107 protein-coding genes, 2 tRNA genes, 3 rRNA genes, 3 pseudogenes and 1 other annotated feature (2 of these 116 cut by a window edge) are annotated in these 115,343 nt (G+C 34.1%); of the genes and pseudogenes, 93 read left to right on the top strand and 22 right to left on the bottom strand.

The window, feature by feature from the left end:
* The 9 genes from KEC48_RS02075 to miaA form a co-directional block, all read left to right on the top strand.
* Positions 1 to 101, top strand: partial view of a hypothetical protein gene (locus KEC48_RS02075; RefSeq protein WP_205089026.1) — the end only. It extends 145 nt beyond the left edge of the window; 101 of the gene's 246 nt are visible here — the last part of the coding sequence; its start codon lies beyond the left edge, outside the window; the stop codon is at positions 99 to 101.
* Positions 102 to 179: 78 nt separating this feature from the next.
* Positions 180 to 1,622 (top strand): tRNA (N6-isopentenyl adenosine(37)-C2)-methylthiotransferase MiaB, encoded by a 1,443-nt coding sequence (miaB, locus tag KEC48_RS02080; protein ID WP_211964054.1) that lies wholly within the window; start codon positions 180 to 182, stop codon positions 1,620 to 1,622.
* The gene (locus KEC48_RS02085; protein WP_211964055.1) at positions 1,606 to 1,950 is read left to right on the top strand and encodes a YlbF family regulator; all 345 of its coding nucleotides are present in this window, start codon (positions 1,606 to 1,608) and stop codon (positions 1,948 to 1,950) included. The genes miaB and KEC48_RS02085 overlap by 17 nt, the downstream gene beginning before the upstream one ends.
* 66 nt (positions 1,951 to 2,016) lie before the next feature.
* On the top strand, positions 2,017 to 3,525 hold the full coding sequence (locus tag KEC48_RS02090; protein WP_087357938.1) for an IMP dehydrogenase: 1,509 nt from the start codon (positions 2,017 to 2,019) through the stop codon (positions 3,523 to 3,525).
* Positions 3,526 to 3,619: 94 nt separating this feature from the next.
* On the top strand, positions 3,620 to 4,126 hold the full coding sequence (gene cotE / locus KEC48_RS02095) for an outer spore coat protein CotE (protein WP_087357939.1): 507 nt from the start codon (positions 3,620 to 3,622) through the stop codon (positions 4,124 to 4,126).
* Positions 4,127 to 4,220: 94 nt separating this feature from the next.
* The gene (mutS, locus tag KEC48_RS02100; RefSeq protein ID WP_087357940.1) at positions 4,221 to 6,710 is read left to right on the top strand and encodes a DNA mismatch repair protein MutS; all 2,490 of its coding nucleotides are present in this window, start codon (positions 4,221 to 4,223) and stop codon (positions 6,708 to 6,710) included.
* Between the two features lie 14 nt (positions 6,711 to 6,724).
* Positions 6,725 to 8,524, top strand: coding sequence for a DNA mismatch repair endonuclease MutL (gene mutL / locus KEC48_RS02105; protein WP_211964056.1), 1,800 nt, complete (start codon positions 6,725 to 6,727; stop codon positions 8,522 to 8,524).
* Complete coding sequence (locus KEC48_RS02110; protein WP_211964058.1) at positions 8,524 to 8,883, top strand: phage holin family protein; 360 nt, start codon at positions 8,524 to 8,526, stop codon at positions 8,881 to 8,883. The genes mutL and KEC48_RS02110 overlap by 1 nt, the downstream gene beginning before the upstream one ends.
* Positions 8,876 to 9,796: a tRNA (adenosine(37)-N6)-dimethylallyltransferase MiaA gene (miaA, locus tag KEC48_RS02115; RefSeq protein ID WP_211964060.1), complete on the top strand. Its 921-nt coding sequence runs from the start codon at positions 8,876 to 8,878 to the stop codon at positions 9,794 to 9,796. The genes KEC48_RS02110 and miaA overlap by 8 nt, the downstream gene beginning before the upstream one ends.
* 9 nt (positions 9,797 to 9,805) lie before the next feature.
* Here the strand turns inward: miaA and KEC48_RS02120 are convergent, their stop codons facing one another.
* Entirely contained in the window at positions 9,806 to 10,684 is an 879-nt protein-coding gene (locus KEC48_RS02120; protein ID WP_211964062.1) for an AraC family transcriptional regulator, read from the bottom strand.
* Between the two features lie 148 nt (positions 10,685 to 10,832).
* Between KEC48_RS02120 and KEC48_RS02125 the strand changes: the two genes are divergently transcribed.
* From KEC48_RS02125 to KEC48_RS02160, 8 genes are read left to right on the top strand one after another with little or no spacing between them, the layout of a single operon-like run.
* Positions 10,833 to 12,233, top strand: a complete 1,401-nt coding sequence (locus KEC48_RS02125; RefSeq protein WP_211964070.1) for a carbohydrate ABC transporter substrate-binding protein — start codon at positions 10,833 to 10,835, stop codon at positions 12,231 to 12,233.
* A gap of 60 nt (positions 12,234 to 12,293) precedes the next feature.
* On the top strand, positions 12,294 to 13,190 hold the full coding sequence (locus KEC48_RS02130; protein WP_087357946.1) for a sugar ABC transporter permease: 897 nt from the start codon (positions 12,294 to 12,296) through the stop codon (positions 13,188 to 13,190).
* A gap of 10 nt (positions 13,191 to 13,200) precedes the next feature.
* Entirely contained in the window at positions 13,201 to 14,073 is an 873-nt protein-coding gene (locus tag KEC48_RS02135; protein WP_087357947.1) for a carbohydrate ABC transporter permease, read from the top strand.
* A gap of 12 nt (positions 14,074 to 14,085) precedes the next feature.
* Complete coding sequence (locus tag KEC48_RS02140; protein ID WP_164483538.1) at positions 14,086 to 14,253, top strand: hypothetical protein; 168 nt, start codon at positions 14,086 to 14,088, stop codon at positions 14,251 to 14,253.
* Positions 14,254 to 14,263: 10 nt separating this feature from the next.
* Complete coding sequence (ugpC, locus tag KEC48_RS02145) at positions 14,264 to 15,394, top strand: sn-glycerol-3-phosphate ABC transporter ATP-binding protein UgpC (RefSeq protein WP_211964072.1); 1,131 nt, start codon at positions 14,264 to 14,266, stop codon at positions 15,392 to 15,394.
* Positions 15,391 to 17,544 (top strand): 1,3-beta-galactosyl-N-acetylhexosamine phosphorylase, encoded by a 2,154-nt coding sequence (gene gnpA / locus KEC48_RS02150; protein WP_211964074.1) that lies wholly within the window; start codon positions 15,391 to 15,393, stop codon positions 17,542 to 17,544. Before ugpC ends, gnpA begins: the two co-directional genes overlap by 4 nt.
* A 10-nt stretch (positions 17,545 to 17,554) precedes the next feature.
* Positions 17,555 to 18,481, top strand: coding sequence for a sugar phosphate nucleotidyltransferase (locus KEC48_RS02155; protein ID WP_211964076.1), 927 nt, complete (start codon positions 17,555 to 17,557; stop codon positions 18,479 to 18,481).
* Positions 18,474 to 19,583 (top strand): aminoglycoside phosphotransferase family protein, encoded by a 1,110-nt coding sequence (locus tag KEC48_RS02160; protein WP_087357951.1) that lies wholly within the window; start codon positions 18,474 to 18,476, stop codon positions 19,581 to 19,583. The genes KEC48_RS02155 and KEC48_RS02160 overlap by 8 nt, the downstream gene beginning before the upstream one ends.
* A 47-nt stretch (positions 19,584 to 19,630) precedes the next feature.
* Here KEC48_RS02160 and KEC48_RS02165 read toward each other — a convergent pair whose 3' ends face one another.
* Complete coding sequence (locus tag KEC48_RS02165) at positions 19,631 to 20,890, bottom strand: replication-associated recombination protein A (protein ID WP_211964078.1); 1,260 nt, start codon at positions 20,888 to 20,890, stop codon at positions 19,631 to 19,633.
* Positions 20,891 to 20,964: 74 nt separating this feature from the next.
* On the opposite strand from KEC48_RS02165, the gene dtd reads away from it, so the two are divergent.
* The 5 genes from dtd to rrf all read left to right on the top strand — a co-directional run bounded on the left by dtd (position 20,965) and on the right by rrf (position 26,427).
* The gene (dtd, locus tag KEC48_RS02170) at positions 20,965 to 21,417 is read left to right on the top strand and encodes a D-aminoacyl-tRNA deacylase (protein WP_211964082.1); all 453 of its coding nucleotides are present in this window, start codon (positions 20,965 to 20,967) and stop codon (positions 21,415 to 21,417) included.
* Between the two features lie 247 nt (positions 21,418 to 21,664).
* Positions 21,665 to 23,188: ribosomal RNA gene (locus KEC48_RS02175) — 16S ribosomal RNA — on the top strand.
* A gap of 16 nt (positions 23,189 to 23,204) precedes the next feature.
* Positions 23,205 to 23,345, top strand: a complete 141-nt coding sequence (locus KEC48_RS02180) for a hypothetical protein (protein WP_211962230.1) — start codon at positions 23,205 to 23,207, stop codon at positions 23,343 to 23,345.
* A 36-nt stretch (positions 23,346 to 23,381) separates the two neighbouring features.
* Positions 23,382 to 26,266, top strand: a 23S ribosomal RNA gene (locus KEC48_RS02185).
* A 52-nt stretch (positions 26,267 to 26,318) separates the two neighbouring features.
* Positions 26,319 to 26,427: ribosomal RNA gene (gene rrf / locus KEC48_RS02190) — 5S ribosomal RNA — on the top strand.
* The 16S, 23S and 5S rRNA genes sit together here, the layout of an rRNA operon.
* 216 nt (positions 26,428 to 26,643) lie before the next feature.
* Here the strand turns inward: rrf and nagB are convergent.
* A complete protein-coding gene (gene nagB, locus KEC48_RS02195) occupies positions 26,644 to 27,375 on the bottom strand; it encodes a glucosamine-6-phosphate deaminase (protein ID WP_087357590.1) in 732 nt (243 codons plus the stop codon).
* A 169-nt stretch (positions 27,376 to 27,544) separates the two neighbouring features.
* On the opposite strand from nagB, the gene ptsP reads away from it, so the two are divergent.
* On the top strand, positions 27,545 to 29,254 hold the full coding sequence (gene ptsP, locus KEC48_RS02200; RefSeq protein WP_211965370.1) for a phosphoenolpyruvate--protein phosphotransferase: 1,710 nt from the start codon (positions 27,545 to 27,547) through the stop codon (positions 29,252 to 29,254).
* 124 nt (positions 29,255 to 29,378) lie between these two features.
* Here the strand turns inward: ptsP and KEC48_RS02205 are convergent, their stop codons facing one another.
* The 7 genes and pseudogenes from KEC48_RS02205 to KEC48_RS02235 form a co-directional block, all read right to left on the bottom strand.
* Positions 29,379 to 29,615, bottom strand: a complete 237-nt coding sequence (locus tag KEC48_RS02205; protein WP_087358087.1) for a hypothetical protein — start codon at positions 29,613 to 29,615, stop codon at positions 29,379 to 29,381.
* Positions 29,612 to 30,697 (bottom strand): annotated as a pseudogene (locus KEC48_RS02210) (ISL3 family transposase); the annotation flags it as partial. The gene KEC48_RS02205 and the pseudogene KEC48_RS02210, both read right to left, overlap by 4 nt.
* A 49-nt stretch (positions 30,698 to 30,746) precedes the next feature.
* Positions 30,747 to 31,163, bottom strand: a complete 417-nt coding sequence (locus KEC48_RS16410) for an ATP-binding protein (RefSeq protein ID WP_211962967.1) — start codon at positions 31,161 to 31,163, stop codon at positions 30,747 to 30,749.
* Complete coding sequence (locus tag KEC48_RS16415) at positions 31,154 to 31,504, bottom strand: ATP-binding protein (protein ID WP_211962969.1); 351 nt, start codon at positions 31,502 to 31,504, stop codon at positions 31,154 to 31,156. The genes KEC48_RS16410 and KEC48_RS16415 overlap by 10 nt, the downstream gene beginning before the upstream one ends.
* Positions 31,491 to 31,682 (bottom strand): hypothetical protein, encoded by a 192-nt coding sequence (locus tag KEC48_RS02225; protein ID WP_211962971.1) that lies wholly within the window; start codon positions 31,680 to 31,682, stop codon positions 31,491 to 31,493. The genes KEC48_RS16415 and KEC48_RS02225 overlap by 14 nt, the downstream gene beginning before the upstream one ends.
* 92 nt (positions 31,683 to 31,774) lie before the next feature.
* Complete coding sequence (locus KEC48_RS02230) at positions 31,775 to 32,329, bottom strand: DDE-type integrase/transposase/recombinase (protein WP_211964084.1); 555 nt, start codon at positions 32,327 to 32,329, stop codon at positions 31,775 to 31,777.
* Positions 32,326 to 32,751, bottom strand: coding sequence for a hypothetical protein (locus KEC48_RS02235; protein ID WP_211961932.1), 426 nt, complete (start codon positions 32,749 to 32,751; stop codon positions 32,326 to 32,328). Before KEC48_RS02235 ends, KEC48_RS02230 begins: the two co-directional genes overlap by 4 nt.
* Before the next feature lie 137 nt (positions 32,752 to 32,888).
* Here KEC48_RS02235 and KEC48_RS16135 point away from each other — a divergent pair, with 137 nt between their 5' ends.
* The gene (locus tag KEC48_RS16135) at positions 32,889 to 33,221 is read left to right on the top strand and encodes a hypothetical protein (RefSeq protein ID WP_249191397.1); all 333 of its coding nucleotides are present in this window, start codon (positions 32,889 to 32,891) and stop codon (positions 33,219 to 33,221) included.
* Positions 33,222 to 33,911: 690 nt separating this feature from the next.
* Here KEC48_RS16135 and KEC48_RS02250 read toward each other — a convergent pair.
* Complete coding sequence (locus KEC48_RS02250; protein WP_205090763.1) at positions 33,912 to 34,394, bottom strand: GAF domain-containing protein; 483 nt, start codon at positions 34,392 to 34,394, stop codon at positions 33,912 to 33,914.
* Between the two features lie 54 nt (positions 34,395 to 34,448).
* Between KEC48_RS02250 and KEC48_RS02255 the strand changes: the two genes are divergently transcribed.
* From KEC48_RS02255 to KEC48_RS02270, 4 genes are all read left to right on the top strand, one after another.
* Positions 34,449 to 35,675: an HD domain-containing protein gene (locus KEC48_RS02255; RefSeq protein ID WP_211964095.1), complete on the top strand. Its 1,227-nt coding sequence runs from the start codon at positions 34,449 to 34,451 to the stop codon at positions 35,673 to 35,675.
* Positions 35,676 to 35,734: 59 nt separating this feature from the next.
* Positions 35,735 to 36,667 (top strand): homoserine O-succinyltransferase, encoded by a 933-nt coding sequence (gene metA / locus KEC48_RS02260; protein WP_211964097.1) that lies wholly within the window; start codon positions 35,735 to 35,737, stop codon positions 36,665 to 36,667.
* 135 nt (positions 36,668 to 36,802) lie between these two features.
* Positions 36,803 to 38,650, top strand: a complete 1,848-nt coding sequence (locus KEC48_RS02265) for a glucosaminidase domain-containing protein (protein WP_211964099.1) — start codon at positions 36,803 to 36,805, stop codon at positions 38,648 to 38,650.
* Between the two features lie 16 nt (positions 38,651 to 38,666).
* A complete protein-coding gene (locus KEC48_RS02270) occupies positions 38,667 to 40,052 on the top strand; it encodes a cadherin-like beta sandwich domain-containing protein (protein WP_211964101.1) in 1,386 nt (461 codons plus the stop codon).
* Between the two features lie 11 nt (positions 40,053 to 40,063).
* Here the strand turns inward: KEC48_RS02270 and KEC48_RS02275 are convergent, their stop codons facing one another.
* The gene (locus KEC48_RS02275) at positions 40,064 to 40,486 is read right to left on the bottom strand and encodes an NUDIX domain-containing protein (RefSeq protein WP_205090768.1); all 423 of its coding nucleotides are present in this window, start codon (positions 40,484 to 40,486) and stop codon (positions 40,064 to 40,066) included.
* Between the two features lie 99 nt (positions 40,487 to 40,585).
* Here KEC48_RS02275 and pepV point away from each other — a divergent pair, with 99 nt between their 5' ends.
* The 8 genes from pepV to KEC48_RS02315 all read left to right on the top strand — a co-directional run bounded on the left by pepV (position 40,586) and on the right by KEC48_RS02315 (position 48,837).
* A complete protein-coding gene (pepV, locus tag KEC48_RS02280; RefSeq protein ID WP_211964103.1) occupies positions 40,586 to 41,956 on the top strand; it encodes a dipeptidase PepV in 1,371 nt (456 codons plus the stop codon).
* Positions 41,957 to 42,018: 62 nt separating this feature from the next.
* Positions 42,019 to 42,104, top strand: a tRNA-Leu gene (locus KEC48_RS02285).
* A 12-nt stretch (positions 42,105 to 42,116) separates the two neighbouring features.
* Positions 42,117 to 42,203, top strand: a tRNA-Leu gene (locus tag KEC48_RS02290).
* 47 nt (positions 42,204 to 42,250) lie between these two features.
* Positions 42,251 to 44,404, top strand: coding sequence for a Tex family protein (locus KEC48_RS02295; RefSeq protein WP_211964107.1), 2,154 nt, complete (start codon positions 42,251 to 42,253; stop codon positions 44,402 to 44,404).
* On the top strand, positions 44,404 to 44,745 hold the full coding sequence (locus KEC48_RS02300; RefSeq protein WP_211964108.1) for an arsenate reductase family protein: 342 nt from the start codon (positions 44,404 to 44,406) through the stop codon (positions 44,743 to 44,745). The genes KEC48_RS02295 and KEC48_RS02300 overlap by 1 nt, the downstream gene beginning before the upstream one ends.
* Positions 44,746 to 44,819: 74 nt before the next feature.
* The gene (locus tag KEC48_RS02305; protein WP_211964109.1) at positions 44,820 to 45,755 is read left to right on the top strand and encodes a MoxR family ATPase; all 936 of its coding nucleotides are present in this window, start codon (positions 44,820 to 44,822) and stop codon (positions 45,753 to 45,755) included.
* A 158-nt stretch (positions 45,756 to 45,913) separates the two neighbouring features.
* Complete coding sequence (locus tag KEC48_RS02310) at positions 45,914 to 46,714, top strand: DUF58 domain-containing protein (RefSeq protein WP_211964110.1); 801 nt, start codon at positions 45,914 to 45,916, stop codon at positions 46,712 to 46,714.
* Positions 46,711 to 48,837 carry a transglutaminase-like domain-containing protein gene (locus tag KEC48_RS02315; RefSeq protein WP_211964111.1) on the top strand — a complete coding sequence of 709 codons (2,127 nt, stop codon included), beginning with the start codon at positions 46,711 to 46,713 and terminating at the stop codon, positions 48,835 to 48,837. The genes KEC48_RS02310 and KEC48_RS02315 overlap by 4 nt, the downstream gene beginning before the upstream one ends.
* Before the next feature lie 22 nt (positions 48,838 to 48,859).
* Here the strand turns inward: KEC48_RS02315 and KEC48_RS02320 are convergent, their stop codons facing one another.
* Complete coding sequence (locus KEC48_RS02320; RefSeq protein WP_211964112.1) at positions 48,860 to 50,101, bottom strand: 6-phosphofructokinase; 1,242 nt, start codon at positions 50,099 to 50,101, stop codon at positions 48,860 to 48,862.
* A gap of 178 nt (positions 50,102 to 50,279) precedes the next feature.
* On the opposite strand from KEC48_RS02320, the gene nifJ reads away from it, so the two are divergent.
* The 11 genes from nifJ (at position 50,280) to KEC48_RS02375 (ending at position 63,265) form a co-directional block, all read left to right on the top strand.
* Positions 50,280 to 53,798, top strand: coding sequence for a pyruvate:ferredoxin (flavodoxin) oxidoreductase (gene nifJ, locus KEC48_RS02325; RefSeq protein ID WP_211964113.1), 3,519 nt, complete (start codon positions 50,280 to 50,282; stop codon positions 53,796 to 53,798).
* A gap of 94 nt (positions 53,799 to 53,892) precedes the next feature.
* Entirely contained in the window at positions 53,893 to 54,612 is a 720-nt protein-coding gene (locus tag KEC48_RS02330; protein ID WP_211964114.1) for a hypothetical protein, read from the top strand.
* Positions 54,609 to 55,301: an RNA polymerase sporulation sigma factor SigK gene (gene sigK, locus KEC48_RS02335; RefSeq protein WP_211964120.1), complete on the top strand. Its 693-nt coding sequence runs from the start codon at positions 54,609 to 54,611 to the stop codon at positions 55,299 to 55,301. Before KEC48_RS02330 ends, sigK begins: the two co-directional genes overlap by 4 nt.
* Before the next feature lie 44 nt (positions 55,302 to 55,345).
* Positions 55,346 to 56,128: a sigma-70 family RNA polymerase sigma factor gene (locus tag KEC48_RS02340; RefSeq protein ID WP_211964121.1), complete on the top strand. Its 783-nt coding sequence runs from the start codon at positions 55,346 to 55,348 to the stop codon at positions 56,126 to 56,128.
* 25 nt (positions 56,129 to 56,153) lie between these two features.
* Positions 56,154 to 56,396: a YlmC/YmxH family sporulation protein gene (locus KEC48_RS02345; RefSeq protein WP_211964124.1), complete on the top strand. Its 243-nt coding sequence runs from the start codon at positions 56,154 to 56,156 to the stop codon at positions 56,394 to 56,396.
* Between the two features lie 93 nt (positions 56,397 to 56,489).
* Positions 56,490 to 56,924: a cell division protein SepF gene (gene sepF, locus KEC48_RS02350; protein ID WP_087357572.1), complete on the top strand. Its 435-nt coding sequence runs from the start codon at positions 56,490 to 56,492 to the stop codon at positions 56,922 to 56,924.
* Between the two features lie 45 nt (positions 56,925 to 56,969).
* Positions 56,970 to 57,719: a YlmH/Sll1252 family protein gene (locus tag KEC48_RS02355; protein WP_211964127.1), complete on the top strand. Its 750-nt coding sequence runs from the start codon at positions 56,970 to 56,972 to the stop codon at positions 57,717 to 57,719.
* A 10-nt stretch (positions 57,720 to 57,729) separates the two neighbouring features.
* Positions 57,730 to 58,182 (top strand): DivIVA domain-containing protein, encoded by a 453-nt coding sequence (locus tag KEC48_RS02360; protein ID WP_205088865.1) that lies wholly within the window; start codon positions 57,730 to 57,732, stop codon positions 58,180 to 58,182.
* Positions 58,154 to 58,359: a binding site (T-box leader), on the top strand. (Overlaps the previous gene by 29 nt.)
* A 36-nt stretch (positions 58,360 to 58,395) precedes the next feature.
* The gene (ileS, locus tag KEC48_RS02365) at positions 58,396 to 61,128 is read left to right on the top strand and encodes an isoleucine--tRNA ligase (RefSeq protein WP_211964130.1); all 2,733 of its coding nucleotides are present in this window, start codon (positions 58,396 to 58,398) and stop codon (positions 61,126 to 61,128) included.
* Between the two features lie 47 nt (positions 61,129 to 61,175).
* Positions 61,176 to 62,057: a DMT family transporter gene (locus KEC48_RS02370; protein ID WP_211964132.1), complete on the top strand. Its 882-nt coding sequence runs from the start codon at positions 61,176 to 61,178 to the stop codon at positions 62,055 to 62,057.
* A complete protein-coding gene (locus KEC48_RS02375) occupies positions 62,054 to 63,265 on the top strand; it encodes a serine hydrolase (protein WP_211964135.1) in 1,212 nt (403 codons plus the stop codon). The genes KEC48_RS02370 and KEC48_RS02375 overlap by 4 nt, the downstream gene beginning before the upstream one ends.
* 30 nt (positions 63,266 to 63,295) lie before the next feature.
* On the opposite strand, the gene KEC48_RS02380 is transcribed toward KEC48_RS02375, so the two are convergent.
* A complete protein-coding gene (locus KEC48_RS02380) occupies positions 63,296 to 63,493 on the bottom strand; it encodes a hypothetical protein (RefSeq protein ID WP_205088862.1) in 198 nt (65 codons plus the stop codon).
* Between the two features lie 82 nt (positions 63,494 to 63,575).
* Between KEC48_RS02380 and KEC48_RS02385 the strand changes: the two genes are divergently transcribed.
* From KEC48_RS02385 to KEC48_RS02415, 7 genes are all read left to right on the top strand, one after another.
* On the top strand, positions 63,576 to 64,220 hold the full coding sequence (locus KEC48_RS02385) for an HAD-IA family hydrolase (RefSeq protein WP_211964137.1): 645 nt from the start codon (positions 63,576 to 63,578) through the stop codon (positions 64,218 to 64,220).
* On the top strand, positions 64,217 to 64,711 hold the full coding sequence (locus tag KEC48_RS02390; RefSeq protein WP_211964139.1) for a DUF523 domain-containing protein: 495 nt from the start codon (positions 64,217 to 64,219) through the stop codon (positions 64,709 to 64,711). Before KEC48_RS02385 ends, KEC48_RS02390 begins: the two co-directional genes overlap by 4 nt.
* Positions 64,677 to 65,612 (top strand): type I phosphomannose isomerase catalytic subunit, encoded by a 936-nt coding sequence (locus tag KEC48_RS02395; RefSeq protein ID WP_211964141.1) that lies wholly within the window; start codon positions 64,677 to 64,679, stop codon positions 65,610 to 65,612. The genes KEC48_RS02390 and KEC48_RS02395 overlap by 35 nt, the downstream gene beginning before the upstream one ends.
* A 77-nt stretch (positions 65,613 to 65,689) precedes the next feature.
* Positions 65,690 to 66,865 (top strand): malic enzyme-like NAD(P)-binding protein, encoded by a 1,176-nt coding sequence (locus KEC48_RS02400; RefSeq protein WP_211964143.1) that lies wholly within the window; start codon positions 65,690 to 65,692, stop codon positions 66,863 to 66,865.
* 122 nt (positions 66,866 to 66,987) lie between these two features.
* Complete coding sequence (locus KEC48_RS02405) at positions 66,988 to 67,353, top strand: BlaI/MecI/CopY family transcriptional regulator (protein WP_211964145.1); 366 nt, start codon at positions 66,988 to 66,990, stop codon at positions 67,351 to 67,353.
* A 2-nt stretch (positions 67,354 to 67,355) separates the two neighbouring features.
* The gene (locus KEC48_RS02410) at positions 67,356 to 69,314 is read left to right on the top strand and encodes a M56 family metallopeptidase (protein ID WP_211964147.1); all 1,959 of its coding nucleotides are present in this window, start codon (positions 67,356 to 67,358) and stop codon (positions 69,312 to 69,314) included.
* Positions 69,304 to 69,837: a hypothetical protein gene (locus KEC48_RS02415; protein WP_211964149.1), complete on the top strand. Its 534-nt coding sequence runs from the start codon at positions 69,304 to 69,306 to the stop codon at positions 69,835 to 69,837. Before KEC48_RS02410 ends, KEC48_RS02415 begins: the two co-directional genes overlap by 11 nt.
* Positions 69,838 to 69,861: 24 nt before the next feature.
* Here the strand turns inward: KEC48_RS02415 and groL are convergent, their stop codons facing one another.
* On the bottom strand, positions 69,862 to 71,481 hold the full coding sequence (gene groL / locus KEC48_RS02420; RefSeq protein ID WP_087357558.1) for a chaperonin GroEL: 1,620 nt from the start codon (positions 71,479 to 71,481) through the stop codon (positions 69,862 to 69,864).
* A gap of 11 nt (positions 71,482 to 71,492) precedes the next feature.
* Positions 71,493 to 71,753, bottom strand: a complete 261-nt coding sequence (locus KEC48_RS02425; RefSeq protein ID WP_087357557.1) for a co-chaperone GroES — start codon at positions 71,751 to 71,753, stop codon at positions 71,493 to 71,495.
* A gap of 186 nt (positions 71,754 to 71,939) precedes the next feature.
* Between KEC48_RS02425 and KEC48_RS02430 the strand changes: the two genes are divergently transcribed.
* Both KEC48_RS02430 and KEC48_RS02435 read left to right on the top strand, forming a co-directional pair.
* Positions 71,940 to 72,134 carry a DUF6440 family protein gene (locus tag KEC48_RS02430; RefSeq protein ID WP_087304130.1) on the top strand — a complete coding sequence of 65 codons (195 nt, stop codon included), beginning with the start codon at positions 71,940 to 71,942 and terminating at the stop codon, positions 72,132 to 72,134.
* A 9-nt stretch (positions 72,135 to 72,143) separates the two neighbouring features.
* On the top strand, positions 72,144 to 72,512 hold the full coding sequence (locus KEC48_RS02435) for a VOC family protein (RefSeq protein WP_087357556.1): 369 nt from the start codon (positions 72,144 to 72,146) through the stop codon (positions 72,510 to 72,512).
* 29 nt (positions 72,513 to 72,541) lie between these two features.
* Here KEC48_RS02435 and KEC48_RS02440 read toward each other — a convergent pair whose 3' ends face one another.
* Both KEC48_RS02440 and KEC48_RS02445 read right to left on the bottom strand, forming a co-directional pair.
* Positions 72,542 to 73,210 carry an MBL fold metallo-hydrolase gene (locus tag KEC48_RS02440; RefSeq protein WP_211964151.1) on the bottom strand — a complete coding sequence of 223 codons (669 nt, stop codon included), beginning with the start codon at positions 73,208 to 73,210 and terminating at the stop codon, positions 72,542 to 72,544.
* A gap of 26 nt (positions 73,211 to 73,236) precedes the next feature.
* The gene (locus KEC48_RS02445; RefSeq protein ID WP_087357555.1) at positions 73,237 to 73,977 is read right to left on the bottom strand and encodes a YebC/PmpR family DNA-binding transcriptional regulator; all 741 of its coding nucleotides are present in this window, start codon (positions 73,975 to 73,977) and stop codon (positions 73,237 to 73,239) included.
* Between the two features lie 118 nt (positions 73,978 to 74,095).
* Here KEC48_RS02445 and KEC48_RS02450 point away from each other — a divergent pair, with 118 nt between their 5' ends.
* The 9 genes from KEC48_RS02450 to KEC48_RS02490 all read left to right on the top strand — a co-directional run bounded on the left by KEC48_RS02450 (position 74,096) and on the right by KEC48_RS02490 (position 85,325).
* A complete protein-coding gene (locus tag KEC48_RS02450; protein WP_211964152.1) occupies positions 74,096 to 75,253 on the top strand; it encodes an aminoacetone oxidase family FAD-binding enzyme in 1,158 nt (385 codons plus the stop codon).
* A complete protein-coding gene (locus tag KEC48_RS02455) occupies positions 75,237 to 76,787 on the top strand; it encodes an FAD-dependent protein (RefSeq protein ID WP_211964154.1) in 1,551 nt (516 codons plus the stop codon). Before KEC48_RS02450 ends, KEC48_RS02455 begins: the two co-directional genes overlap by 17 nt.
* A gap of 109 nt (positions 76,788 to 76,896) precedes the next feature.
* Positions 76,897 to 77,601, top strand: a complete 705-nt coding sequence (locus tag KEC48_RS02460; protein ID WP_087245171.1) for an ABC transporter ATP-binding protein — start codon at positions 76,897 to 76,899, stop codon at positions 77,599 to 77,601.
* Positions 77,595 to 80,648, top strand: coding sequence for an ABC transporter permease (locus tag KEC48_RS02465; protein ID WP_211964162.1), 3,054 nt, complete (start codon positions 77,595 to 77,597; stop codon positions 80,646 to 80,648). The genes KEC48_RS02460 and KEC48_RS02465 overlap by 7 nt, the downstream gene beginning before the upstream one ends.
* 167 nt (positions 80,649 to 80,815) lie before the next feature.
* Complete coding sequence (locus KEC48_RS02470) at positions 80,816 to 81,967, top strand: ABC transporter substrate-binding protein (RefSeq protein ID WP_087357552.1); 1,152 nt, start codon at positions 80,816 to 80,818, stop codon at positions 81,965 to 81,967.
* 55 nt (positions 81,968 to 82,022) lie between these two features.
* On the top strand, positions 82,023 to 82,898 hold the full coding sequence (locus KEC48_RS02475) for a branched-chain amino acid ABC transporter permease (RefSeq protein ID WP_087357551.1): 876 nt from the start codon (positions 82,023 to 82,025) through the stop codon (positions 82,896 to 82,898).
* A 9-nt stretch (positions 82,899 to 82,907) separates the two neighbouring features.
* The gene (locus KEC48_RS02480) at positions 82,908 to 83,852 is read left to right on the top strand and encodes a branched-chain amino acid ABC transporter permease (protein ID WP_087296653.1); all 945 of its coding nucleotides are present in this window, start codon (positions 82,908 to 82,910) and stop codon (positions 83,850 to 83,852) included.
* A complete protein-coding gene (locus KEC48_RS02485) occupies positions 83,852 to 84,616 on the top strand; it encodes an ABC transporter ATP-binding protein (protein WP_205088847.1) in 765 nt (254 codons plus the stop codon). The genes KEC48_RS02480 and KEC48_RS02485 overlap by 1 nt, the downstream gene beginning before the upstream one ends.
* Positions 84,617 to 84,626: 10 nt before the next feature.
* Complete coding sequence (locus tag KEC48_RS02490) at positions 84,627 to 85,325, top strand: ABC transporter ATP-binding protein (protein ID WP_087296651.1); 699 nt, start codon at positions 84,627 to 84,629, stop codon at positions 85,323 to 85,325.
* Positions 85,326 to 85,349: 24 nt separating this feature from the next.
* On the opposite strand, the gene KEC48_RS02495 is transcribed toward KEC48_RS02490, so the two are convergent.
* On the bottom strand, positions 85,350 to 85,856 hold the full coding sequence (locus tag KEC48_RS02495; protein WP_211964164.1) for a putative ABC transporter permease: 507 nt from the start codon (positions 85,854 to 85,856) through the stop codon (positions 85,350 to 85,352).
* Positions 85,857 to 86,094: 238 nt separating this feature from the next.
* Between KEC48_RS02495 and KEC48_RS02500 the strand changes: the two genes are divergently transcribed.
* Positions 86,095 to 87,519 carry a C40 family peptidase gene (locus KEC48_RS02500; protein ID WP_211964166.1) on the top strand — a complete coding sequence of 475 codons (1,425 nt, stop codon included), beginning with the start codon at positions 86,095 to 86,097 and terminating at the stop codon, positions 87,517 to 87,519.
* A gap of 50 nt (positions 87,520 to 87,569) precedes the next feature.
* Positions 87,570 to 89,096, top strand: coding sequence for an NAD(P)H-hydrate dehydratase (locus KEC48_RS02505; RefSeq protein ID WP_211964168.1), 1,527 nt, complete (start codon positions 87,570 to 87,572; stop codon positions 89,094 to 89,096).
* On the opposite strand, the gene pgeF is transcribed toward KEC48_RS02505, so the two are convergent.
* Positions 89,074 to 89,829 carry a peptidoglycan editing factor PgeF gene (pgeF, locus tag KEC48_RS02510; RefSeq protein WP_211964170.1) on the bottom strand — a complete coding sequence of 252 codons (756 nt, stop codon included), beginning with the start codon at positions 89,827 to 89,829 and terminating at the stop codon, positions 89,074 to 89,076. The two genes, KEC48_RS02505 and pgeF, sit on opposite strands and share 23 nt — an antisense overlap.
* Before the next feature lie 72 nt (positions 89,830 to 89,901).
* Here pgeF and KEC48_RS02515 point away from each other — a divergent pair, with 72 nt between their 5' ends.
* The gene (locus KEC48_RS02515) at positions 89,902 to 90,180 is read left to right on the top strand and encodes a hypothetical protein (protein WP_087357546.1); all 279 of its coding nucleotides are present in this window, start codon (positions 89,902 to 89,904) and stop codon (positions 90,178 to 90,180) included.
* Here the strand turns inward: KEC48_RS02515 and KEC48_RS02520 are convergent.
* Complete coding sequence (locus KEC48_RS02520; RefSeq protein ID WP_211964178.1) at positions 90,152 to 91,792, bottom strand: NFACT RNA binding domain-containing protein; 1,641 nt, start codon at positions 91,790 to 91,792, stop codon at positions 90,152 to 90,154. The two genes, KEC48_RS02515 and KEC48_RS02520, sit on opposite strands and share 29 nt — an antisense overlap.
* An 83-nt stretch (positions 91,793 to 91,875) precedes the next feature.
* On the opposite strand from KEC48_RS02520, the gene gmk reads away from it, so the two are divergent.
* The 16 genes and pseudogenes from gmk to KEC48_RS02605 all read left to right on the top strand — a co-directional run bounded on the left by gmk (position 91,876) and on the right by KEC48_RS02605 (position 108,145).
* A complete protein-coding gene (gene gmk / locus KEC48_RS02525; protein ID WP_211965376.1) occupies positions 91,876 to 92,445 on the top strand; it encodes a guanylate kinase in 570 nt (189 codons plus the stop codon).
* A gap of 93 nt (positions 92,446 to 92,538) precedes the next feature.
* Positions 92,539 to 93,026 (top strand): annotated as a pseudogene (locus tag KEC48_RS16140) (rhomboid family intramembrane serine protease).
* Positions 93,023 to 93,226: a hypothetical protein gene (locus KEC48_RS02540; protein WP_087357542.1), complete on the top strand. Its 204-nt coding sequence runs from the start codon at positions 93,023 to 93,025 to the stop codon at positions 93,224 to 93,226. The pseudogene KEC48_RS16140 and the gene KEC48_RS02540 overlap by 4 nt, the downstream one beginning before the upstream one ends.
* 2 nt (positions 93,227 to 93,228) lie before the next feature.
* Positions 93,229 to 93,660, top strand: coding sequence for a cytidine deaminase (locus KEC48_RS02545; protein WP_087357541.1), 432 nt, complete (start codon positions 93,229 to 93,231; stop codon positions 93,658 to 93,660).
* 94 nt (positions 93,661 to 93,754) lie between these two features.
* Entirely contained in the window at positions 93,755 to 95,941 is a 2,187-nt protein-coding gene (priA, locus tag KEC48_RS02550) for a primosomal protein N' (RefSeq protein ID WP_211964184.1), read from the top strand.
* Positions 95,942 to 95,943: 2 nt separating this feature from the next.
* The gene (gene rsmB, locus KEC48_RS02555; RefSeq protein WP_211964185.1) at positions 95,944 to 97,191 is read left to right on the top strand and encodes a 16S rRNA (cytosine(967)-C(5))-methyltransferase RsmB; all 1,248 of its coding nucleotides are present in this window, start codon (positions 95,944 to 95,946) and stop codon (positions 97,189 to 97,191) included.
* 4 nt (positions 97,192 to 97,195) lie between these two features.
* Positions 97,196 to 98,236: a 23S rRNA (adenine(2503)-C(2))-methyltransferase RlmN gene (gene rlmN, locus KEC48_RS02560; RefSeq protein WP_211964187.1), complete on the top strand. Its 1,041-nt coding sequence runs from the start codon at positions 97,196 to 97,198 to the stop codon at positions 98,234 to 98,236.
* A complete protein-coding gene (locus tag KEC48_RS02565; RefSeq protein ID WP_211964189.1) occupies positions 98,224 to 98,964 on the top strand; it encodes a Stp1/IreP family PP2C-type Ser/Thr phosphatase in 741 nt (246 codons plus the stop codon). The genes rlmN and KEC48_RS02565 overlap by 13 nt, the downstream gene beginning before the upstream one ends.
* Positions 98,961 to 100,760 (top strand): Stk1 family PASTA domain-containing Ser/Thr kinase, encoded by a 1,800-nt coding sequence (pknB, locus tag KEC48_RS02570; RefSeq protein WP_211964192.1) that lies wholly within the window; start codon positions 98,961 to 98,963, stop codon positions 100,758 to 100,760. Before KEC48_RS02565 ends, pknB begins: the two co-directional genes overlap by 4 nt.
* Positions 100,761 to 100,769: 9 nt before the next feature.
* Positions 100,770 to 101,645, top strand: coding sequence for a ribosome small subunit-dependent GTPase A (rsgA, locus tag KEC48_RS02575; protein ID WP_087357535.1), 876 nt, complete (start codon positions 100,770 to 100,772; stop codon positions 101,643 to 101,645).
* Positions 101,638 to 102,282: a ribulose-phosphate 3-epimerase gene (gene rpe, locus KEC48_RS02580; protein ID WP_205088835.1), complete on the top strand. Its 645-nt coding sequence runs from the start codon at positions 101,638 to 101,640 to the stop codon at positions 102,280 to 102,282. Before rsgA ends, rpe begins: the two co-directional genes overlap by 8 nt.
* Complete coding sequence (locus tag KEC48_RS02585; RefSeq protein ID WP_205088834.1) at positions 102,279 to 102,872, top strand: thiamine diphosphokinase; 594 nt, start codon at positions 102,279 to 102,281, stop codon at positions 102,870 to 102,872. The genes rpe and KEC48_RS02585 overlap by 4 nt, the downstream gene beginning before the upstream one ends.
* Before the next feature lie 14 nt (positions 102,873 to 102,886).
* Positions 102,887 to 103,783 carry a DegV family protein gene (locus tag KEC48_RS02590; protein ID WP_087357532.1) on the top strand — a complete coding sequence of 299 codons (897 nt, stop codon included), beginning with the start codon at positions 102,887 to 102,889 and terminating at the stop codon, positions 103,781 to 103,783.
* A 358-nt stretch (positions 103,784 to 104,141) separates the two neighbouring features.
* Entirely contained in the window at positions 104,142 to 107,189 is a 3,048-nt protein-coding gene (locus tag KEC48_RS02595; RefSeq protein WP_211964193.1) for an SrtB-anchored collagen-binding adhesin, read from the top strand.
* A gap of 232 nt (positions 107,190 to 107,421) precedes the next feature.
* Positions 107,422 to 107,748, top strand: a complete 327-nt coding sequence (locus tag KEC48_RS02600; RefSeq protein WP_032547211.1) for a YdcP family protein — start codon at positions 107,422 to 107,424, stop codon at positions 107,746 to 107,748.
* A 16-nt stretch (positions 107,749 to 107,764) separates the two neighbouring features.
* Entirely contained in the window at positions 107,765 to 108,145 is a 381-nt protein-coding gene (locus KEC48_RS02605) for a YdcP family protein (RefSeq protein WP_211964195.1), read from the top strand.
* Between the two features lie 27 nt (positions 108,146 to 108,172).
* Here KEC48_RS02605 and KEC48_RS02610 read toward each other — a convergent pair whose 3' ends face one another.
* On the bottom strand, positions 108,173 to 108,766 hold the full coding sequence (locus KEC48_RS02610; RefSeq protein ID WP_211964198.1) for a superinfection exclusion B family protein: 594 nt from the start codon (positions 108,764 to 108,766) through the stop codon (positions 108,173 to 108,175).
* Positions 108,767 to 108,849: 83 nt separating this feature from the next.
* On the opposite strand from KEC48_RS02610, the gene KEC48_RS02615 reads away from it, so the two are divergent.
* The 9 genes and pseudogenes from KEC48_RS02615 to KEC48_RS02655 form a co-directional block, all read left to right on the top strand.
* Positions 108,850 to 110,235 (top strand): FtsK/SpoIIIE domain-containing protein, encoded by a 1,386-nt coding sequence (locus KEC48_RS02615; RefSeq protein ID WP_211964205.1) that lies wholly within the window; start codon positions 108,850 to 108,852, stop codon positions 110,233 to 110,235.
* Between the two features lie 2 nt (positions 110,236 to 110,237).
* Positions 110,238 to 110,597 carry a hypothetical protein gene (locus KEC48_RS02620; RefSeq protein ID WP_249191398.1) on the top strand — a complete coding sequence of 120 codons (360 nt, stop codon included), beginning with the start codon at positions 110,238 to 110,240 and terminating at the stop codon, positions 110,595 to 110,597.
* An 82-nt stretch (positions 110,598 to 110,679) separates the two neighbouring features.
* Positions 110,680 to 111,991: pseudogene (gene istA / locus KEC48_RS02625) on the top strand (IS21 family transposase).
* Positions 111,988 to 112,746, top strand: a complete 759-nt coding sequence (istB, locus tag KEC48_RS02630) for an IS21-like element helper ATPase IstB (protein WP_211962065.1) — start codon at positions 111,988 to 111,990, stop codon at positions 112,744 to 112,746. The pseudogene istA and the gene istB overlap by 4 nt, the downstream one beginning before the upstream one ends.
* Positions 112,747 to 113,132: 386 nt before the next feature.
* Entirely contained in the window at positions 113,133 to 114,338 is a 1,206-nt protein-coding gene (gene mobT / locus KEC48_RS02635; protein ID WP_349291045.1) for a MobT family relaxase, read from the top strand.
* 15 nt (positions 114,339 to 114,353) lie between these two features.
* Positions 114,354 to 114,494 carry a DUF3789 domain-containing protein gene (locus tag KEC48_RS02640; RefSeq protein ID WP_021374764.1) on the top strand — a complete coding sequence of 47 codons (141 nt, stop codon included), beginning with the start codon at positions 114,354 to 114,356 and terminating at the stop codon, positions 114,492 to 114,494.
* Positions 114,491 to 114,712, top strand: coding sequence for a hypothetical protein (locus tag KEC48_RS02645; protein WP_010817890.1), 222 nt, complete (start codon positions 114,491 to 114,493; stop codon positions 114,710 to 114,712). Before KEC48_RS02640 ends, KEC48_RS02645 begins: the two co-directional genes overlap by 4 nt.
* A gap of 82 nt (positions 114,713 to 114,794) precedes the next feature.
* Entirely contained in the window at positions 114,795 to 115,037 is a 243-nt protein-coding gene (locus KEC48_RS02650) for a hypothetical protein (RefSeq protein ID WP_211964209.1), read from the top strand.
* A protein-coding gene (locus tag KEC48_RS02655) for an antirestriction protein ArdA (RefSeq protein ID WP_211964211.1) crosses the window boundary here: on the top strand, positions 115,012 to 115,343 show its 5' portion. 166 nt of this gene lie beyond the right edge of the window; the window shows 332 of its 498 coding nt (coding positions 1-332); it begins with the start codon at positions 115,012 to 115,014; the stop codon falls past the right edge of the window. Before KEC48_RS02650 ends, KEC48_RS02655 begins: the two co-directional genes overlap by 26 nt.

Here is a 115,343-nt window from a genome sequence, read left to right on the forward strand (position 1 = left end):
GCCCTGATGAAGCTGCTTCTTATTGTAAAGGATTATTTAAGAAAACACCTGAAGGTGGAGTTTTATACTTCTCAATTCAACCAGATGGATTCTTTGGATAAAAAATAAGGACAATGTCCTTATTTTTTTCTTTTCTATTTTGATTTATTTGATATAATAGAGCAGAAAGTGGTGAGAAAATGAAAGATTATAGTCAATATTTTAAAGGTCCATCTTTAAAAGATGCCAAACATAGAGGAAAAGATGAAATTCATCATATTAAAGATGCTTATGAAATTCCTGCAGATATGCTAGGAATAGGAAAAGGACAAAAATATTTTATTCAGACATATGGATGTCAAGCTAATGAAAGAGATAGTGAAACATTGGCTGGAATTTTAGAAAGTTTAGGATATAGTCCAACAGATGAAATCAAAGATGCTCAAGTTGTTTTATTAAATACTTGTGCGATTAGAGAAAATGCTGAAGAAAAAGTTTTTGGAAAAATTGGTTATTTGAAAAAAGTCAAAAGAACAAATCCAAATATTATTTTTGGTATATGTGGATGTATGGCACAGGAAGAAGTTGTTGTACAAAAGATTTTAGAGAAACATCCACAAGTTGATTTGATTTTTGGAACACACAATATTCATCGCTTGCCAGTTCTTTTAAAACAAGCTATGTTAGATAAGGAAATGGTTTTAGAAGTCTGGTCAAAAGAAGGTGATGTGATTGAAAATTTACCAAGTCATCGTGCACATCCTTATAAGGCATGGGTTAATATTATGTATGGCTGCAATAAGTTTTGTACATACTGTATTGTTCCTTATACACGTGGTAAAGAAAGATCTCGTTTAAAAGAAGAAATATTAGATGAAGTCAAAGAATTGAAAGACAATGGATATCAGGAAATCACTTTGCTGGGTCAAAATGTCAATTCTTATGGTAAAGATTTTCATAATGATTATGATTTTGCTTCTTTACTAGAAGATGTAGCCAAAACAGGAATTCCACGTATTCGTTTTACAACGAGTCATCCTTGGGATTTTAGCGATGCTATGATTAATGTCATTGCTCGTTATGATAATATCATGCCAGCTATTCATTTACCTGTTCAATCTGGAAATAGTGAAGTTTTAAAACGTATGGGAAGAAGATATACAAGAGAAGATTATCTCACTCTGTTTGATAAAATCAAGACAAAGATTCCTGATTGTACGATAACAACAGATATTATTGTTGGTTTCCCAGGTGAAACGGATGCTCAGTTTGAAGATACACTTTCATTATATGAGTATTGTGAATATGACTTGGCTTATACTTTTATCTATTCTCCACGTGCAGGAACACCAGCTGCAAAAATGGAAGATGATATTGATATTCATACCAAAGAACAGCGTTTATATCGTTTAAATGATTTGGTCAATGAAAAAGCTTTAAAACAAAATCAAAAATATTTGAATGAGGTTGTGGAAGTTCTGGTGGAAGGGACTTCTAAAAGAGATGATCAAATGTTGACAGGATATACAAAACATCAAAAATTAATTAATTTTAAAGGGAATCCTCAACATATTGGACAAATTGTTCCCGTACGTGTTACGGAAGTGAAAACTTGGGCTTTAAAAGGTGAAGAAATTGAATAAAGATGTTTATGAAAAAGCAATGGCTTTGCATCAATGGATTATGGAACAGGAAGTTGTACAGGAATATCAAAAATATGAACATCAGATGAGCAGTCATCAAGAATTAAAGGACTTGGAAGAAACATTGAAACAATTACAACAAAAAATTGTTCAAGCTAAGCATACACAGCTTGATTGTCATGAACTGATTCAAGAATATGAAGTGAAGAAGAAAGCTTTTGATCAACATCCTCTTGTTTATAATTATTTGATTTTAAAAGAAGAAGTGAATACATTATTACATCAGATTCAAGATGATATTAATTTAGAATTGAAGAAAAAGAGTTGACGAAATCATGAAAACTCTATATAATTTCTTCAATAAATGACAATATAAGGGAAAAGGAGAAAGATTATGGCATATTTTTTTGAAGAACCATCACATACATTTAATGAATATTTATTAGTACCTGGATACTCAAGTGCTCAGTGTCAACCTAAAAATGTAAGTTTAAAAACACCGTTAGTAAAATTTAAAAAAGGTGAAGAACCAGCATTATCATTGAATATTCCACTTGTATCAGCAATTATGCAATCTGTATCAAATGATACAATGGCGATTGCGTTAGCCAGAGAAGGTGGTGTTTCATTTATCTATGGTTCACAAACTGTAGAGGCACAAGCTGAAATGGTAAGAAAAGTCAAAAATTATAAAGCAGGATTTGTTCCAAGTGATTCTAACATTGCTCCTGATCAGACATTACAGGATGTTATTGCTTTAAAAGAAAAAACTGGACATTCTACAATGGCTGTGACAGAAGATGGAACACCTAATGGAAAATTAGTAGGAATTGTAACTGGTAGAGATTATCGTATTTCTCGTATGTCTTTAGATACAAAAGTTTCTGAATTTATGACACCTTTTGAAAAACTTATCACTGCCAAAAGTGGTGTTTCATTGAAAGAAGCCAATGATATTATTTGGGATAACAAATTAAATGCTTTACCTATTATTGATGATCAACAAAAATTAGAGTACTTTGTCTTTAGAAAAGATTATGAATCAAGAAAATCTAATCCTAATGAATTATTAGATGATTCAAAAAGATATGTTGTAGGAGCTGGAATTAATACAAGAGATTATGCAACACGTGTTCCAGCATTGGTAGAAGCTGGTGCTGATGTTTTATGTATTGATTCAAGTGAAGGATTTAGTGAATGGCAAAAATTAACAATTGAATGGATTCGTGAACACTATGGTGATAGTGTAAAAGTTGGGGCTGGAAACGTTGTAGATGCAGAAGGATTTAGATTCTTAGCTGAATGTGGTGCTGACTTTGTCAAAATTGGTATTGGTGGTGGTTCTATTTGTATCACCAGAGAACAAAAAGGAATTGGTCGAGGACAAGCGACAGCTACGATTGAAGTTGCAAAAGCCAGAGATGAATACTTTAAAGAAACTGGTATTTATGTTCCAATCTGTAGCGATGGAGGAATTGTTCATGATTATCATATGACTTTAGCGTTGGCTATGGGTTCTGATTTTATCATGTTAGGAAGATATTTCTCACGTTTTGATGAATCGCCAACAAATAAAGTCAATATTAATGGACAATATATGAAAGAATACTGGGGTGAAGGAAGTGCCCGTGCTAGAAACTGGCAACGTTATGATTTAGGAGGAGATGCTAAACTTTCATTTGAAGAAGGTGTCGATTCTTATGTTCCATATGCTGGGCCTTTAAAAGATAATGTTGGTTTAACTCTTGCTAAAATTAAATCAACAATGTGTAACTGTGGTGCTTTAACAATTCCAGAATTGCAACAAAAAGCTAAAATTACACTTGTTTCTTCAACAAGTATTGTTGAAGGTGGTGCACATGATGTTGTGTTAAAAGACTCAACACCATCACATAATCAATAAGATACTTCTTAGGAGGTATCTTTTTTATATTTATGACAAAGAAAAAAGAGTGGTAATTTAGGAAATTTATCATATAGTATAGAGAGGTGGATTTATGAGTCATAATATTAGAGAAATCTATACGAAGGCGATTGTCGCTAAAGGGAAAAAGCTATCAAGGATTACGTATAATTTTACATTGAATCACTTTCCTGATGATATACTGGGGTGCTGGATTACCAACCATCATTATGAGGCAGTTATTAAAAATAAAATTCCAAAAATGATAGGAACTTTTGATGTTCATATCTGGTATAGTTATCATGATGAAATGGATTCGATAGTTGAAAAACATCAAGTGACTTATATTGATGATATGCAAGTGACAAAAAAAGAAGATCGTGAATTTGAAAACAGTGATCAGGTGAAAGGAAGATGCTTGAATAAACCAAAATGTTTATCAGCATCACATAATGGAAAAGATGTAACTATGGAGATTGAAAAAGAAATGCAAATTGAAATTAGTGGAGAAACATGTATTAAAGTGGAAGTCAAAGATGAAGAAGAAATATGGGATGATCTGGAGGATATTGAAATTAACCCACATTTCATTAAAAGCTGATGGAAGATGCTTTTTGCATCTTTTTTTAATGGTGAAATCTTTTCATTATTTTACAAAATATGCTATAATGTTAAAGTTATAAAGGAGGGCTATCATGAAGCAAAAGTATTCACCGATGATGATGCAATATTTAGAAATTAAAGAACAGAACCAAGATGCGATTGTAATGTTTCGTTTAGGTGATTTTTATGAAATGTTTTTTGATGATGCCATTGTTGTTTCTAAAGCCTTAGATTTAGCTTTGACAGGTAAAAATGCTGGGGTGAAAGAACGTGTGCCTATGTGTGGTGTGCCATTTCATTCGGTAAGTGGTTATATTCAAAAATTAATTGATTTAGGGCATAAAGTGGCGATTGTAGAACAATTATCTGAACCGGGGAAAAAAGGAATTGTCAAACGTGGAGTTGTACAAATTATTACACCGGGAACAATCATGGATACATCACTCAATGAAAAGCGTAATCATTATATTGGGGCTTTAGGAATCTTTGATTTTAATTATACATTAGCTTATTGTGATATTTCGACAGGTGAATTTTATGTTGTGAATATAGATAAAAAAGAACATATTCTTAAAAATTATATTGATTCATTAGGTTTAAAGGAAATTGTTGTTTCTGAGGATTGGTCAATGGATGGTTTGTTTATATCTCATTTTGAAGATGACCATTTTAATGATCAATATAAAAAAATTTTTGAATCTTTAAGTGATTTAAAACAAATCAAAATGTGTTCGTTGCTTTTAAATTATATGTTAGATACGCAAAAAAGAGAGTTAGAACACCTTCAAAAGATTCAAGAAGTGAAAACTGAAGATTATATCTATATGGATTCTTATACAAAGAAATCTTTGGAATTGATTAAAAACTTAAATAATGAAAGTTATGGAACTTTACAATGGTTATTAGATGATACTAAATCAGCTATGGGTGGTCGATTATTAAGACAGTGGATTGAAAGACCTCTGGTCAATCAAGAAAAGATTGAAAAACGTATGGATATTATTGAAGTCTTTATTGATAATTTTATTGAAAGAGAAACCATTAAAGATATTATTAATGATATTTATGATTTAGAAAAACTGGCTGGACGTATTGCTTTTGGTAATGTCAATGCCAGAGATTTGAAATGGATTGCTTCTTCATTGAATGTTGTTCCAGAATTAAAACATCAGTTATTATCATTAAATACATCTTATACTGATGAATTGGCTCATCAGCTTGTTGATTTATCCCATTTAACAAAAGCGATTGATGATGCAATTGTGGATAATCCCCCATTGACTGTTAAAGAAGGTGGGTTGATTAAAAGTGGATACAATCAGGAATTGGATGAATTAAGATATATTCGTGAAAACGGAAAACAATGGCTGAGTGAATTTGAAGCAAAAGAAAGAGAAAGAACAGGGATTAAAGGGTTAAAAATTGGTTATAATCGTGTTTTTGGATATTATATTGAAGTCACAAAAAGTTATTTACCAATGATTAAAGATGAATTTGAGTATACAAGAAAACAAAGTATTTCTAATGCTGAACGTTTTGTAACACCAGAATTAAAAGAAATGGAAGCGAAGATTTTAAGTGCTAATGATAAAATTGTTGCTTTAGAATATGAAATCTTTGTTCAGTTGCGTGAATATATGAAAAAAGATGTTCATCTGATTCAGGATGTTGCAGGAGTGATTGCACAAATTGATGTCTATCAGTCACTGGCTTCAAAGGCTAGTCAAAATAGTTATGTCAGACCTGTTTTCAATCTGGAACATCGTTTACATATTGTTAATGGGCGTCATTCCGTCATTGAACAAGTGATTTCACGTCAAAATTATGTTCCTAATGATATTGATATGTCACAAGAGCAGTCTATTTTGTTGATTACTGGTCCTAATATGGGTGGGAAATCAACTTATATGCGTCAAATAGCTTTGAGTGTGATTATGGCTCAAATTGGTTCTTTTGTTCCAGCAGATGAAGCTCATATGCCTATTTTTGATCAAATTTTTACAAGAATTGGTGCCAGTGATGATTTGATATCTGGACAATCAACATTCATGGTTGAAATGCTGGAAGCAAATAATGCTTTACGTTATGCCACAAAAGATTCATTGATTATATTTGATGAGATTGGACGTGGAACGGCAACGTTTGATGGGATGGCTATTGCACAATCTATTATTGAATATATTGCTTCTTCGATTCAATGTATTACGTTGTTTTCTACCCATTATCATGAATTAACAATGATGGATGATTCTTTCCATATTCAAAATGTACATGCCAGTGCCTCTATTGAAGATGATCATATTGTTTTCTTATATAAGATTAAACCCGGGAGAAGTCATCGTTCCTATGGAATTAATGTAGCTCAATTAGCCAAACTTCCAGATGAAGTCATTCAGCGTTCACAAGTGATTTTAGAATCATTAGAAAACAATAATATTGAAAAAGTGATTAGTGAAAAACAAGAACCTCAAACAATAGTTAAAGAGAGTGTCGTGGAAAAAGCTTTATCACGTATTGATCCAATGACACTTTCTCCAATTGAAGCTTTGAGTACATTAATTGAATTAAAGAAATTATTATAAAGGTGGTGAATTTATTGGGAAAAATCAGACAATTAGATGATATTCTTTCTAATAAGATTGCAGCTGGTGAAGTTGTCGAGAGACCTGCCAGTGTTGTTAAGGAACTTGTTGAAAACAGTATTGATGCTTCTGCCACAAAAATAGATATATTTATTGAAGATGGTGGTATGCAAAAAATTAAAGTTTGTGATAATGGAGAAGGAATGGAAGAAGCCGATGCCCGTTTGTGTTTTTCAAGACATGCGACCAGCAAGATTAAAGATGATCAGGATTTATTTCAAATTATGACCTTAGGCTTTCGTGGTGAAGCGATTCCTTCTATTGCTTCAGTGAGTCATTTTGATTTAAGAACATCTACAGGCTCTCAAGGGACATCCATTATCTATGAATTTGGAAAATATCAAAATGAAAGTATCTGTGATTTACCTCGAGGAACACAAATTACAGTTACAAAACTGTTTCAAAACGTTCCCGCCCGTTTAAAATATTTAAAATCTGTTAATAGTGAGTTTGCTGCAATACATCAATATGTAGAACGTATGGCTTTGGCTTTTCCTCAAATTGCCTTTCATCTTTATCATAATGATAAAATGATTTTTCAAACGAATGGAAAAGGTCAATTATTAGAAGTTATTGCCAATATGTATGGAATTGCGACTGCTAAAAATATGTTGCCTATTCATTTAGCAACGGATGAATGGATAATTGATGGATATATCAGTAAAATTGATACATCACGTGCTTCTAAAGCAAATATTATTACACTTGTGAATCATCGTTATGTCAAAAATGTAATGAGTATTGATGCAATTAATAGTGCTTATCGTGCTTTTTTAGCAGATAATCGTTTCCCAATCGCAGTGATTAATATTGAAGTCGATCCTTATCTCGTTGATGTCAATGTGCATCCTTCTAAGTTGGAAGTCCGTTTTTCTAAAGAATATGAACTAAGAGATTTGATATATCAAGGAGTCAGTGAAACCTTACAACAAGCCAATTTAACGTATCAGCCTAAAAATAAAACAACGGAAAGAGAAATATTTAAACCACAGCTTGATCAAATGACATTAGAAATGGAAGAACCAGTCATATCTGTTGTTGAAGAAAAGAAGATTATCGAAAAAAGACAATCTGTCCATGAACCTGTCTTGACTTATACGTATCAAGATCAACCAGAAGATAAAAAAGAAGATCAAATTTATTCGCAAAACAATGTAGAAACAATCAAACCAATGAAAGAGAAAATCTATGCAAAAGTACAAATACATGGAACGTATCTGATTGGAGAAAATGAAAAGGGAATGTATCTGGTTGATCAACATGCAGCACAGGAACGTATTAATTATGAATACTATAAAGACAAGTTTGCACATCTAGATTTAACGATGCAGCCTTTACTTGTTCCCTTACAATTTGAATATCCTATGAGTGAGTTTTTGATTTTGGAAGAAAGAAAAAATCTTTTAGAGAAGGTTGGTATTCATTTAGAAGTTTTTGGTGAGCATGGTTATATTGTTAGAAGTTTACCATTATGGATGAAAAAGATTGATGAGAATGTATTTGTTGATACGATGATTCAAGAAGTCTTGCATAAGAATCATTTAGATGTTGTTGCTTTGCAGGAACATGCAATCGCAACACTTAGCTGTAAGGCATCTTTAAAGGCCAATACTTATTTATCACAGGATGATATGCAGACTATCTTTGATCGTTTGATGCGTTGCGATAATCCTTATGTCTGTCCACATGGTAGACCAACTATTATTTTTTATAGTTGTTATGAATTGGAAAAATTATTTAAGAGGGTGGTATAATGCGTAAAAGTTTTTTTCGTCTGATTTTAGAGTTTATTTTAGGTGGTGCAGTAATTATGCTGACAACATATATTTTTGATGATGTCTATGTAAAGGACTTTGGTGTTGCCTGTTTAATAGCTATCGTTTTAGCATTATTAAATACTTTTGTGAAACCTGTTTTAAGTTTTATTGCTTTTCCAATAACGATATTATCATTAGGTTTATTTCAACTCGTTATTAATGGTTTTGTATTAGAAATAGCTCAAATGATCTTAGCTCCTGATTTTTATATTCCTTCTTTTGGTTTAACGATTTTGATGTCGGTTGTTATTTCGATTTTATATAGTCTGCTTGGCATAGGGAAAATCAATGACTAAAGTCATTGTGGTTGTAGGACCGACAGGGGTTGGGAAAACCAGAATGGGAGTCGCATTAGCTAAACAATTCAATGGTGAAGTCATTAGTGGCGATTCGATGCAGATTTATAAAGATATGGATATTGGAACAGCAAAAGTGACGCAGACAGAAATGCAAGGGATTGTCCATCATTGTATTGATTTATTAGAGCCTTATGAAACTTATAGTGTGAAAGATTTTCAAACACAGGTCAGACAAACGATTGATGATATTGAAAAACGTGGAAAGCTGCCTATTATTGTTGGAGGAACTGGGTTATATATCAAAGCAGCTTTATATGATTATACTTTCAATGAAACGGAAGATAATCACGAAGCTTTTCGTCAAAAATATCAACATTTATCCCATGATGAACTCTATCAGTATTTAAAATCTATTGATGAAAAGAGTGCTCAAGAATTGCATCCCCATAATCGTCAACGTGTTTTAAGGGCTATTGAAATTTATGAACAGACGGGGAAAAGAAAAAGTGAGATTGTTGCTGCACAAGAACATATTTGTCTATATGATGCCTGCTTTATTGGATTGACAATGGATCGTGAGTTATTATATAAACGTATCAATCAACGTGTAGATATGATGCAAGATGATGGACTGGAACAGGAAGTTGTCACTTTATATCAAAAAGGGTTAACACGATCTCATCAAAGTATGAAAGCGATTGGATATAAAGAATGGTTTGATTATTTTGATGGGTTGATTAGCCGTGATGAAGTTTATGAAAATATTAAAAAACATTCTCGTCAATATGCCAAAAGGCAATATACATGGTTTAGAAATCAATTTCCTGTTGTCTGGTTTGAAGTCAATATGCATGACTTTCATCAGACAATTAGAAATGTCGTGACTTATATAAAAAAATGGATTGATTAATCCATTTTTTTATTTCACTTTTTCAATGATGAATTTTTCTTCAATATGTAAATGACTATCCTCATGAGTGCTATTTTGACGATATTGTAAAGGCGTCATACCTATAGTTTTTTTGAATATCTGTGAAAAATAGGACTGCGAAGAAAAACCAACAGCTTCTGATATTTCAGCTATAGAAAGGCTTGAGGTTTTAAGTAAAGATTGACATTCTTCAATACGTCTATCAATTAAATATTGAATAGGCGAAACATTCATATATTTCTTAAATTCATGAGCCATATAATATTTGTTCATTTTCATAGAGTGTGCCAGTGATTCTAAGGTTATATCATTGGCAAAATTTTGATCAATATAGTGACAAATCATTTGAATTTCTCGACGAATTGAAGATGTTTTTTGTTTGGATTGAAGTTGAATATTGATTTTGCGAATAATTTTCAAAATGACTAATTCCAGTAATTTTTGACATACGGTATCATAACCAATATCTTTATTTTTACTTTCAAAAAGAAGCTGAGAAAAATAATAAACAATGTCCTGATTATCTTTGTCAAAATTTTGATAAAGATAATCAAGAGGATGATCTATTTGAAAAAGTAAATCATTAACGCCTAAGACAACATATTCTAATGGTTCATCATCCTGTGAATTTTCATGGTGATAGACATTGGGGAAAACAACAATTAAATCATTCTTTTTGATTGGAAAAGATTCATTTTCAATTGTCAATTTTCCTTTGCCATTAAGAACAAAAAAGATTTCTGTAAATGGATGAAGATGTTTTAAGGATTTCCAGTCTTTTCCATATTTGGAATAAGAAACATACATTAATTGTGATTTATGATCGAAAAATTGATCATCTATAATATTAATACGCTGACTACTCATGGATAACCTCCCGTCATTTCTATTTTTATTATACATCTTTTTTATAAAATAACAAGATATCTAAAAAAATTAACAAGTTCACTATAGATAAAACGCTTACATTTAGATATATTGTTATTAGAAGATATCATGGAGGAGGAAATAGCATATGAAAATGAAAAAAATGTTATCTTTAGGGCTTTCATTATTAATGTGTGCAACATTAATGACGGGTTGCAGTGGCAATGATAATAGCACATCTGAAAGTGGAAGCAAAACTTTAAAAATCGCTGGATTAGATGGTGGTTATGGAACAAAAGGTTGGGAAGAAGTCATTAAAAAATTTGAGGAAAAAACGGGAGCAAAGGTAGAATATACTTTTGATAAGAAAATCAGTGATGTTCTAAGACCAAAAATGACTTCTGGAAAAGATGTTCCTGATGTTATTTATTTGACAGTAGGTGCTGTTGGTGGATTAACTGATACACTTATTAAAGAAAAACAAATTGCTGATATTTCAGCTTTATTGGATGAAACAATTCCAGGTGAAGATGTAAAAGTGAAAGATAAAGTTTTAACATCTTTCTTTGAAGGAGCAACTGCTGATCCTTATGGAGATGGAACTTTACGTTTAGCACCTTTAAATAATGCCCCTTGTGGTTTATTCTACAATGCTGGATTGTTTAAAGAAAAAGGTTGGGAAGTACCAACAGACTGGGATGGAATGTTTGAATTAGGAGAAAAAGCGAAAAAAGAAGGAATTTATTTATTTACTTATCCAACTGCTGGATACTTTGATGCTTTCTTTACTTCATTATTAAATGCCACTGCTGGACCAGAAGTTTATGCAAAATTAATTGCTTATGATACAGAAGCATGGAAACTTCCAGAAGTCAAAGAAGCATTTGAAATTGTTGGTAAATTAAAAGATTATACATTACCTACAACAGTAGCTAATGCTAATGGTGATAACTTTACAAAGAATCAACAAGCTGTTATTGATGGAGATGCATTATTTATTCCTAATGGAACTTGGTTACCAGGTGAAATGGCTGCAACAACACCTGAAGGTTTTGAATGGGGAATGATGGGTATTCCTGCTGCTAAAGCTGGTGGAGATTCTTATTCTACAAACTTTGTTGAACAAATGTATGTTCCTGAAAAAGCTGAAAACAAAGAATTGGCTTTACAGTTCTTAGCTTATTGTTATAGTGATGAAGCAGCTGATTTATTCTATAAATATGGTGCTTTAAATACTGAAGAAACAGAAAAAACAGGAAAAGATGTTTATAATGCAGGATATTTAATTCCTATTAAAGGTTCTGAAGATAAAGTAGCTGAAGCTGATCGTTTTATGTATACATTATCTGAAAAAGGTGTAAAAACAAACAGTGCTACTTTCATGGCTGCTGAAGCTGTCGAAGGTGTGACTTTAACAGGTGAAACAGGTATCTTATTTGGATCAGTAAATTCTGTTATGAATGGTGATAAAACAGTAGATCAATGGTATAATGAATCAGTTGATGCTGTTAGTAAAATTGCTGAAGCTAATGCTAAAGCAGATAAATAAATAACAAAGAAACATGAGGTAGGCGGTGGGAACACCGCCTCTTTTTATAGGAGGGATTGGATGAATAAGACAAAAGAGAAAAGACGTTTTGTGATTTTATGTCTTGCTCCAGCACTTATTTTATTTAGTGTTTTTATGATTTATCCTACTATTAATGTCTTTTTGATGTCGACTTTAAGGTGGGGAGGATTTTCTGATTTTAAGGAATTTGTAGGAATTCAAAATTTCTTGATTTTATTTGAAGATATGAATTTTATTCGTGCTTTTCAAAATACGATTTTTGTGATTGTGATTGTGACTGTCTTTACATTGGCATTAGCTATTTTATTTGCAGCGATATTAGTGCGTGAAAAAATTAAGGGACAAAATTTCTTTAGGGTTATTTTCTATATTCCTAATATATTATCAATAGTCGTTATTGGAGCTATTTTTAGTGCTATCTATGATCCATCAACAAATGGTTTATTAAATAGTTTTTTAAGCTTGTTTCATGAGGATGGATGGATAGGTGTTCAATTTTTAGGGAATCAGTCCATTGTCATGTATTCTATTGCTTTTGCATTGATATGGCAGGCTATTGGCTATTATATGGTTATGTATATGGCAAGTATGTCATCTATTCCTGCTCATTATTATGAAGCAGCTGAATTAGATGGATGTGGAAAAATCAAACAATTCTTTTCCATTACATTGCCATTAATTTGGACAAATATTCGTACAACATTAACGTTTTTTGTCATTAGTACAATTAATTTAAGCTTTTTGCTTGTTCAAGTCATGACAACTGGTGGACCTGATGGCGCAAGTCGTGTACTTTTATTCTACCTATACGATCAGGCTTATAATAATGCCAGTTATGGATATGGAATGGCAATTGGGGCTATCACATTTTTATTCTCATTTTTATTAAGTGCAGTGATTAATAAGATTACAGAGCGTGATGATTTAGAGTTCTAGGGAGGTTTATATGAAAAAAATAAGTGTTGAAAAATTATATAAGATTTTTGTTTATGTTGCTTTGATTTCCTTAGCTATTTCTATTATCATTCCTGTTGCCTGGGTTTTTGTATCATCTTTAAAAACAAATGCAGAATTTCAGGGAAGTCCATGGACGTTACCAATGAGTTTTTATTTTCAAAACTTTATTGATGCTTTTGAAAAAGCTAAAATGGCTGAATATTTATTAAATTCAGTAATAGTAACAGCATTAGCTTTGATTTTGCTTGTTGTAATTGCTTTACCTGCTTCTTATGTTTTGGCAAGATTTGATTTTAAGGGAAAGAAATTGATTAATACAATGTTTATGGCAGGGTTATTTATTAATGTGAATTATATTGTCGTTCCTATTTTCTTGATGTTGTTAGATTGGGATGATGTGTTTTATAGTTTGTTTGGACAAAGTTTCTTCTTGGATAATATTGTTGTTTTAGCTATTGTCTATGCTTCAACAGCTTTACCATTTACGATTTATCTTTTGAGTGGTTATTTTAAAACATTGCCTAAGGCTTATGAAGAAGCGGCTTATATTGATGGCTGTGGCTATTTTAAAACATTGCTTAAAGTCATGGCTCCAATGGCAAAACCAAGTATTATTACAGTGATATTATTTAATTTCCTTGCTTTCTGGAATGAGTATATCATCGCTTTAACATTGATGCCTGGAGCTTCAAAAACTTTACCTGTTGGATTGGTAACATTATCTAAAGGACAGATGGCAGCTGCTAATTATGGACAATTATATGCGGGGTTAGTTATTGTTATGTTACCTACACTCATTTTATATATACTTGTTCAAAAGAAGCTGACACAAGGTATGACACTTGGTGGTTTGAAAGATTAGGAGTGTGAAGGTATGAATCAAGTCACAAAAAATATCATTGCGATTATTGTGTTTATCGCTTCATTTGGTTTGGTCTGTTTTGGTCAAAGTCAAATTGGTTATGCCGGTTTAGCAATGGAACTGGTGGGATTGGCAGGGTTATTGATTCTGTTATATCTCTATAATAGAAAATATAAGTAGGAGGAATTGTATGGCAACGTTATCTTTAAAACATATAGATAAAATATATGATAATCAGGTACAAGCTGTTTTTGATTTTAATTTGGATATTGCTGATAAAGAATTTATTGTATTTGTAGGACCTTCAGGTTGTGGGAAGTCTACAACTTTAAGAATGATTGCAGGATTGGAAGATATCTCTGCAGGAGAATTGTATATTGATGGGCAGCTGATGAATGATGTTGCTCCTAAAAATCGTGATATTGCTATGGTTTTTCAATCATATGCACTATATCCCCATATGAGTGTCTATGATAATATTGCTTTTGGTTTGAAAATTGCTAAAGTACCTAAAGATGAAATTGATCGTCGTGTGCGTGCTGTTGCTAAAGCTATTGATATTGAAGATTATCTGGAACGTAAACCCAAAGCATTGTCTGGAGGACAAAGACAACGTGTTGCTTTAGGGAGAGCGATTGTCCGTGAGCCAAAGGTCTTTTTAATGGATGAACCTTTGAGTAATTTGGATGCTAAACTAAGAGTGCAGATGCGTGTCGAAATTTTAAAAATTTATCAACAGTTAGGAACAACTTTCATTTATGTTACCCATGATCAAACGGAAGCTATGACAATGGGAACAAGAATTGTCGTGATGAAAGATGGACGTATTCAACAGGTGGCTCCACCAACTTATCTTTATGAGCATCCTATTAATAAATTTGTGGCTGGTTTTATTGGAAGTCCACAAATGAACTTTAGAAATGGACAATTGGTTGAAGAAGATGGTAAGGTTGTTTTACAGCTTTCAGATATGACTTTACCAATTCCAGATGATAAAGCTCAAATTCTTAAGGATAAAAATTATCTTGGAAAAACAATCACGATGGGTATTCGTCCTGAAGATATTTCAACTCATCCGCATTACTTTATGTCCCATCCAGAATCTTCCTTCCAAAGTCAAGTGGATGTTGTAGAATTAATGGGAGCAGAAAGTTTTGTACACATGACAAAAGATGGACAACCATTTGTTGTCAAGGTACCAGGAAGTACGCCTTTACGTTCTGGTGATCAGGGATCATTTACTTATTTAATGAATAAAGCTCATTTCTTTGATGTAGATAATGAACAAAATATATTAGAAACTGGAGAAAATAAAGTATGAAAAATTATGGAAGATTAACGCTTCCGACAGATTTAGATGTTATTGATGAAACAATAGCGTTAAAAGAAAGTTTGGGAGCAGATGCAATTAGAGATTGTGATGGAACACAAATGCCTCAAGAATTATTGGATTTGGATGCGAAAGTATATGCAACTTATTATACAACACGAAAAGATAATGATTGGGCATTGGCTCATCCAGAAGAAATTCAACAGGAATATTTAATGACAGATCGTTATACAGCTAGAAATTCAACATTGACTATCACATTGATGAAAGGTTTTCATACTGAACAATTAAAGCCTAATTTTATTGATGATCCAAAACAGTGGTGGGAAGTTATTGATCGTACAACGGGTGAAATTGTTCCAGTAGATCAATGGGAATATGATGAAGAAAAGGGGACAGTAACGATTCAAACGATTCCTTATCATGTTTATACAGTGAGCTTTTTGGCGTTTTTAATCTGGGACCCTGTTCACATGTATAATTTTATTACAAACGATTGGAAAGATGCTCCTCATCAACTCACATATGATGTTCGTCAACCTCAAACTCAAGCTTATGTGAAGGAAAAATTAAAGAAATTCTGTGAAGCAAATCCACATGTCGATGTTATTCGTTTTACAACATTTTTCCATCAGTTTACATTAACTTTTGATGATCAAAAAAGAGAAAAATATGTGGAATGGTTTGGTTATAGTGCCAGTGTTTCTCCTTATATTTTAAGAAAATTTGAAAAATGGGCAGGATATAAATTTAGACCAGAATTTATTGTTGATCAAGGTTATCATAATTCTTTGTTTAGAGTTCCTTCAAAAGAATTCAAAGATTTTATTGAATTTCAACAACAGGAAGTTTGTCATTTAGCTAAGGAACTTGTAAATATTGTTCATAGTTATGGAAAGGAAGCTATGATGTTTTTAGGGGATCACTGGATTGGTACAGAACCTTATGGACCTTATTTTGAAACGATTGGTTTAGATGCTGTTGTCGGGTCAGTAGGTGATGGTGTGACAATGCGTATGATTTCAGATATTAAAGGCGTGAAATATACTGAAGGACGCTTACTTCCTTATTTCTTTCCTGATGTCTTTTGTAAAGGAGGAGATCCAATTGGTGAAGCCCATACAAACTGGTTAAAAGCACGTAGAGCTATTTTAAGAAGTCCACTTGATCGTATTGGATATGGTGGCTATTTGAAACTGGCTTTACAGTGGCCTGGTTTTATTGATACGATTCGTCATGTCATTGATGAATTTAGAAGTATTCATGATACAATTCAAGGAACAAAAGCCTATGTTTCACCGTTTAAAGTTGCTATTTTAAATTGCTGGGGTCAAAGTCGTCGATGGATGAATAATCAAGTTCATCATGCTATCTGGTATCGTGAAATTTATTCATATGTAGGTATTATTGAATGTTTGAGTGGTATGCCTATAGATGTCGATTTTATTAATTTTGAAGATGTTAAAAATGGTGTTTTAGATCAATATAAAGTCATCATAAATGCAGGAGCACAGTATACTTCGTGGTCAGGAGCTGAAAATTGGATTGATGAAGATGTTGTGACAAAAGTCAGACAATGGGTTGATCAAGGTGGTGGCTTTATTGGTGTTGGAGATCCAACAGCTTATCAATATCAAGGACAATTTTTCCAATTAAGTGATGTTCTTGGGGTTGATAAAGAAATAGGGTTTACTTTAAGTCATGATAAATATAATGAAGTGAATCCTGAGCATTTCTTATTAGAAGATATTGAAGATGAAATAGATTTTGGTGAAGGTATGAATGGAATCTATGCACATGGTGACAATTACCAGATTTTAAGTCAACATCATGGTTATGCACAACTTGTGGCGAATACTTATGGAAAAGGACGAAGTGTTTATCTGGCTGGATTACCTTATTCACCACAGAATTGCCGTTTGCTTCTAAGAACAATTTATTGGGCAGCCGGTAAAGAAAGTGAAATGAAAAAGTTTTATGTCAGCAATGTGAATACAGAAGTTGCTGCATTTGAAGAAGTCGGTAAAATTGCTGTTATAAATAATACAACAGAATCATTATCAACAGATTTATATATGCATGGGCAAAAAGTTCAAACACTCAATTTAAAACCAATGGAATTGCGCTGGGTTGAAATGTAGGAGGAAAAATATGGAAAAGCCAATACTTATCATTATGGCGGCTGGGATGGGAAGTCGCTATGGTGGTTTAAAACAAATTGATCCAATAGATCAAGAAGGACATATTATTATGGATTTCTCGCTTTTCGATGCTAGACGTGCAGGTTTTGAAACAGTTGTTTTTGTTATTAAAAAAGAGAACGAAGAAATCTTTAAAGAAGTGATTGGAAAACGTTTAGAAAATATCATGAATGTCCATTATGCATTTCAAGAACTCAATTGTCTGCCTGATGGTTACCATGTTCCTCAAGGACGTGTTAAACCTTGGGGAACGGCTCATGCGATTTATTGTTGTCAACAATGGATTCATGGTCCATTTGCTGTTATTAATGCTGATGATTATTATGGACCAGAGTCATTCCAAATGATTTATCATTATTTATCTACTCATCAAGATGATGATCTTTATCGTATGGCTATGGTAGGCTATCTCATTGAAAACACATTAACTGATAATGGCACTGTTGCTAGAGGTGTTTGTGAGATTGATGCACAGGGATATTTAAAAGATATTACTGAACGTACAAAAATTCAAGCAACACCGGAAGGTATTGTTTATCAAGATAATAATCAATGGTATCCTCTTGCTAAAGGAACAACAGTTTCTATGAACCTATGGGGATTTAGTCAGGGTGTAATGGATGAATTTATCAAAGGATTTCCTCACTTTTTAGATGAACATTTAAAATCAAATCCATTGAAATGTGAATATTTTATTCCAAGTGTTGTGAGTTCATTATTGCATCAAAAAAAGGCGACTGTAAAAGTTCTTAAAACATCTTCTCAATGGTATGGAGTTACATATAAAGAAGATAAACCATTAGTTGAAAAGGCTATTCAACAAATGAAAGAACAAGGTATTTATACAACACATTTATGGGGTGATATGGATGAATAATGAAAATTTATTGAAAGAGGTTATCAGTCAATTTGATTTTGTTGGAGAAGTGATTCAAATACGACCATATGGGAGTGGCCATATTAATGATACTTATCTTGTTGAATTTAAAATCAAACATATGGGAGTCGTTCCTATTATATTACAACGTATGAATACAAATATTTTTAAAAATCCTGTTCAGTTGATGGAAAATATTTTAAATGTTACAACATTTTTAAGAAAAAAGATTATTCAATATGGTGGGGATCCTGAACGAGAAACGCTCACAGTTATTTTGAATAAAAATGGAAAACCTTATTGTCAAGATAGTGAAGGTCATTATTGGCGAGGTTATCATTTCATTACTGGTGCAACCAGCTATGATGAAGTGAAAACAGATGAGGATTTTTATCAAAGCGGGTTGGCTTTTGGAAAATTCCAGAGTTTGTTAAGTGATTTTCCAGCACATACTCTATATGAAACGATTCCTGATTTTCATAATACAAGAGCACGTTTAGAAGTGTTTAAAAAAGCTGTTGAAGAAGACATTATAAATCGTGCTAAAGATGTTCAAAAAGAAATACAGTTTATTTTACAAAGAGAAGAATTGGCAAATAAACTTATTTCTATGCAGGAAAATCAAGAGCTTCCACTACGTGTTACACACAATGATACGAAATTAAACAATATTTTAATTGATGATAAAACACATCAGGGGTTATGTATTATTGATTTAGATACTGTTATGCCTGGACTGGCAGTTAATGATTTTGGAGATTCTATACGTTTTGGAGCAAGTACAGCTTTGGAAGATGAAAAAGATTTATCAAAAGTCCAGTGTGATATGCATTTATTTGAAGTTTATACAAAAGGATTTATTCAAGGATGTCAAGGACAACTCACTTTAGCTGAAATGCAAGCATTGCCTTTAGGTGCACTTGTTATGACATTTGAATGTGGTATGCGCTTTTTGACAGATTATCTTCAAGGAGATACTTATTTTAAAATACAATATTCAACACATAATCTTGATCGTTGTCGCACACAATTGAAATTAGTTGCTGATATGGAAAAGAAATGGAATGAAATGAATTATATTGTTGAAAAATATATTTCATAAAAAAGCATCGCTGATGAGAGAATAGAACTCTTTTATCAGTGATGCTTTTATTTTTTGTTGAGTTTTTTCATTTGATTTGTTCGACCATGTTTAAGAATACGGCGATAATTTTCGGCAAGCGCTTTTTCATAAGAACTTGTCATCCAAGGGATATAGAACTGCTCATTTTTAATAGGGTCAGGAAGATATTGGATATATTCCCAAAGTTCGGGACGATTATAATTATATCTTTCATCTTCTTCTAATCCTACGGGAGTGAGTCTAAGATATGCAGGAGCGGAATAACAATGCTTTTTTAATGAATTTAAAGCAGCGTCGATAGCTGTTTCAGATGATTTGGATTTCGGTGATAAGCACAAATCAAGAATAGCACTAGCAATAGGAATACGTGCTTCAGGAAAGCCTATCACTTTTGCAGCTTGAAAAGCTATGACTGTTCGCATACAGGCCTGAGGGTTAGCCAGGCCAATATCTTCATAGGCAGTTGTAATGACACGACGTTCTAATGATTCTATATCATTAGCTTCAATGAGTTTTCCTAAATAGTACATGGCTCCATTAGGATCACTACCACGAATGGATTTTTGTAAACCACTCAATGTATCGTAGTATTGATCTTCATCTTTATCATATTGATTGTTGGCTTTGGGTAGTGCTTTTTTAACAATTTGTAATGTAATCATTGAATCCGGTGATAGAATTGTACATACTTCTAAACAATTATAAGCATAACGAATATCACCACCACTTAACTGTGCAATATACTCTAAAACACCTTCTTCAACTTGAAACTGCTGCTTGAGGCCATTTTCTGATACTAAAGCATTTTTTAATCCTTTGACAATGTCATTTTGATCAAGTGATTTGACTTCTACGATTTGGCAGCGTGAACGGATGGCTGGATTAATAGAATGATAAGGATTTGCAGTAGTACATCCAGCAATAATAATCAAACCATTTTCAATGTAAGGTAATAAGTGATCTTGTTTGTCTTTATTAAGACGATGTATTTCGTCAATGATAACAAAGAGTTCTCCATACATTTTGGCTTCTTCAATGATGGTATCCATTTCTTTTTTATTACCAGTAGAAGCATTGAATAACCTGTATGGAATGTGAAGGTCGTTTGCTAGTGCTGAGGCTAAAGTGGTTTTTCCACAACCTGGAGGACCATAAAGAATAGTAGACATAGGGTGTTTCTTTTTTACGAATTGTGTAAATAAAGCGTGTTCGCCAATAATATGTTTTTGTCCTAAAACATCTTTTAGAGAAATAGGACGCATACGATGTGCTAATGTTGTTGCCATAAAATCTTTCCTTTTTATATAAATTTGTTATAATGATTATAACAAATTTAAAGATATATGGGTAGGTGAAAGTGATGAAAGTTGTTGTTCAAAGAGTGAAAGAAAGCTCAGTGACAATAGATGGAAAGGTGTATGGAAGTATTCAAAAAGGGTTTATGGTATTGGTTGGCTTTTGCGCAAGTGATACACAGGAGATAGTGGAAAAAATGGTTGACAAGATGATTGGTTTGCGTGTTTTTGAAGATGATAATGGAAAAATGAATTTATCTTTACAAGATGTTAATGGAAGTATTTTATCAATTTCACAATTCACACTTTATGCAGACTGTAAAAAGGGAAGGCGACCAAGTTTTATTCATGCAGCAAAACCAGATGTGGCTATTCCACTTTATGATTATTTTAATGAAACAATTCAAGCGCAGGGGATTCATTTAGAAATGGGTGTTTTTGGTGCTGATATGAAAGTATCACTTATAAATGATGGACCAGTAACCATTGTTTTAGATAGTCAAGAGATTTGTAAATAGATCTTCTGACTTTTTTTGTTCAAAAAAAATGCGATAAAATCAATAAAATTTATTTTTTTATTTAATTTTTTAAAAAAATATGAAAAAAATGCTTGCAAAGGTAAGGGATAGATGGTATTATAGATGAGCACTCGAGAGAGAGGGCGACGGCGACAGGGACATTGAAAACTGAACAGTAAACACGTCAATAAAGATAGGAAAAAAGAAAGAGTCAAGAAGACATGAAATTGTCTGAAGATAGAAAAGGACAATGGAGAGTTTGATCCTGGCTCAGGATGAACGCTGGCGGCGTGCCTAATACATGCAAGTCGGACGCAATGCTTCGGCATTGAGTGGCGAACGGGTGAGTAAGACATAAGCAACCTGCCCCTGTGAGGGGGATAACTGCTGGAAACGGCAGCTAAGACCGCATAGGCATAGAGGACGCATGTCGACTATGTTAAATATCCCACGGGATAGCACAGGGATGGGCTTATGACGCATTAGCCAGCTGGTGAGGTAACGGCTCACCAGGGCGACGATGCGTAGCCGGCCTGAGAGGGTGGACGGCCACACTGGGACTGAGACACGGCCCAGACTCCTACGGGAGGCAGCAGTAGGGAATTTTCGGCAATGGGCGAAAGCCTGACCGAGCAACGCCGCGTGAAGGAAGAAGTCATTCGTGATGTAAACTTCTGTTATGAAGGAAGAACGGCAGATGGAGGGAATGCCATGTGCGTGACGGTACTTCATGAGGAAGCCACGGCTAACTACGTGCCAGCAGCCGCGGTAATACGTAGGTGGCGAGCGTTATCCGGAATCATTGGGCGTAAAGAGGGAGCAGGCGGCAGTGCAGGTCTGCGGTGAAAGACCGGAGCTAAACTTCGGTAAGCCGTGGAAACCGCACAGCTAGAGAGCATCAGAGGATCGCGGAATTCCATGTGTAGCGGTGAAATGCGTAGATATATGGAGGAACACCAGTGGCGAAGGCGGCGGTCTGGGGTGCAGCTGACGCTCAGTCCCGAAAGCGTGGGGAGCAAATAGGATTAGATACCCTAGTAGTCCACGCCGTAAACGATGAGTGCTAAGTGTTGGGGGTCAGACCTCAGTGCTGGAGTTAACGCAATAAGCACTCCGCCTGAGTAGTACGTTCGCAAGAATGAAACTCAAAGGAATTGACGGGGGCCCGCACAAGCGGTGGAGCATGTGGTTTAATTCGAAGCAACGCGAAGAACCTTACCAGGTCTTGACATGGAGATAAAGGCCCTGGAGACAGGGAGATAGATATATCTCACACAGGTGGTGCATGGTTGTCGTCAGCTCGTGTCGTGAGATGTTGGGTTAAGTCCCGCAACGAGCGCAACCCCTGTTGCCAGTTGCCAGCATTAGGTTGGGGACTCTGGCGAGACTGCCTCTGCAAGGAGGAGGAAGGCGGGGATGACGTCAAATCATCATGCCCCTTATGACCTGGGCTACACACGTGCTACAATGGACGGATCAGAGGGAGGCGAAGCCGCGAGGTGGAGCGAAACCCAGAAACCCGTTCACAGTTCGGACTGCAGTCTGCAACTCGACTGCACGAAGCTGGAATCGCTAGTAATCGCGAATCAGCATGTCGCGGTGAATACGTTCTCGGGCCTTGTACACACCGCCCGTCACACCATGAGAGTTGGTAACACCCGAAGCCGGTGGCCCAACCGCAAGGAGGGAGCTGTCTAAGGTGGGACTGATGATTGGGGTGAAGTCGTAACAAGGTATCCCTACGGGAACGTGGGGATGGATCACCTCCTTTCTAGGGAGAAGAGAAGATGTGGATACTGTTTGGTTTTGAGTGTATCTGGAAAGATGCATTCAAGGCAGGGACATTGAAAACTGAACAGCAAACTTTCTACAAGAAAGCGAAGAAACGAAAGATGAAAGAGATCAGGAAGAAGGTCGAAATCATCTAGTTGCAAACTAAGAAAGCACGAAAAGAGAACACTTTAGGTTAAGCGAAGAAGAGCGTATGGCGGATGCCTGGCCACCAGGAGGCGAAGAAGGACGCAGCAAACGGCGAAACGCGACGGCGAGCAGTAAGCATGCAAAGACCCGTCGATGTCCGAATGGGGGAACCCGTCATCCAAGAGGATGACATCGATGAAGAATCGAGGCGATACGCAGGGAACTGAAACATCTCAGTACCTGCAGGAAAGGAAAGTAAGAACGATTCCGTAAGTAGTGGCGAGCGAAAGCGGAGGAGCCCAAACCATCTCAGGATGGGGTTATAGGGGTGCCGATAAAGCCTATCTGACATGACAGGAGAAGCGCAGGGGAAGGCGCAGCGAAGAGGGTGAAACTCCCGTATCCGAAGTCGTGGAGGAAGGCGAGGCAGGCCCTGAGTACGTCGGGACACGAGGAATCCTGACGGAAGGATCGAGGACCATCTCGAAAGGCTAAATACTCCCTGGTGAGCGATAGTGGACCAGTACCGTGAGGGAAAGGTGAAAAGAACCCCGGGAGGGGAGTGAAAGAGAACCTGAAACCATATGCTTACAAGAAGTCAGAGCCCGTTAATGGGTGATGGCGTGCCTTTTGTAGAATGAGCCGGCGAGTTATGATGTGGAGCGAGGTTAAGCAGGGGATGCGGAGCCGAAGCGAAAGCGAGTCTGAAGAGGGCGAAAGTTGCATGTCATAGACCCGAAACCGGGTGATCTAGCCATGATCAGGTTGAAGTCGGGGTAAGACCCGATGGAGGACCGAACCGACCCCCGTTGAAACGTTGGCGGATGAATTGTGGCTAGGGGTGAAATTCCAAACGAACCCGGAGATAGCTGGTTCTCCCGAAATAGCTTTAGGGCTAGCGTCGTCAGGAAGTCGCATGAAGGTAGAGCACTGAATATGTGATGGCCTCATCTCGAGGTACTGAGCATAATCAAACTCCGAATGTCATGAAGACATGGACGGCAGTCAGACCATGGGTGATAAGGTCCATAGTCAAGAGGGAAACAGCCCAGACCATCAGCTAAGGTCCCCAAATACATGCTAAGTGGAAAAGGATGTGGAGATGTACAGACAACCAGGAGGTTGGCTCAGAAGCAGCCATCCTTGAAAGAGTGCGTAACAGCTCACTGGTCGAATGACTCTGCGCCGAAAATTTACCGGGGCTAAGCATGATACCGAAGCTATGGATTTACGATGTAAATGGTAGGGGAGCGTTCCAGACAGCGAAGAAGCGATACCGTAAGGAGTCGTGGAGCGTGTGGAAGAGAGAATGCCGGTGTGAGTAGCGGCACGTGGGTGAGAATCCCACGCACCGGAGACCCAAGGTTTCCAGAGGAAGGTTCGTCCGCTCTGGGTAAGTCGGGACCTAAGGCGAGGCCGAAAGGCGTAGTCGATGGACAACGGGTGGAGAATCCCGTACCGGAGTGCAGGCGAGGGAGTGACGGAGAAGGCTAGGACAACCAGCTGACGGAAAAGCTGGAGCAAGCGAGGTAGGGGTCATCCAGGCAAATCCGGATGGCATAACCCGAAGGCGTGAAGCGGATGGAACATTGCGATAAGTACAGAAGAGTCTGAAGCCAGCTTCCAAGAAAAGCTTCTAGCATAACTGCATTCTGCCCGTACCGAAAATGGACACACATGGGTAAGGAGAGAATCCTAAGGTGAGCGAGAGAACTATAGCTAAGGAACTCTGCAAAATGACTCCGTAACTTAGGGAGAAGGAGTGCTCAGTGGAAGCTGAGCCGCAGTGAAACGGCCCAAGCGACTGTTTACCAAAAACACAGCTCTCTGCGAAGACGCAAGTCGAAGTATAGGGGGTGACGCCTGCCCGGTGCTGGAAGGTTAAGGGGAGTGGTCAGCGAAAGCGAAGCCATGAACCGAAGCCCCAGTAAACGGCGGCCGTAACTATAACGGTCCTAAGGTAGCGAAATTCCTTGTCAGGTAAGTTCTGACCCGCACGAAAGGCGTAACGATTTGGGCGCTGTCTCGGCTGTAGACTCGGTGAAGTCTTAGTACCTGTGAAGATGCAGGTTACCCGCGACTAGACGGGAAGACCCCATGGAGCTTTACTGTAGCCTGATATTGGACTCTGATGCATGATGTACAGGATAGGTAGGAGGCTGAGATACGGATACGCCAGTATTCGAGGAGCCGACGTTGGGATACTACCCTTGATGCATTGGAGTTCTAACCGGGCCTCATGGAACTGAGGACGGGACAGTGTCAGGTGGGCAGTTTGACTGGGGCGGTCGCCTCCCAAAGAGTAACGGAGGCGCCCAAAGATACCCTCAGCATGGATGGAAACCATGCGCAGAGTGCAAAGGCAGAAGGGTGTTTGACTGCGAGACAGACGAGTCGAGCAGGGACGAAAGTCGGGCTTAGTGATCCGGCGGCACCGCATGGAAGGGCCGTCGCTCAACGGATAAAAGCTACCCTGGGGATAACAGGCTGATCTCCCCCAAGAGTTCACATCGACGGGGAGGTTTGGCACCTCGATGTCGGCTCATCGCATCCTGGAGCTGAAGTCGGTTCCAAGGGTTGGGCTGTTCGCCCATTAAAGCGGTACGCGAGCTGGGTTCAGAACGTCGTGAGACAGTTCGGTCCCTATCTGTCGTGGGCGCAGGAAGTTTGAGGAGAGCTGCCCTCAGTACGAGAGGACCGGGGTGGACGGACCGATGGTGCACCAGTTGTCACGCCAGTGGCACAGCTGGGTAGCCAAGTCCGGAAGGGATAAACGCTGAAGGCATCTAAGCGTGAAGCCCCCTCCAAGATGAGACTTCCCATTCTTCGGAAGGAAGGTCCCTCCAAGACGAGGAGGTAGATAGGTCATGGGTGCAAGCATGGTGACATGCTGAGCTGAATGATACTAATAGACCGAGAGCTTAGCCATAAGAAGTGGGAGGAAGGAAGCTGTTCAGTTTTGAGCGTTCGTGCTCAGATGATCTGGTGGCGAAGGCATGATGGACACACCTGTAACCATGCCGAACACAGAAGTTAAGCATCATAGCGGCGAAGATAGTGGGCAACTGCGACAATAGCACGCTGCCAGTTCACATGACGGTCCAGTCTTCTTCTGGTTCCGTCCTTTTTTTATTCTTTCATCATGATTTCCTTAAGATGGAGTTATTTAAAATCATTTCATTTTTCCTGGCATATTAGATATGCTTTTTTGATTCCATGTGAATTTCTTTATTTCATAGGGAGTTTTTTTTATAAATATAAAAAATCTCACTCGTTATATGGAGTGAGATTTTTAAAATCATATGTTTATTTCTTTAATAGACTTGCAGCAGCTTCATCAACAATTAAAATACAATCTGGATGATCTTGTAATGCGCTTGCAGGTACATCTGTTGTTTTTGGACCTTCAACAGTAGCTTGGATAGCTTTAGCTTTTCCTTCTCCAGAAGCAATAAGTAATACTTTTTTGGCTTTCATGATATTTGCAATTCCCATACTTACTGCTTGAGTAGGTACATCTTCAATTTTACCATTAAAGAATAGACGTGCATTATCTTCAATTGTAGATTGTTTTAAATCAACTTTATGAGTCACTGAATCAAAAGGTGTTCCAGGTTCATTAAAACCAATATGCCCATTCGAACCGATACCTAATAATTGAATATCAATAGGATTATCTTCTAATAATTGATTATAAGCTTTACATTCTTCATCAATATCACCATTACCTTTTGGCACATGAACATTGTTCATATCAATATCTAATTCATTAAATAAGTTATGACACATAAAATAATGATAACTTTGAGGATGAGATTGGTCCAAACCAAAATATTCATCAAGATTAAATGACTTAATTGTTTTATAAGAAGTTCCATTTTTCTTATGATCTTCTCTCATCAATTCATAGAGTCTAATAGGTGTAGATCCCGTAGCTAAACCTAAATTGGCTGTTGGATTATTCTTAATAACATTCAACATAATTTCACAAGCTTTTTGGCTTGCTTCTTCATAATCTTTTACAATAATGACTTTCATTTTTGTCCCTCCTATAATATGTCTTTATTATATAACAAGCACTATGAAATGAAAAGGTAAATTTTCAAAATTTGAAAATTTAAAATTTACGAAATAAAGAAAGTTTAATCTTTATTTTATATGGAAAATAAGGTAAAATAAGTCTATATGGAGGTAGGTCAAAATGACAATGATTAAAGGAATTGCGGCATCTAATGGTATTGCAATTGCAAAAGCATACAAATTAGTTATGCCTGATTTGACAGTGACAAAAGAAACTGTTGAAGACGTTGAAAAAGAAATTAAAGCTTATGAAGATGCAATGGATTGTACGAGTAAGCAACTTGAAGCAATCAAAGAAGCTGCTTCAAAAAATTTATCTGCTGAAGAAGCTGCTGTATTTGATGCACATGCATTGGTTTTATCTGATCCTGAATTGAAAACTCAAGTAGAAGATAAGATTAGAAATGAAAAATGTAATGCTGCTGCAGCTTTAGAAGAAGTGGCTAATACTTTTGTGGCTATGTTTGAATCTATGGGGGACGAATACTTTAGAGAAAGAGCTGCTGATATTAAAGATGTATCTCGTCGTCTTTTAGCAAATCTTTTAGGTAAATCTTTGCCTAATCCAGCTTTGATTGATGAAGAAGTTGTGATTATTGCTGATGATTTAACACCTTCTGATACAGCTCAATTAAATAAAAATCTTGTAAGAGGATTTGCAACAAATATTGGTGGAAGAACTTCACATTCAGCAATTATGGCTAGAAGTTTAGAAATTCCTGCAGTAGTAGCTTGTAAAACAATCACTGATGAAGTTAAAGATGGTGATATGATTGCTCTTGATGGTATTGAAGGAGTTGTCATGATTAATCCTGATGAAGATACTATTAAAGAATATACTCAAAAACGTGATGATTATATCGCATATAGAGAAGAATTAAAGAAATTAGTGAATGAAAAAACTGTTTCAACTGATGGTCATCAAGTTGAATTGGTTGCTAATATCGGTTCACCAAAAGACCTTGAAGGTGTGAGAGAAAATGGTGGTGAAGGTGTAGGTTTATTTAGAACAGAATTCTTATATATGGAATCTGCTGAATTACCTACTGAAGAAAAACAATTTGAAGTTTATAAAGAAATCTTAGAAGGAATGGCTGGTAAACCAGTTGTTGTTAGAACACTTGACATTGGTGGAGATAAAGAAATTGAAGCTATTGATTTACCAAAAGAAATGAATCCTTTCTTAGGCGTTCGTGCAATTCGTTTATGTTTCCAAAGAGAAGATATCTTTAGAACACAATTGAGAGCATTATTAAGAGCATCAGTTTATGGTGATTTAAGAATTATGTTCCCAATGATTGCAACATTAGGAGAATTTAGAAAAGCTAAAGGTATCTTAATGGAAGAAAAAGAAAAATTAATTGCCGAAGGTGTTAAAGTATCTGATACATTACAGGTAGGTATTATGATTGAAATTCCTGCTGCTGCTGTATTGGCAGATCAATTTGCAAAAGAAGTAGATTTCTTCTCAATTGGAACAAATGATTTAATTCAATATACATTTGCTGCAGATAGAATGTCTTCTGGTGTATCTTACTTATATCAACCATTTAATCCATCTATTTTACGTTTGGTTAAACATGTTATTGAATCAGCACATAAAGAAGGTAAATGGGCTGGTATGTGTGGTGAAATGGCAGGAGAACCAATGGCAGCACCATTATTATTAGGTCTAGGATTAGATGAATTCTCTATGTCAGCAACATCTATTTTGGCTCAAAGAAAATTAATTAGAGGATTATCTCAAAAAGAAATGGCAGATTTAGCTAATCAGGCTATTAACTGTACAACAATGGAAGAAGTTGTTGCATTAGTAGAAAAAGTTGTTAAAAAATAATGGAAAAGACAATGCTTAATTTCATCATGAAATAAAAGCATTGTCTTTTGGTAATCTAAAATAACACGGGGTTGTGGGGTTTTGGATTATAAGAAATTGTGGGAAGGCTGTTCTTCCCACAATTTTAAAACTGTATAGGAGAATCATGATCTGATGATGGGTCATGGTTCTTTTTTTCTGCTTTTTCTATCAGTTTATCTAACTTCAGATTGATTTCCTGAGTCAAGTCATCCAGTTCATCTGCATATTCGTATATCATATTGAGTCTGTATAGTATGTCTTCCAGCAGACGTTGTCTGCTGATAATGCTTACATCATGATTGTCCACAATCAGTGTATAAATCTTTTTTCTTGTCATCACTCTGTAAAATCCCCCTTGTTTTTGATTGGATACAGGTGATATGTTGAGTCTTTATTGAGACTGTACATGATTCTTGTCTTGAAACGATGCCAGTTGAGGTATCCGTTTGAACTGTGTTTCAGCAGCTTGATGGATTTGTTTCTGTTTTCAATCAGGCCGTTTGATATGCGTCTTCCATTTGCCGGCACAAATGAATTCACAATCTCATATTTCCATTTGACCAGTGTATTCCCAAAATCCATCATTTCCTTGATCTGGGAATTCCTGAAGGATATGATCAGCTCTTCTATGTTCTTCAATGCGTTTTTTTCATTGGATCTGCTGTAAAATTCATCCAGCTCATATTTAAGATCATAGGCTAGATCCAGTACAGGGTCATGTCTGACCATGAACTCAAGGATATCATAATAGTTGTAATACCCCTCAAGGGTATGATTGTATATCTTCTTTTCGTTAGGGTCGAATATTCTATTGTCATTGGAGAAGAGCATCCAGTTGAATTTCTTTAATGCATAGTAATGCTTGGATGCTTCCTTTAACTCAAGCTTTTCAGTCTTGGTTTTTTCTTTTTTCTTCTCAAGATATTTTTTTCTGGAATAATACTTATTCATGACATCGATTCTCACTCTGTCAATTTTTCTTCCAAATTCCTGCTTCACATGAAAATGGTCGGTTGCACATATTGCATTTGGAAACATGATTTTCGATACGATTCTGTATGTTTCCCACATGTCAAAGGAAACAATTTTGACATTCTTCCTTTCCTCAAGAGGAATGGAGAAGAAATAATCCATGAGTGTCTGCTTTCTTCTTGACGGAAGGACATCGACAATATTTTGTGTTTCGAAGTCGACAAGAACGCATACGTACTTACTGTGAGCAGACTTGAATGCATAAACCTCATCTATCAGCAGATACTCAGGCAGAGGTCTTCTTGATATGGAGACAAATGAGTCAAATACATGTGCAGCTGTTGTCTGGGATATGTGGTATCGTTCGGCCACATCCCTGAATGTCATGTTTGGCTTTCTCAAATCCTCCAGGATATTATATACAGTCGCCAGAGAGATTCTTGAGCCAGCAACGGTAAAGGGATATAAAAGTCAAGATAATTTGACCAATTTGTTGCAATTAAGTGTTCTCAGTTTTTTTAGGATTTAATTTATCTTTGATTCGATAAGATGGACCTGTGATATTAAATAAATATGAATAATGAAGAATCCTGTCTAATATGGCTTTAGTTATCATTTCATCATTTCCTAATATCTGTGACCATTTATCAAATGAAATATTGCTTGTAAAAATAGTAGATCGTTTAGTATATCTTAAATCAATCAATTGAAAAAATAATTTAGCTTCCAGTGGTGTTATTTCATTAAATCCAACTTCATCAATGACTAGCAGCTTATACTTATAAAAGAGTCTTAGTTTTCTTTCTAATGTCCCCTCATTATATGCCTGTCTTAGTATATTGATTAATTTATTAAATTTAATAAAATATACACTATTTCTTCTTATAGCTACTGTATATGCAATTGCTATTGCCAAATGTGTTTTTCAGTACCAGGGTTACCTACAAATACGATATTTGTAGCATTTTCATAAAAATCCGATTCAATAATAGATCTTATTTTTTCTTCTTTTATACCTGGCTGAAAATTAAAATCATAATCATCAACTTTTCTTAGAAAAGGAAATGCTGCTACTTTTACATTATAAAGTCTGTTATTCTCCTCTTTAGCTATCACTTCCTTATTCAGTATCTTATGCATTACATGCAGTTCTTCTTCAGCTATTTCATTATTCATTACTAATGAATTTAAATATGAATATGCTGATTTCAGTTTTAAATAATTCAATTGTTCCAGTACATCATTAGTCATTGTCATAAATTATATTCTCCAGTTCTTTTAATATTATTTGATTGCTTTCTTTAACTGCCTGCTTATCTGTTTTCTTATAATAAAGTTCATGTTCTTCTTTTATATTAAATTTATTATTAGTAATAGGATGTTTTTCAATAATTTTTCCGTTATAATATATAAGAAGTTCTTTGTTTTGGACCACTAGTCCGACACGTTTTCCAATATATTCTTGTGGTAGGGAATATTTATTGTATTTATACTGGAATAGTGATTCATTTGTAACATAGACTTCATTTAATTTAAGGTGATACCTGCTTCTGATTTCTTTGCTGGGTAACGGAAGCAGATCACCTTTTTCTTTTCTAAAAGAAAATTTCTAGGAAGCCTTGTTGCCTGTGAGGAACGTTCATTATCCTCGTTATTGATTATTTCCAGTTTGTCATGTATATCAGATAATCCGCTATAATAACCGTTATAATTTTTAAGCTGATCCACTATTTTATTTTGTGTCTCAGTTTTTCCTTTGGTTTGAGGTCTATATGGCATACATGGCATAGGTGTTATTCCATAATCTTTACAGAATTCTTCAAATTTACTGTTTAATAAAGCTTTATCATCAGCTGATTTACGAGGCTTTTCTACAAATGCTTTAAGATTGTCAATGACCAGTTCTTTAGGAACACCACCGATTTCTTCAAATGCCTGGGCTAAAAATATTAACAGGTTATCAGTTGTAGGTTTTAATATTACCTGCCTGTAATTATATCTTGACCATGATAAAGTCAGAGTAGGAATATATACTACTGTCTGCGTGCCATTTTTATCTGTAAGTTTAACTTTTTCTTTCATATCGAACTGAGCCTGTTGACCAGGATTGGTTTCAAAACGTTCGATAAAAGAATCGGTTCTGTTATTTTTAAATTTACTATTGAGCTCTTCGTTATCCTTAATGTATCTGAAAATGTCGAACGTGTACAGGTGATACCATGTTCACGTTTCATAAAATAATAAATATGATCGATATAATCAAAATTTCTCTGTTCATCACACAAATATTTGTATATAAGATCTTTATAATCATCTAAATATCTTTTTCTGTTTCTTGTTTTTTTAGGTGCGATACCGTTTAGCCTTCTGCTTAGTGTTTTTCGGCTACAGTTTAATTCTCTTGCAAGTTTAGAAACATTCAATTTAATTTCTCCTTCCTTATAGGCTCTGCTTAACATTAAAGCCTGATCCAAATTATTTATTTTAATGACTGCTGTATTCAATATAATTCACTCCTTTACAGGAAAGAATTATATCAAAAAAGATTACCCTGATTAATGCAAAGTGTAACCACTTATCTGCAACAATTTGGGTAATCTTATTTTAACTTTTATAAGGGATTGGACTCCATAAATGTCTTATGGCATTTTGGACATCTATATCTGCGAGCTCTGTAATTGATGATGCATTTCTTGTTTGTCAGTATGGAATGGTTGATATGCTTGACACTATAGTCCTTGACTCTGTCTGTCATGTTGAGGCAGACAGGACACTGGTGGGGCTTCTTCTTCAGTGTCACATCAATATAGACACCATCCTTCTGATGATGGATATCGAATGTTTCGATATTCTTGTCCTCGATATTGAAGAAAACAAGGAAATCATTCTGGGAAATGATGCAGCTGGACATGGTCGTGGTATTATCACACATCGTCATCACCATCCAAAGCCAATAGAATCTGTAATTTCATAAAACATCCCGTCCTTTCTTTTTCTACATCTTCATGATAGAGGAAATGGAAGCAGAAAGACATAAAGGTCATGTGGTTTGAAAAGAGAAATACAGGTTTCTGGAAAATTTCTTATAGATAAGCAGTTCATCTATTGGGCAGTTGCCAAGCTTAACGATGAAATGGTATATGTGAGACAGTTCGATAATAAGATGATCTGTTGAATCGGAAAGAATGGAAACAATATCATCGAAGGAGACAGCAGATAGGAAAGGAATCATGGGAAAAAGAAGCAACGCATGAGTTTTGCCGCAATGAGGGCATATGACTCTCTGGATGTTGATGGAGCTGTCCTTGAAGTTTCTTTTATAGTAGCCATGAACAGACAAGCCTCTATGAGAGCATTTTGGACATGACAGAAGAGACAAATCTAGTGAAAAGATAACATTGGAATAATTTTTTTGATTAATGGTATTGATTTTTCTGCTGGTTTTTAATATTATCATATTGTCGTTAGGACAAGATGAGACTCAACTTTGGTCGGGAGGGTTTCATCTTTTTTTCTTTCTATAGATTTCAGAAGATATATCCTGATAATACTATTATAGAATTTCCCGTGATTTTAAACCAGCATAAGAGAAAACAAAAAAAGAGATTTCCCGTAAAACTTATTCGTTTTGGGAAACCCCGTGACTTCTTAGACTATCTGTCTTTTATATTCTATGAACTTCTTTTTTAGGCATGACTTTTTCAAAAATTTCTTTTGCAATTATATCTACTATACTTTCTAAGAATTTCTGATCATAAGCTGTAAACCTATTAAAATAAGGAGAATCAATATCTAAAACTCCAACAAGTTCATGACGAACTATAATAGGAATTACAATCTCACTTTTACTGCGTTCATCACAGGCAATATGCCCACTGAATTGGTGAACATCACCGACACATACAGTTTGCTGTAGAAGGGCTGCTTTACCACATACACCTTGCCCTACGGGAATTCTCAAACAGGCAACCTTTCCTTGAAACGGACCTAAAACAAGTTCTTTGTCTTCTAATAGATAAAATCCTACCCAATTAATATTTGGAAGAATTTCATTTAAAAATGCAGAAATATTAGCCATATTAGCAACAACATTTTTTTCATCTTTTACTAATTCATGGGCTTGTTGTAAAAATAATTGTGTATCCATTGCTTTCACTCCTTTTTTGTTATAACATGAGTATAACATAGAGAGGTAACAAAAATGAAGGAAAAGAAATTTGACGGATATGGAATGTTTGAACAACATCCTGATTATCAAAAAGCAATCAAAAGATGTGCGAATATATATCAAAGAAGATATGATTTAAGAAGTGAATTTGCAAGAGATTATACAAGAATTATTTTTTCACAGGCTTATCGCCGATTAAAACATAAAACACAAGTTTTCTTTGCAGTTGAAGATGATCATGTCTGTACACGTAGCGAACATGTGAATCTGGTAGAATCTATTTCTTATACTATAGCACATCAATTAGGTTTAAATACTGAATTAACAAAAGCGATTGCTGTAGGACATGATTTAGGACATGCACCTTTTGGGCATGGTGGAGAAACTATTTTGACACAAATTGCAGAGTCACATCAATTAGATAGATTCTGGCATGAAAAAAATAGCTTACATTTTGTTGATCACATTGAACTTTTAGAAGATAATCAGCATAATCAATATAATTTAAATTTGACTTATGCTGTAAGAGATGGAATCATTTCGCACTGTGGTGAAATGAATCAAAAATACATTCAAAAAAGAAAAGAATATATTGATTTAAACGCTTATCAGTATGCTGGAGAATATAATCCTTTTACCTATGAGGGTTGCGTTGTGAAAATGGCAGATAAAATTGCTTATCTCGCAAGAGATATCGAAGATGCCTTAAGACTTCATGTTTTAAAACAATCACAAATTGATGAATTAAGAGATCAATTAAATCAAATGGGAACTTATCAGTTTTATGCAATTAATAATGGTTCTGTTGTGAATTACTTTATTCATGATGTTGTTGAAAATTCATCGGTTGAAAAAGGAATAGGTTTATCACAGGAAGCATTTGATAAAATGAAAGTTATTATGAAGTTTAATTATCAAAACATTTATTTAATCAAAAGAGTTCAGATTCATGAAAAATATGTATCTTTAATATTAAATTCGCTTTTTGATTTTTTATATGATTATAAACAATATGATGATTTTATACAAAAATTAAAACATGATCTCAATCAATATCCAAAGTTAATCGGTCATTATTTAACATGGTTAGAAAAATATGCATACATAAAACAATATCCAAGAAAAGAACAATACAAGAATCAAATTGTTTATGACTTCGAGAATGATTTTCAAGCATTTGAAAAAAGTATTATAGATTATTTGGCGGGAATGAGTGATGCCTTTATTATTCAAGTCTTTAATGAATTGATTTCTTTTTAAAAGAATATTCAAGTCTTTGATAAAATATGATACAATACTCATTGAAATGAGGGATAATTGTGCCAATTAAAATACCAGATAATTTACCAGCAGCAAAAATATTGAAAGAAGAAAATATTTTTATAATGAATGAAACACGTGCAACGACACAAAGAATTCGACCTTTAAAATTACTTATTTTAAATATTATGCCAACTAAGATTGTGACTGAAACACAATTATTAAGACTTTTATCTAATACACCTCTACAAATAGAAGTTGATTGGATTCATATGGCAAGTCATGATTCTAAAAATGTTTCTAAAGAACATCTTTTGGCTTTTTATAAAACTTTTGATGATATCAAAGACAATAAATATGATGGGCTTATTATTACAGGGGCTCCTGTTGAAAAGTTGGATTTTCATGATGTTGATTATTGGGATGAACTCACAACATTATTAGAATGGTCAAAAACACATGTTTTTAGTTCTTTCTTTATTTGTTGGGCTGCACAGGCAGCATTATATTACTTTTATGGTGTTTCAAAATATTTATTGCCACATAAGTTGACAGGCGTTTATTTACACCATACAAATGTTGAAAAGATGAAAAGAAAAATATTAAGAGGTTTTGATTACCAGTTTTATGCTCCACATTCTCGTTATACAAGTGTTTCTAAAGAAGGTATCGAAAAGATTGATGATTTGGATATTTTAGCTGAGTCAAAAGAAGCAGGGGTTTATATTGTTGCTTCTAAAGATGGTTCACGCTTCTTTGTAACTGGGCATCCTGAATATGATCCAGATGCTTTAGACAAAGAGTATAAAAGAGATTTAGCTAATCCTGATATTATCAGTGAAATGCCTAAAAATTACTATTTGAATGATGATATTCATAATGAAATTCAAGTAAAATGGCGTTCTCACGCTTATTTAATATTTGCTAACTGGTTAAACTATTATGTTTATCAACAAACACCATATAATTTAGATGAATTAAAAGAAAGATGATATTTTATAACATTTCTTGGGAATTTTGTTGTAAAATTCATCTTTTTTGTATGAAAATATATGAAAATAGATTGAATTTCATATTTTCATATAATATAATTTTATTTGGAATGTAATGAAAGAAGGGGTGTTTTAATGAGGAAAAAAGTATTTCAATTGAGTATGTTTATTATCTCTTTAACTTTAATTATGGGGTTATTTATAAATGTGACAAATCAAAATCAAGTAGAGGCAAAGGACGAAGCTCAAAGTGGTCCTGAAATTACAGATTATTTTACTGTTATTAACGAAGATGGAAGTACATCTATTATTGATTTTGATGATATTGAAAATGATGATTCTAAGATTATAGAAGAAACGAAAGAATATGATTTGATTGCCAAAACTGGTGATGAAAAAGAAGTTATTGCAACTTATGAAAGTGAAGAAGAAGCTCAAGAAGCTTTGGATAATAAGGTGAATGCAAAATCTAAATTACGTGCCAGAACCTTTTCTGCTACAACATATGCAGTAGAAGAAAAAACAAAAGATATTGAATATGGTGTTGTATATTTGAATGCAAAAGGTCATGATGGAAATAGTTATTTGACTTATGATAATGTTTTGACTGGTTATGATGGTTATACGACAGGAAGCTATGCTAAGGATGCAGCTTATATTGGAACAGTCAATGGTAAAATTCGTGCAAAACAGGCTGGGACTATTATGGATTTTAATAAAAATGATGTGACTATTGTTGATTATAAAGATAAAGAAACTAAAATTTCTCATTATAAAGTAGAAGATGGCTATTTATATCATATATATTATTATGGAACAAATGGCTCTAGTAAGCAAAGAGTTGGAAAAAAACCAAGCTATTTAAATACAGGAACGACATACTATAGCTACGATGGTCATTATTTCTATACAAGTTATCCAACAATGATTAAAGATTATCAAAATAGCAATACATCTTATCCTAATGCTGTTAATAAATCAAACCCATTTTATAATTACTATCAATTTCTCTCACATCGTTCTAAAACAACTTTAACAGCATCAAACTTTAATGCTATTACAAATGATAAAGCTGGTTCAAGTTCTTCAAAAATGAAGAATATGGGACAATATTATATTGAAAATCAAAATACATATGGTACAAATGCATTATTAATGTTTGGTGTTTCTGGAAATGAGAGTGCTTGGGGAACAAGTGCAATTGCAATGGATAAAAATAATTTGTTTGGACATGGTGCTGTAGATAGTAACCCATATTATGGAGCAAATGGTTATGCTAATCCACAAACAAGTATAAAATATCATGCTGAAAAATTTATTTCTAATGGTTACTTGGATAACGAAGATTGGCGTTATAATGGCGGACATTTAGGAGATAAATTGTCTGGTATTAATGTGCGTTATGCATCTGACCCATATTGGGGAGAAAAAGCTGCAAGTGTTAATTATTATTATAATTATGGAAGTGATTATAATAAATATACAATTGGTATTATTAATGGGCAGCAAAAAAGCTATAAGCTTTATAAAGAACCTAATTCAACTGTAACACATACTTTAGGAAGTGGTAATAGTCCACGTACTTATAATTTACCAGTGATTATTTTAGATACTGTTGCAGTATCTGGTAAGAAATGGCATAAAATTCAAAGTGATACAGCATTAAACAGTTCTCGTACTGATACAGATTGGGATAATAAATATAGTTTTTCAAGGGATTATTTATATATTCCAGCATCAGATGTAACAATTGTTACAAATGGTAGTGATAGTAGTACCTCAGATGGTTCTACATCTTATACACGAGGAGATGTGAATAGTGATGGAAAAGTTGATTCAATGGATATGTATCAAATAATTCAGCATATTTTGGGTAAATCAAAATTAACTGGAAATAATTATAAAGCAGCCGATACTAATTCTGATAACAAAATTGATTCAATGGATATGTACAATGTTATTCAAATTATATTAAAGAAATAAGGAGTTTTATATTTTTATGAAAAAAATAAAAAGTATTTGTATTATTTTGACAACTGTTTTCATGCTTATTAACATAAAAACAGTATATGCAGCTTCATCAATTAGTTTTTCTTCATCTTCACCTAAAGTTGGAGAAAGTTTACGTGTGACTGTTTCTGTTCCAAATGTTAACACTGTAGATTTAAAGGCGACTGTAAGTGGTTGCGGAACGAATGGAACTATTCAAATTGTAGATGGATCAATGACTGGGAACCCAAAAACTTTTTCTGGGAGTGTAACAGTCACGCCTACTTCTACAGGAACAATAACAGTAGCTATAAGTGATAGTTCTAATGCTGTATTAAATGGAAGTTATGTTAGTGTTGGAGGAAGTCGAAAAATAACTGTATCAAATAAACAAAGTTCATCAAACAGTTCTTCTAGTTCATCAAATAACTCTTCTAGTTCATCAAATAACTCTACTAGTTCTTCAAATACAACTACAACTCAAGAACCAGAAGTAAAAAAATCAAGTGAAAAGAATTTATCTTCATTAAGTGTTTCCGAAGGAACTTTATCGCCAAAGTTTTCTTCTGGAACGACAACATATAAAGTTGATTTAACAAGCGAAACAGAATCGCTAACTATAAGTGCTAAAGCTAAAGATAGTAAAGCAAAAGTTTCTGGAACAGGGAAAAAAGAATTGAAAATTGGAGAAAATAATTTTACAGTTACAGTTACTGCTGAAGATGGTAGCAAGAAAACTTATACGATAAGTGTTTATGTGACGGAAAAACCAACACAATTTGTTAAATTGGGTGATCAAAATTTAGGAATTTTAAATGATTTATCTAAAACGGATGTGCCAAAAGGATTTGAAAAATCAACAATAAAAATTGACAATAAAGATGTGACAGCTTTACAAAATAAAGATATGGGATTAACTTTATTATATTTACAAAATGAAGATGATAGCACAGGATTTTATATTTATGATGTAGATAATAATAAAGTTTTGAGTAAATATCAAACTGTAGCTGTTAATGGAAAAACATATGTTCTTATGGATGCCCCAGATAATTTAGAAGCTATCCAAGATTTAAAAACAGCAACTATTAAAATTGGTGATGTTGAATTAAGTGGATGGAAATTTGAAGATGAAGCTTTATCACATTATACACTTGTCTATTTAATGAATGAAGCTGGGGAAACTCAATTATATACATATGAAGATACTGAAGGGACATTACAAAAATATACTCCTGTTGAAGAAGAAAATGATAATACATTAACTTATGTATTTATTGGAACAACAGCTCTATTTGTTGTATCAACTGCGGTACTTGGATATATGTATATAAGTTTTAAAAAGAAATCAATTTCTGCTATAAAAGATTATTATGAACGAAAAAATCAAGGGTAACCTTGATTTTTTTAATCTTCAATATGCATTGATTCGTATTCTTTAAGTGTCATGATGATATCATCATAAATTTTTTTATCTATATACTGAAGTAATTCTGTACTTGATACAAATTGATAATCTGTATGTTCATGAGATAATTGAACATGATCATTTGTCGGTATGGTAAGAAAACCAATACCAACAGTTTGATAATCTGGACGAATAGCAGTAAAAGTATAAACGGGTTTAATAATTTTAATATCTAAACCTGTTTCTTCTTTTAACTCTCTTATTAATGCTTCATGAGGTGTTTCTCCATATTCTAGTCCACCACCTGGAAGTTCCCAATAACCTAATCCATCACTAGATGGACGAACTCTTTTTAAAATAAGTATTTTCTGATGATAAATGACAATTGCTTTGACAGTAATATGAAATTTGATATTTTCCATGTATTTATTCCCTCCATTTTATATATCATAGCATTTTTTTTATAAAAAGTATCCTTTTATTGAAAATGTTTGCTATAATAATTGAGAGGTGAATGAGAAATGATAGATTTTTTAGAAGAAGTATATAAAAGAAAAGATGCAATGATAGAAGATATTCAAACATTATGCCAAATACCATCTGTTTTAGATGAAACAACAGCTAACGAAGGTCAACCTTTTGGAGAAAAGTGTCGTGAAGCTTTAGAAGCTATGTTAGAAATTGGAAAAAGAGATGGTTTTATCTGTGAAAATGTCGATGGTTATGCAGGACATATAGATATAGGAGATCAAGAGGAAACATTTGGAATATTAGGACATTTAGATGTTGTTCCATGTAATGCTAAGGGTTGGAATACTGAACCTTATGGGGCAACATTAGAAAATGGAAAACTATATGGTCGAGGTGTAGCTGATGATAAAGGACCATTAATAGCTGGTTACTATGCTGCTAAAATTATTCACGAATTAAAGTTGCCAGTGAAAATGAAAACAAGAATTATTTTTGGATGTAATGAAGAAAATGGTTCTAAATGTATGCAATATTATTTTACAAAAAAGCCTTATCCTGCAATGGGATTCACTCCAGATGCAGAATTTCCAGTCGTTTATGGGGAAAAGGCAGGGGTTAATTTTAAAATTACAGGAACAATTGATAAAGACAATTTAATTGGTTTATATTCTGGAACAAGACCTAATATTGTACCAGAAGTTTGTGAGGCTTACTTAATAGGATCATATAAACAATATAAAGAATCTTTTTTAGCCTATTTATCAAAATATCATTTAGAAGGTAATATTGAAGAAGAAGGTAATCATACAAAACTAGTTTTAACAGGAAAGTCTGCACATGCTTCTACACCAGAGTTGGGAATCAATGCAGCTGTATATATGTGTCATTATTTAAAAACAGTATCACAAAATAAGCTTGTTGAATTGATTGATCAATACTTCTATGAAGATTGTTATGGGAAGAAACTTGGTATAGCTTATACAGGGTTGATGGGACCTCTCACTGTTAATTTGGGTGTCATTAACTATAAAGATGAACATGTTAGTATGATTTTAGATATGCGTGTTCCTCATGAAGTGACTGATGAACAGTTAACGAAAAAGATGCACCAATGTCTGGAATCTTATTCTTTAACAGAAACACATGAATTAGGAAAAGCATTATATGTAGATCCTCAAAGTGAACTAATTCAAAAACTGCATAATGCATATGTTGAATTTACAGGTGACCATGAACATCAACCACAAGCGATTGGTGGAGGAACATATGCGAAGACTATGCCAAACTGTGTTGCTTTTGGTGTGGAATTTCCTGACAGTGATAATAAAATTCATCAAAATAATGAAGAAATATCTATTGATGACTTGATGAAAGCAACAGCGATTTATGCAAAAGCATTATACGATTTGATTAAGGAATAGAGTGAATTCTCTATTCCTTATTGCATAGAAATAGGATTTTTGTTATAATATATAAGCTAAATGCAGGTGTGGTGGAATGGTAGACACGCTATCTTGAGGGGGTAGTGGAAGTATTTCCGTGTGAGTTCGAGTCTCATCACCTGCACCAATTTATTTTGTTGCATCTGTGGTGGAATTGGTAGACACGCTATCTTCAGGCGGTAGTGGAAGTATTTCCGTGTGAGTTCGAATCTCATCAGATGCACCATTTTAAGCATTGTCTATCAATGTGTTTTTTTATTATTGGAGGATTTTATGAATCAAGAAATTATACAGAAAATAGCTATTCAACTATCTATTTCCAATCAACAGATAGAAAATGTTTTATCTTTATTAGAGGATGGAGCAACTGTTCCTTTTATTGCTCGTTATCGTAAAGAAAAAACGGGAGGTCTAAATGAAGATCAAATTAGAGAAATTTCAAAAGTTTATGAATATCAGTTAAATCTTCAAGAACGTAAAGATGATGTTATCCGTTTGATTGATGAAAAAGGTTTGTTGACAGAAGAATTAAAACAAAATATTCTTAAGGCTTCTAAATTAAGTGAAGTTGAAGATTATTATAGACCATTCAAAGAAAAAAAGAAAACAAAGGCAACGATGGCTAAAGCCAAAGGATTAGAACCATTGGCTCAAGCTATTTTAAAGTTACCAAGAGTTTTTGATTTAGAAAAAGAAGCGCAAAAGTATATCAATGAACAAGTTTCTAGTATTGATGAGGCTATTCAAGGAGCACAAGATATTATTGCTGAACAAATCAGTGATGAACCACGTTATCGTAAATACACAAAAGATATGATATATAAAACGGGAATCTTAACTTCCCATGTCAAAAAGACAAATCCTGATGAAGAAGATGGTATTTATGAAATGTATTATGATTATCAAGAAAGAGTTAAATATATTGCTTCCCATCGTGTTTTAGCCATCAATCGTGCTGAAAAAGAAAAAGTACTTACTGTTTCAATTGAAATTGACGATGAACGTTTTATTCAATATATTGTTCAAGGAGTCATGCGTAGACGTGAATCTTCTTTACAAGGTTTTATTGAAGAAACTGTTAAAGATGCTTTTAAACGTCTTATTTTTCCTTCTGTAGAAAGAGAAATACGTCATGAGTTGACTGAAAAAGCACAGGAACAAGCATTAAATGTGTTCTCTATTAATCTGGAAAATTTATTGTTACAGGCTCCTATGAAAGATAAATTTGTGCTTGGAATCGATCCGGCTTTTAGAACGGGTTGTAAATTGGCAGCGATTGATCCAACAGGAAAGGTATTAGATATCGATAAAGTATTTATTACTATTCCAAAGGATCATTATACAAAAGATGAAAAAATACTGTTATCTATGATTCAAAAATATCAAATTGAAATTATTGCGATTGGAAATGGAACAGCAAGTCGAGAAACAGAAAGTTTTATTGCTCAGTTTATAAAAAAATATCAGCTCGATGTTCAATATGTGATTGTATCAGAAGCTGGAGCAAGTGTTTATTCTGCAAGTGCTATCGCAAAAGAAGAATTTCCTGATTATCAAGTTGAAGAAAGATCAGCTGTATCTATTGCCAGACGTTTACAAGACCCATTGGCTGAACTAGTAAAGATTGAACCCAAAGCGATTTCTGTAGGGCAATATCAACATGATATGAATCAAAAGAAATTAACAGAACAATTAGATTTTGTTGTTGAAAAAGTAGTCAATCAAGTAGGAGTTAACATTAATACAGCTTCACCATCACTATTGCAATATGTTTCTGGTCTGACAATGACAACAGCCAAAAATATTGTGAAATATCGTGAGGAACATGGGAAATTTACTTCTCGTCACGATATTAAAAATGTAAAAAAATTAGGCGATAAAACATATGAACTAGCAGTAGGATTTTTAAGAATTTTATCAGGAAATGAAAAGTTAGATGAAACGAGCATTCACCCTGATAATTATCAGGATGCAATGCATCTTTTAGAATATCTCCATCTTCATAAAGAAGATATTGGAACACCTCGTGCTAAAGAAGTGATTGAAACAACATCTACGCAACAAATTCAAGAGGATTTACACCTTGATTCTTATTTGGTTAAAGATTTATTGGATGCTTTTGTTTCGCCACATCGTTCTCCTCGTGATGAATATAACGTTCCTGTTTTAAGAAAAGATGTCTTAAAAATTGAAGACTTGAAAAAAGGAATGAAATTACAAGGGGTTGTTAGAAATGTTGTTGATTTTGGAGCTTTTGTTGATATTGGTCTAAAAAATGATGGTTTAATTCATATTTCTAAAATGTCTACACATAAAGTGAAACATGCTTTAGATATTTGTCATGTAGGTGATATTTTAGATGTTTATGTTTATGATATTGATTTAAAGAAAAAAAGAGTCGCATTATCTTTATTGGAGGTGGCATAATGCAATTTATTTATTATCCACGCTGTAGTACGTGTTTAAAAGCTTTAAAAAAATTAAAAGAACAAGGTCTTGATATTGAATTAAGGGATATTGTTCAAGAAACTCCAAGTCAAGAAGAATTACTTCATTGGATACAACAAAAAGGGCAAGGAATCAAACCATTCTTCAATACATCTGGTAAAGTTTATCGTGAAATGAATTTAAAAGAAAAAATAAAAGATATGAGTGAACAGGAAGCGGCATTGCTATTATCACAAAATGGAATGCTGATTAAACGTCCAATTCTTGTGGATAATCAAAATATTTATATTGGTTATCAAAAGGAAATCTATGAAAAATAGATTTCCTTTTTTTATCTCTCTATTTTGTAATGAGGAGATATCTGTTATACTAATAAAAAGAATGAGGTGAAAAAATGAATCAAGAAATTAAACAGGCTATACAAGAAATCAAAAAAGCTGTTATTGGAAAAGATGAAGTGATTATGAAGATATTTGTGACACTCCTTTCCAGGGGTCATATTTTATTAGAAGATATTCCAGGTGTAGGGAAAACAAATTTAGCATTAGCTTTATCTAGATGCTTACAAATGGATTATCATCGTATTCAATTAACACCGGATATTATGCCAAGTGATATTGTTGGATTTACAATGTATAATCCCCAAACACAACAGTTTGAATATAAAGAAGGAATTGCTTTTTGTCATTTGCTTCTAGCTGATGAAATGAATCGAACATCAAGTAAGACACAGGCGGCTTTATTGGAATTGATGGAAGAAGGACAAATGACAGTGGATGGGAAAACTTATACTTTGCCACAACCTTTTTGTGTTATAGCAACCCAAAATCCTTATGGATCAGCAGGAACACAATTGCTGCCTGATTCTCAAATGGACCGTTTTATGAGCTGCTTGAGTTTGGGTTATCCACAATTTCAGGAAGAAATAGATATTATGAAAAAACGTCAAACATCTAATCCACTCGACGATATTCATCCAGTATTAACACCGGATACAATTTTGCAATATCAACAAAAGATTGATCAAGTTTATGTTCATGATGATATTTATCATTATATTATGCAAATAATTACAGCCACTAGAACACATTCTCAAGTTGAGCAGGGAGCATCACCACGAGGGTCACTTGCACTGATGAAAACAGCTAAAGCCTATGCTTTTTTAAATGAACGTGATTATGTGATTCCACAAGATATTCAATATGTAGCTCCAATGATTTTAGCACATCGTCTGATTTTGACATATGATGCGAAAATGAATAAAATATCTGCACATCAAATCATAGCTGAAATCTTAAAGACAATTGGAGAACCACAGTTTAAAGTATGAAAAATCTTATCAAATATCTTGTTTTTTTAATTCTTCTTTATTTACTCTGGTTTTTTGTCTTAGGATATTTTTCATTTTTATTGTTTTTCATGTTTTTAAGCTTGTTAGTGTTATGTTTACTTTTAAGTATCATTCCTATGCGAAAAACAACCATAACAATGGAAATACAACCCCATTATTGTTTACGTGATGAAAATGTAACTGTGACTTTTTATCGTCAAAGTCACACGCCTATTGATTGTGGCAAAATTGTGATTGACTATCAGATTATAGATGCTTTTTCTAAGGTGGTAACCAAAGATCATATGACTCTTGATGATCAAAAACAAGATTTAACCATTGCTTGTCCTCATTGTGGACATTATATCATTCAAGTTAATCGCATCAGATGTTTTGATTTACTTCAATGCTTTTCGGTGACCAAAAAATTATCTCTACAAAAATCATTTGATGTCATGCCACATTATTATCCTATAGATATAACGTTACAACAGGTGCATATGTATGATAAACAGGAAGATCATTCATCAATTCATCAAAAAGGTGATGATTATAGTGAAATTTTTGAAATCAGATCTTATCGTGAAGGAGATGAATTAAAACATATTCATTGGAACATGTCATCGAAATTTCAAGAACTTCTTGTGAAAGTTGGTAGTGAACCCCTTCAAGAAAGATGGCTTTTGATGATGGAGTATAAAGAAAATAATGATTTTTATGATGAACAGTTTGATTATTTTTATTCGGTGTGTGTATCTTTATTAAAAGCTAATAAAACTTTTGAGATTGTGACAGCTTCTCAGTATTCATTACAAACACAGTTTGTTGATTCTTTAGATAAACTTGTTGTTTCCATCAAATGGATTATGAAAAAACCTATAGAATCATTAGATTTTTCTTTGATGCCACGTTCTTATTGTTTCATACATGGTCAAAATCTGGAGGTGCATCATCAATGAAAAAAATAAATGGTTTTTCAAAATACATTGCTTTTATGATTGATCTTTTGATGATGGCATTGGGATGTATTGGATTACTGGGAAACTATGTACATTCCTTATATTTTCCAGAGTTCATTTGGTTAAGTCTTATTCTCTTATATATTATAGGAATAGGATTTTATTTCTATTATCAAAAGTATCAGAAGTTACCACAAAAAATATGTGTCATTATTTTTATTGTTTTAATTATTCTATTATTCGTCTTATATCCAATAGAGTTACAATACTTTATACATGAACTTCAAGCGGTTATTGAATTTGATTATTTTTTGAATTTTAATGAGTTGTTACCATTGGAGTTTTATACACGTGACGTGTTTTATCAAATCATTATGCTTTTAATGGGCTTACCGATAATTTATTTTATTGTTTCTTTAATCAGCAATAAACAACTTTCATTTTTAAAAATAATAGGTATGATTCTTTTGTTTATGTTTCCTGTTTTTATTCAACATGAGCTGTCTTTTCAAGAAAGTTATGCTTTTATTATTTTTATTTGTTATGAATTTATAATAACGATAGCTTTAAAACATCAACAAAAACAATATCCATTAAAAATAGTAATCATTTTATTTTTATGTGTGATGTCCTTTATAGCATCTTCCTATTTAGAAACAAATCCTTTGTTTCAACAAGAATCATCTTCGGTTCTATCTCAAATCATAGACTGGGTTTCTAGGGGACAAGGGAATCCACTGAACGTGTTTAATCAAACAGGTATGAGTCGAGATATTGATGGAACATTACCTTCAGGCAATATTCGTCTTGATGATAGCCTGGCTTTGACTGTGCATTCAGAAATTCCTTTTTCATCTTATTTAAGAGCTTATTCACTTGCCAATTATAGTGATAATGAATGGCATGAAGTGTCAGAAAACTTTGAAAATAGCCCCTCATTAACAATGTATAGTGAATGGCTCATGGCTAATTCCATTCCAAGCATTACCTCGCTTCAAATTACACCTCAAAAAGATTATGATTTTCAATTTATTCCTTATTATTTCATCGATCAATATCAACAACATACTGTATATTATGATTCCTATATAGAAAAAACAGATGAACAGTTTTATTCTGTTTATAGTTATGAAGATGATTCTCAAATGGAGTTAGAGGAAGGAGTGTTCTTTGTTCCGGATAATTTTGACGAAACTTATGAAGAATATGTTTATCAACAATATTTGGATGTTCCCGAAGAACTTGATGAGTCACTTACAAATCTGTTAGAAGAAAATGATATTGATTCTTCATCTACGAATATTCCTTTCGTTGTTGAACAAGTTCGAGAGCTTTTATCTCGTCAAGCAGAATATGATTTAAATGCCGGAACATTGCCTTCCAATCAGGATTTTGTAGAATATTTCCTCTTTGAAAATCATAAAGGAAGCTGCACTCATTTTGCGACTGCAGGAGCATTATTATTAAGAGAGATGAATATTCCTACACGTTTTGTACGTGGATATACTATGCAAGAAAGTGATTTTCATAATGGAGAGGCCAAAATCCCAGAATATCGCTCACATGCATGGATAGAGGTTTATGAGAGTCAAAAAGGCTGGATTCCTTATGAAATGACACCATCTGGTCATATTGAAGGGATTAGTCAGATTCTTGATGAAAATGCTCAACAGAATCAGACCAATACCAATACAAATAATCCTACAACAACACAACCAGAAGATGATCCAGTCCAAAATGAAACTGTTGATACACCAACACCATCACAATCATCATCTTATACTTATGTTTATATGTTTGTTGTTATAGCAGGTATCGTTGTTTTCATTTTGATGTATCGCTATCTTTCAACACATTGGTTAAAAATGAAAACAAGGCATATGAACACAAACAAAAAAGTTTTGATTTATTATAAAACTTTATTGAAGTTGAGTCCACACCATTTTATAAATGACGGTGATTTAAAGTCAATTGCTTATAAAGCTAAGTATTCTTCACATGTTTTAACTCATGAAGAATGGCAACATTTTTATCATTTATATAAACAATGGATCATTCAATATGATCAATCCTTAAAATGGTATCAAAAACTTATTTTTAGATATTTGAAAGGTTATAAATAAAAACCACGCCAAAACGTGGTTTTTATTTATAACGTAAATGAGAAATATTACTATAACATGGAATACCATTTTCAAATTGAACAGTGACTTCACCTTGAATTAAAGGAATAAGATAATTGTAGAGTTCAGATGTAATGTCATTATGAGCATCATTAATCCATTCTACAGGTATACGTTGTTCTAAATTTGCAATTTTTAAAACATCCTGATAATTACATTTGATTTGATAAGGTTGATTTTGTAGACGTTCAAAAGTCATCATGATGCCTGTTTGACCTGCCATAGATGCTTGAACTGCAGCCTCGCCAATCTGGAAAGATTCTTCTAAGTCAACCTTTGAAGCAATATGCATAGCACATCTTTGTAAAACATTAAGTTCAATGCTGCGGACTTTACATTTAAATTCCTGGTAGACAAGTGATTCTAAAACTTTTCCTGTCCCGGAATGAAGAACATGACCAAAAGCATCACGTTTTGTATATTTAGAATCAGAATCTAAATACTCACCATTTTCATTTTTGATTCCTTCACTTACAGCTATAATAATATTCTTTTTGTGACGGAACACTTCACGAATATCATCTAAAAATTTTTCTGTAGAAAAAGGAACTTCAGGAAGATAAATCAAATCAGGGGCTTCATTGCATTGAGTTCTGGCAAGAGCACTGGCAGCTGTCAGCCAACCTGCATTTCTTCCCATGATTTCTACAATGGTTACAGCATCCAATTTGTAAATGGAACTGTCATAAGCAATTTCCAACATAGAAGTCGCAACATATTTTGCGGCTGATCCAAAACCGGGTGTATGGTCTGTTCCCATTAAATCATTATCAATCGTTTTAGGAATACCAACAAAACGAATAGAAGATTGAATAGTATTGGCATATGCTGATAATTTAGCCACTGTATCCATTGAATCATTGCCACCAATGTAATAGAAATCAGTAATATTTAATTGTTGAAAAGTATGGAATAATCTCTCGTAAGTTTGAGGATCATCTTGAAAATGAGGTAATTTATAGCGACATGATCCTAGATACATAGCTGGGGAATGCATCAGTTGATCTAAATGTTCCTGATTATCAAAGAGTTCCAGTAAATCTATGTAACGACTTTCCAATAATCCCATGATACCATTAACCATTCCATAGACATGTTCAAATTGTTGACTTTCTTTACAGGCATGGATGATTCCGGCAAGTGAGGCATTAATTGCGACAGTTGGACCACCGGATTGTCCAATAAAACAGTTTCTTTTTTTCATGCGTGACTCCTTTCATTTTTCGCCATTATTCTATCATTTTTTGATTGATAAAAAAAGTGGATTTGACAAGAAATAGAAAATATTGAGATTTTTATGAGTTTATGATGAAAATAAAGTTTTCTTATGGAAATTTCTTATCAATAAGAGTATACTATAGGGTATAGGAGGAAAGAAAATTATGTCTAAAAAGTATTTATCAATGGATGGAAATACTGCTGCTGCACATGTCGCATATGCATTTAGTGAAGTTGCTAGTATTTATCCAATTACACCATCTTCTCCAATGGCTGAAAATGCGGAAACATGGGCTGCTCAAGGAAAGAAAAATATTTTTGGTTCAGCAGTTAATGTTATCGAAATGCAGTCAGAAGCTGGAGCTGCTGGAGCTGTACATGGAGCATTGCAAGGTGGTGCGTTAGCAACTACATTTACGGCATCTCAAGGTTTATTATTGATGATACCAAACTTGTATAAAATTCAAGGTGAATTATTGCCTGGTGTATTCCACGTGGCTGCCAGAGCTTTAGCAACACGTGCTTTAAATATTTTTGGGGATCATCAAGATATTTATGCATGTCGTCAAATTGGTGTTCCTATGATTTGTTCTCATAGCGTTCAAGAAGTTATGGATTTAGGAGGTATTGCACATTTAACTGCAATTAAAGCGAGTGTTCCTGTGATTCATTTCTTTGATGGATTTAGAACTTCTCATGAAATTCAAAAAGTAGAAGTCATGGATTATGATGTTTTAGAAAGTTTATTAGATAAAGAAGCATTAAAGAAATTTAAAGCTCAGGCATTAAATCCACATACAAATCCAATTGAACGTGGTGGAGCAGAAAACGATGATATTTATTTCCAAGGTAGAGAAGCACAAAATAAACATTATGAAGCTGTTGTGGAAGTTGTTGCTGACTACATGAAAAAGATTTCAGAAATCACTGGTCGTGAATATGCACCATTTACATATTATGGAGCAAAAGATGCATCACGTGTGATCATTGCAATGGGTTCTGTGACTGAAACAATTAAAGAAACAATTGATGAAATGAATAAACGTGGAGATCGTGTTGGATTGGTTAAAGTTCATCTCTATCGTCCATTCTCACCAAAATATTTATTAAGTGTTTTACCAGAAACTGTAGAAAAAGTTGCTGTATTAGATCGTACAAAAGAAATGGGAGCAACTGGTGAACCATTATACTTAGATGTATGTTCAGTTTTAAAAGATACAAAGATCAAAGTGATTGGTGGACGTTATGGTATGGGTTCTAAAGATACAACACCACGTCAAATCAAAGCTGTTTACGATCATTTATTAGATGAAAATCCATTTACATCATTTACAATTGGTATTAATGATGATGTAACTCATCTATCATTAAAAGAAGATGAAAACTTCCATGTTGATGCAGATTATACATCTTGTTTATTCTATGGTTTAGGATCAGATGGAACAGTGTCAGCGAATAAATCTTCTATTAAGATTATTGGTGATCATACAGATTTATATTCACAGGCTTATTTTGCATATGATAGTAAAAAAGCAGGTGGAGCAACACGTTCTAACTTAAGATTTGGTCATACACCAATTCGTGCAACATACTATGTTAATAATGCTGACTTTATTTCTTGTTCATTAGATAACTATGTATTGAAATATGATATGTTGAAAAACTTGAAAAAAGGTGGAACATTCTTATTAAATACAGAATTTGATGAAAAAGAAATTGTTGATTATTTACCAAATAAATTAAAGAAACAATTAGCTGATAAGAATGCTAAATTCTATATTATTAATGCAACAAAGATTGCTAGTGAAATTGGCATGGGAAGACATACAAATACAATTCTTCAATCTGCGTTCTTTGCATTAAATCCACAAATTTTACCAGTTGATAAAGCTGTTGAATATATGAAAGCAATGGCTAAGAAAACATATGGTAAAAAAGGTGATGCTGTAGTAGAAATGAACTATAAAGCTATTGATGCAGGAAAAGATGCTATTGTTGAAGTTCCTGTTGATGCAAGCTGGTCTGATTTAACAGTGACTGCTACAAGAGCAAGAACTGGTGACGATTACTTTGATAACTTCGTTGCACCAATCAATGCCTTAGATGGTTATGATTTACCTGTTTCAGCATTTATGGATAAATTAGATGGTTCAATGAAATCTGGTGTTGCGATTAAAGAAAAACGTGCGATTGCTATTGATGTACCACGTTGGGAAAAAGAAAACTGTATCCAATGTAATAACTGTGTTATGGTTTGTCCTCATGCAACAATTCGTGCTTTCTTAATTGATGAAGATGAAATGAAAGCTATGCCAGAAGATATTTCAAATGATGTTTTAAAACCAATTGGTAGAAATGTTGATGGATTAGTTTATCGTATCCAAGTTTCTCCAGATAACTGTGTTGGTTGTGGATTATGTGTGACTGAATGTCCAGGTAAAGCTGGAAAGAAAGCTTTATCTATGGTGCCAGTGAAAGAAGAATTACCACATGCTTCTTTAGCTGATCATATTTATTCAAAAGTGACATATAAAGCTGATCGCTACCCAACAACAACTGTTAAAGGTGTTGGATTTATGCGTCCATACTTTGAAGTATCTGGTGCTTGTGGTGGATGTGGTGAAACACCTTATTATCGTTTAGCTTCTCAATTATTTGGAGCTGATATGAGAATTGCAAATGCAACTGGATGTAGTTCAATTTATAGTGGTTCTACACCATCAACACCTTGTACAATAGATGAAAATGGACAAGGACCTGCATGGGCTAACTCATTATTTGAAGATAATGCTGAATATGGATTTGGTATGAAATTAGCTGAAAATTATATGGCTAAACGTATCTTAGAAATCATTGAAGGAAATAAAGCTGAATGTGAACCAGAACTTCAAACTGTATTAGATCAATATGCAAGTGTTAAAGGTCAAAGAGTTGAAGAAAGAAAACTCTATGATCAATTAGTATCTTTAGTTGAAGCTTCAAAATGTGAAGGTATCAAAGAATTATTAGATATGAAAGGTGAACTTGTTACAAAATCTCAATGGATTATTGGTGGAGATGGATGGGCTTATGACATCGGTTATGGTGGATTAGACCATGTTCTTGCTAATGATCAAAACGTTAATATCTTAGTTCTTGATACAGAAGTTTATTCAAATACTGGTGGACAATCTTCTAAATCTTCACAAGCTGGTTCTATTGCTAAATTTACTGCTGGTGGTAAAACAGTAGCCAAGAAAGATTTAGCACAGATTGCTATGGCATATGGACATGTTTATGTAGCACAAGTGGCTATGGGAGCTAATCCAATGCAAACAATTAAAGCATTCAAAGAAGCTGAAGCATATGATGGACCATCATTAATTATTGCTTATTCTCCATGTATGGAACATGGTATTAAAGGTGGTTTAGCAAATCATCAACAACAACAAAAACATGCTGTTGAATGTGGATACTTCAACTTATTAAGATATGATCCTCGTTTAGAAGAACAAGGAAAGAATCCATTACAGTTAGATTCTAAAGAACCTGATTTCACAAAATTCAAAGATTTCTTATTAAGTGAAAACAGATTTGCACAATTATCTAAAGTCAATCCAGAACATGCTGAAGGATTAATGGATAAATGTGAAAAAGATGCTATGAAACGTCGTCATCGTTTAGATGTTATGGCTAATGAATAGTGATATGAAAGATTGAAAGTGATTATACTCTTTCAATCTTTTTTTTGACATCATTTTTATTTTGATTTCTCTATAATGAAAGAGGGTGATCAAGATGAATGTTTATATAGAAGTCACATATTTCATGAATGCAATTCTTATATTATTATGTTTTGAAATATTATCTTTTTTGCTAAATATTCAAATAACAATCAAAAAACTTTGCTTATATGTTTTCACATATAATATCTCTATTGTTTTTTTATTTGTAGATTTGTTTACAGGTTTTTTACTGGTTTATGATTTTATATTAACGTTTTTTTATTTTAGACGGTTGATTTATATTTATTATCCAGTTTACTTATTTATTTATTTTTCTATTCTTTCATTTGTTCAATGGCTTTTACCATCATCCATTATATTTCAAGGTGTGCTTCTTATTGAAGAATGTCAACTTTCATATTTATTTGTCATTGCCTTGATAGTGATCATTATCAGTTATTTTTATGTGTATTTATCTCGTCAACGCATCCATCAACAAAGTGTCAAAGTCTGTTTACAAGGAAAAATCTATGAAGGCTTTATTGATAATGGGAATCAAGTCACCTATCGAGGCAGTCCAGTTATTTTTTTGAATCGTGAGATAGTCGGCAATTATTCAGTGATTGATCAAATATGGATTGAAACAGCCAGTCAACAAGAACGGATTGATTTAATTTTATTGTCGGATATTACGATTCATAATCAAAAACTGCACAATGTTTATGCTGGGATTATATCATCATCGCAGTATGACTGTATTTTAAATCAACAATTAATGGGAGGGTTATTATGATTTTACTGTTGTTAAAGGAATGGTTAACCAAAAAGAAATCACTGTTTTATATTGGTAGACATGATGTATTAAAAGCACCTTTAAAGGGAAACGAAGAAAAGGAGGCCTTATTAAAACTACAGAATGGGGATGAAGATGCTAAAGATTTATTGATTGAACATAACTTAAGGCTCGTTGTTTATGTCGCTAAAAAGTATGATTCTATGCAAAATGGAAATATTGAGGATTTAATTAGTATTGGAACGATTGGGTTGGTGAAAGCAGTGAATACTTTTAACATGGATAAAAATATAAAACTGGCAACATATGCTTCACGTTGTATTGAAAATGAAATTCTCATGTTTTTAAGAAAAAATAATAAATTAAGACAGGAAATCTCTTTAGATGAACCATTAAATGTTGATTATGATGGAAATGAACTCTTATTATCCGATATTATTGGTACGGATAAAGATATTGTTCAAGATGAGATTGAACACAATGATCAAAAGGAAAAATTTTATCACGCTTTACATTATTTAAATCCTAGAGAACAACAAATTTTAATGATGCGTTATGGCTTGGTAGGGCATGAAGAATTAACCCAAAAAGATGTGGCTGAAATATTGGGGATTTCTCAATCATATATTTCAAGACTAGAGAAAAAAATTATAAAAAAATTGAGAAATAAATTGAAAGATGATGAATAATGTCAAATAAAAATGGAGAAACTCTGTTATGAGGAGTTGAATCCATGTCAAGATATAAAGTTGATTTGAATGGAAATGAAGTTGAACGATTTGAACAGTTATCATATCATCAAACAATGGAATTGTTGAAATTATATCAACAAAATCAAGACCCACAGATAAAAGAAAAACTTGTTCTTTCTAATTTAAAACTGGTTTTATCTCTTGTTCAAAAATATCAACAGCGTGTGAGTAATTTAGATGATTTATTTCAAGTCGGTGTCATTGGATTAATCAAAGCAATTGATCATTTTGACACGTCTTTAGAAGTTCGATTTTCGACCTATGCGGTTCCGTTGATATTAGGAGAAATGAAACGCTATTTACGAGAAAGTTCACCCATGCGTATTCCTCGTTCTTTACGAGATATTGCTTATAAGGCTTTAGTGATGAGTGAAGATTATTTGAAAAAACATCATCGTGAAGCTTCTTTTCAAGAACTGTCACGTTTATTGAAAATAGACGAATATACGCTTGTTGAAGCTCTGTCATCGACACATAATGTATCTTCTTTATCGCAGGAAGTTCAAAATGATGGAAATGGACCGATTGATTTAGAAAGTCAAATTCCTGACCATCATAACGCTATGGATGATATGCAAAGATCGATTGACTTACAAAAAGCTATGCATCATCTCGATCAAAAAGAATTACGCATTATCAAAGAACGTTATTTTGAAGGCTTTACACAAAGTGAAATTGCTAAGGACTTAATGATTTCACAGGCACAGGTTTCACGCATAGAAAAACAGGCTTTGTCTCATTTAAAGAAATATATGACCAGATAATGGCATATATTATAGGGGTGATAAAATGCGTTTTTTAACTTTGCAAAGTAAGGATGTTATTGATGCTTCAACGGGATGTAAAATAGGATATGTTGTTGATTTAGAAATAGACCCACTTTGTCAATGTATACAGGCTTTGATTGTTGAACGTTTTTCGGCTTTTAAGTTTATTTGTTTTTTTAAAGGACCACCGGCCATTGTTATTCCTATCGAGCATGTTATAACGATAGGAGAAGATGTCATTCTTGTTCATGTAGAATGTCCTTAAATCCTTTAAGTGATGTAATATTTCCCGTATTTTCCTCTTTTTTTCATACATATTATATGATATAATGATGTATAGATGTAAGGAGGTTACCTCATGGGATACGGTGAAAAAGTAAAGAAATGGTTTTTTGAAGAAGACGATGATGATGTTTATGAAAATCAAGAAATAGATCAGGAAGAAGACAATGGAAAAACAAGTTTGTTTGAAAAAGCAAAATCTACAAAAACAACTGATGCAATGAAAGCATTAAGTGCAAATAAAGATAGTCATTTGATTTTGTTTGAACCACGTGCATATAAAGAAACACAGGAAATTGCGACGTATTTAAAACAAAAAAGAGCAGCAGTTGTGAATTTACATCGTTTACAAAAAGAACAGTCAAAACGTGTGATTGATTTCTTAAGTGGTGTTATTTTTGCAATTGAAGGTGATATTCAACAAATTGGACCTAAAATTTTCTTATGTACTCCTAAAAATATTGGCGTATCTGGCAATATTACAATGGATGAGTCTGAAAAAGAAGAATAAACAAGTATTAGTAAGCTTTGCTTACTAATACTTTCTTTTTGATTGATGTTAGAACATTTTAAAGGTGACGAAGTTTTTGTTAAGAAAATTTTAGATTATCAATTTCAGGCTTTACAGCATCAACGTATGATTTTAACACCTTTCTATAATCCACATGAAAGAGAAATTGTTAAAAGTGTTATTGGTAAAGAATTAAAAATTGAAAGCTTTGGTGGTTTTCTCAATGCTGAAAATCAGCGTATGATTATCTGTCCTGATTACTATATGATTGATAAAGATGATTTTGAAATACAGCTGGTAGAAATTCTTTATCATCAACAGTTTGGAAAAATACATCACAAAGATATATTAGGGGCATTGATGAATTTAGGTATTAAACGTGAATGTATTGGGGATATTGATGATGGTCAACGTTGCTTTTTTGCTTGTACAAAACAAACTTATCCCTATATTGCTCAAACATTAAAACAGATAAAAAAAGCAAAAGTGCGTTTACAGGAATGTCATGAAGATATTGAAATTGTTCATGATTATATATCACGTTCTTTTATTTTATCAAGTATGCGTTTAGATAAAGTGGTGTCTGCCATGTTTAAGGTTTCTCGTCAATTAGCCAGTGAGGCTATTCGTAGTGGGCATGTCAAAGTCAATTATAAAATTGTTGAAGAAGTGAGTTATTTGTGTCATAATAATGATATGGTATCTTTTAAACATCATGGTCGTGTTAAGATTGTCGATGAAAATAAACAAACTAGACAGGGAAATCATGTTGTAAGTGGATACTTTTATAAGTGAGGTGGAAAGATTGGAACAATTTGATAAGCAATTTCGTGGTTATAATATTGTTGAGGTGAATGACCGTATTCAAGAATTAAAACAGGAAATTGAAAAACAAAAAGAAGTTATTCAGTCTATGGAAGAAGAAATGACTGATTTAAAAGAACAAAACACTTTACTTACGAAAAAGATATCAGTTCATGAAAAGACGAATGAAGAAATTGCCAGACTAGCTTTAAAAGAGGCTAGTGAATTGATTGAAAAAGCCAAACGAAATGCCAATATGATTTTAAAAGAATCAATGGAATATGTGCGTGGTTTGTCTAAGGATATGGATACGTTTAAACAGGAAGCTATTGATTTTAGAGCAAATGTTGTAAAAATGAGCAAAGAAATGTTAGAAACTATTGACAAATCAGAAATTTTCAGTTTAATTAAAGAAGAACAAGAAAACAAATACAATGACAAGGACAGTTTATAAGGAAAGCTTACAGAGAGTTTGCGGTTGGTGAAAAGCAAATAAGGGGAACTTATAATGAATCGGCCTGAGAGTAGCTTATCTGAAATCAAGTAGGATAAGACGTTCATCGCGTTAAGATATAGAGAGCATATCTTTATGATATGAATAAAGGTGGTACCGCGTCATCACGTCCTTTAACAGGACGTTTTTTTATTTGAGAAAGGAAGGAATAAAATGAATTATAAAGACACATTATTGATGCCTAAAACAGACTTTGAAATGCGTGGAAATCTTCCTAAAAAGGAACCAGGTTATGTTCAAAGATGGCAAGAAAACAAAATGTATGAAAAAGTCATCAAACAAAATGAAGGACACGATGACTTTGTTTTCCATGATGGTCCTCCATATGCCAATGGAAATATGCATACAGGACATATGTTAAATAAAATTATTAAAGACGTGATTTGTCGTTATAAAAACATGTTAGGATTGTATACACCCTATATTCCTGGATGGGATACTCATGGTTTACCAATTGAAAATGCTATTCAAAAATTAGGTGTCAATCGTAAAGAATTAAGTACAGCTGAATTTAGAAAAAAATGTTATGAATATGCTTTAAAACAAGTTGACATTCAAAAAGAACAATGTATTCGTGTCGGAACATTTGCTGATTATGATCATCCCTATTTAACATTATTACCAGAATTTGAAGCCAATCAAATTGATGTTTTCGCAAAGATGGCGATGGATGGTTTAATCTATAAAGGATTAAAACCAGTCTATTGGTCACCATCAAGTGAATCTGCTTTAGCTGAAGCAGAAGTGGAATATCATGATGTCAAAAGTCCAACTATTTTTGTGAAATTCCAGGTTAAAGATGGCAAAGGTATTTTAGATACAGATACAAGCTTTGTCATTTGGACAACAACACCTTGGACAATTCCAGCAAACCTTGCGATTTGTTTAAATGCCGATTATACGTATGCACTTGTTCAAAGTGAAAAAGGAAAATTGATTGTCTTAGAAGAATTGGTTGATTCTTTATGGGAAAAATTTGAATTAAAAGAAAAACAGATTTTAAAAACATTTAAGGGACAAGAATTAGAAATGATTACTTGTCAACATCCATTATATGATTGTGAATCATTAGTTATCTTAGGAGATCATGTTACGGCTGAAGCAGGTACAGGATGTGTTCATACTGCTCCTGGATTTGGTATGGATGACTTTATTGTTGGTCAAAAATATGGTTTAGATATTTATTGTAACGTAGATGAACACGGTTGCATGATGGAAGACTGTGGTGAATGGTTAGCTGGTCAATATGTTGATGATGCGAATAAAACAGTCACTTTAAAACTTGATGAATTAGGAGTGTTATTAAAGCTTGAATTCATTACACATAGTTACCCTCATGACTGGCGTACAAAAAAACCAATTATCTTTAGAGCAACTGACCAATGGTTCTGTTCAATTGATAAGATTAGAGAAAAATTATTAGATGAAATTGATCATGTGGAATGGCTCAATGAATGGGGTCATATTAGAATCTACAACATGATTAAAGATCGTGGTGACTGGTGTATTTCTCGTCAAAGAAGCTGGGGAGTTCCTATTCCTATTATTTATTGTGAAGATGGAACACCAATCATGGAAGAAGAAGTTTTCAAACATATTTCTGACTTATTTAGACAATATGGTTCTAATATCTGGTTTGAAAAAGATGAAAAATTCTTGTTACCAGAAGGATATACAAATGAACATTCACCAAATGGTATCTTTAAAAAAGAAAAAGATATCATGGATGTGTGGTTTGATTCAGGATCTTCTCATACAGGATGTATGAAAGAAAGAGGATATCGTTATCCAGTTGATTTATACTTTGAAGGTAGTGATCAGTATCGTGGATGGTTCAACTCATCATTGATCATTGGAACAGCTGTTTATGGTCAAGCACCTTATAAGACAGTTTTATCACATGGCTTTGTTTTAGATGGTAAAGGAAATAAAATGTCTAAATCATTAGGAAATACTGTTGATCCAATTAAACTTGTCAATCAATATGGTGCAGATATCTTAAGGTTATGGGCAACTTCAGTTGCTTATCAGTCAGATGTCCGTATTTCTGATGAAATTATGAAACAAATTGCTGAAAACTATCGTAAGATTAGAAATACAATGCGTTTTGTTTTAGGAAATTTAGCTGATTTTAAAGCAAAGGATCTTGTTGAAGTTTCAAAACTTGAAGGTGTTGATCAATATATGCTTGTAGAACTTAATGATTTAATGAGAGCATATACTGATGCAATGGATCGTTATGATTTTTCTGAAGCCAATCAATTGATTTTAAATTGCTTTACAAATACATTGAGTGCTTTCTATATGGACTTTACAAAAGATATCCTTTATATTGAAAAAGCTGATAGCTTAAGAAGAAGACAAGTTCAAACAGTGTTATATCATTATGCCAAAACAATGATGAAATTATTATCACCAATTCTTGTCTTTACATGTGAAGAATTACATGATCATTTCCATTGTGATGAAAATAAAGCTGAATCTATTTTCTTAGAAGCCAAACCAGAATTATTAACAATTGATCATGAAGCTGAAATTAAAGACTTCTATCAACACTTCTTATTATTAAGAAAAGATGTTTTAAAATCATTAGAAGAATTAAGAAATGCAAAAGTTATTAAATCAAATATGGAAGCAAAAGTGACTCTTTGTTTAAAAGATGCATACCAAAATATGTCAACTTTAAAAGATGTCTTAAAACAATTGTTTATTGTGGCAAAAGTTGAGCTTGTGGATGATTCTACAAATCTTGAAGAATATGAAACAGCTTATATCCATAGTGAAAAATTCAATGGTGTTCAATGTCCTAGATGTTGGAACTATTATGATGAATCTGAAATGGAAGGCGAATTGTGTCATCGCTGCCATGATGTGATTAATGATTAATAAAGAATGGTACGATTCGTACCATTTCTTTTTGAAAGGGGATTGAAATGAAAAAAGATATAGAAGGAAGCATATTATTGTTTATTGCTGCTTTAATTTGGGGAAGTTCATTTATTGTTATGAAAAGTGCAGTTGATTTTTTAACACCCGCTGTTTTGCTTTTTTTGAGATTTTCTTTAGCTGCTCTTTTATTATCACTTCTTTTTTTCAAAAAAATAAAAATATTAAATTTCCAGCAGATTAAAGGAGGACTTATCACCGGAAGTTGTCTGTTTGGTGCTTATTATGTACAGACATGGGGATTGAATTATACAACACCGGGGAAAAACGCCTTTTTAACAGCTGTTTATTGTGCTATTGTGCCATTTCTGGTGTGGTTATTTTATCGTAAAAGACCAGATATTTATCATTTTATCGCTGCATTGATCTGTATATTAGGAATTGGATGTGTGTCCCTAGATGGAAATTTAACAATGAATGTGGGAGATTTTTTAACATTATGTGGAGGTTTTTTATATGCTGGGCATATTCTTTTGATTAAGAAATATTCTCAAGGCATTGATGGTGGAGCTTTTACTTCCCTTCAATTTATTGGTGGCGCTTTAGTGGCTTTGATATTAGCGTTGGTAACAGAAGATTTATCCATCATGACTCAAATTCAATCATCAATCTATTTACAAATTCTTTATCTTGTTATTTTTGCAACAGCACTTACAATGTTCTGTCAGACAACGGGTCAAAAATATACGAGTGAATGTCGTGCTTCATTAATTCTTTCCTTAGAATCTGTGTTTGGTGTAGCATTTTCAATCGCATTTTATGGTGAAGTTTTAACATTAAAAGTCTTGTTAGGATTTATTTTAATCTTTATTGCAGTTATTATTTCAGAAACCAAGTTATCTTTTCTAAAGAAAGGAGCAACCCAATGAAAAAAGTCATAGCCATCTTGATAACATTTATTCTTTGTCTACAGATTATTCCTGTATCTGCCAGTGATTCATTCCAAGTCACACTGCATTCACAATATGCTTATTTATATGATCAACAGACGAGTATGGTTTATTTGGATCAAGGCAGTCGAGAAAAAATCTATCCTGCCAGTATGACAAAAATTTTAACAGTCAGCTTGGCATTGGATAAAATTGAAGATATTCATGAAAAGGTACGAGTCACTGACGAAGATTTAAAAGGTTTGTATGAAGCAGGAGCTTCTGTAGCTGGTTTTTATGCAGGAGAACTGGTTACATACGAAGATTTATTGTATGGAGCTTTATTACCATCTGGAGCTGATGCCTGTAATGCTTTATCACGTTTAACTTATGGTTCAACAGACGGACTTGTATCAGCCATGAATCAACTGGTTGAACAATTACAGCTTCAACATTCTCATTTTACAAATGTGACAGGTTTACACGATAATCAACATTATACAACACCATATGATATGGCTATGATTTTACATCATGCTTTACAAAATCCACTTTTTGAAGAAATTTTTAATGCTCGAACATATACGAGTTCCATGAAAAATCATACTTGGTCTTCTTCTTTGCAAAGAGGAAAGAACGCCTTTAACTTAGATATTTCACAGATTGATGGAGCTAAAAGTGGTTTTACAGATGAAGCACAACTCACATTAGCGAGTACAATGACATTAGAAGGACATCAGTTTATTTTAGTGACAGCCTACGCTAAAGGACAATACACTCAAAATCATGTTCGTGATGCCATTAAAGTATGTCAATATTTACACAACCATTATCATGAAGTTATTCTCTATAAAAAAGATGAAGATATTGCGGATTATTGGGTTTTACAGTCTTTTCAATTCCGTTATAAATATAAAGCACCGCAAACGATTTCTATTATTGTGCCCCAAGATTTGACGAGTGATGATTTACAGTTTCAAATAGATACAAATGCTTATCTTGTAGCCCCAATGGAAAAAGGAGAACAGATTGGCACTCTTATGGTTTATAATCAAGAACAATGTCTTTATTCATACGATATGGTTTTATCTGATGATTTATCTTTTACAATGTTTGAAAGAGTCGCTTATTATGGAATCATTATTGCTTTGATAAGTGGTGTGGTTATTGTTGTTATTGTTATCAAAAGAAAAGTGAGTCATAAATAAAAGTGATAGGATTAAAAAGAATCTATCACTTTATTTTTCCTGTTTTAAATCTATCATACGATCAATACCATATCCAATAAAACGTCCAATAAAAACAATGATAACACCAATGATTGGAAGAAAAGGATTACCACCAGCTACAAAATACCAGATAATACATAAAAAACCAATAGTATATCCAATAAATGTAAAAATATCTGTATATTTTCTTGATTGATTATTTTGCATAAATTCACCCCATTTAATATAAAGTTATTATAACATCTTTCATTATTTTTTCAATACTGTTATAATATCAAAGGAGGTTTCTATGAAAAAAGGATGTTTATTTGATTTAGATGGAACTTTAGTCAATTCTATAGAAGATTTAGCTATATCAACAAATGAAGTCTTAAAACTTCATGGTTTACCAACCTATGATATTTCACAATATCGTTTATTTGTTGGTAATGGAGTGAAAAAATTAATGGAAAGAGCATTAGGACAGGAACATATAGATTTATTAGATGAATGTTTAAATGATTTTCAAAAGATTTATCGTCAACATTGTTTAGATCATACACTTCCTTATCAAGGGATTAAAGAGCTGATTGATGATCTTAAAGCAAAAGGAATCAAAATGTCTGTAGTTACAAATAAACCACATGCATTAGCGATTAAGATTGTTGAAACGTTGTTTCCTGATACTTTTGTGGCTATTTATGGACAACAAGATCTTTATCCAGTCAAACCTGATCCACAATCTACCTATCTGGCTTTAATGGCTATGAAACTAGATAAAAAAGACTGTTTATTTATTGGAGATAGTCAAGTTGATATCGATACAGGATATAATGCCGAAATAGATTCTGTTGGAGTGACATGGGGATTTCGTGGTCGACAGGAATTAACAGAAGCTGGGGCCAATGATATTGTTGACAATCCAGCTCAAATTATGGAGATTATTCAAAGATGAAAATAGGTGTCAGTCAATGTCTATTAGATGTTTGTTGTACATATAATGGCAAAAGTCATCCAGTGGAAGTCATTATCAAGATGAATGAAAAACATCAAGTTGTACCTGTCTGTCCAGAAGTTCTGGGTGGACTTCCTATCCCTCGTGATCCAGCTGAAATTCAGTCTATGAATCCTCTTGTTGTGGAAACAAGATATCATCAGGATGTCACACAAGAATATGTGTCTGGGGCAAAAAAAGCTTTAGATATTTTTATACAAAATGATATTCATGTGGCTTTATTAAAATATAGAAGTCCAAGTTGTGGATGTGATGGTATTTATGATGGTACTTTTCAACATCAGTTGATTGCTGGACAAGGTGTTTTTGCAAAGATGTGTCAGGAACATGGTATTATGCTTTTTCATGAAAATCAAATTGAGGAATTCTTAAAATATATTGGAAAGGAAGATGATTATGGGACATATTTTAAAGATTCAACCAGTATTTAAAGAAATGATTTGGGGAGGTCATAAGCTAAGAGATGTTTATAACTATGATATTCCCAGTGATCAAACAGGAGAATGCTGGGCTATTTCTGGTCATCCTAATGGGGATTGTATGATTGCTGATGGAGAATATCAGGGAAAAACAGTGTCATGGTTATGGCAAAATCACCGTGAACTTTTTGGAAATGTCGATGGGCAGCAATTTCCACTTTTAGTCAAAATTATTGATGCGAAAGATGATTTATCTGTTCAAGTTCATCCTAATGATGAATATGCTGCTCAACATGAAAATTCATTAGGTAAGACAGAATGCTGGTATGTATTACAGGCTGATGAAGGAACGAAAATGGTTATGGGACATCATGCCAAAACAAAGGAAGAATTTATAAAGGCTATTGAAAATGATGATTATGATCAATTATTGAATTCTTTTGAAATTAATAAAGGAGATTTCTTCTATATTCCTTCTGGAACTTTACATGCTATATGTAGTGGTTCATTAATCTATGAAGCACAACAATCATCAGATATTACTTATCGTGTTTATGATTATCACCGTAAAGATAAAGATGGTAATGAAAGACAATTACATGTTCAACAATCTATCGATGTCACAAATGTTCCTGCTGATTTAGAAACAAATAAGCTTTTTACAAACAGTCATTTGGATCATGGTTCAAAGACAAGATATGTAGAAAGTGAATTCTTTACAGTGGATTGCTATAGAATGGATGGGGAAAATACTGTTATAAATGATAAACCATTCCAATTGGTTAGTGTTCTAGAAGGTGAAGGAACATTGGAAGGTATGGATGTGAAAATGGGTGATCATTTTATTATCTGTAGTGATCAAAAAGAGGTCACTTATGATGGAAAAATGACAATCATGATCACAACATTATAAATATGAGGCAGATGGAAAACATCTGCTTTTCATTTGTTTTTAATTATGGCATAATAAAAAAGAAAAGAGGGAAAAAGATGAAAGATATATATCAAGAAGCATTAGAAATGCATGAAAAAGTAAAAGGAAAATTGGAAGTACAACTGAAAGTTCCATTAAATGAAAGTTATGATTTATCATTGGCTTATACACCTGGTGTTGCCCAGCCATGTCGAGAAATCGCAAAAAATAAAGAAGATGTTTATAAATACACTTGGAAACAAAATAGTGTCGCAGTCGTAAGTGATGGGACAGCTGTACTTGGACTAGGGGATATTGGACCAGAAGCAGCTATGCCTGTCATGGAAGGAAAATCTATTTTATTTAAGAAATTTGGTCATATTGATGCTGTACCTATTTGCTTAGATACTAAAGATCCTCAAGAAATTATTCGTATTGTTAAAGCGATTGCACCATCTTTTGGGGGTATTAATTTAGAAGATATTAGTGCTCCTAGATGTGTTGAAATTGAAAGAACACTGATTAAAGAATTGGATATTCCTGTATTCCACGATGATCAACATGGAACAGCCATTGTTGTAACGGCAGGTTTATTAAATGCATTGAAGGTTGTTCATAAAAAAATAGAAGATATCACTGTTGTTGTGAGTGGAACAGGAGCAGCAGGAAGTTCTATTATTAAAATGATTCATGCACTGGGTGTTAAAGAAATCTATGGTTTTAATATCAATGGAATTGTTACAAAAGAGGATTATGATCAATATGATTTTCTAACACAAGAATTAACAGAAATTACTAATTCACAAGCTAAACGTATGACAATGGCTGAAGCTATGAAAGAAGCTGATGTTTTTATTGGTGTATCTGCACCGGGAGTTTTAACATCAGAAATGGTGAAAAGTATGAAAGATAATCCAATTGTTTTTGCAATGGCCAATCCAGAACCAGAAATTCCTTATCAAGAGGCTGTTGATGCAGGAGTTGCGGTGATGGGAACTGGACGTTCTGATTATCCAAATCAGATTAATAATGTTTTGGCATTTCCGGGATTATTTAGAGGTGCACTGGATGTTAAGGCCAGAAAAATCAGTGAAGGAATGAAATTGGCAGCAGCTTATGGTTTGGCTTCTCTTGTTGATGAAACTGAATTATCGCCAACATATGTCATTCCTAATGCATTAGACCCACGTGTCAGTGATGTTGTGGCTAAAGCAGTAGCCAAAAAAGCTATTGAAGAAGGACTTGCAAGATAAGTACATATTGTTTATAGGACATAGAGGAAAAGATTTTTCTCTATGTTTTTATTTTATTGACAGGCTATAACTACAGTTGTAGTATAATAGTAGAAGGACTACAATTGTAGGAGGTGATGAAAATGAAAAGTTTATCAGATGCAGAACTATTAATTATGGAAGTTTTATGGGGTGGTCAGACATTTCTACTAGGAGAAGTTGTAGAAGCACTCAAGATAAAAAAACATTGGAGTCGCAACACAGTTCATACCTATTTAACAAGAATGGAAAAGAAGAATCTTGTTAAAATTGATAGAACGCATGAACCACATCGTTATTGTTATGTTTTATCAAGAAATGAGTATCTGCAATGGGAAAGAAATCGTTTATTAAATAAGGTTTATCAAGGATCTGTGACTGATTTAATGAGTGCATTTTTAAAGGATTCAAAAATAACACCAGAAGAAAAAGCTAAACTCAATCAAATTCTTGATGAAATGGAGGTTTAAGTATGACTAATATTTGGGAATTTTTAATGCAGACAATAGAAATCTCTATTGTTGCTTTGATATTACTGTTATTGAAGAAAATATTTCAAGATAAATTATCACCAAGATGGCAATATGGAGTCTGGAATGTTCTTTTTCTCTCTTTGGTAATACCCGTAGGATTCTTTCCTTTTGCTCTTTTTCCTTCGTTACATGTCTTGCTTGAAGCGGTGAAAACAATCATTGAACAATCACTTCATTCATCTTACATAGATATTTATCTTCCTATTAAAAATATCACATCTTTTCCATTGGTGACTGGTATTCCTCATAGCGTAACAGATTTTCTATTTGTTTTCTATGTTTTAGGTGTTTTATATCATCTGATACGATATATGCATCAATATATCCAATTGAAAAAAATTATCTTTATTTATGGTCAAAAACCAAGTGATGAACTTTTTCAAAAAATTCAACAAATCGAAACAAAATATCATTTTCCATCTTGTCAAGCCCTTGTTTTAGAAGGTATACCTTCAGCTTTTGTGTTTGGTCTATTCAAACCAGTTTTTGTCTTACCAAAACAAGATACATTAAATGAAAAAATTATTTTGCATGAGTTACTACATCTTCAATATAAAGATTCTTTACAATGTGTCATATGGTCTTGTTTGAGATGTATTCACTGGTGTAATCCTTTTCTACAATATGTCTTTGACCAAATTCATAATGATATGGAAAGTCTATGTGATCAAAGAGTATTGGAAAAGCTGGAAGGGGAGCAAAGGAGAGATTATGGAAGAATCTTGTTGAATATGACCAATGAAAAATATCCTTATGCTTTTGGAACAACTTCTCTTTCCAATGGGGCAAAGAATATAAAAAAACGTATTGAAGCTATTGTCAGATTTAAAAAATATCCACAAGGTATGACAGTTGTTTCTTTATGCATATGTCTTTTATTGGCTCCTTTATCAATTGGATATTTCCATTCTTATACTTTAATAGGTAATCCTTATGAGCATGAAAGTTTTTCTTATCAGCTTTCTTTAGCTTCTGCAAGAATGATGGAATATCCAACAATAGCTGGTGCTATTGATACATATGCAAAAGGTATTGTTTCCAATGATGAACAGTTTTTATTATCAGTTTTACCACAACAGGATTATCATGATTTTCGATCTGTACTCAGTCAAAGACCTGATCCTGTTGTATCTAATCTCACTTATTATTTATATGATGTCATACATTTAGAAAAAATCAATGATGATGAATATCATGCAAAATTATGTTTCTATAATAAAAATGAAAACATTGATGAAAAAAATAATCGAGTGATAGCACATTATAACATCATTCCAATACAAATCAAAAAAGAGCGTGGCTGGAAAGTCAGACAAAATGGTCAAGTATTAACAGGGGATGCTACACATCTTAGAACATTTATGAATAGTGAAATTTATGATATTCCGATCTATAAAATTATATCATTGCCTTGTCAAAGTGGTAAAGTGACTGTGATTGTCAGAAACGGTTATCAGGTTTTTGGCAATGATATTATGAATACACCATCTCTCCATGCTTTTGAATTAAGACCACAAGCAAAATTCAATAGTGGTTACCAGTATTTAGAAGTCATATATCAAAATCAGCAATCTTTACATCATCAAGATGAAATAGAATATATATCTATGAATTTAAAAAATCTAAATGATCAAGACGAAGATATTCATTTTGAAAAACATGATAATTTTTCTGATTATGGGCTATATTATCAGTCTTCATCAAATGAAGAAACATTCTTTTTTGCAAAAGTAGAGAATCATACATTGGATAAAGAATATCGTTTTCAACATATATCTTATTATCATGAGTCAGATCGCATTCATTTACCAGAAACTTATGCTTTACAAATAGATATCAATGGAACAACAGAAATGATAAAAATAAACATGGAAGATGGTGAATGGTATGACATCTAAGTTGTATGTTGGTACATTATATCAGATTATATTTGGTTTTATTTTCATTTTTTTTGATATTCGTATTCAGACCATTCACTTTCTTCCTGATTGGATTGGTTATTATCTTTTTTATAAAGCAATTGATGGGATTGGAGAATATGAAGAAAGTGCAAAATTATTAAGACCTTTGATTATAATATTAGGAGTTTACAATGGGATTATATGGATTTTAATGATCATGAATGTTTCTGTAAAGAGTCTTGATGTATTGCAGTTATTCATGAATATTATTTCCATTTATATACAGTTTCAGTTATTGACGAATATTTCAAATATTGCTTTATCACATCATTTTGAAAATGAATCCAAGCGTTTAAACATATTAAGAATAATGAATGTTATTTCTGTAACATTCGTATCGTTTCCTGCTCATTGGGTTTTTATGCAGTATGTTCAAATCATCATCACATTATTTTATATTGTGATTGTCGTATTATTAATCTTGACTTTGATTGCATATGCAAAAAAAGAAAAGACGTAAAAAAAACTGGCATTTGCCAGTTTTTTAATACATTCCTCCAGGTGCCATTGGAGCAGGAGCAGGGTTTTCTTCTTTTATTGGAGCAACACCAGCTTCTGTTGTAATGAATAAAGCAGAAATACTTGCAGCATTCAATAAAGCACTACGAGTTACTTTTGTTGGATCGATGATACCTTTATCAAACATAGATACCCATTCTCCATCTTTTGCATCGAAACCTTGTCCATCTTCAACTTTCATTTGTTGTTCAACAATTTCATCACTGTTGAAACCAGCATTTTCTGCGATTTGTCCCATTGGAGCAAGTAATGCATCTAAGACAACTTTAATACCTTTTTGTTTATCAACGTTTGTATCTTTTAATTGATTCTTAAGGGCAACATAAGCATTCACTAATGTGACACCGCCACCCATAACAATACCTTCACTAACAGCAGCTTTTGTGGCATTTAAAGCATCTTCAATTCTTAATTTCTTTTCTTTTAATTCAGATTCAGTAGCTCCACCAACTTTAATAATTGCTACACCATTACTTAATTTACCTAATCTTTCAGCAAAATTTTTCTTATCATATTCTTGTTTTGCATTATTCATCTGTTCAGTGATTTCTTTCACACGTTGATCGATAGCAGCTTTATCACCAGCACCACCAATCATTGTTGTATGATCTTTTGTAATATGAATCTTTTTAGCAGAACCTAAATCAGTCATTTGCATATCTTTTAAATTCATATTTAAATCTTTACTATAGAATTTAGCATTTGTTAAAATGGCAATATCTTGTAAGATTTCTTTTTGATTATCACCAAAACCAGGAGCTTTTGTAGCTACAACATTAAATGTTCCTCTTAATTTATTAACAACTAATGTTGAAATGACTTCTTGTTCAAAATCATCAGCAATTAATAATAATGGTTTATTAGATTGCATCACTTGTTCTAGAATTGGTAAGATTTCTTGAACAGTATTGATTTTTTGATCTGTTACCATAATGAAAGGATTATCTAAATCAATAGTCATTTTTTCTCTATCTGATACCATATATGGAGAAACATAACCTTTATCATATTGCATACCTTCAGCAACTTCTAATTCAGTATCAAAGCTATTAGATTCATCAACACTGATAACACCATCTCTACCTACTTTTTCCATTGCTTGAGCAATATATTGACCAATTTCTTTATCTCCAGAAGAAATAGTTGCGACACTTTCAATATCATTGCTTGTTTCTACTTTATGAGATTTATCTAAAATATATTTAGCAACTTCCTTACTTGCATAATCAATACCTTCACGCATTAAAACAGGATTTGCACCTTTTTCAACAGCTTTTAAACCATTTTGAATCATACTTTGAGCTAAGATTGTTGCTGTTGTTGTTCCATCACCAGCTACATCATTTGTTTTATTAGCAACTTCATATACTAATTTTGCTCCCATGTTTTCAAAAGCATCTTCTAATTCAATTTCTTTAGCAATAGAAACACCATCATTCGTAATTAAAGGTGAACCATAACCTTTATCCAATACAACATTACGTCCTTTAGGACCAATTGTCACTTTTACAGCATCTGCTAAAGTATTGACACCATTTAACATAGCATCTCTTACATCTTTAGAAAAACGAATTTCTTTACTCATCTTAATTCCTCCTATTCAACAATAGCTAAAATATCTTCTTCTTCTAAAATCATATATTCATCGTCATTATCTTTAAACTTCGTTCCAGAATATTCTTTGAAAATAACTGTCATACCTTCTTTTAAATGATCATCACATTTAGGTCCAACAGCAACAACTGTTGCTTGATTACTAGCTTGTTCCTTTGGACTTGTTAAAATGATTCCACTGGCTGTCTGTGTTTCAGCCTTTTCTTTTTTTAATATCACATAATCATGTAATGGTTTTAACATTTGTATTCCTCCTTATTTAGCACTCATATATCTTGTTTGCTAACAACTATTATTATAGCATGATATATGAACTGAATATGAACTTTTAGCACTATGATTTTAAAAGTGCTAAAATCCTTAAAATATATGAAATAATATTTTTATTTAGACTTCTCTTTTGTTATAATTTAAAAAAAGGAGAAGATTATGGCAAAAAAATATGAGAGATTTATAAAAACTTATAGTTCAGAAAAAATACTTCAAACTTCTGAAATATGGGTTGATAAAGAAACAGGTGTGAATTATCTTTTTCATAGTAATTCCGTTGGTGCAGGACTGACAGTATTAGTTGATAGAGAAGGAAGACCTATTATTACAACGGTATTTCCAGATGAAGAATAGGAGGACGACATGAAAGCTGTATTTAATCATTGTAATATTAATGTTACAAACTTAGAAAAAAGTATCACATTTTATCAAAAAGCATTAGGACTTACTGTTGTCAGAGAAAAGGAAGCATCGGATGGAAGTTTTAAACTTGTTTATCTGACTGATTGTGAAGCCTCTTTTCAATTAGAATTGACATGGCTAAAAGATCATCCACAGGCTTATGAATTAGGTGAAAATGAAAGTCATATTTGTTTTGTTGTTGATGATTATGAAGCATATCATCAATTGCATCAAGACATGGGATGCATATGTTTTGAAAATGAAGCAATGGGACTTTATTTTATTCATGATCCTGATGATTACTGGCTGGAAATTGTACCACAAAAATGAGCAAAGAACCTTTGTGCAAAAGGTTCTTTTTATACGAGAATTTCAAATGTCTGATTTTGATGGATAACAGGCAGGATTTGAGCATGATAGGGATTGTCTAAATGCTCTTGTAATAGAAGTTTTGTTGTTTCATAGTGTCCAAAATAGTGAATTGGTAAAATGTATTTTGTTGGAACATGTCTTAAAAAAGCATTTAAGCCTAATAAATAGTCTTTTTCTTGACGAATATCCACAACAACACAAGCAAGATCAACTGGTTCTTTGATAGAACAGATTTCTTGGAGGTAAGTCTGTTTTTGATATATATTGTCTTGTTCTGGTTCACCTTCCCAATGCCACCAATGAAGATCACCAGCATGATATATTGTCTGATTTTCCACATGGACAAGAAAAGCACATCCTTCATCAGTAGAAAGCAGTGTGGAAATAGATAAATCATCTATTTGATAAGTTTGATGTATATCTACATAATATGCATCATATTTATGACGCAGTGTATTGGATAAAATATAAGTGATTTGAGGATGATGAATTTTAAAAATATGGGGATTATAATGATCATAATGACGATGAGAAACAAAAACATAAAGAGGTTTCTCTTGATTAAGGTGAAGTTCACCTTGATAATAATCAAATAAAAGCAAATGATTGTCTAACTCGATTAAACAACCACTATGATATAAATGTGTAACTTTCATATAAAAAAAGATAACATGCAAACATGTTATTCTTCTTCTCCATCATCATAATTTGAAACATTGTGATAAACTTCATCAACATCATCACAATCATTTAATAATCCCATTAATCTATCAAATAACATCATATCATCACCTTCAAGTTCAACATATTCTTGAGGTGTTGTTGTAATATCATCTACATCAAATTCAATATCTTCTTTAACAGCTTCAATAGCAGTTTTAATTTTATTTAAATCTGTTGGTTCACCAGTGATTTTAATACGTCCATCTTCTAATGTTGTAATGTCTTTAGCATCAACATCTCCCATCACTAATGCTTCTAATACTTCGTCTTCACTCATACCACTTAAAATAACTGTACTTTCAACATTATATAAATAAGCAACAGAACCTTCAGCTCCTAATTTAGATTTTGCTTTTGTAAATGCTGGACGAACTTGTGATATTGTACGATTGATATTATCTGTTAAACATTTCACGATTAATGTAGAATTACCTGGACCAAAACCTTCAAATTGAATAGGTTCATAATTTTCAGTCACACCACTTTTGACTTTATCAATAGCACGTTTAATAACATCAGCAGGAACTTGTTCTTTTTTTGCTTTGTCTACTAAACGTCTTAATGCTAAATTTCCATCTAATTCTGGTCCACCAGCTTTCGCTGTTAAATAAATTTCTTTTCCATATCGTGAATATAATTTTGCTTTTTTGGCAGCTGTTTTTGCCATTGCAACTTTACGCACTTCATGTGCTCTACCCATGATTAAACGCCTCCTTTAAAAATTCCTTTAGTATTATAAACATTTTTTAGTGATTTTTCAATAAAAAATGGTATAATCACTATATTTCATCATGAGAGATTAAAGAAAGGAGTCTGCCGTGAAAAAAATTGTTATTGTTGGAGCAGGAGCATCTGGTGTTTATTTATCACTTTTATTAAAACAACAAATGCCCCAAAATCAAATCATAGTTTTAGAACAAAATAAATCCCCATTAAAAAAATTATTAGCTACAGGAAATGGAAGATGTAATCTATCCAACAAAAAAATGCATTCACAATATTATCAAAGCGATCAACTCAAAATGGTTCAATCAATTATTCAAGATTTTGATATGGTTGAACAAATGCAAAAAATAGGACTCTATTGTGTTTATCAAGGTGATTTGCTTTATCCTAAAAGTGAACAGGCATTGTCTGTGAGAAACGTTTTCATGCAGCGTAGTGAAGAAGCTGGGGTTGTCTTTCAATATGAACAGGAAGTTTTACAAATTCAACGACAAAAGCATCAATATCTCATCAAAACAAATTCTCAAAATATTATCGCTGATGTTATTGTATTGGCGATGGGAAGTGAAGCAGGGAAACTTTCTGGAATGAATACATCACGTTATGAGATTTTAAAACAAATGCATTTAAAAGTAGTTGAACCAGTGCCTTCGCTTGTGCAATTTTATACATCTCCTGTCTTCAAATCTTTAAAAGGTGTAAGAGTTAAAGGAACATTTTCGTTAGTTGAAAATGAAAAATGTATCCATCAGGAAAAAGGAGAATTATTATTTACTGATTATGGTGTTAGTGGAATTGCAGTGATGCAATTATCGTCTTTTTATCAAAAACATCATCATTATCAATTATATATTGATTTTTTTGATGAATTAAGCCACAATCAGTTATGTCAATTATTGTCTAAACAATCTTCTTTATTTTTAGAAGGATTGATGAATCATAAGATTGCCAAAGCATTTCAAAAATATCAGTATCTTTCAATAGACCAGCTTGTATCATTATTGAAGCATTATCCATTAGAAATCAAAGGAATCAGAGAAGCTTCTTATGCCCAAGTTATGAAAGGAGGTCTATCTTTAAAGGAAGTAACAGAAGATTTGGAATTGAAACAATATCCATGTATTTATGCAATGGGAGAAATTTTGAATGTTGCAGGAATGTGTGGGGGTTATAATTTACATTTTGCTTTTGCCAGTGCTTATCGTGTTGCAAAAGCAATAGAAAGGAATGTCTATGTTAAGAATTCATAATTTAAAAGTAAAACTTGGTGAAAAACGTTATGCAAAAATCATTTCTCAAAGTTTAAATGTTCGTGAAAAAGAAATTCAAAATGTTTCGCTTGTCAAACAATCTTTGGATGCCAGAAGACAAAATGTCCATTGGATTTGTAGTTTTGATTTTACTGTTTCCAATGAAGAACAGTTTTTAAAAAGATTTCCTCAGCTTCAAAAAGTACAACCTTATCAATATCAGTATTTACCATCAAATGATCAAAAAGTCATGATTGTCGGTAGTGGTCCAGCCGGACTGTTTTGTGCCTATGTTTTGGCTATGAGTGGTCAAAAGGTCACAGTGATAGAAAGAGGACAGGAAATTGAAAAACGTGAAAAAGCGGTTCAAGATTTGCTTGAACATGGTCTATTACATAGTGAAAGCAATATTGCTTTTGGAGAAGGTGGTGCAGGAACTTTTTCAGACGGGAAATTGACAACAGGTGTAAAAAATAAGCGTATTCGTTATATTTTAGAAACATTTGTAAAGTTTGGAGCACCAGAGGATATTTTATATCTGCATAAGCCACATATTGGAACAGATTATTTACGACAGGTTGTTCAAAATATGCGTAAGTTTTTAGTGTCGAAAGGTGTCACTTTCTTATTTGAAACAAAAATGATTGATTTTCAAAAAACAGAAAGTGGTTATCAGATAACAGTTTTACAAAATTATCAAAAGAAGATTTTGAATAGTGATTTACTTGTTTTAGCCATTGGACATAGTGCCAGAGATACATATGAAATGCTATATCAAAAAGGTATCCCTCTCCAACAAAAGCCTTTTGCTGTAGGAGTTCGTATTGAACAATCGCAACAGAAAATCAATCAGATTCAATACAAGAAAAGTGCCTCATCACCATATTTAAAGGCGGCCAGTTATAAGTTGGCTGTGCAAAGTGGAAAAAGAGGTGTTTATACATTTTGTATGTGTCCCGGTGGTGTTGTTGTACCATCACATCATGAAGAACAGACACTTTGTGTCAATGGGATGAGTTATTATGCCAGAGATGGTCAAAATGCCAATAGTGCCATTCTGGTTACAGTATCAACGGATGATTTTGAAAGTTCCCATCCATTAGCTGGTATTGCCTTTCAAAGAGAACTTGAACATAAGGCTTTTGAATTGGGTGGGAGCAATAACTTTGCACCAGTACAAAGAGTGCAGGATTATTTACATCATGAAGTGAATCCCTTAGGTCAAATTATTCCAACTTATCGTCCGGGTTATCGTGTATGTGATTTGAATGAACTGTTCCCTGATTTTATCAATCAGGCACTGCATGATGGTCTTATTCAAATGAATCAAAAAATGCATGGATTTATAGATGAAGATACAATCATCACAGGTATTGAAGCCAGAAGTAGTGCACCTGTTCGTATTTTAAGAGATGCTTCTTATCAATCATGGGAAGGTTTATATCCAATAGGAGAAGGAGCTGGATATGCTGGAGGAATTATGTCATCAGCTATTGATGGAATCATGTGTGCAGAACAGATTTTAAAAAAATAGGAAGGAATTGTCTTTAATTCCTTTTTATTATGTAAATTTTTGTTATTGTGATGACATTGTTTTTTTTTGGATGAAAATATGTTACACTTATAAAAAGGGTGGTATCAATATGAGTGCTTTAATTGAATTTAAAAATATTGTTAAAAGTTATACGATGGGGGATATAACGATCAATGCCAGTGATGGGGTTAATTTTATTGTGAATAGAGGGGAATTTGTCGTCATTGTTGGGGCTTCTGGAGCTGGAAAGACGACTATTTTAAATTTACTGGGAGGAATGGATTCACCAACCAGTGGTTCTATTCTTGTTGATGGCGAAAATATTGCTTTATATGATGAAAAGAAATTAACAGAATATCGCCGTAATGATATAGGGTTTGTATTTCAGTTTTATAACCTTGTACAAAACTTAACGGCTTTAGAAAATGTCGAATTAGCATCACAGATTTCTCAAAAACCTTTGGATGCCAGAAATGTTTTAGAGCGTGTTGGTTTAGCTGATCGAATGATGAACTTTCCTGCACAATTATCTGGTGGGGAACAACAACGTGTTGCCATAGCAAGAGCGATTGCTAAAAATCCAAAACTTTTGTTATGTGATGAACCAACTGGAGCATTGGATTATCAGACGGGGAAGGCAATTTTATCTTTATTAAGGGAAATGTGTGATACTTATCAGATGACAGTCATTGTGATTACTCATAACTCTGCTTTAGCACCGATGGCAGATCGTGTGATTCATTTAAAAAATGGAAAGGTCAATGGGGTTGAAATCAATGAAAACCCACAACCAATCGAGGAAATTGAATGGTAAAAAGAAAGAAAAAAGCTTATTGGAAAAATCTCAGAAAAACAATTTTAACATCTAAAGCAAGATTTTTTTCCATTTTTGCGATTGTATTTTTAGGTGCGGCTTTTTTTGCAGGGTTAAGAAATACACCGGGAACAATGACTCAATCAATGGATCATTACTTGGACAAACACCATTATGCTGATTTAACATATATGGCATCATTAGGTTTTTCCAAAGATGATATTAGTGAAATTCAAAATATATCAGGTATTGAAGATATTCAATATGGTTATCAATTTGATGCTTTGATTCATCATAATGATTCACTGGCAGGAGTTACTGTTTACGCCAGTGAACAATATGATCAAGATATGCTTAATCAACCTTATCTGGTTGATGGGCGTTATCCTCAAAAAGACAATGAATGTGTCATTGATGAAGAAATGCTGGCAGAAGATTATCAGATTGGTGACGAGATTTCTATTCATAATGATCAAGGTGAAAAGACTTTTAAAATCGTTGGTGTTGTGAATGATGTTCGTTATATTGCTATTACGGATCGTGGAACGAATGCTTTGGGTGATGGAACGAATGCTGGATATATTGAAATTTTAAATGAAAACAATGATTTTTTAGCTATGCCAGAAGATCTTTATGAATTACGTGATGAAGATATTTTATATAATCAGATTTCTGTCTGTGTAAAGGGAGCTAAAGAATATAATGTTTTCAGTGAGGCATATGATGATTATATTGAAGATGTGAATACAAAAATAAAAAGTACTTTATCATTAAAAATGAGTCGCTTGTATGAAGATTTGACAAGTGATGCCAAAACAAAATTAGATGAAGCCCAAAAAGAATATGATGAAGGTTATCAGACATATAGTGATTCTAAAGATTTGTTTGATGAAAAGATATTAGAGGCTAAAATTCAATTAACGAATGCGAAAATCACATTGGCTACAAAAGAAGCTGAATATTTAAAAGCTCAATCAACAGCATCTTCACAAATTCAAGACATGTTAGAAACAATTGAAAGTACGAGTGAGGAGTTAAAAGGGAATTTAGAAAGTTTACAAAAAGAACTTGAGAATTATCAAAATGAAAATACTGAAAATATTTCTCCAGAAGTGCAAAAATCAATAGCTAGTTTAGAAAAAATGGGAGATATTCTTAAAAATGCATCTTCCTCATTAGATGGATTGACGCAATTGAATGAAGCTTCTATTGCGATTGAAAAGGCTAAGCTTGAAATTCAACAACAAGAAAATCAATTGACTTTAGAAGAACTGAAAACAAATAATGAATTAGAAAAAGCTCAAGACAAATTAGATCAGGCAAAATCGCAGTTAGATGAAGCCAGAGATCAAGTGGATCAGATTCCTAAAGGAAGGCTTTATACTTTAACACGTCATGAAAATTCAGGACTTGTGAATTTTGATTCTAATAAGGATTCTATTTCTTCTATTGCAGATATTTTCCCATTAATGTTCTTCCTTGTATCAGCTTTGGTTTCATTAACAACAATGACGAGAATGGTGGAAGAACAAAGAAGTCAAAGTGGAACATTACGTGCTTTAGGTTATTCTAAATGGGATGTCATGAAGCAATATATCATATATGTTATTTTTGCAACCTTTTTTGCCTGTATTTTAGGAATTGTTTCTGGAACACAATTTTTCCCACGTATTATTTATTATTTATATAATTTAATGTTATTTCAAGTGGATGCACCTATTTCGATTTATGCCAGTACATGGGTTTTGCTGGAAACAGTTTTTATATCGGTATTTGTTATTTTGGCAGTCACACTCTTTGTTTGTATGAGTGAATTGAATTTGATGCCAGCGGTCTTAATGCGACCTAAAGCACCAAAAGTTGGAAAACGTATTCTTTTGGAAAGAATTCATTGGTTATGGCGTCGTTTGTCTTTCAATCAGAAAGTAACAATGCGTAATATTTTTAGATATAAGAAACGCTTCTTTATGTCTGTGATTGGGATTGCTGGATGTACAGCTTTAATTATTACCGGCTTTGGTGTTAAATCTTCTGTATCACAGGTTGTTGATAAACAATATCAAGATGTTTTTACATATGATTATCTTGTTCGTTTAGAAGATAGTGTTTCAACCAAAACAGCACAGAATTATCAAAAAGATTTATTGAATCGTAGTGAAGTTGCAAATGTGGAATATGTTTTAAATAAGAGTATTAATATCTTAAAAGATAAAGAAGATTTATATGGTTCATTAATTGTTTATCAATCAATGGATAATATGAAAAACTTTGTTCAGTTTAGAAATTATCAGACATATAAAGATTTAGTTCTTGATGATGAAGGTGTTATTTTAACCGCAAAAGCAGCTGAATTGCTTGGTGTGGAAGATAATGATACAATTGATATTGAACTCAATGAAACAAAGTATAGTGTAAAGGTTTCAGGTATCACAGAAAACTATTTTATGAATTATATTTATATGTCCCAGACTTTATATGAATCATTGACATTACAGGATCTGGAAGTGAATAATGCGTTCTTGATTTTACAGGATGATCGTGCTTCGAGTCAAAAAACCCTGGAAGCTTATATGCAGGACAAAGGTTATGGGAATTTGACCAATGTATCATCAATTGGTGAAGAATTTGATAAACAGGTTCAAAGTGTGAATCTGGTTGTTGTTATTTTGATTGTCTGTGCAGGAGCTTTAAATTTCATTGTCCTTTATAACTTGACAAATATTAATATTCAAGAACGTAAAAGTGAGATTGCAACGATTAAAGTTTTAGGTTTTAGACGTAAAGAAGTTTATGACTATATCTTTAGAGAAAATGTTCTTTTATCAGTGATTGGTTCTTTACTGGGAATGATTTTTGGTTATTTCCTTCACAAGTTTATTATTTTGACGGTGGAATTGGATATGACAATGTTTGTTAGACAATTAAATATCAGTAGTTATATATATGCTATTATTATGACTTTAGGTTTTACTTATTTTATTAATTTCACAATGCGACATGTTTTAAATAAGGTTGATATGGTGGAATCTTTAAAGAGTATTGAATAGGGAGTGGAATCATCCACTCCTTGTTTTATAAAATAATATATTTTTTATCAAATAAATAAATATTTTTATGATTTTTAGAATATTTAAAAAAATAATGATATTTTTTATTGACTTGTATCAAATGATAAGTATAATAATGAATATATTTAAAAAAAGGGGAGAGATATATGAATATAAAAAAAGTTATGTCTTTAATGGCTGTGTCAAGTATGTTGGTTGCTTGTGGTGGAGGAACTGGTGGTTCTTCGGCTACAGAATTAAAAGATGGGGATACAATTAAAATTGGATTTGTTGGTCCATTAACTGGAGAAACATCAACTTATGGAATTCCAGTTAAAAATACTATTGAACTTGCCATAGAAGATTATAATAATTCTGATGATGCAAAATATAAAGTAGAATTACTAGCTGAAGATTCTCAAGGTAAGGAAACAGATGCTGTAAATGCTTATAAAAAATTAGTTGGTGAAAAGGTTGTTGGAATTGTTGGTCCGGTTATTACGGCTGAAGGTTTAGCTTTAGGAGAGGCATCTAAAGCTGATGGAACACCAATTGTTTCACCAAGTACTTCTGGTGATAGTATTACTTTAAATAATGATGGAAGTACAAGAAGCAATTATTTTAGAACATGCTCTAATGACTCAATGGGTGGTCAGACAATTGCGACAGCTATTGGTGATGGTCGTATTAATGTTAAGAAGGTTGCTATTTTAACAAATAGTGGTAGTGATTATAGTCAGGGATGTACAGATTCATTTGTTGCTCAGGCAAATAAAGATGGTACACAAATTGTATTACAAGAAAAATATCCAAAGGATACAAAAGATTTTGGAAGCTATATTACAAAAGTAAAACAATCAGGTGCAGATGCTGTTTATATTCCAGATTATTATGAAATGATTGCAACTATGGTTGGTCAATTTAAAAATGCTGGTTACAACGGTACATTCTTAGGAACTGATGGTTGGGACGGCGTTTTATCAGTTAAAGATGTTGATAAATCTATTTTCAATGGAGCTTATTATACAAATACATTCGATGACCGTGTAGAAGATGTACAAAATTATGTAGCTAAATATAAAGAAAAATATAACAGTGATACAAACATGTTTGGAACAATGGCTTATGATGCAACTTGGGTATTATTAAAAGCCGTTGAAGCTGCTGGAACAACTGATTATGCTAAAATTTGTGAACAGTTAGAAAAGACAAATTATGATGGTATTACAGGTCATTTTGAATTTGATGATCAACATAATCCAACAAAAGAATTGGTTGTTAAAACTATTAAAAATGGTGAATATAGTTATTTAGATTAGAAGAAAAATAAAGGAGATTTTTCTCCTTTATTTTTTTAAGTCAGGAGGTTTACAAATGGAATTTTTAACGCAAATCATCAATGGATTAAGTACAGGTGGAATGTATGCACTTGTTGCCATTGGTTATACAATGGTATATGGGATTGCTAAAATGATCAATTTTGCTCATGGTGAAATTATTATGGTTGGTGCATATCTGGCTTATGTGATGACAACTATGGTGCAGACACCTATTATTGTCAGTGTTTTAGTAGCAATTGCTGGATGTGCTTTATTAGGTGTTGTGACAGAAAAAGTGGCTTATAAGCCCCTTAGAAATAGTGGGAGTTTAGCTGTTTTAATTACTGCTATTGGTGTCAGTTATCTGTTACAGAACTTATTTTTGATTTTATTTGGCTCTGCTGCCAGAACTTTTCCTCAATATATGCCTAGTGGTACAGTATCTTTTTTTGGAGCTCATATTACGTATGTCGCTTTGCTTTCACTTATCTTAACTTTTATTTGTACTGGATCATTGCTTTTGTTTATAAACAAAACAAAATTGGGAAAAGCAATGCGTGCTGTCAGTGAAGATCGAGGAGCTGCAGAATTAATGGGAATCAATGTGAATACAACCATTTCTCTAACATTCGCCATTGGTTCTGGTTTAGGAGCTATTGCAGGTATTATTTATGGTATGAGTTATTCTTTGATTAATCCATATTTAGGTGCCATGTTAGGTATCAAAGCTTTTATAGCAGCTGTTCTTGGTGGAATTGGAAGCATTCCAGGAGCAATGGTAGGTGGATTGATTATTGGTGTTGCTGAAGCATTTACAATTTCATATATTTCATCTGCTTTTTCAGATGCAGTTGTTTTTGGTATTTTAATCTTTATTTTATTAGTTAAACCAGCAGGATTGTTTGGTCAGAATATGAGAGAGAAAGTGTAGGTGATAGGGATGAAAAAGAAACAAATAAAAGATTTGATTATATCCTTTATCATGGCGCTGATTATTTATGGAATCATTATGTTTTTAATGAGTGCTGGAATTGTTGACTATTATTGGTCAGGAATTCTCATTATGGCTTGTATCAATGTTATTTTAGCAACAAGCTTGAATTTAGCGAGTGGTTATTTAGGACAGTTAACTTTAGGACATGCTGGATTTATGTCCGTAGGAGCTTATACATCTGCTTTATGTAGTTTATATCTTCATTTCCCATTTTTATTAAGCTTATTGATTGGTGCTATTGCTGCTTGCCTGATTGGCGTTGTTATTGGTATACCAACATTAAGATTAAAAGGTGATTATCTTTGTATCATTACTTTAGCATTTAATGAAATCATACGTGTTATTATGCTTAATTTAAGTATTACAAATGGTGCCAAAGGATTGATGGGATTTCAAGCAATGAATATTGATTTTTCTGTCTATTTTTTAAGTGCTGTGATTACAATCTATGTCATTTACTGTATTGTTAAATCACGTCATGGGCGTGCCATTATTTCTATTTGTGAAGATGAAACAGCCAGTGAGTTGTCTGGTATTCCTACATCATATTATAAGATCTTAGCTTTTGCTATTTCAGCTTTCTTTGCAGGGATTGCAGGAGGATTATATGCTCAATATATGGGAATGCTGGTTCCTTCTACATTTGATTATAATAAATCAGTAGAAATTTTAGTTATGGTTGTATTAGGTGGATTAGGAAATTTAAAAGGTTCTATTATAGCAGCTATTATCATGACGATATTGCCAGAGTATTTAAGAGCATTTGCAGATTATCGTATGTTACTTTATGCAATTGTTTTAATTGCTGCAATGATTATCAAAGAAAAAAATTTAGTGCCTCGTATTAAAGCTAAATTTTTTAAGAATAAGACAGTGGAGGTGGATGACTGATGAGTTTGTTAAAAGCAGAGGGATTAGGAATCCAATTTGGTGGTTTAAAAGCTGTTGATGAGTTTAATTTTGAAATGGATAAAGACCAATTATATGGTTTGATTGGACCAAATGGAGCTGGAAAAACAACTGTATTTAATTTGTTGACAGGTGTTTATAAACCAACGAGTGGACAAATACTTTTTGATGGGAAGTCACTTTTAAAGATGACACCTACGCAAATCACACAATTAGGGATTGCAAGAACATTTCAAAATATTCGATTGTTCAAAAAGATGAGTGTTATTGATAATGTTAAGGTTGGATTGCATCATTCTCAAAATTATTCATTATTATCATCTATTCTTCATCTTCCAAGTTATTTTAAAGGTGAAGAGGCTATACAGGAAATGGCAATGAGCTTACTTCGTGTTTTTGATCTAGAAAAGTATGCTAATGTCAAGGCTGGAAATTTACCATATGGAAAACAACGTAAACTCGAAATAGCAAGAGCACTTGCAACGGCACCTAAACTTCTTTTATTAGATGAACCTGCAGCTGGGATGAATCCTATTGAAACAGAAGAATTAATGGAAACGATAAAGATTGTAAGAGAAAAATTTTCTATTGCGATTTTATTGATTGAACATGATATGAAACTTGTTATGGGGATCTGTGAAAAAATTGCAGTCTTAAATTTTGGTACAGTCTTAGCGTTTGGAACTCCAGATGAAATTAAAAATAATCCTGATGTGGTTGCAGCATATTTAGGAAATGAAGAATAGGGGGATGACCATGTTAAAAGTTGATCATTTAAATGTTTATTATGGTGTGATTCATGCTATTAAAAATGTAAGTTTTGAAGTGAATCAAGGTGAGATTGTGGCTTTGATTGGAGCTAATGGGGCTGGAAAGACATCTATCATGCATGCTATTAGTGGATTGGTAAAACCTAAAAGTGGTACGATATCTTTTATGGGGGATGAGATTACAAAACTTCCTGCACATAAAATTATTGCCAAAAATTTAGCTCAAGTTCCTGAGGGTAGACGTATTTTTGCTCAATTAACGGTTCAAGATAATTTGGAAATGGGTGCTTATTTACGTACGGATAATAAAATAGGACAAGATTTAGAAAAGGTTTATCAAAGATTTCCACGTTTAAAGGAACGTAGAAATCAATTGGCTGGTACATTATCAGGTGGAGAACAGCAGATGTTAGCAATGGGGCGTGCATTAATGTCAAAGCCAACGCTATTATTGTTAGATGAACCATCAATGGGGTTATCACCTATTTTGGTTAATGAAATTTTTGACATTATTAAAAGTATTAATAAAGATGGAGTAACGGTGTTATTAGTTGAACAAAATGCAAATAAAGCACTTTCAATTGCTGATCGTGCTTATGTCCTTGAAACTGGAAATGTGATTGTGTCAGGGAAAGCCAATGAAGTGGCAAATAATCCAAAGGTAAGAGAAGCTTATCTTGGTTAAAGAAGATTGGAATGATCTTCTTTTTTAATGAATTTTAATACCCTTTTTTTGAGAGGGAAAAAGGCGTTCACCATAGGCTTTTAAAATAAAAGAAATATATATCAGACTGCAAAGATAACAGGCATCATGTGATAGGGATAATGAAGTGATGAAAGGATGTATATGATAAAGAAATACACCACTTAAAACACACCATAATAAAAAGTATGATAAACATATCCTTCCTTGATAATGCAAGTGATGATGTGAATAATCCCAACAACGTGTATGAAAACATTTTTCGATATAATAACTGCTTACAAGTTCTAAAAGTGTCATCAAGATACCACCTATAAGACAAGTAAAAACAACGGGTAAAGTTATCAAAACAGGCTGACAAAGAATGAGGATACAGGCACCAAAACCATATAAGGGAATATATGGACCTTTCAATAATCCAGAGGAACACCATTTTTTTTGAAATAATGAAACATAAAATGACTCAAGCCAGTATCCTAAAAAACAATAAATTGAAAAATAGACAATAATCATAACATTCTCCTTTTTGTATTTTATTGTATGAAAAAAATGTCAAAATATGATTAAATATGGATAGATATGTTCATAATTTGTATGACAATAACTATAAATTCAAAAAAAGTTAATTTAAAAAATACTGATTATATCAATATAATTTTAATTTCTTAAGAATTTCTTAAGAAAGTTGTGGACTTTTTGTGAACGTTGTTTTATAATTCTAATTGGGTATATTATTGAAAGGAGGCAACGAATGGATAGTAATATTAAGACGAATTTATTAGAAATGATGCAAGAACATGTTTTAAAACGTAAAGCCATGTTCATTCCGATGTTATGTATTTCAACATTTGGTTTGGTTGGTTATGCAGCTGTTGATAAAGAAAAACCAGTAATCGAAGCTAATAAGATTGAAGTTCTTTATGGAACAAAGCTGGATAAGACGATGTTCGCTATTTCTGATAATCGTGATTCCCTAGACGCTATGGATGTAAAGATTGATGATACATCATATGATGCATATCAATTAGGTATATATAACGTCGAAGTAACTGCAACCGATATGTTCTCAAATTTAAGTACAAAGGTTGTTCAAGTAGAAGTTGTTGATAAAACAGCTCCTGAATTGAAGCCAGTAGGTGGAAGTCAAGGTTATGTTATTAATGTGGAAGCGAATGGAAGTAAAGATGTGGCACAATATGTCAATGCTTCAGACAATGTTGATGGTGATGTCACACCATTCATTGAAACAAATAAGAAACTTGATACTTCAAAATTAGGATCACAAATGATTGAATTGAGTGTTTCTGATAATGCCGGAAATACAACACAACAAACATTTGAATTCTATGTTTCAGATACAACTGCACCTACGATTAGTTACAAGAAGGGATCTACAGTTACAGTAGACTATGGTTCTCAGTTTGACTATTCAGATTATGTCAAAGTTTCAGATAACTTTGATAAGACTGTTAAATCTATTGATGTAGATGGAACAGTAAATACGAAAAAGGATGGTAAAACAACTTTAAAAATTACTGCTAAAGATTCTTCTGGAAATATGAGTGAAAAATCATTAACAGTAAATGTTGGTGACTTAAGTGCACCGAAGATTAGTTTATCTAAATCTTCAGTTCAAATTACCAAAGGTAAGAGCTTTAGTGCTAAAAAATATCTAGAGAGTGCAACTGACAACAAAGATGGAAATCTGACTTCTAAAGTCAAAATCAGTAGTTCTGTTAACACGAAAAAAGCTGGTAAGTATACAGTCACATACAGTGTATCAGATAAAGCTGGAAATTCTACTTCTAAATCTTTGAAAGTCACAGTTGTCAATCCAGATGATATTGCTCCTAATCAAGGAATGGTAGCTACTGCAAAATCACGATTAGGATGCCCATACAAATGGGGTGCGACTGGACCAAGTTCATTCGACTGTTCAGGATTTACTCAATGGGTATATCGCAAGAACGGTAAGAGTATCCCACGTACATCTGGTGCACAAAAGAGTGGAGGAAGAACAATTTCTCTATCTAAAGTAAAACCAGGTGATATTGTTTGGCGTCCAGGTCACGTAGGAATCTACGTAGGTGGTGGTAGAGTTATTCACTCTCCACATAGTGGAGCTGTTGTCAGCTACACAAGTCTAAGTGGATTTACTTGTGGTGTAAGATATTAATGATCAAAAACTGTAATGAATGATTTCATTACAGTTTTTATTTTGGTATAATGAAAGAAATTGAGGTGATAGAAATGTATATTGGAAGTCAGGCTTTGATGAAAAGATATGATGCCTGTTTATTAGAACAGGGATATACTATTGAAGAACTGGTGGATAAAGCAAGTAATTGTTTATATAAGCATATGTCAGGACGTTCTTTTGCAATTGTCTGTGGACCAGGCAATAATGGGGCGGATGGTTTATCTCTTGCTATCAAGCTCTTTCAACAAAAAAAAGAAGTTCATGTTTTTATCTTTGATAATGGCGAACATCTTTCTCAGGCTAATTTATATTATCTACAACAATGTTATGATTTATCTATCCCTGTTTCTTTATTTCAACAGGATAATTTAGATGAACTGATCAAATGTATGGACTCATATGAAACCATTGTGGATGCAATTTTTGGGTTTGGTTTAAACAGTTGTCCAAGAGGGATTTATCAAAGTGTCATTGAAGGAATGAATCAGTTGTATGATCATGAAGTGATTGCTGTGGATATTCCAACAGGGTTACAATGTAATACAGGGAAGCCTTATCAAAGTGTTGTTTATGCAACGAAGACAATAACTTTGAGTGCGATAAAAAATGGTTTTTTGAATCCCGATAGTCGCTTTTTTACGGGAGAAGTCATTGTTGAAATGCTTGATGCAAGAGATGTTGGAGAGGCAGCTGGTTTGTATCAAATGGGCAATGCAAAGATGATCATTCCATTGTTGAAAGAAAGAGTCTTTGATGGTTATAAAGGAACATATGGATATACTTGTCTGATTACAGGATGTCAGGAATATAAAGGTGCGGCTTTACTAAGTGCTAAAAGTTGTGTCTATAGTGGAAGTGGGATTACGACTGTTATGAGCGATGAAAGTGTCATTAATGTTTTGACACAGTTTTGTCCAGAGGCAACAGCTGTTTTAAGACCACCTGTTTTACAAAAAGATGATTTTGTGAAATATGATGCTTTATTGATTGGATGTGGCTTAGGACAAAGCTTAGATAGCTATCGTTATGTTATTGACTTATTGGAAAAAACACATCAGCCACTGGTTATTGATGGGGATGCTTTAACAATTTTATCGGCTCATGTTGATTTATTAAAAAATCAAAAGCGTGATATTATCTTAACGCCCCATTTAGGGGAATTTCAGCGTTTATGTCCTTTTCAAGAAGACGATGATATGCTGGAAATAGCACAAAATTTTGCGAAAACATATCATGTGACATTGGTTTTAAAAGGACCATATACAATGGTCACAAACGGATATGAATCATATCGTGTTATGGCAGGTCATAAAGCTATGGCAACAGGGGGTATGGGAGATGTTTTAGCAGGTATCATTACAAGTTTTTTAGGACAAGGTTATCAAGCCATACAGGCAGCTTTATTAGGTGTTTTCATACATGGGTATACTGGTGAGCAATTAGCCAAAAAAGCTTATACAGTGCTGCCATCACGCCTCGTTGAACACTTACCAGAAGTGATGGATGAGATGATAAAAAGTAACCCGAAGGTTACTTTAGAGAAATCAGTGTAATATGACGATGAGGACTTTTATCTCGACGATAGGAGAAAAAGAGGTCCTCATTTTCTATTGTACAATAAGGAGAAACTGTAATATGACTTTTTGGAACGTGTAATTCTAATAATTGTTGTTGAATTAATCCTTTACTATCTAAAAGATAAGCTCCATCTTCTTTTTGAATATAAAAGCGACTTGTATCAAAAGACATTTTCTTGACTAAATCAATAATATCATCTTTGGCTTCAAAATGACGTTGTTCAATGGAAGGACCAATATAAGCATAAATATGTTGTGGCTGACATCCTTCATTTTCAATTAAATGCTGTGTTACTTTTTTAACGATTTCACCTACTGTTCCTTTCCATCCTGAATGAATGGCAGCCACAATTTTTTGATCTCGACAATACAATAAAACAGGACAACAATCAGCATGAAAAGTCCATAACCATAAATGACGATCTCTTGTATACATCGCATCATAACCAATCAAAGCATCATCACGACTCCACATTCCTCTACCACCATCACTATGATGGACTTCAATAAAACGTGTAGTGTGTTGTTGTAAAGTGGCGACCATTTGAGAAAGATCGCTATGAAGTGTTTTGGCTAAGCGTTGACGATTTTCTAAAACTTGCTGATCATCAATGCCATTAAAACTCATGTTCATGATGCGTCCATGATCTTCACGACAAGTTGTATAAGCTTCTATTTCATTAAAACAATTCCATTCTATTAATTTCATAATGACTCCTTTCAAAAGCCCTGCCTTTTTTGATGTTTTGACATACATTAAATAATGAAGGAGGGATGAATAATGTTTCAACAATCTTGTGGTTGCCAAAACATGAACTCATGTTCATGTCAGGCTCAACAAATGAATAATGGATATATGAATGGTTGTCCACGACCACAACCTTTAGTAGCTCCTAAAAAAGTTTGTGTAACAAATCAAATTACACCTGTTCCGCAACCTGTGATTTGTCCTATTGAATGTCGTCGTGTTAACCATTGTATGTATTACCCAGTCTTTTATCCTGCTTATGAACAAACATTTGTCAATGCTTCTATGAATTCACCTTATGGATATCGTTAAAAAGACTTTCATCAGGATCAATGTAAATGGTTGAATAATGAGATAATATCACCTGACCAGGTTTACCACCTTGTGGCTTTTTCAATGTTTTGACTAATGTATAATTTACAGGTACGGACGAACTGTGCTTTCCTTTAGAAAAATAGGCGGCTAATTGACTGGCAAGACGAATGGTATATTCATCTAAATTCTGACTATGCACAACAACATGGCTTCCAGGCATGTCTTTGACATGAAACCACATATCATTTTTGGCAGCCATCTTAAAGGTAAGGTAATCATTTTGCAGATTATTCTTACCTACATAAATAGGAATCTGATCTTTAGTTATATAGGTTTCTATATGAAGTTTTTGAGGTCTATGCACCTGTTTTGTTTTTTTCTTTTTGAGATAACCTAAATTCTCTAATTCTTCTTTAATCTCTAAAGCATCATAATAAGAAGCATTATCCATCATTGTGATTAGAGTATCAAAATAATGAATTTCATTTTCTGTAATTTGAATTTGTTCTTGAAGATGGGATAATGCTTTTTTTGCTTTTTGATATTTAGCGTAATATTTATTGGCATTTGTTTTTCCATCATATCTTTCATCTAATGGAATCGTCATCATTGTACCATCATAATAATTTTCTACAGTCACTTCTTTTTGTCCCTTTTTTAATAAATGTAAATTAGCAAACAACAAATCTCCTTTAATACGTAAATCATCACTATTTTGGGATTCAAATAATGTCTGTTGTAGTTTGTTTAATTTATGAACATTTCTTTGATATTCATTTTGAATGAATTTAGCTAAATCCGATGTTTGTTGTTTAATACGATCTTTTTCATCAATTAAATCATAATGTTGATCTAAGCCATCAAAAAGTGGATAAGTCGTATACTCCTGATGTAAATGTGTAAGAGGAATAACATGGAAATATTCCTTATCTTCTTTTTTATGAATATACAATGTTGTGGAATGATGGAGTAACGTGATAATATCATGGAATGCTTCTCCATGATCCATGCGATATAAAACTTCTTTAGATAATTCTGGAGAGAATCCCTGATATGTTTTGGTTAAATTATCTGTTTCTATCCAATCTGTTGTATAAGGGTTGTATTTTTCAATTAAAGGTGGTTTTTGATATATTGCACCGGGTTGTAAAATACGAGCACTCATAGAAGGGGAAACACGTTTTAAACAATCAATAATTTTATTGTTGTGATATGTTAAAATAGCATTTGAGTGTTTTCCCATGATCTCTAAATAAATGTGATATTTTACTGTATCCTTTAATTCATTGACACCAATTATTTCAATATCAACAATACGATCTAGCTGCATTTGTGTTATTTTTTCAATATATGCCCCTTCCAGATGCTTTCTTAATAACATCGTTAAAGCATTAGGAGATGCAGGAGTTGGATAACTTAACTGTGTTAATTGCATTCTCGCATAAACAGGATGTATTGAAATGAGTAATTTGTAATTTTCTCTTTGAGCACGAATATGAAACAAAAGTTCATATTGTGAAATTTGATATATTTTATTAATTCTTCCTCGTGTGATTTGATTTTGTAGCTGTTCTACAACACGAGATAACATAATTCCGTCATAAGCCATTTTTCATCACCGTTAAATAGTATAACATATTTCAAAAAGAATTGACATTAAAGTTACATTCATGTAGTATTGTTTCAAAGGTGGTGGAGAGATTGAAGAAGGGACTTTTAATTATTTTAAGTGGACCAAGTGGTGTAGGGAAAGGAACAGTTCGTCAAGAGCTTTTTAAAGATGAAAGTTTGAATTTGGCTTATTCTATTTCTATGACAACAAGAAAACCTCGTCCAACTGAAAAAGAAGGTGTTGATTATTTCTTTGTCAGTGAAGCAGAATTTAAGGATAAAATTGAAAAAGGTGAATTGTTGGAGTATGCCCAGTTTGTAGGTAATTATTATGGAACACCTCAATTTTATGTTGAAAAGTTATTAAGTGAAGGTAAGAATGTTGTATTGGAAATTGAAGTTCAAGGGGCTTTGCAGGTCATGGCTAAATGTCCTCATGCATTAACGATTTTTTTAGTACCCCCATCAATGGAAGAACTGGAACGTCGTATTCGTGGTCGTCGTACAGAAGAAGAAAGTATTGTACAGGAACGACTTGCTAAAGCAAGAAAAGAAATAGCAACACAAAATGAATATAAATATGTTGTAGAAAATGATGATGTTGTTGCAGCTAAGAAAAAGATTGCTCAAATCATCCAAGACAATCTGTAAGCACCTTAGGGTGTTTTTTTAGGAACTAAGGTTATGAGATGGAAAATGAGTTATTTATGGATAGGCATATGGCTTATCTTTTTGATTGTTGGTATGCAGACATCATGGTTTGATGCTTTAAGCAACAAAGGTTTTCAAATCATTCATCATGAATATTATCGTTTGATAACAGGGTTATTTTTACATGTGAATCTTTTACATTTTGCTGTGAATGCTCTAGCGATTTCATATCTTGATATCTATATTGACCAGCGTATAAAAGCAGGAACTTTATTTTTATATCTTTGCTTGGAGGGACAATTGCTCACATTATTTTTAGTTTGATTTATCCAGAAAGTATCAGTGTTGGAGGGTCACCTGTTATCTTTAGTTTGTTAGGGTTCATTTTGATAATGCGTTCTATTTTACCAAAATTTCATTTTCGTTCTCTTTATGGAAAATGGATTATTGTTTATGTGATATTTGCTCAAATTCCTTTCTTTTCAAGCAATATATCAACATTTGTTATTCATTTCATTAGTTTTATTATTGGAATGCTTCTGGCATATCTTTATCGTCAATTCAAAGGAGTAAAGTTATGAAAAAAAGTGGTTGTTGTCCAAAATGCGGTCATCATGATATACTTTATGTTCCCGCAAAAGGTATTTACAGGCGTAATGCTTATCAAGATATTATTGTTGATTATCATAAGCTTAAAGTTGAACAATATATTTGTAAAACATGTGGTTATGTAGAATCATATATCTGTGAAGATCATCTCAAAAAGATGGAGGAATTATAGAAATGGATATATGGGAAAAGTTATATCAAAAAGCTAAAGAACAATATCATCCTCAAGAGGTTTCACCTTTTATTTACGCTCATCATGTCGTTTGTGCATTAGAAAGTGAAAATGGTGAGATTTATACCGGCTTTTGTATAGAAAGTTGTGCCGGTGTGATGGATTTATGTGCTGAAAGAGTTGCGGCGTTAAATATGTATATTCAAAGTCAACAGACTGTTGTCAAAAGAATGATAGCCTTTCGTGATCAGCCTCCTTTTGGTAAAGGGAGTGGAATGCCATGTGGAGCTTGTCGTGAGTTTTTTATGCAGCTTAATGAAAAGAATCAAGACATGGAAATTATGGTGGATTATCAAACACGTGAAATTGTCACATTAAAAGAACTTTTACCTTTATGGTGGGGTGAAGAACGTTATCAAGAACAGAAGTCATAAAGCAGACATTTGTCTGTTTTTTTATTGAAATCACAAGGAACTCTTTTAAAAAGGAATGTATTTATGGTAGAATAATGCAATAGGTGGTGAGTCTATGTATATTGTAAAAGTATTGGTTGAACATCCTGTTCATTCTTTAGATACGACATTTGATTATTTGAGTCATGAACCATTGTTAAAAGGTATTCGTGTATGGATTCGTTTTGGTTATCAAAAAATCATAGGGTATGTTGAAAGTATCGAGGAAACAGTGCTTTCTCAAGAGGAACTTGAAAAACAGGTAGGGTTTCATTATCAGTATATCATAGATGTTATTGATGAAGAACCGTTATTAAATGAAGAACTTCAAGATTTAGCCAATCAGCTTTCTCGTATGACCTTATCACCACGTATTTCATGTTTGCAGGCGATGTTGCCTACTCAATTAAAACCGGCATCACATCAAGCTGTTGGAATGAAGACACAGTTATGTGTTGAAGTTATAATGGATCAATCAGCAAAAACAGTAAAACAGCAGGAATGTCTTTCTTTTTTAAAGAAACATCCTGACATTCCTTTAAAAGAGGTTCCCTATAGTCGTGCTTTATTAAAGAATTTAGAAAAACAGGGTTGTATACAAATCATTGAAAAAGAAGTTTATCGTCAACCTTTTTCTATGACACATCAGGCTAAACATATTCAATTGACTGTTCAACAACAAAAAGTTGTTGATGGTATTCTTTCTCATCAAGGAAAGGTAGCTTTATTACATGGTGTGACGGGTTCTGGAAAGACAGAGGTTTATTTAACACTGGCGGCACATTATTTAAAAAATAATCAAGCAGTGATGATGCTCGTTCCAGAAATTTCTTTAACACCGATGATGGTCGAAGTTTTTCGAGAACGTTTTGGAGATCAGGTGGCGATATTGCATTCACGTCTTTCTCAGGGAGAAAAATATGATGAGTATCGTCGCATTAAACGTCAGGAAGTCAAGATTGTTGTAGGAGCAAGATCGGCTGTTTTTGCGCCATTAGAAAATATTGGTATTATTATCTTGGATGAAGAACATGATCCAAGTTACAAACAGGAAAGTAAACCACGTTATTTAACCTCCCAGATAGCGAAAATAAGAGCCAAAACACATCATGCCAGTGTCGTACTGGGAAGTGCGACACCTTCATTAGAAAGCTATGCCAGAGCTTTAAAAGGAATTTATGATTTATATGAATTACCTGATCGTATTAATCAAAAACCTTTACCCCATGTTGAAATTGTGGATATGATTCAACAGACACGTCAACACAATTATTCTTTGTTTTCTATTCCAATGAAACAAAGTATTCAAACAACCATTGATAAAGGAGAACAAGTGATTCTTTTATTAAATAAAAGAGGTTATGCTACATATGTACAATGTCAAGATTGTGGTGAAGTTTTGAAATGTCCTCATTGCGATGTTACATTAACTGATCATCGTAGTGAACATAAATTAAAATGTCATTATTGTGAATACATGATAGATTATCCTCGTGTATGTCCTCATTGTGGATCAACTCATTTTAAAAGTATAGGATATGGAACGCAAAAGATTGAAGAAGAAATAGAAAAGTTATTTCATGGAGCGAAAGTTTTACGTTATGATGTAGATACAACTCGTCAAAAAAATGGACATTTGAAATTATTGGAAAAATTTAGAAATAAGGAAGCCAATATTTTGTTAGGCACTCAAATGATTGCGAAAGGATTAGACTTTGAAGATGTGACATTTGTTGGTGTTTTGAATGCAGATTTGAGTTTAAATGTTCCAGATTTTCGTGCCAGTGAACGTACTTTTCAACTGTTATGTCAAGTATCTGGACGTAGTGGGCGTGGACAGAAACAGGGACATGTGATTATTCAAACTTATAATCCTGATCATTATGCGATCACTTGTGCAGCGAAGCATGACTATGTGTCTTTTTTTCATCAAGAAATGAAATATCGTCAAGTAGCTAAATATCCACCATATTGTCATATGGTCAGTATATTGATTCAATCTAAACAAGAAAAGTGGATTCATCAAGTGGCTATGGATGTGAAAAATTATTTACAGACGCATAGTCATCAAACCATCATATTGGGTCCCGCTAAAAGTACAATTTATAAAATGCAGGATATTTATCGTGAACGTATTTTAGTGAAGTTTTTAAACTCAAAAGATATCTATGAAGCATTAAATAATATCAATGATTATTATAATAAACAACAAAAAGGAAAGGTGAGAATTGTCTGTGATTTTAATCCGTATTCACAGATATAATTATGGAAAGACAATTAGCATTAGAAATACTATTGAAATTCAAACAGGAACAAAGTTATCTGAATTTAACGATTAATCATTATTTTCAACGTTATTCATTGACTAGACAACAAAAAGATTTGATTACACGTATTGTTTATGGAACAGTTCAAAATATGTTGTTGTTGGAATATATCTTAAAGCCTCATTTACATATGCGTGTAAAAGCATTTGAAAAGATGCTTTTATTGATGAGTCTTTATCAACATGAAATGATGGATGCTATTCCAGATTATGCTATTATCAATGAAGCTGTAGAATTGGCTAAAAAGAAAAAGGGGATGAAAACAGCACGTTTTATTCATGGTGTTTTACAAAATGTGTTTCAATCTTCCTATCAGCTTGATGATTTACCACCATTAGAAAGACTATCTATAGAAACAAGTCATCCTTTATGGCTTGTTAAAATGTTGAATAAACAATATGGTGATAAAGAAACAAAGCGTATCTGCCATGCTTTTTTAGAAGTTCCTCGCCACTGTGCCAGAGTGAATACCCTTTTGATTTCACGTGAGGAATTGTTGAAAGATAATCATTGGCAAAAAGCTGACTTATCACCAGATGGTCTTTATTATACAGGACATCATATTGCCTCCAGCGAGGCTTTTCAAAAAGGTTATGTCACAGTTCAAGATGAATCCAGTCAGCTTGTGGCACGATTATTGAATCCTTCAAAACAAGATTATGTTTTGGATATGTGCTGTGCACCGGGCAGTAAAACAACGCATTTAGCGATGTTAATGAACAATCAGGGATGTATTGAAGCATATGATTTATATGAACATAAAATTCATCTGGTAGAAAAGCAGTTGACACGTTTACATGTTCAAAATGTGAAAACACATGTGGGAGATTCAACCACTTTAATGCAGGTGTATCCTCAAGAAACATTTGACAAGATTTTATGTGATGCACCATGCAGTGGTTTAGGCGTTTTAGCAAGAAAACCAGAAATCAAGTATCATGACAGTTCATCTATGGATGAAATTATGGTGATTCAAGAAAAATTGTTAGAAAATGCATATTTTTTATTGAAAAAAGGTGGTAATATTGTATATAGTACCTGTACAATCAATAAAAAAGAAAATGAAAAACAAATAGAAAAATTCATAACGAAGTATCCTGATATGAAAAAAAGAAAAGAAGTGACCATTTTACCATATCAGTATCATAGTGATGGTTTTTATATGTGTCTATTAGAAAAGGAATGAAAATATGAAATTAATTTATGATTATACCCAAGACCAAATGATTGAAGAATTTTTAGAACTTGGAGAAAAGAAATTTAGAGCGACACAAGTCTTTGAATGGTTATATCGTCAAAATGTGCAATCATTTGAACAAATGAATAATCTATCATTAAGTTTAAGAGAAAAACTCTCTTTAACTTATCGTATAGGACCTTTAAAGATAGAAGAAAAACAGGTTTCACAGGATGGAACTATTAAATATCTTTTGCAATTATCTGATGGTGGTTTTATTGAAACAGTATTAATGGTTCATGATTATGGCAGAAGCCTTTGTGTGACAAGCCAATTAGGATGTAATATGGGGTGTCGTTTTTGTGCCAGTGGTTTATTGAAGAAACAAAGAAATTTAACAGCTGGTGAGATGGTTAACCAAGTTTTAACGATCATGAATGATACTCAAGAAAGAATCAGTCATGTTGTGGTGATGGGGACAGGAGAGCCTTTTGATAATTATGATGCGGTGATGGACTTTGTACGTATTATCAATCATCCTAAAGGTTTAGCAATCGGAGCTAGACATATCACCATTTCTACATGTGGTTTATGTGATGCGATTGAACGTTATAGTCATGAAGGTATTCAAACCAATCTGGCTATTTCTTTACATGCACCAAATGATGAATTAAGAAATCAGCTGATGCCTATTAATAAACGTTATCCAATGGATGTTTTAAGACAATCTATCATTGATTATATTCAAAAGACGAATCGTCGTGTGACTTTTGAATATATTCTTTTAAGAGGGGTTAATGATGAATTGAAACATGCCAGACAACTGGCACATTATATTAAAGGGCTTAATGCTTATGTTAATTTAATTCCTTATAATGCGGTGGATGAGCATGGTTATCAGCAATCATTACCTCAGGATGTAGAAGCTTTTAAAAGTGAACTGTTACGATTAAAAATCAATGTGACATTGCGTAAAGAACATGGACGAGATATAGATGGGGCATGTGGACAGTTACGTGCCATGAAAGTAGGTGAACAATCATGCAAATCATAGTGAAAAGTGATATAGGACGTGTGAGAAAAGTGAATCAGGATGATGTTCGTTTTTATCAGAAAAATGAAAATGAATGTCTGGTAGTTCTTTGCGATGGCATGGGTGGACATAATGCTGGAGAAATTGCTTCAAAGATGGTTTGTGATGATATTATTGAAAATTATCAAAATCAAGGGACTTTAAAAGATGAAAAAAGCATTCATGATTGGATGCTTTCAGCAATTTTACATGCACATCAAATAGTGGAAGATAAAAGTCATGAAGCCCAAGAATATGAAGGTATGGGAACAACGATTGCTCTTGTTTTATATGTGGATCATCAAGTTTATATTTCTCATGTTGGAGATTCCCGTGTTTATTATGTCTGTGATGAATTAAAACAGTTGACAAAAGATGATACTTTGGTGAATGTTCTGGTTGATTCGGGAACAATTTCTCAAGCAGAAGCAAAAATTCATCCGCAAAAGAATATCTTATTACAGGCTGTAGGAGTCAGTGATGCTTTGAATCCTTCTTTTATCCAGACACAGCTTGATGATGGTATGATATTGGTTTGTTCTGATGGTTTATATAATTCTTTGAGTGATGAACAAATCTTAAATATATTACATTCATCCAAAGATATGGATGAAAGAGCGTGTCAATTGATTGATACAGCCAATACATATGGTGGACAAGACAATATCAGTTTTGCACTTATTATCACAAAAGGAGTTGTTGATTTATGAGTTTAGTCAATAAGACAATAGCTGGACGTTATCAATTAAAAAGACTCATTGGACAGGGTGGTATGGCGGATGTCTATGAAGCTGAAGACTTGATTTTGGGGCGAACAGTCGCTGTCAAAATCATGCGTTCTTCATTAACGGGAGATCCTGTTTATGTGACACGTTTTCATCGTGAAGCCAGTGCTGCAGCTGCTTTGTCACATAAAAACATTGTGGAAATATATGATGTCGGTGATGAAAAAGATGACTATTATATTGTCATGGAATATGTACCGGGACAGACATTAAAAGAATTGATTCATAAACGTGGAGCATTGCATTATGTAGAAGCTGTTGATATTATGAAACAAGTTGTCAGTGCAACAGCCAAAGCACATGCGATTGGGATTATTCATCGTGATTTGAAACCACAGAATATTATGGTTACAGATAGTGGTGTTGTAAAAATTGGTGATTTTGGAATTGCTTCTATTCAGTCATTATCACAGGTAACACAGACTGATACCATTATGGGTTCGTTGCATTATCTGGCTCCAGAAATTGCAAGAGGAGAAAAGGCAACAGCTCAAAGTGATATTTATGCTTTAGGTATTGTTTTTTATGAATTGTTAAGAGGGGAAGTTCCTTTTAATGGTGAATCACCTGTCAATATTGCTTTAAAGCATATGCGTGATGAAATTCCTTCTGTTCGTGCTTTTAATCCGTCAATACCTCAATCTGTTGAAAATATCATCATGAAAGCTACAGCAAAAAATATAAAAGATCGTTATTTGAGTGCTTCAGATATGTTGGATGATTTAAATCATTGTCTTGAAGCTGAACATATGAATGATGAAAAAATAACTTTTGATTATCAGGAAGATGAAGATTTAGCGACTATTGTTGCTGATGATAAAGGCTTCTTTACACAAACACATACACATTTACCGATTGAGGAAGAAAAAGAGGAGAAACCATCTTCACGTTCACATAAGAAAATGGTGATGATTATAGGGGCCAGTGTGGTTGCTGTTTTGGTTATTTTGATGGCTCTTTACTTCTTTGTGATGAAACCATCTCAATCATTTGAAATGCCTGATGTGTTGAATTTAAATAAAGATGAAGCTGTGACTTTGTTGGAAGAAAAAGATTTGAAAGTATCAGACAATATTACTTATGAATTGAGTGATGATGTTGAAGAAGGAAAGGTTATTTCCAGTGATCCTGTCGCAAGAACACAGGTTAAAAAAGGAGATGAAGTCAGTCTTGTTGTATCATCAGGACAATATATTGTCATAGAAAATTATGTTGGAAAAGACTATGATAGTGTTGCTTCACAACTAGAGGATTTAGGCTTTGATGTAAAAAAAGAAGAAAAGATTGATGAGAAGTCCAAAGGAACAATTTTGGAACAATCATTAGAAGTTGGTAAAAAAATAGATCCTAACAGTGATGATAAATCTATTACTTTGACTGTATCTCAAGGATATAGTGCGGTTGTTCCTAATGTTTATGGTCAAGATATTCAAAAAGCCAAAAGTATTTTAGAAGAAGCAGGATTTGTTGTGGAATTAAATGTTTTAGATCCGCCAACTTCTGTTGAAGAAATAAAAACAATGAAAATCAATGTTGTTGAAAAACAATCTTTAGATGCTTTTACAACAGTTTATAAAAAAGGAGAAAAAATTACATTGGATTATTATAATACCAAACCAGAGATTCCTGAAACACCAGCTGAAAACACGCCAACAACACCAGAAACCAATACTCCTGCCACTTCACAACCAAGTGAGAATCAAACCATAACAAATCAGTGAGGTTGAATGATGCAAAAAGGACAAATCATTAAGGCACTTGCTGGATTCTATTATGTACAATCTCAAGGACAGATTTATCAATGTAAGGCACGTGGGAAGTTTAGAAAGGATGCTTTAAAACCATTAGTTGGTGATTATTGTGAGTTTTCTATTGAAAATGAGGTTGAAGGATATATTTTAAAATTATTGCCACGACACAATAGTTTGATTAGACCGCCTATCAGTAATGTAGATCAGGCTTTACTTGTTTTTTCAGCCAAAGAACCTGATATGAATCTTTTGTTGCTGGATCGCTTTTTGATCTTGATTGAGCATTTGCATATTCATCCTGTCATTTGTATTTCAAAGATGGATTTGGCTGATGAAAAACATATTCATGAATTATTGAAACCTTATGAAGATGCTGGATATCAAGTCATTTATGTGAGTTCAAAACAGGAACAGGGTATTGAAATAGTGAAAAAGATTTTTAAAGATCGCATAACAGTTGTTACAGGGCAAAGTGGTGTTGGAAAATCTAGTTTATTGAATGCTTTGGATATTCATTTACAGATTGATACCAATGAAATTTCTAAAGCATTGGGACGTGGTAAACATACGACAAGACATGTAGAACTGATTTCTATGTATGGTGGTTATGTGGCTGATACACCGGGATTTTCATCATTGGAATTACAAATTGATCCAGTTGATCTGGCACATAGTTATCATGATTTTGAACAACTTTCTAAGCAATGTAAATTTAGAGGTTGTCTACATGAAAGTGAACCTCATTGTGCCATCAAAGAAGCTGTTGAAGCGGGGACAATTTCTTCACTTCGTTATGAACATTATTTAACATTTTTAAAAGAGAGTAAATTATTAAAGGAGAAAAAATATGGTTAAGGTTGCACCTTCGGTTTTATCAGCTGATTTTGCTGAATTAAAAAAAGATTTGGATTCCATCAAGAATTGTGGAGCTGATTGGATTCATTATGATGTCATGGATGGACATTTTGTTCCTAATATTTCTTTTGGTTATAGTATTTTAAATGATATTTCTCAAGTAACAGATTTGTATCTTGATGTTCATTTGATGATTGAAAATCCCATGAAATATGTAGATGAATTTATCAAAGCTCATGCTTCATCAATTACTGCTCATATAGAAGCATTTTCTAATGAACAAGATATTCGTGCTTTCATTCAACATGTTCATCATCATGGAGTCAATGTGGGATTAAGTATCAAACCAGCAACACCTGTTGATACATTGATACCTTATTTAGATGATTTGGATCTTGTTTTGGTTATGAGTGTTGAACCAGGTTTTGGTGGACAGAAATTTCAGGAACAGGCTATTTCAAAAATTGAACAGCTTGACCAGTTGCGTCAAGAGCGTTCTTATTTGATTGAAGTTGATGGTGGAATTAATGCCACAACAGGAATGTTATGTCGTCAAGCTGGTGTAGATGTTCTGGTTGCGGGAAGTTATGTTTTTCAAGCTGAAAATAGAAAGGAAGCTATTGAATCACTCAAATGAAAATAGGTATTTATGGAAGTATTGATGTAGGTCCTGTTCATGATCGCACTATTGATTATATTGCTGTGGATCGTGGCGTTGAACATCTTTATCATCAAGGGATTACACCGATTATCGCAATCGGTGATATGGATTCTCTTGATAATGAACAACTTTTAGATCAATTAAAGATTCAGCGTTATTCTTCTATTAAAGATGATACGGATACAGCTTTGGCTTTGCAGTATGCAATTGATCATGGTTATCATACGATTGACTTATATGGTGTAACACATCAAAGAATGGATCATTTTATGGCTGTTTTATGTTTATTAGAAAAATATCAGGAGTATGCGATAACAATCTATGATGAATGGAATAAAATCTATGTTTTAAAACCGGGACAGCATTATATTTTTAAGGAACATTATCATTATTTTTCATTATTTGCTTTTGATGAAAGTATTATCACTTTATCTCATTGTTATTATCCATTAAATCAATATCATTTAAAAAGAAATGATCCACTATGTGTTTCTAATCAAATGGATGGAGAATATGCTGTTATTGAAAATAGTCAAACAATACTTTGTATTCAATCACAATCATAAAAGGAGGGGTGAGTATGTATCAGATTGTCACAGATGGTTCATGTGATTTAGAACAATCACTTGTTGATCAATATCATTTAGAAGTCGTTCCATTTTATATAACGATTGATGGTGTTCATCATCAAAAAGAAAAAGAAGACATTAAAGTTCATGAGTTTTATCAATATATGGTTGATCACAAAGATGTGTTTCCAAAAACATCCATGCCTTCTATTGAAGACTATATACAGACATTTACGAAAATATTAGATCAACAAAAAGATATTATATGTATTTGTATTACAACAAAGTTTTCTGGTTCTTACAACAGTGCAATGAATGCTAAAATGATGCTGGAAGAACAATATCCTAATCAACGTATCACAATCATTGATGCGACTGTTAATACGGTATTACAGGGATTGCTAGTTATTGAAGCAGCTCAAATGCAAATGGCAGGATTGTCATATGACGAAGTTGTTCAAAAAATTGAAGATATTAAATCTTCAGGACGTATTTTCTTTACAGTAGGGAATTTTGAATATTTAATTCATGGTGGAAGAATTGGAAAAGTCGCTGGAGTTGCTGCTAAAACATTAGGCATTCGTCCTTTGATTGTTTTACATGATGGTGAAATTTTCGCTATGGGAGTGACACGTGGGAGAGAGAAATCAAAAAAGAAAGTTATTGAAAAAACAATTCAGTATTTTCAAGAACAGCATTTATCACCCCATGAATATCGCTTCTGTGTAGGTTATGGCTATGACCAAAAAGAAGGAGAAGATTTTAAGGACAAACTTCAGGAAAGTCTGATTCAAGCTTTTCCGGATTTTCATGAACCGATTATGATTCAACAAATTGGCGCAACCATTGGTGTTCATACAGGACCTTATCCTATTGGTGTAGGTATTTTAAAGAAATATGATCTTTAGGAATGATTCCTAAAGATTTTTTTATTCATATTTTAGCACTTTGGTGTTGTTATCGCAGTGTGGCTTTTGTCTAACTTCATAGAGTGCCGTAAGTGCCTATTTATGGGCGTTTCTCGGATTTTATGATTTTATCTTAACTCGTCAGAAATCGTCATTTTATAAAAAATTGGTGTCAAAATTGGTGTCAATCAGCAGAGAGATACCTTTTCTTGCCACAGTATATCAGTATCACAAATTGAAAAATTGAATATCGCAAGTAGATTATGGAACGCCGATATTGATGTTCCTTTTCTATTTCCAGCCGTTCAGAAATGGACGGCTTTTTCTATATCCAAACGAAAGGAGAATTTTAAAAGCTATGAAAAAGATATTGAAGCGATTAGCCACAGGCTTCCTTGCCTTTGCGACTATCGTTACCGCTTTGCCGACAACGGCAGTCCACGCTTCCGAGAAGCAATATTGGACAGAAAGTGCAGAGCGTGTCGGTATCGTTGAAAAAGTAATGAATGACGGTTCTATCGGTTCGACATTCAACGAGGGACACATGACCGTTGAGGGCGAGGACGCTTTCTGCGTGGACATTAACACCAACTTCCGCAACGGCTACAAGACCAGAGCCGACGCAAGCACACGCATGAGCTACGACCAGATTTCAGATGTTGCCCTATCAATCGAGTATGTTAATCAGTATGTGCAGAACCACAGCGGATTGAGCAGTCAGCATATCTACCTTTTGAAACAGTGTGTCGTATGGCAGAGATTGAGTGTTCATCTGGGCTGGCAATGCGATAACGTCAGAGCTTCCTATGATGAAATCCCAAAAGCTATACAGGACGAGGTGTACGCTGGGGCGAAAGCCTTTGCCAGCGAGAACAAGGGACGCTATGAATGTGGCGGTTATATCTACTCTGGCGAGGGACAGGACATTGGACAGTTCTGGGCGAAACTTGCCGTAGGAAATGCCACCCTTAAAAAGACTTCCAGTAATGCCAGCATTACCGACGGGAGCGGACTTTACTCTATCGCTGGTGCGACTTATGGTGTCTATTCTGATAAGGACTGTACGAAACAGCTTGCCACCCTTACGACTGATAACAGCGGAAATACTGATGTTGTGGAAGTAAAGGCTGGCACAGTCTACATCAAAGAGCTTTCTGCTCCTGCTGGCTATAAGGTGGACAGCACTGTCTATTCCTTAAATGTGGAAACTGGCAAGACAGCGACACTCAATGTATCAGATACGCCAAAGGTCACAGACACCTTGATTGAGCTTTTCAAGATTGACATGGAAACACAGAAAGACGCTCCACAGGGCGACGCTTCCCTAGAGGGTGCGGAGTTCACATGGAAATTCTATGCGGGACACTATACCGCCGACAATCTTCCTAGCGAGCCGACTAAGACATGGGTGACAAAGACAATCGCTGAAAAGGACAGCGACGGCACTATCCATTACGTTTCCCGCCTTTCTGATGAATACAAGGTATCTGGGGACAGCTTCTATACACAGGACGGAAAGAACGTGCTTCCTTTAGGAACGCTGACCGTTGAGGAAACAAAAGCTCCTAACGGCTATCTTCTTGACGGTGCGTATATGCAGGCAAACGGTAGCGAGGAACAGATTAAGGGAATGTACCTTACACAGATTACCGAGGACGGCGACATTGCCGTACTGTCTGGAAGCAATCAGTATCATGTATCAGACAAGGTTATCCGTGGCGGTGTGAAAATCCAGAAAAGAGATTTGGAAACCAGCGATACCAAAGGTCAAGGAAGTGCGACCTTGAAAGACGCTGAATTTGAAATCATTTCCCTTAATGACAACGCCGTACTTGTTGAGGGCAAGCTCTACAATAAAGGCGAAGTGGTAAAGACAACCCTTACCGACATTGAGGGCGTAGCTTCTACTTCTGCCGACCTGTTACCTTACGGGAAATACCGTATCGAGGAAAGCAAAGCACCAGAGGGCTATCTGACGGACGGTGCAGAACCGATTGAATTTGAAATCACAGAGGACGGAAAAATCGTTGACCTTACAGGGACAGACACATCAATCTACAATCAAGTGAAGCGTGGCGACCTAGAGGGGGTCAAGATTGGAGCTGGCACACACCAGCGTCTTGCGGGAGTTCCGTTTAGGATCACAAGCAAGACCACAGGTGAGAGCCATATTATCGTGACTGATGATAACGGGCAGTTCTCCACTTCTTCTGACTGGGCTTCCCATAAGCACAACACCAACGCAGGAAAGACCAGCGAGGACGGTATCTGGTTTGGAACAAGCGAGCCAGACGACAGCAAAGGTGCTTTGATTTACGATACCTATATCATTGAAGAATTACGCTGTGAGAGCAACAAAGGCTTTGAGCTTATCCCACCGTTTGAAATCGTGGTGTCCAGAAACAATGTGACCGTTGACTTAGGGACACTCACTGATGAATACGAGAAAGAAATCACTATCCATACCACAGCCACAGGCAAAAACGGAGAAAAGTCTATCGTGGCTGGCAAAGAGGTAACAATCGTTGACACGGTTACGCTTGACGGGCTGGAAAAAGGCACAAAATATCAGCTCAAAGGCTGGCAGATGTTGAAAGAGGAAAATGCCGAGCTTCTTATCGACGGTCAGCGTGTGGAAAGTGATTACACATTCACAGCCGACAGTGAGGAAATGAAGATTGAAATGGAATACACGTTCAATGCTTCTTCTCTGGGCGGTCAGAACCTTGTTACCTTTGAGGAACTTTACGACCTTTCCAATGAGGACGAGCCTGTAAAGGTGGCAGAACACAAGGACATTGACGACGAGGGACAGACGGTGCTTATCACGGAGCGTATCATCTCTATCCATACCACAGCGACCAGCGAGGACGGAAAGAAAGAGATTGAAGCAGGAAAAGACGTGACAATCATTGATACCGTTACTCTTGACGGCTTGGAAATCGGCACGAAGTATCAGCTCAAAGGCTGGCAGATGATTAAGGACGAAAACGCAGAGCTTATCATAGGTGGTGAACGTGTCGAGAATGATTATACCTTTACTGCCGACAGTGAAAGCATGGAAGTCCAGATTGCCTTTACATTCGACGCTTCCGAGCTTGGCGGGAAAGAGCTTGTAACCTTTGAGGAATTATACGATTTGAGCAATCCAGACGAGCCGACTAAGGTTACAGAGCATAAGGACATTGAGGACGACGGGCAGACTGTGACAATCACAGAAGTACCAGAAACGCCGGAAGAACCAAAAGAGCCGGGACAGCCGACCACACCAGATACACCGAGCAAGACAACAGACGCTCCAAAGACAGGCGATAACACAAACATTGCCTTATTCTTAGGGCTTCTTGTTCTTTCTGGTGCAGGCGTGGCAGGAACATATTTCTTCAAGCGTCGTAAACGCTCATAGGATAATCTTTCTATGATGATGAAGAAATCACGCTCCCCGCCGATACATGGAAACGGCGGAGCTTCCCTTTATTCTGGCTTGTCCGCCACCCACCTGTAAGCACACGGACAGTCAAGGGTGCTTTTAAGCATTTACCTGCCCTTGACGGTCTGGGGGCTTACGGGTATCACACCACCAGCCAGAATAAAAGCATTGACAATCAACAAATTTTATAGAAATGAGGTATGAAAACATGAAATTGAAATATATCGTGCCTGATATGGCACAGACTTTTGGAAACTTGGAGTTCGCAGGAGAAAATGAAGTGGAGCAACAGCGTGTCAATGGTCGCTTTGTTCCCGTGACGAGAAGCTATAACCTGTATTCCGATATTCAGAGAGCCGACGACATTATCGTGGTGCTTCCCGCAAAGGCTGGGGAAAAGCGTTTCAAGTATGAGCAGAAAGTCAAGCTCGTCAATCCTAAGATTACCGCCGAGGGAAAGAACGTGCGAGGTCGTGGCTACACCAACTATATCTTAACGGCTGATGATATGCTTCCAGCCGAGGAAAGCAAGTAAAGGGGGATAACAGATTATGAGATTAGCGAATGGAATTGTGTTAGATAAGGAAAAGACGTTTGGAGTGCTGAAATTCTCCGCATTAAGACATGAAGTGCGTGTAGAAAATGAGGACGGGACAACCAGCGAGGAAATCAAGCGTAGAACCTATGACTTGAAGTGCAGTCAGCAGGAACGCACGATACAGGTATCTATCCCAGCGGAAATCCCTGTCAAAGATTATCCGTACAATGCCGAGGTGGAGCTTATCAATCCTGTTGCCGATACGGTGGCAAACGCCAACTACCGAGGGGCAGATGTGGAATGGTACATCAAGGCAGACGACATTGTGCTGAAAAATAAAGGCGGTCAGCCTGCAAGCAATCCACAAAATCAACATTCAGTAAAAAAAGGATAATGAAGTCAATTCACTATCCTTTGTAAATTAGTATCGGTAGCCAGAATAAGGGTCATTAAAACGGCTCTGGGCTTTATATTTTGCTTCCATTTGGGTATATGCTGTATGGAATTTGGAGAGTAATTCACTATCTTTTTGAAGTTCTTCCACAGCCCACGGCTGTAACATAAACGGAAATACAGCATTGTTTAAATCTGATACAGCGTATTGGTTTGTAGTTTTAGTAATGATAAGGTTTTGCTCAAGCCAGTGTACAGCTCCGTCGTGTAGTGGCAATTCATCAGTATGGCTATCTTCTATATATAAACCGTAAACAATAGCTTTTTGATAATCATCTAATTTTTGCAGTCTTTCTTTTGCGGTTGCTTTGAATTTCTTTAAAGAATACTTATTATGAAAATAGTTATAGCAACCGACTAGGAGTGTAACTACAAGAATTGAAAAAGAGATTAAAAATAACAATCCTATTGCAAAGCCATAATTATTTCTAAAATCAACCATGTACATTTTAGAGACTATATTATCTGGTAGAAATAAAATCATGCCAGAAGCAAGTGCGATTGCAAACATTATTTTTGTTGGTAATTTAAAAAAATCTGCAAGGTTAACGTCAAATTTCATTGTCTCACTCCTAATTATAGATATGCTTAGATTATATCAAATTAAGATTATTAAGGCTATTAAATATTTTTAGAAGAATAGAGGTGAGGAATATTTTTAAAAATAGAGGAAAGCGTATCAGAGCCAGCGACAAGAACCTTGTGTACCGCTTCTGTGCAGGTACGCTCCTGCTCCTGTTCGTGGCGATTCTCCTGCTACTGAACATGGGACAGCTCATGCGTACCGACTGGGAGCATTTCACCCTGCTTGATAATGGTGTGACGCTTTCCACATACAACTTCATAACCATAGGGATAGCGACTGGTGTTTGTGCATTGGTCGTTTTTCTTTATTACCGCTTCTTCCATGACAGCTTCAAGAAGCTATTGCACCGTCAAAAGCTGGCACGCATGATACTGGACAATAAGTGGTATGAAGCACAGACCGTACAGGACAGCGGTTTTTTCACTGACCTGCAGAGCAGATCAAGGGAAAAAATCGTCTGGTTTCCTAAAATCTATTATCAAATGGACACGGGCTTGCTTCATATCCGCTGTGAAATCTCTTTGGGAAAGTATCAAGACCAGCTCCTTAGACTGGAAGATAAGCTGGAAAGCGGGCTTTACTGCGAGCTGACCGACAAGACGCTCCATGACGGCTATATCGAGTACACCCTGCTTTATGACATGATAGCGAACCGTATCACGATTGACGGGGTAAAGGCTGAAAACGGGGGCTTGCGTCTGATGAAGAACCTTACATGGGAATACGACGCACTCCCTCACGCCCTTATCTGTGGCGGGACTGGCGGTGGAAAGACTTACTTTCTGCTGACAATCATTGAAGCCCTCTTGCAGACCAACGCCCAGCTTTACATCTTAGACCCTAAGAACGCTGACCTTGCGGACTTGGGTATGGTCATGGATAACGTGTACCACACCAAAGAAGATATGATTGAATGTGTCAATGCGTTCTATGAGGGCATGGTGGCAAGAAGCGAAGAAATGAAGCTCCACCCAGACTACAAGACGGGCGAGAACTATGCCTATCTGGGCTTACCGCCCTGCTTCCTTATCTTTGACGAGTATGTGGCGTTCTTGGAAATGCTAGGGACAAAGGAAAGCATGAGCTTACTTAGCCAGCTAAAGAAAATCGTCATGCTTGGCAGACAGGCGGGCTATTTTCTTATAGTTGCCTGCCAGCGTCCCGACGCAAAGTATTTCAGCGACGGTATCAGAGATAACTTCAACTTCCGTGTGGGCTTGGGACGTATCAGCGAACTAGGCTACGGTATGCTCTTTGGAAGCGACGTAAAGAAGCAGTTTTTCCAGAAGCGTATCAAAGGGCGTGGCTATTGTGACGTGGGTACGAGCGTCATATCGGAGTTTTACACTCCCCTTGTTCCAAAGGGGCATGATTTTTTACAGACTATCGGCTCTCTTGCACTGGCAAGGCAAGCCGTACCAGAGAAACAAAAGGAGATTGAATGATTATGGGATATTTGGAAATCCATTATGAACCAGAATGTACCGACAGTGTACTTACCTGTATCGGATTGGGGTATGGAAAATTCCTTTCCGATTTGGCTTTTACGGCAGACAGTGAATATAAACAGGACGACGACTATCCAGAAACACTCTTTCACAAAAGAATGTCGGATTTGCTGGAAGATTTGGCAGAAGATTATCTGGAAATGCCGTTGCTGTTTTCCGTGGAGCTTCCCGCACCTATGGCAAACCTGCTGGGCTGTCTTTTCCGCTATACGTTTCTTGTCATGGACAGGGAGCATTTCAGACAGGTATGCCGTGAATACGAAATTGACAAGGATATAGCCTATAAATGCTACTATTAATATGTACAAAAATGATCATATAAAAATGTACAAAATCAATTCAACATAATATAATAATTCAGTTTTTATTGGAGGTTATATTATGATTATGAATTTAACAGTCAATTCAAGTATTGAGATTAATTGCTTGCTTGATTTACCAAAATTGAAAGTATTAGTAGAGGAGTTAAAATTGAAAATAAATAAATCACAGATTGCCAGAGAGCTTGGTGTCGATAGAAGATTGATAGATAAATATATGAATGGTTATACTAAGCCAAAGAAAAGAGAAAGAAAAAGTAAGTTAGATAAATTTTATCAAATAATATATGACTTACTGATCAATCAAAATACTCAAGTTTTCTTTTATAAAAGAGTTTTATGGCAGTATCTAAAAGATAATCATGGATTAGAATGCTCAGCTTCACATTTTAGAAAGTGGATCAGTCAACATGAGGAATTCGATAAATACTTTAATGGCAGAACAAACAGGACAGTGAATGGTAAAGTTAGAAACAGTACTACAAATCATCAGTCAATCAAAAGAGAGACGGGTATGGGAGTTGAAGCACAATTAGACTGGAAGGAAAATATGCATTATACCTTAAATACAGGTGAAGTTATTGAATTAAATATCTTTGCACTTGTTTATTCCTATTCAAGATATAAAGTTAATTTTATTTCGCTTACAAAAAGCAAGGTGCTCTATTCCATTATCTTGATCAGGCATTTGAAGCAGCAGGTGGTGTGCCTGACATTTTAAAAACCGATAATATGAAAACGGTTATGGATGAGGCAAGAACAGAATATTCGAGTGGAAAGGTCAATGCGAAGTTTCAACAATTTGCAAATGATTATGGCTTTGTAGTGAAACCATGTATTGCCGGAAAACCATGGAGTAAAGGAAAAGTTGAAGCACCAATGAAATTATGGGATGAACTATATGCCTATAATGGAAAATTAAACTATGCACAACTGAATGAAAAAGTAACGGAAATTAATGAAAGGCATAATTGCCAGGTGCACAGTGAAATAGGAAAAATTCCGAAGCTTCATATTCAAAAAGAAAAAGATTTCTTATCCCCCTTACCACAAGAAAAGATAAGAAATCAATATAAAATCACCATTAAACCAGTAAAAGTAGATTCACAAAGCTTATTTTCCTATAAAGGAAATAAATATTCCGCACCACCAGAATATATTGGTAAAACAGTGAAACTACAAATATTTGATGATTATATACATGTGCATTTTAACACAAAACTCATAACAATTCATCAAATATCTCAGTCAAAATACAATTATCATGAAGAGCATTATCAAAAAATATACGAAGTAAGTTTTAAAGATAGTTCGGATGAAATTAAACAACTAGCTAAGGAAAATTTAAATTTGATAGGAGAAATATACAATGAGTAGTACATATATGCAATTAAGAAATAACCTGAATTATTTGAAACTAAGTCAAATGAATGAAAATTTAGATGAGATATTGGATTACATAACTAAGAACAATCTATCCCTTACTGAAGGATTGATTAAATTGACCCAAATAGAAATCGATCATAGAGAAAAGAATACGATCAAATCAATGGTTAAAGTAGGAGCTTTTCCTCACCATAAAGAATTAAGGGATTTTGATTTTGATTTTCAATCATCAATTAATAAACAACAGATATTGGATTTTGAGACACTCAGATTCATTGAGAATTGTGAAAATATCGTATTTCTAGGTAATAGTGGTGTAGGTAAAACACACTTGGCTGTAAGTATAGGCATCGCCGCAGCAAAGCGTAGAAATAGTACATATTTCATCAAATGTCATGACCTTATTCAACAATTGAAGAAAGCAAATAATGAGAACAGATTGGAAGATCGACTTCGCCATTTTACCAAATATAAAGTATTGATCATAGATGAACTTGGCTATCTTCCAATTAATAAAGATGATGCGAAATTATTCTTTCAACTGATAGATAGACGTTATGAAAAAAGAAGCACGATATTAACTACAAATATCAATTTTAGTGAGTGGGATGAAGTTTTCTGTGATGCGGTAATGGCAAATGCCATTTTAGATAGAGTCCTTCATCACGCGCATGTGGTAACTATAACGGGTAAATCCTATCGGTTAAAAGATCATATGAAGCCAAACGAAGAGGAATCCTAATATTAAGAAGTATTCCTAGTTATATTGAACAGGAACATAATTGTACATCATAAATGATCATTTTTGTACAAAATTATATTGACATTTATATAGCCAGAAAATGCCTTTCAAGAGATACCGACTGTATCGTAGTTTATACGGGCATGATAAGGATAGGCTGAACCACTGACGGCTGGAACGGTCAGCGAAGCGACCCAGACCGTGTAAGCCGTCCTGTGGAGCAGGGCTTGCCCTGCTCCACGAAAGAAGCCCCTCGGTATCTAACAGAGGGGCACAATTCCGCTGGAAACTACGGTCAAAAAGTCTGGAAATCCCGCTTGATAAAAGGGTTTTCTCTTGCTCATAGCTGACTGTGACAATCTGCGGAAAATATCACACTTTTACGATTGGAGGTATGCAGGCTGAATGAAAGCACCTTTATAACCGCCTTGAAAGAGAAACGTCAATCTTACGGCGTGTCCCAGACAAGGCTTGCAATCATGGCTGGTATCAGTCGTGAACACCTAAACCGTATCGAAGCGGGCAAGGTAACGCTCACAGATGATATGCAGGACAAGCTCATGGAAGCTGTCGAGAAATTCAATCCCGACGCTCCCATGTTCCTGCTGTTCGACTATGTGCGTATCCGTTTCCCCACGCTGGATATACAGCACGTTATCAAGGATATTCTGAAGCTCAACATTGACTATATGCTTCATGAGGACTACGGACACTACAAATACACCGAGCATTACTATCTGGGTGATGTGTTCGTCTACACTTCGCAGGACGAAGAAAAAGGCACGCTTCTGGAGCTGAAAGGAAAAGGCTGTCGCCAGTTTGAAAGCTATCTGCTGGCACAGGAGCGAAGCTGGTATGACTTCCTCATGGACGCTCTGGTTGAGGGCGGTGTGATGAAACGCCTTGACCTTGCCATTAACGACAGGGCGGGCATACTGGATATTCCAGATCTGACCGCCAAATGCAACCGTGAGGAATGTGTTTCTCTGTTCTGTTCTTTCAAGTCCTATGCTTCCGGCGAGCTGGTGAAGCACAACGAGCAGAACAAGGCGGGCATGGGACACACGCTGTATATCGGTTCACTGAAAAGCGAGGTGTACTTCTGCTGTTATGAGAAGAACTACGAACAGTACGCAAAGCTGGGCGTGCCGATTGAGGAAGCACCCATAAAGAACCGCTTCGAGATACGACTGAAAGATGAAAGAGCTTATTATGCCGTCCGTGAACTGCTGACCCATTATGACGCAGAACAGACGGCATTTTCTATCATCAATCACTATATCCGCTTCGTGGACAGAGAGCCGGAGAAGCGAAAGACAGACTGGAAGCTCAATGACCGCTGGGCGTGGTTTATCGGGAAAGACCGTCCCCCTATCAAGCTGACAACTGACCCAGAGCCTTACACATTGGAAAGGACGCTGGGCTGGATAAGCCGACAGGTCGCCCCTACGCTGAAAATGCTGAAAAAGATAGACGCTGGCAACAGCACAAGTTATCTGAAAGAGATTGAGGACAACGCAAAGCTGACAGAAAAGCACTTGCAGATAATCAAACAGCAGACAGCGGACACAGAGGAACTTATCACAGAATAAAGGAGAATTTTGATTATGGCAGAACTTGTCAAGGACTTGGTGCTGGTATCGCTGGGAATGGGTATCGGTGTCGTCCTTATGTGTATCGCACAGGTCAGCAAAATGGCTGACGAGCAAATGGAAGAAATCAAAAAAGAAAGGATTGATAAAGAATGAATTTCGGACAGAACTTATACAACTGGTTTTTAAGCAACGCCCAGAGCTTAGTGCTTATGGCAATCGTGGTAATCGGTATCTACTTAGGATTTAAGAGAGAGTTTTCTAAGTTAATCGGCTTCCTTGTGATTGCTTTAATCGCTGTCGGGCTGGTATTCAATGCCGGCGGTGTCAAGGACGTGCTGTTAGAGCTGTTCAACCGTATCATTGGGGCGTAACAATCAGCAGTTTGCGGTCACGCAAACTTACCTGTCCCCCTATGGGAGTTCGGGCATAGGGGGAATGAAAGGGGGTGACGGAATGGTACAAAAAGACATTTTTACAGATATGCAGGCAAAAATCGGCTGTCCGTATCTCTCCGACCTGCCCTACTACAAGCGTGCGGTCTGGTTTGAGATGAAACGCCTTTGCCTGTCCGACTACCCTAAGAAACAGTTGGAAGATTTTTCACGCTATGTATTCGGTGTGCCTTACGCCGTCATACAGGAAGCGTTACAAAGAAAGGACGTGATGAAACATGGAAGAAATGCGTGTGCAGATTGAAGCCAGAGAACCGACAGACGGCGAGATACGAGCCTTTTGGTTCACCCTGCCTATCGACACGGAACAGGTGGAAGAACTGCTGGGGATTGATGTAGATACGGACTATTACTATATCACGGGAAAGGAGCTTCCCTTTGCTGATGAAGTACAGGAAGATACCACTGTGGAAAAGCTCAATGACCTGTACGCTACTTACGAAAATCTGCCCTCTGACTTGAAAGAGGACTACGGGGAGCTGATGTGTTATTTCACCGACCTTGACGAACTGCACCGATACAGAAACGATATTATCCACTATTCATGGTG

Origin of the sequence: Clostridium sp. C1 (genome assembly GCF_018223625.1) — a bacterium.
Taxonomy (GTDB): Bacteria; Bacillota_I; Bacilli_A; order Erysipelotrichales; family Coprobacillaceae; genus Allocoprobacillus.

Excerpts from the sequence above, each read along its gene's own strand:
- miaB (WP_211964054.1), top strand. The coding sequence starts at position 180 with ATGAAAGATTATAGTCAATATTTTAAAGGTCCATCTTTAAAAGATGCC.
- KEC48_RS02090 (WP_087357938.1), top strand. The coding sequence starts at position 2,017 with ATGGCATATTTTTTTGAAGAACCATCACATACATTTAATGAATATTTA.
- cotE (WP_087357939.1), top strand. The coding sequence starts at position 3,620 with ATGAGTCATAATATTAGAGAAATCTATACGAAGGCGATTGTCGCTAAA.
- mutS (WP_087357940.1), top strand. The coding sequence starts at position 4,221 with ATGAAGCAAAAGTATTCACCGATGATGATGCAATATTTAGAAATTAAA.
- KEC48_RS02110 (WP_211964058.1), top strand. The coding sequence starts at position 8,524 with ATGCGTAAAAGTTTTTTTCGTCTGATTTTAGAGTTTATTTTAGGTGGT.
- miaA (WP_211964060.1), top strand. The coding sequence starts at position 8,876 with ATGACTAAAGTCATTGTGGTTGTAGGACCGACAGGGGTTGGGAAAACC.
- KEC48_RS02120 (WP_211964062.1), bottom strand. The coding sequence starts at position 10,684 with ATGAGTAGTCAGCGTATTAATATTATAGATGATCAATTTTTCGATCAT.
- KEC48_RS02125 (WP_211964070.1), top strand. The coding sequence starts at position 10,833 with ATGAAAATGAAAAAAATGTTATCTTTAGGGCTTTCATTATTAATGTGT.
- KEC48_RS02130 (WP_087357946.1), top strand. The coding sequence starts at position 12,294 with ATGAATAAGACAAAAGAGAAAAGACGTTTTGTGATTTTATGTCTTGCT.
- KEC48_RS02135 (WP_087357947.1), top strand. The coding sequence starts at position 13,201 with ATGAAAAAAATAAGTGTTGAAAAATTATATAAGATTTTTGTTTATGTT.
- KEC48_RS02140 (WP_164483538.1), top strand. The coding sequence starts at position 14,086 with ATGAATCAAGTCACAAAAAATATCATTGCGATTATTGTGTTTATCGCT.
- ugpC (WP_211964072.1), top strand. The coding sequence starts at position 14,264 with ATGGCAACGTTATCTTTAAAACATATAGATAAAATATATGATAATCAG.
- gnpA (WP_211964074.1), top strand. The coding sequence starts at position 15,391 with ATGAAAAATTATGGAAGATTAACGCTTCCGACAGATTTAGATGTTATT.
- KEC48_RS02155 (WP_211964076.1), top strand. The coding sequence starts at position 17,555 with ATGGAAAAGCCAATACTTATCATTATGGCGGCTGGGATGGGAAGTCGC.
- KEC48_RS02160 (WP_087357951.1), top strand. The coding sequence starts at position 18,474 with ATGAATAATGAAAATTTATTGAAAGAGGTTATCAGTCAATTTGATTTT.
- KEC48_RS02165 (WP_211964078.1), bottom strand. The coding sequence starts at position 20,890 with ATGGCAACAACATTAGCACATCGTATGCGTCCTATTTCTCTAAAAGAT.
- dtd (WP_211964082.1), top strand. The coding sequence starts at position 20,965 with ATGAAAGTTGTTGTTCAAAGAGTGAAAGAAAGCTCAGTGACAATAGAT.
- KEC48_RS02180 (WP_211962230.1), top strand. The coding sequence starts at position 23,205 with ATGTGGATACTGTTTGGTTTTGAGTGTATCTGGAAAGATGCATTCAAG.
- nagB (WP_087357590.1), bottom strand. The coding sequence starts at position 27,375 with ATGAAAGTCATTATTGTAAAAGATTATGAAGAAGCAAGCCAAAAAGCT.
- ptsP (WP_211965370.1), top strand. The coding sequence starts at position 27,545 with ATGATTAAAGGAATTGCGGCATCTAATGGTATTGCAATTGCAAAAGCA.
- KEC48_RS16415 (WP_211962969.1), bottom strand. The coding sequence starts at position 31,504 with ATGACAATGACTAATGATGTACTGGAACAATTGAATTATTTAAAACTG.
- KEC48_RS02230 (WP_211964084.1), bottom strand. The coding sequence starts at position 32,329 with ATGAAAGAAAAAGTTAAACTTACAGATAAAAATGGCACGCAGACAGTA.
- KEC48_RS16135 (WP_249191397.1), top strand. The coding sequence starts at position 32,889 with ATGGCATTTTGGACATCTATATCTGCGAGCTCTGTAATTGATGATGCA.
- KEC48_RS02250 (WP_205090763.1), bottom strand. The coding sequence starts at position 34,394 with ATGGATACACAATTATTTTTACAACAAGCCCATGAATTAGTAAAAGAT.
- KEC48_RS02255 (WP_211964095.1), top strand. The coding sequence starts at position 34,449 with ATGAAGGAAAAGAAATTTGACGGATATGGAATGTTTGAACAACATCCT.
- KEC48_RS02265 (WP_211964099.1), top strand. The coding sequence starts at position 36,803 with ATGAGGAAAAAAGTATTTCAATTGAGTATGTTTATTATCTCTTTAACT.
- KEC48_RS02270 (WP_211964101.1), top strand. The coding sequence starts at position 38,667 with ATGAAAAAAATAAAAAGTATTTGTATTATTTTGACAACTGTTTTCATG.
- KEC48_RS02275 (WP_205090768.1), bottom strand. The coding sequence starts at position 40,486 with ATGGAAAATATCAAATTTCATATTACTGTCAAAGCAATTGTCATTTAT.
- pepV (WP_211964103.1), top strand. The coding sequence starts at position 40,586 with ATGATAGATTTTTTAGAAGAAGTATATAAAAGAAAAGATGCAATGATA.
- KEC48_RS02295 (WP_211964107.1), top strand. The coding sequence starts at position 42,251 with ATGAATCAAGAAATTATACAGAAAATAGCTATTCAACTATCTATTTCC.
- KEC48_RS02300 (WP_211964108.1), top strand. The coding sequence starts at position 44,404 with ATGCAATTTATTTATTATCCACGCTGTAGTACGTGTTTAAAAGCTTTA.
- KEC48_RS02305 (WP_211964109.1), top strand. The coding sequence starts at position 44,820 with ATGAATCAAGAAATTAAACAGGCTATACAAGAAATCAAAAAAGCTGTT.
- KEC48_RS02310 (WP_211964110.1), top strand. The coding sequence starts at position 45,914 with ATGGAAATACAACCCCATTATTGTTTACGTGATGAAAATGTAACTGTG.
- KEC48_RS02315 (WP_211964111.1), top strand. The coding sequence starts at position 46,711 with ATGAAAAAAATAAATGGTTTTTCAAAATACATTGCTTTTATGATTGAT.
- KEC48_RS02320 (WP_211964112.1), bottom strand. The coding sequence starts at position 50,101 with ATGAAAAAAAGAAACTGTTTTATTGGACAATCCGGTGGTCCAACTGTC.
- nifJ (WP_211964113.1), top strand. The coding sequence starts at position 50,280 with ATGTCTAAAAAGTATTTATCAATGGATGGAAATACTGCTGCTGCACAT.
- KEC48_RS02330 (WP_211964114.1), top strand. The coding sequence starts at position 53,893 with ATGAATGTTTATATAGAAGTCACATATTTCATGAATGCAATTCTTATA.
- sigK (WP_211964120.1), top strand. The coding sequence starts at position 54,609 with ATGATTTTACTGTTGTTAAAGGAATGGTTAACCAAAAAGAAATCACTG.
- KEC48_RS02340 (WP_211964121.1), top strand. The coding sequence starts at position 55,346 with ATGTCAAGATATAAAGTTGATTTGAATGGAAATGAAGTTGAACGATTT.
- KEC48_RS02345 (WP_211964124.1), top strand. The coding sequence starts at position 56,154 with ATGCGTTTTTTAACTTTGCAAAGTAAGGATGTTATTGATGCTTCAACG.
- sepF (WP_087357572.1), top strand. The coding sequence starts at position 56,490 with ATGGGATACGGTGAAAAAGTAAAGAAATGGTTTTTTGAAGAAGACGAT.
- KEC48_RS02355 (WP_211964127.1), top strand. The coding sequence starts at position 56,970 with ATGTTAGAACATTTTAAAGGTGACGAAGTTTTTGTTAAGAAAATTTTA.
- ileS (WP_211964130.1), top strand. The coding sequence starts at position 58,396 with ATGAATTATAAAGACACATTATTGATGCCTAAAACAGACTTTGAAATG.
- KEC48_RS02370 (WP_211964132.1), top strand. The coding sequence starts at position 61,176 with ATGAAAAAAGATATAGAAGGAAGCATATTATTGTTTATTGCTGCTTTA.
- KEC48_RS02375 (WP_211964135.1), top strand. The coding sequence starts at position 62,054 with ATGAAAAAAGTCATAGCCATCTTGATAACATTTATTCTTTGTCTACAG.
- KEC48_RS02380 (WP_205088862.1), bottom strand. The coding sequence starts at position 63,493 with ATGCAAAATAATCAATCAAGAAAATATACAGATATTTTTACATTTATT.
- KEC48_RS02385 (WP_211964137.1), top strand. The coding sequence starts at position 63,576 with ATGAAAAAAGGATGTTTATTTGATTTAGATGGAACTTTAGTCAATTCT.
- KEC48_RS02390 (WP_211964139.1), top strand. The coding sequence starts at position 64,217 with ATGAAAATAGGTGTCAGTCAATGTCTATTAGATGTTTGTTGTACATAT.
- KEC48_RS02395 (WP_211964141.1), top strand. The coding sequence starts at position 64,677 with ATGGGACATATTTTAAAGATTCAACCAGTATTTAAAGAAATGATTTGG.
- KEC48_RS02400 (WP_211964143.1), top strand. The coding sequence starts at position 65,690 with ATGAAAGATATATATCAAGAAGCATTAGAAATGCATGAAAAAGTAAAA.
- KEC48_RS02405 (WP_211964145.1), top strand. The coding sequence starts at position 66,988 with ATGAAAAGTTTATCAGATGCAGAACTATTAATTATGGAAGTTTTATGG.
- KEC48_RS02410 (WP_211964147.1), top strand. The coding sequence starts at position 67,356 with ATGACTAATATTTGGGAATTTTTAATGCAGACAATAGAAATCTCTATT.
- KEC48_RS02415 (WP_211964149.1), top strand. The coding sequence starts at position 69,304 with ATGACATCTAAGTTGTATGTTGGTACATTATATCAGATTATATTTGGT.
- groL (WP_087357558.1), bottom strand. The coding sequence starts at position 71,481 with ATGAGTAAAGAAATTCGTTTTTCTAAAGATGTAAGAGATGCTATGTTA.
- KEC48_RS02425 (WP_087357557.1), bottom strand. The coding sequence starts at position 71,753 with ATGTTAAAACCATTACATGATTATGTGATATTAAAAAAAGAAAAGGCT.
- KEC48_RS02430 (WP_087304130.1), top strand. The coding sequence starts at position 71,940 with ATGGCAAAAAAATATGAGAGATTTATAAAAACTTATAGTTCAGAAAAA.
- KEC48_RS02435 (WP_087357556.1), top strand. The coding sequence starts at position 72,144 with ATGAAAGCTGTATTTAATCATTGTAATATTAATGTTACAAACTTAGAA.
- KEC48_RS02440 (WP_211964151.1), bottom strand. The coding sequence starts at position 73,210 with ATGAAAGTTACACATTTATATCATAGTGGTTGTTTAATCGAGTTAGAC.
- KEC48_RS02445 (WP_087357555.1), bottom strand. The coding sequence starts at position 73,977 with ATGGGTAGAGCACATGAAGTGCGTAAAGTTGCAATGGCAAAAACAGCT.
- KEC48_RS02455 (WP_211964154.1), top strand. The coding sequence starts at position 75,237 with ATGTTAAGAATTCATAATTTAAAAGTAAAACTTGGTGAAAAACGTTAT.
- KEC48_RS02460 (WP_087245171.1), top strand. The coding sequence starts at position 76,897 with ATGAGTGCTTTAATTGAATTTAAAAATATTGTTAAAAGTTATACGATG.
- KEC48_RS02465 (WP_211964162.1), top strand. The coding sequence starts at position 77,595 with ATGGTAAAAAGAAAGAAAAAAGCTTATTGGAAAAATCTCAGAAAAACA.
- KEC48_RS02470 (WP_087357552.1), top strand. The coding sequence starts at position 80,816 with ATGAATATAAAAAAAGTTATGTCTTTAATGGCTGTGTCAAGTATGTTG.
- KEC48_RS02475 (WP_087357551.1), top strand. The coding sequence starts at position 82,023 with ATGGAATTTTTAACGCAAATCATCAATGGATTAAGTACAGGTGGAATG.
- KEC48_RS02480 (WP_087296653.1), top strand. The coding sequence starts at position 82,908 with ATGAAAAAGAAACAAATAAAAGATTTGATTATATCCTTTATCATGGCG.
- KEC48_RS02485 (WP_205088847.1), top strand. The coding sequence starts at position 83,852 with ATGAGTTTGTTAAAAGCAGAGGGATTAGGAATCCAATTTGGTGGTTTA.
- KEC48_RS02490 (WP_087296651.1), top strand. The coding sequence starts at position 84,627 with ATGTTAAAAGTTGATCATTTAAATGTTTATTATGGTGTGATTCATGCT.
- KEC48_RS02495 (WP_211964164.1), bottom strand. The coding sequence starts at position 85,856 with ATGATTATTGTCTATTTTTCAATTTATTGTTTTTTAGGATACTGGCTT.
- KEC48_RS02500 (WP_211964166.1), top strand. The coding sequence starts at position 86,095 with ATGGATAGTAATATTAAGACGAATTTATTAGAAATGATGCAAGAACAT.
- KEC48_RS02505 (WP_211964168.1), top strand. The coding sequence starts at position 87,570 with ATGAAAGAAATTGAGGTGATAGAAATGTATATTGGAAGTCAGGCTTTG.
- pgeF (WP_211964170.1), bottom strand. The coding sequence starts at position 89,829 with ATGAAATTAATAGAATGGAATTGTTTTAATGAAATAGAAGCTTATACA.
- KEC48_RS02515 (WP_087357546.1), top strand. The coding sequence starts at position 89,902 with ATGTTTCAACAATCTTGTGGTTGCCAAAACATGAACTCATGTTCATGT.
- KEC48_RS02520 (WP_211964178.1), bottom strand. The coding sequence starts at position 91,792 with ATGGCTTATGACGGAATTATGTTATCTCGTGTTGTAGAACAGCTACAA.
- KEC48_RS02540 (WP_087357542.1), top strand. The coding sequence starts at position 93,023 with ATGAAAAAAAGTGGTTGTTGTCCAAAATGCGGTCATCATGATATACTT.
- KEC48_RS02545 (WP_087357541.1), top strand. The coding sequence starts at position 93,229 with ATGGATATATGGGAAAAGTTATATCAAAAAGCTAAAGAACAATATCAT.
- priA (WP_211964184.1), top strand. The coding sequence starts at position 93,755 with ATGTATATTGTAAAAGTATTGGTTGAACATCCTGTTCATTCTTTAGAT.
- rsmB (WP_211964185.1), top strand. The coding sequence starts at position 95,944 with ATGGAAAGACAATTAGCATTAGAAATACTATTGAAATTCAAACAGGAA.
- rlmN (WP_211964187.1), top strand. The coding sequence starts at position 97,196 with ATGAAATTAATTTATGATTATACCCAAGACCAAATGATTGAAGAATTT.
- KEC48_RS02565 (WP_211964189.1), top strand. The coding sequence starts at position 98,224 with ATGCAAATCATAGTGAAAAGTGATATAGGACGTGTGAGAAAAGTGAAT.
- pknB (WP_211964192.1), top strand. The coding sequence starts at position 98,961 with ATGAGTTTAGTCAATAAGACAATAGCTGGACGTTATCAATTAAAAAGA.
- rsgA (WP_087357535.1), top strand. The coding sequence starts at position 100,770 with ATGCAAAAAGGACAAATCATTAAGGCACTTGCTGGATTCTATTATGTA.
- rpe (WP_205088835.1), top strand. The coding sequence starts at position 101,638 with ATGGTTAAGGTTGCACCTTCGGTTTTATCAGCTGATTTTGCTGAATTA.
- KEC48_RS02585 (WP_205088834.1), top strand. The coding sequence starts at position 102,279 with ATGAAAATAGGTATTTATGGAAGTATTGATGTAGGTCCTGTTCATGAT.
- KEC48_RS02590 (WP_087357532.1), top strand. The coding sequence starts at position 102,887 with ATGTATCAGATTGTCACAGATGGTTCATGTGATTTAGAACAATCACTT.
- KEC48_RS02595 (WP_211964193.1), top strand. The coding sequence starts at position 104,142 with ATGAAAAAGATATTGAAGCGATTAGCCACAGGCTTCCTTGCCTTTGCG.
- KEC48_RS02600 (WP_032547211.1), top strand. The coding sequence starts at position 107,422 with ATGAAATTGAAATATATCGTGCCTGATATGGCACAGACTTTTGGAAAC.
- KEC48_RS02605 (WP_211964195.1), top strand. The coding sequence starts at position 107,765 with ATGAGATTAGCGAATGGAATTGTGTTAGATAAGGAAAAGACGTTTGGA.
- KEC48_RS02610 (WP_211964198.1), bottom strand. The coding sequence starts at position 108,766 with ATGAAATTTGACGTTAACCTTGCAGATTTTTTTAAATTACCAACAAAA.
- KEC48_RS02620 (WP_249191398.1), top strand. The coding sequence starts at position 110,238 with ATGGGATATTTGGAAATCCATTATGAACCAGAATGTACCGACAGTGTA.
- istB (WP_211962065.1), top strand. The coding sequence starts at position 111,988 with ATGAGTAGTACATATATGCAATTAAGAAATAACCTGAATTATTTGAAA.
- KEC48_RS02640 (WP_021374764.1), top strand. The coding sequence starts at position 114,354 with ATGGCAGAACTTGTCAAGGACTTGGTGCTGGTATCGCTGGGAATGGGT.
- KEC48_RS02645 (WP_010817890.1), top strand. The coding sequence starts at position 114,491 with ATGAATTTCGGACAGAACTTATACAACTGGTTTTTAAGCAACGCCCAG.
- KEC48_RS02650 (WP_211964209.1), top strand. The coding sequence starts at position 114,795 with ATGGTACAAAAAGACATTTTTACAGATATGCAGGCAAAAATCGGCTGT.